113 protein-coding genes (1 of these 113 cut by a window edge) are annotated in these 110,435 nt (G+C 62.8%); 44 read left to right on the top strand and 69 right to left on the bottom strand.

The annotated features are described in order from the left end of the window. Positions 1 to 1,927: the 5' portion of an excinuclease ABC subunit UvrC gene (gene uvrC / locus AC0L2X_RS04180; protein WP_473554667.1), read on the bottom strand. It extends 152 nt beyond the left edge of the window; the window shows 1,927 of its 2,079 coding nt (coding positions 1-1,927); the start codon lies at positions 1,925 to 1,927; its stop codon lies beyond the left edge, outside the window. Then, a complete protein-coding gene (locus tag AC0L2X_RS04175; RefSeq protein ID WP_473554665.1) occupies positions 1,924 to 2,700 on the bottom strand; it encodes an SDR family oxidoreductase in 777 nt (258 codons plus the stop codon). The genes uvrC and AC0L2X_RS04175 overlap by 4 nt, the downstream gene beginning before the upstream one ends. Before the next feature lie 419 nt (positions 2,701 to 3,119). On the opposite strand from AC0L2X_RS04175, the gene AC0L2X_RS04170 reads away from it, so the two are divergent. Next, positions 3,120 to 3,770 carry an outer membrane protein gene (locus tag AC0L2X_RS04170; RefSeq protein ID WP_292662341.1) on the top strand — a complete coding sequence of 217 codons (651 nt, stop codon included), beginning with the start codon at positions 3,120 to 3,122 and terminating at the stop codon, positions 3,768 to 3,770. A 77-nt stretch (positions 3,771 to 3,847) separates the two neighbouring features. Here the strand turns inward: AC0L2X_RS04170 and AC0L2X_RS04165 are convergent, their stop codons facing one another. The 3 genes from AC0L2X_RS04165 to AC0L2X_RS04155 all read right to left on the bottom strand — a co-directional run bounded on the left by AC0L2X_RS04165 (position 3,848) and on the right by AC0L2X_RS04155 (position 6,372). Then, on the bottom strand, positions 3,848 to 4,444 hold the full coding sequence (locus tag AC0L2X_RS04165; protein WP_352680754.1) for a glutathione S-transferase family protein: 597 nt from the start codon (positions 4,442 to 4,444) through the stop codon (positions 3,848 to 3,850). Positions 4,445 to 4,931: 487 nt separating this feature from the next. Beyond that, positions 4,932 to 5,348 carry a hypothetical protein gene (locus AC0L2X_RS04160; protein ID WP_352567497.1) on the bottom strand — a complete coding sequence of 139 codons (417 nt, stop codon included), beginning with the start codon at positions 5,346 to 5,348 and terminating at the stop codon, positions 4,932 to 4,934. A 493-nt stretch (positions 5,349 to 5,841) separates the two neighbouring features. After that, positions 5,842 to 6,372, bottom strand: coding sequence for a DinB family protein (locus AC0L2X_RS04155; RefSeq protein WP_473554662.1), 531 nt, complete (start codon positions 6,370 to 6,372; stop codon positions 5,842 to 5,844). Positions 6,373 to 6,434: 62 nt separating this feature from the next. Between AC0L2X_RS04155 and AC0L2X_RS04150 the strand changes: the two genes are divergently transcribed. Beyond that, positions 6,435 to 7,070 carry a TetR/AcrR family transcriptional regulator gene (locus AC0L2X_RS04150; protein ID WP_473554659.1) on the top strand — a complete coding sequence of 212 codons (636 nt, stop codon included), beginning with the start codon at positions 6,435 to 6,437 and terminating at the stop codon, positions 7,068 to 7,070. Positions 7,071 to 7,109: 39 nt separating this feature from the next. Here the strand turns inward: AC0L2X_RS04150 and AC0L2X_RS04145 are convergent, their stop codons facing one another. From AC0L2X_RS04145 to AC0L2X_RS04125, 5 genes are all read right to left on the bottom strand, one after another. Further along, positions 7,110 to 7,862, bottom strand: a complete 753-nt coding sequence (locus AC0L2X_RS04145) for a sulfite exporter TauE/SafE family protein (RefSeq protein WP_473554658.1) — start codon at positions 7,860 to 7,862, stop codon at positions 7,110 to 7,112. Between the two features lie 125 nt (positions 7,863 to 7,987). Further along, entirely contained in the window at positions 7,988 to 8,440 is a 453-nt protein-coding gene (locus AC0L2X_RS04140; protein ID WP_352567494.1) for a hypothetical protein, read from the bottom strand. A 124-nt stretch (positions 8,441 to 8,564) separates the two neighbouring features. After that, a complete protein-coding gene (locus AC0L2X_RS04135; RefSeq protein ID WP_473554655.1) occupies positions 8,565 to 9,413 on the bottom strand; it encodes a 23S rRNA (adenine(2030)-N(6))-methyltransferase RlmJ in 849 nt (282 codons plus the stop codon). Continuing rightward, positions 9,410 to 10,021, bottom strand: coding sequence for a hypothetical protein (locus AC0L2X_RS04130; protein WP_473554654.1), 612 nt, complete (start codon positions 10,019 to 10,021; stop codon positions 9,410 to 9,412). The genes AC0L2X_RS04135 and AC0L2X_RS04130 overlap by 4 nt, the downstream gene beginning before the upstream one ends. A 4-nt stretch (positions 10,022 to 10,025) precedes the next feature. Further along, positions 10,026 to 10,697, bottom strand: coding sequence for a TetR/AcrR family transcriptional regulator (locus AC0L2X_RS04125; protein ID WP_473554651.1), 672 nt, complete (start codon positions 10,695 to 10,697; stop codon positions 10,026 to 10,028). Between the two features lie 86 nt (positions 10,698 to 10,783). Between AC0L2X_RS04125 and AC0L2X_RS04120 the strand changes: the two genes are divergently transcribed. After that, a complete protein-coding gene (locus tag AC0L2X_RS04120) occupies positions 10,784 to 11,251 on the top strand; it encodes a carboxymuconolactone decarboxylase family protein (RefSeq protein WP_473554649.1) in 468 nt (155 codons plus the stop codon). A 28-nt stretch (positions 11,252 to 11,279) separates the two neighbouring features. On the opposite strand, the gene AC0L2X_RS04115 is transcribed toward AC0L2X_RS04120, so the two are convergent. The 5 genes from AC0L2X_RS04115 to AC0L2X_RS04095 all read right to left on the bottom strand — a co-directional run bounded on the left by AC0L2X_RS04115 (position 11,280) and on the right by AC0L2X_RS04095 (position 15,989). Then, positions 11,280 to 12,179 (bottom strand): aminoglycoside phosphotransferase family protein, encoded by a 900-nt coding sequence (locus AC0L2X_RS04115; RefSeq protein WP_473554646.1) that lies wholly within the window; start codon positions 12,177 to 12,179, stop codon positions 11,280 to 11,282. Between the two features lie 119 nt (positions 12,180 to 12,298). Further along, positions 12,299 to 12,748, bottom strand: a complete 450-nt coding sequence (locus tag AC0L2X_RS04110) for a DNA polymerase III subunit chi (protein WP_352708523.1) — start codon at positions 12,746 to 12,748, stop codon at positions 12,299 to 12,301. A gap of 34 nt (positions 12,749 to 12,782) precedes the next feature. Next, the gene (locus tag AC0L2X_RS04105) at positions 12,783 to 14,279 is read right to left on the bottom strand and encodes a leucyl aminopeptidase (protein WP_473554645.1); all 1,497 of its coding nucleotides are present in this window, start codon (positions 14,277 to 14,279) and stop codon (positions 12,783 to 12,785) included. 86 nt (positions 14,280 to 14,365) lie between these two features. After that, positions 14,366 to 14,749, bottom strand: coding sequence for a VOC family protein (locus AC0L2X_RS04100; RefSeq protein WP_352710692.1), 384 nt, complete (start codon positions 14,747 to 14,749; stop codon positions 14,366 to 14,368). Between the two features lie 73 nt (positions 14,750 to 14,822). Beyond that, on the bottom strand, positions 14,823 to 15,989 hold the full coding sequence (locus AC0L2X_RS04095; RefSeq protein ID WP_473554644.1) for a flavin-containing monooxygenase: 1,167 nt from the start codon (positions 15,987 to 15,989) through the stop codon (positions 14,823 to 14,825). Positions 15,990 to 16,343: 354 nt separating this feature from the next. Between AC0L2X_RS04095 and lptF the strand changes: the two genes are divergently transcribed. The 7 genes from lptF (at position 16,344) to AC0L2X_RS04060 (ending at position 24,399) form a co-directional block, all read left to right on the top strand. Next, complete coding sequence (gene lptF, locus AC0L2X_RS04090; protein WP_473554642.1) at positions 16,344 to 17,546, top strand: LPS export ABC transporter permease LptF; 1,203 nt, start codon at positions 16,344 to 16,346, stop codon at positions 17,544 to 17,546. Continuing rightward, the gene (lptG, locus tag AC0L2X_RS04085) at positions 17,543 to 18,628 is read left to right on the top strand and encodes an LPS export ABC transporter permease LptG (RefSeq protein ID WP_473554818.1); all 1,086 of its coding nucleotides are present in this window, start codon (positions 17,543 to 17,545) and stop codon (positions 18,626 to 18,628) included. The genes lptF and lptG overlap by 4 nt, the downstream gene beginning before the upstream one ends. After that, positions 18,628 to 21,045, top strand: a complete 2,418-nt coding sequence (locus tag AC0L2X_RS04080) for an LPS-assembly protein LptD (RefSeq protein ID WP_473554641.1) — start codon at positions 18,628 to 18,630, stop codon at positions 21,043 to 21,045. Before lptG ends, AC0L2X_RS04080 begins: the two co-directional genes overlap by 1 nt. 117 nt (positions 21,046 to 21,162) lie before the next feature. Then, complete coding sequence (locus AC0L2X_RS04075) at positions 21,163 to 22,089, top strand: peptidylprolyl isomerase (RefSeq protein ID WP_352493149.1); 927 nt, start codon at positions 21,163 to 21,165, stop codon at positions 22,087 to 22,089. A 12-nt stretch (positions 22,090 to 22,101) separates the two neighbouring features. Next, the gene (gene pdxA, locus AC0L2X_RS04070; protein WP_473554638.1) at positions 22,102 to 23,121 is read left to right on the top strand and encodes a 4-hydroxythreonine-4-phosphate dehydrogenase PdxA; all 1,020 of its coding nucleotides are present in this window, start codon (positions 22,102 to 22,104) and stop codon (positions 23,119 to 23,121) included. 69 nt (positions 23,122 to 23,190) lie between these two features. Then, positions 23,191 to 24,030, top strand: a complete 840-nt coding sequence (gene rsmA, locus AC0L2X_RS04065) for a 16S rRNA (adenine(1518)-N(6)/adenine(1519)-N(6))-dimethyltransferase RsmA (protein WP_473554636.1) — start codon at positions 23,191 to 23,193, stop codon at positions 24,028 to 24,030. 75 nt (positions 24,031 to 24,105) lie between these two features. Further along, the gene (locus tag AC0L2X_RS04060) at positions 24,106 to 24,399 is read left to right on the top strand and encodes a DUF1330 domain-containing protein (protein ID WP_352667223.1); all 294 of its coding nucleotides are present in this window, start codon (positions 24,106 to 24,108) and stop codon (positions 24,397 to 24,399) included. Here the strand turns inward: AC0L2X_RS04060 and gmk are convergent, their stop codons facing one another. The 7 genes from gmk to fabD form a co-directional block, all read right to left on the bottom strand. Then, a complete protein-coding gene (gene gmk / locus AC0L2X_RS04055) occupies positions 24,400 to 25,056 on the bottom strand; it encodes a guanylate kinase (protein WP_023719822.1) in 657 nt (218 codons plus the stop codon). 33 nt (positions 25,057 to 25,089) lie between these two features. Beyond that, complete coding sequence (locus AC0L2X_RS04050) at positions 25,090 to 25,980, bottom strand: YicC/YloC family endoribonuclease (protein WP_473554633.1); 891 nt, start codon at positions 25,978 to 25,980, stop codon at positions 25,090 to 25,092. 137 nt (positions 25,981 to 26,117) lie between these two features. Continuing rightward, entirely contained in the window at positions 26,118 to 27,338 is a 1,221-nt protein-coding gene (mltG, locus tag AC0L2X_RS04045) for an endolytic transglycosylase MltG (RefSeq protein WP_352567438.1), read from the bottom strand. Positions 27,339 to 27,431: 93 nt separating this feature from the next. Beyond that, positions 27,432 to 28,694: a beta-ketoacyl-ACP synthase II gene (gene fabF / locus AC0L2X_RS04040; RefSeq protein ID WP_473554630.1), complete on the bottom strand. Its 1,263-nt coding sequence runs from the start codon at positions 28,692 to 28,694 to the stop codon at positions 27,432 to 27,434. Between the two features lie 34 nt (positions 28,695 to 28,728). After that, the gene (locus AC0L2X_RS04035; RefSeq protein WP_006203723.1) at positions 28,729 to 28,965 is read right to left on the bottom strand and encodes an acyl carrier protein; all 237 of its coding nucleotides are present in this window, start codon (positions 28,963 to 28,965) and stop codon (positions 28,729 to 28,731) included. A gap of 188 nt (positions 28,966 to 29,153) precedes the next feature. Next, the gene (gene fabG / locus AC0L2X_RS04030) at positions 29,154 to 29,891 is read right to left on the bottom strand and encodes a 3-oxoacyl-[acyl-carrier-protein] reductase (protein ID WP_473554629.1); all 738 of its coding nucleotides are present in this window, start codon (positions 29,889 to 29,891) and stop codon (positions 29,154 to 29,156) included. A gap of 60 nt (positions 29,892 to 29,951) precedes the next feature. Further along, on the bottom strand, positions 29,952 to 30,917 hold the full coding sequence (gene fabD, locus AC0L2X_RS04025; RefSeq protein WP_473554627.1) for an ACP S-malonyltransferase: 966 nt from the start codon (positions 30,915 to 30,917) through the stop codon (positions 29,952 to 29,954). Between the two features lie 247 nt (positions 30,918 to 31,164). On the opposite strand from fabD, the gene AC0L2X_RS04020 reads away from it, so the two are divergent. Next, entirely contained in the window at positions 31,165 to 33,090 is a 1,926-nt protein-coding gene (locus AC0L2X_RS04020) for an LTA synthase family protein (RefSeq protein WP_352567442.1), read from the top strand. Between the two features lie 31 nt (positions 33,091 to 33,121). Here AC0L2X_RS04020 and AC0L2X_RS04015 read toward each other — a convergent pair whose 3' ends face one another. Continuing rightward, the gene (locus AC0L2X_RS04015) at positions 33,122 to 34,666 is read right to left on the bottom strand and encodes a pilus assembly protein (RefSeq protein WP_352567443.1); all 1,545 of its coding nucleotides are present in this window, start codon (positions 34,664 to 34,666) and stop codon (positions 33,122 to 33,124) included. A gap of 456 nt (positions 34,667 to 35,122) precedes the next feature. On the opposite strand from AC0L2X_RS04015, the gene rpsF reads away from it, so the two are divergent. From rpsF to AC0L2X_RS03955, 12 genes are all read left to right on the top strand, one after another. After that, entirely contained in the window at positions 35,123 to 35,623 is a 501-nt protein-coding gene (gene rpsF, locus AC0L2X_RS04010) for a 30S ribosomal protein S6 (protein ID WP_292663863.1), read from the top strand. Beyond that, complete coding sequence (gene rpsR / locus AC0L2X_RS04005; protein ID WP_006203718.1) at positions 35,623 to 35,871, top strand: 30S ribosomal protein S18; 249 nt, start codon at positions 35,623 to 35,625, stop codon at positions 35,869 to 35,871. Before rpsF ends, rpsR begins: the two co-directional genes overlap by 1 nt. Positions 35,872 to 36,085: 214 nt before the next feature. Next, the gene (rplI, locus tag AC0L2X_RS04000; RefSeq protein ID WP_254820243.1) at positions 36,086 to 36,670 is read left to right on the top strand and encodes a 50S ribosomal protein L9; all 585 of its coding nucleotides are present in this window, start codon (positions 36,086 to 36,088) and stop codon (positions 36,668 to 36,670) included. A gap of 153 nt (positions 36,671 to 36,823) precedes the next feature. Continuing rightward, the gene (locus tag AC0L2X_RS03995; protein ID WP_352862630.1) at positions 36,824 to 38,113 is read left to right on the top strand and encodes a cyclopropane-fatty-acyl-phospholipid synthase family protein; all 1,290 of its coding nucleotides are present in this window, start codon (positions 36,824 to 36,826) and stop codon (positions 38,111 to 38,113) included. Between the two features lie 81 nt (positions 38,114 to 38,194). Continuing rightward, complete coding sequence (locus AC0L2X_RS03990; protein WP_352862631.1) at positions 38,195 to 38,518, top strand: YnfA family protein; 324 nt, start codon at positions 38,195 to 38,197, stop codon at positions 38,516 to 38,518. A 3-nt stretch (positions 38,519 to 38,521) separates the two neighbouring features. After that, the gene (locus AC0L2X_RS03985) at positions 38,522 to 39,490 is read left to right on the top strand and encodes a small ribosomal subunit Rsm22 family protein (protein ID WP_473554624.1); all 969 of its coding nucleotides are present in this window, start codon (positions 38,522 to 38,524) and stop codon (positions 39,488 to 39,490) included. Positions 39,491 to 39,696: 206 nt separating this feature from the next. Beyond that, on the top strand, positions 39,697 to 41,187 hold the full coding sequence (locus AC0L2X_RS03980) for a replicative DNA helicase (RefSeq protein ID WP_023677714.1): 1,491 nt from the start codon (positions 39,697 to 39,699) through the stop codon (positions 41,185 to 41,187). Between the two features lie 231 nt (positions 41,188 to 41,418). Further along, positions 41,419 to 42,837 (top strand): DNA repair protein RadA, encoded by a 1,419-nt coding sequence (radA, locus tag AC0L2X_RS03975; protein ID WP_352493164.1) that lies wholly within the window; start codon positions 41,419 to 41,421, stop codon positions 42,835 to 42,837. Positions 42,838 to 42,884: 47 nt separating this feature from the next. Continuing rightward, entirely contained in the window at positions 42,885 to 43,556 is a 672-nt protein-coding gene (locus tag AC0L2X_RS03970; RefSeq protein WP_473554621.1) for a CvpA family protein, read from the top strand. Between the two features lie 131 nt (positions 43,557 to 43,687). Beyond that, positions 43,688 to 45,169: an amidophosphoribosyltransferase gene (purF, locus tag AC0L2X_RS03965; protein WP_473554620.1), complete on the top strand. Its 1,482-nt coding sequence runs from the start codon at positions 43,688 to 43,690 to the stop codon at positions 45,167 to 45,169. A 94-nt stretch (positions 45,170 to 45,263) separates the two neighbouring features. Continuing rightward, positions 45,264 to 46,004 (top strand): SDR family NAD(P)-dependent oxidoreductase, encoded by a 741-nt coding sequence (locus tag AC0L2X_RS03960; protein ID WP_292662213.1) that lies wholly within the window; start codon positions 45,264 to 45,266, stop codon positions 46,002 to 46,004. Between the two features lie 124 nt (positions 46,005 to 46,128). Then, positions 46,129 to 46,350: a hypothetical protein gene (locus tag AC0L2X_RS03955; protein WP_473554618.1), complete on the top strand. Its 222-nt coding sequence runs from the start codon at positions 46,129 to 46,131 to the stop codon at positions 46,348 to 46,350. Between the two features lie 159 nt (positions 46,351 to 46,509). Here AC0L2X_RS03955 and AC0L2X_RS03950 read toward each other — a convergent pair whose 3' ends face one another. Next, on the bottom strand, positions 46,510 to 47,016 hold the full coding sequence (locus tag AC0L2X_RS03950; protein ID WP_473554616.1) for an OsmC family protein: 507 nt from the start codon (positions 47,014 to 47,016) through the stop codon (positions 46,510 to 46,512). A 316-nt stretch (positions 47,017 to 47,332) separates the two neighbouring features. Between AC0L2X_RS03950 and AC0L2X_RS03945 the strand changes: the two genes are divergently transcribed. After that, a complete protein-coding gene (locus AC0L2X_RS03945) occupies positions 47,333 to 48,301 on the top strand; it encodes a DMT family transporter (RefSeq protein ID WP_473554614.1) in 969 nt (322 codons plus the stop codon). A gap of 136 nt (positions 48,302 to 48,437) precedes the next feature. Here the strand turns inward: AC0L2X_RS03945 and AC0L2X_RS03940 are convergent, their stop codons facing one another. Beyond that, on the bottom strand, positions 48,438 to 49,292 hold the full coding sequence (locus tag AC0L2X_RS03940; RefSeq protein WP_473554611.1) for a LysR substrate-binding domain-containing protein: 855 nt from the start codon (positions 49,290 to 49,292) through the stop codon (positions 48,438 to 48,440). A 114-nt stretch (positions 49,293 to 49,406) separates the two neighbouring features. On the opposite strand from AC0L2X_RS03940, the gene AC0L2X_RS03935 reads away from it, so the two are divergent. Next, positions 49,407 to 49,814: a tautomerase family protein gene (locus AC0L2X_RS03935; RefSeq protein ID WP_352490934.1), complete on the top strand. Its 408-nt coding sequence runs from the start codon at positions 49,407 to 49,409 to the stop codon at positions 49,812 to 49,814. Between the two features lie 140 nt (positions 49,815 to 49,954). After that, positions 49,955 to 52,177 (top strand): AMP-binding protein, encoded by a 2,223-nt coding sequence (locus AC0L2X_RS03930; RefSeq protein ID WP_473554609.1) that lies wholly within the window; start codon positions 49,955 to 49,957, stop codon positions 52,175 to 52,177. A gap of 148 nt (positions 52,178 to 52,325) precedes the next feature. Here the strand turns inward: AC0L2X_RS03930 and AC0L2X_RS03925 are convergent, their stop codons facing one another. The 4 genes from AC0L2X_RS03925 to AC0L2X_RS03910 form a co-directional block, all read right to left on the bottom strand. Next, entirely contained in the window at positions 52,326 to 52,589 is a 264-nt protein-coding gene (locus AC0L2X_RS03925; RefSeq protein WP_473554607.1) for a hypothetical protein, read from the bottom strand. 248 nt (positions 52,590 to 52,837) lie between these two features. Further along, complete coding sequence (locus AC0L2X_RS03920) at positions 52,838 to 53,653, bottom strand: CDP-alcohol phosphatidyltransferase family protein (protein WP_023677728.1); 816 nt, start codon at positions 53,651 to 53,653, stop codon at positions 52,838 to 52,840. Positions 53,654 to 53,656: 3 nt separating this feature from the next. Continuing rightward, positions 53,657 to 54,355 (bottom strand): phosphatidylserine decarboxylase, encoded by a 699-nt coding sequence (locus AC0L2X_RS03915; protein ID WP_023677729.1) that lies wholly within the window; start codon positions 54,353 to 54,355, stop codon positions 53,657 to 53,659. A 128-nt stretch (positions 54,356 to 54,483) separates the two neighbouring features. Then, positions 54,484 to 54,663, bottom strand: a complete 180-nt coding sequence (locus tag AC0L2X_RS03910; RefSeq protein ID WP_473554605.1) for a hypothetical protein — start codon at positions 54,661 to 54,663, stop codon at positions 54,484 to 54,486. Between the two features lie 248 nt (positions 54,664 to 54,911). Between AC0L2X_RS03910 and AC0L2X_RS03905 the strand changes: the two genes are divergently transcribed. Continuing rightward, on the top strand, positions 54,912 to 55,778 hold the full coding sequence (locus AC0L2X_RS03905; protein WP_473554603.1) for an SMP-30/gluconolactonase/LRE family protein: 867 nt from the start codon (positions 54,912 to 54,914) through the stop codon (positions 55,776 to 55,778). A gap of 5 nt (positions 55,779 to 55,783) precedes the next feature. On the opposite strand, the gene AC0L2X_RS03900 is transcribed toward AC0L2X_RS03905, so the two are convergent. The 4 genes from AC0L2X_RS03900 to AC0L2X_RS03885 all read right to left on the bottom strand — a co-directional run bounded on the left by AC0L2X_RS03900 (position 55,784) and on the right by AC0L2X_RS03885 (position 60,021). Further along, positions 55,784 to 56,131, bottom strand: coding sequence for an antibiotic biosynthesis monooxygenase (locus tag AC0L2X_RS03900; RefSeq protein WP_352490929.1), 348 nt, complete (start codon positions 56,129 to 56,131; stop codon positions 55,784 to 55,786). Between the two features lie 88 nt (positions 56,132 to 56,219). Beyond that, positions 56,220 to 58,106, bottom strand: a complete 1,887-nt coding sequence (locus AC0L2X_RS03895) for an ABCB family ABC transporter ATP-binding protein/permease (RefSeq protein WP_473599280.1) — start codon at positions 58,104 to 58,106, stop codon at positions 56,220 to 56,222. A gap of 20 nt (positions 58,107 to 58,126) precedes the next feature. Continuing rightward, complete coding sequence (locus tag AC0L2X_RS03890; RefSeq protein ID WP_473554600.1) at positions 58,127 to 58,501, bottom strand: ArsR/SmtB family transcription factor; 375 nt, start codon at positions 58,499 to 58,501, stop codon at positions 58,127 to 58,129. 59 nt (positions 58,502 to 58,560) lie between these two features. Further along, a complete protein-coding gene (locus AC0L2X_RS03885; RefSeq protein WP_473554597.1) occupies positions 58,561 to 60,021 on the bottom strand; it encodes a LysM peptidoglycan-binding domain-containing protein in 1,461 nt (486 codons plus the stop codon). 114 nt (positions 60,022 to 60,135) lie between these two features. Here AC0L2X_RS03885 and AC0L2X_RS03880 point away from each other — a divergent pair, with 114 nt between their 5' ends. Then, the gene (locus tag AC0L2X_RS03880) at positions 60,136 to 60,747 is read left to right on the top strand and encodes an LOG family protein (protein WP_254820219.1); all 612 of its coding nucleotides are present in this window, start codon (positions 60,136 to 60,138) and stop codon (positions 60,745 to 60,747) included. Positions 60,748 to 60,841: 94 nt separating this feature from the next. On the opposite strand, the gene AC0L2X_RS03875 is transcribed toward AC0L2X_RS03880, so the two are convergent. Continuing rightward, complete coding sequence (locus tag AC0L2X_RS03875; RefSeq protein WP_473554596.1) at positions 60,842 to 61,729, bottom strand: LysR family transcriptional regulator; 888 nt, start codon at positions 61,727 to 61,729, stop codon at positions 60,842 to 60,844. Positions 61,730 to 61,847: 118 nt separating this feature from the next. Between AC0L2X_RS03875 and AC0L2X_RS03870 the strand changes: the two genes are divergently transcribed. Continuing rightward, on the top strand, positions 61,848 to 62,138 hold the full coding sequence (locus AC0L2X_RS03870; protein ID WP_352490924.1) for a muconolactone Delta-isomerase family protein: 291 nt from the start codon (positions 61,848 to 61,850) through the stop codon (positions 62,136 to 62,138). A gap of 57 nt (positions 62,139 to 62,195) precedes the next feature. Here the strand turns inward: AC0L2X_RS03870 and rarD are convergent, their stop codons facing one another. The 8 genes from rarD to cysS all read right to left on the bottom strand — a co-directional run bounded on the left by rarD (position 62,196) and on the right by cysS (position 69,195). After that, positions 62,196 to 63,128, bottom strand: a complete 933-nt coding sequence (gene rarD / locus AC0L2X_RS03865) for an EamA family transporter RarD (protein WP_473554593.1) — start codon at positions 63,126 to 63,128, stop codon at positions 62,196 to 62,198. Between the two features lie 127 nt (positions 63,129 to 63,255). Continuing rightward, complete coding sequence (locus AC0L2X_RS03860) at positions 63,256 to 63,795, bottom strand: hypothetical protein (protein ID WP_473554591.1); 540 nt, start codon at positions 63,793 to 63,795, stop codon at positions 63,256 to 63,258. 4 nt (positions 63,796 to 63,799) lie between these two features. After that, a complete protein-coding gene (cimA, locus tag AC0L2X_RS03855) occupies positions 63,800 to 65,422 on the bottom strand; it encodes a citramalate synthase (RefSeq protein WP_473554589.1) in 1,623 nt (540 codons plus the stop codon). Next, complete coding sequence (gene pip / locus AC0L2X_RS03850; RefSeq protein WP_473554587.1) at positions 65,419 to 66,375, bottom strand: prolyl aminopeptidase; 957 nt, start codon at positions 66,373 to 66,375, stop codon at positions 65,419 to 65,421. The genes cimA and pip overlap by 4 nt, the downstream gene beginning before the upstream one ends. Next, on the bottom strand, positions 66,372 to 66,848 hold the full coding sequence (locus AC0L2X_RS03845; protein ID WP_473554586.1) for a GFA family protein: 477 nt from the start codon (positions 66,846 to 66,848) through the stop codon (positions 66,372 to 66,374). The genes pip and AC0L2X_RS03845 overlap by 4 nt, the downstream gene beginning before the upstream one ends. Beyond that, the gene (locus tag AC0L2X_RS03840) at positions 66,845 to 67,336 is read right to left on the bottom strand and encodes a GFA family protein (protein WP_352490919.1); all 492 of its coding nucleotides are present in this window, start codon (positions 67,334 to 67,336) and stop codon (positions 66,845 to 66,847) included. The genes AC0L2X_RS03845 and AC0L2X_RS03840 overlap by 4 nt, the downstream gene beginning before the upstream one ends. Positions 67,337 to 67,342: 6 nt before the next feature. Beyond that, a complete protein-coding gene (locus tag AC0L2X_RS03835) occupies positions 67,343 to 67,729 on the bottom strand; it encodes a VOC family protein (protein WP_473554585.1) in 387 nt (128 codons plus the stop codon). Next, positions 67,726 to 69,195, bottom strand: a complete 1,470-nt coding sequence (gene cysS / locus AC0L2X_RS03830) for a cysteine--tRNA ligase (RefSeq protein ID WP_473554583.1) — start codon at positions 69,193 to 69,195, stop codon at positions 67,726 to 67,728. Before cysS ends, AC0L2X_RS03835 begins: the two co-directional genes overlap by 4 nt. Before the next feature lie 419 nt (positions 69,196 to 69,614). Between cysS and AC0L2X_RS03825 the strand changes: the two genes are divergently transcribed. Further along, on the top strand, positions 69,615 to 69,764 hold the full coding sequence (locus AC0L2X_RS03825) for a hypothetical protein (protein ID WP_023677745.1): 150 nt from the start codon (positions 69,615 to 69,617) through the stop codon (positions 69,762 to 69,764). Between the two features lie 57 nt (positions 69,765 to 69,821). On the opposite strand, the gene AC0L2X_RS03820 is transcribed toward AC0L2X_RS03825, so the two are convergent. Continuing rightward, positions 69,822 to 70,583, bottom strand: coding sequence for an SOS response-associated peptidase (locus AC0L2X_RS03820; RefSeq protein WP_473554581.1), 762 nt, complete (start codon positions 70,581 to 70,583; stop codon positions 69,822 to 69,824). A gap of 123 nt (positions 70,584 to 70,706) precedes the next feature. On the opposite strand from AC0L2X_RS03820, the gene AC0L2X_RS03815 reads away from it, so the two are divergent. The 4 genes from AC0L2X_RS03815 (at position 70,707) to AC0L2X_RS03800 (ending at position 73,075) form a co-directional block, all read left to right on the top strand. Continuing rightward, complete coding sequence (locus AC0L2X_RS03815; RefSeq protein ID WP_352490915.1) at positions 70,707 to 71,132, top strand: NUDIX hydrolase; 426 nt, start codon at positions 70,707 to 70,709, stop codon at positions 71,130 to 71,132. Between the two features lie 48 nt (positions 71,133 to 71,180). Then, on the top strand, positions 71,181 to 71,558 hold the full coding sequence (locus AC0L2X_RS03810) for a TIGR02301 family protein (RefSeq protein WP_473554578.1): 378 nt from the start codon (positions 71,181 to 71,183) through the stop codon (positions 71,556 to 71,558). A 374-nt stretch (positions 71,559 to 71,932) separates the two neighbouring features. After that, positions 71,933 to 72,190 carry a hypothetical protein gene (locus AC0L2X_RS03805; protein WP_023677749.1) on the top strand — a complete coding sequence of 86 codons (258 nt, stop codon included), beginning with the start codon at positions 71,933 to 71,935 and terminating at the stop codon, positions 72,188 to 72,190. Between the two features lie 81 nt (positions 72,191 to 72,271). Continuing rightward, positions 72,272 to 73,075: a hypothetical protein gene (locus tag AC0L2X_RS03800; RefSeq protein ID WP_473554576.1), complete on the top strand. Its 804-nt coding sequence runs from the start codon at positions 72,272 to 72,274 to the stop codon at positions 73,073 to 73,075. Positions 73,076 to 73,110: 35 nt separating this feature from the next. Here AC0L2X_RS03800 and AC0L2X_RS03795 read toward each other — a convergent pair whose 3' ends face one another. Beyond that, positions 73,111 to 74,442, bottom strand: coding sequence for a dihydroorotase (locus AC0L2X_RS03795; RefSeq protein ID WP_473554573.1), 1,332 nt, complete (start codon positions 74,440 to 74,442; stop codon positions 73,111 to 73,113). Positions 74,443 to 74,524: 82 nt separating this feature from the next. On the opposite strand from AC0L2X_RS03795, the gene ygfZ reads away from it, so the two are divergent. From ygfZ to AC0L2X_RS03780, 3 genes are all read left to right on the top strand, one after another. Next, on the top strand, positions 74,525 to 75,385 hold the full coding sequence (gene ygfZ, locus AC0L2X_RS03790; protein WP_473554815.1) for a CAF17-like 4Fe-4S cluster assembly/insertion protein YgfZ: 861 nt from the start codon (positions 74,525 to 74,527) through the stop codon (positions 75,383 to 75,385). Further along, positions 75,385 to 76,017 carry a YfbR-like 5'-deoxynucleotidase gene (locus tag AC0L2X_RS03785; RefSeq protein ID WP_473554571.1) on the top strand — a complete coding sequence of 211 codons (633 nt, stop codon included), beginning with the start codon at positions 75,385 to 75,387 and terminating at the stop codon, positions 76,015 to 76,017. Before ygfZ ends, AC0L2X_RS03785 begins: the two co-directional genes overlap by 1 nt. A 64-nt stretch (positions 76,018 to 76,081) precedes the next feature. After that, positions 76,082 to 78,220 carry a putative bifunctional diguanylate cyclase/phosphodiesterase gene (locus AC0L2X_RS03780; protein WP_473554570.1) on the top strand — a complete coding sequence of 713 codons (2,139 nt, stop codon included), beginning with the start codon at positions 76,082 to 76,084 and terminating at the stop codon, positions 78,218 to 78,220. Between the two features lie 73 nt (positions 78,221 to 78,293). Here AC0L2X_RS03780 and AC0L2X_RS03775 read toward each other — a convergent pair whose 3' ends face one another. From AC0L2X_RS03775 to AC0L2X_RS03740, 8 genes are all read right to left on the bottom strand, one after another. After that, the gene (locus AC0L2X_RS03775; protein ID WP_352566187.1) at positions 78,294 to 78,566 is read right to left on the bottom strand and encodes a DUF3303 domain-containing protein; all 273 of its coding nucleotides are present in this window, start codon (positions 78,564 to 78,566) and stop codon (positions 78,294 to 78,296) included. 23 nt (positions 78,567 to 78,589) lie between these two features. Beyond that, positions 78,590 to 80,053 carry a RimK family protein gene (locus tag AC0L2X_RS03770; RefSeq protein ID WP_473554568.1) on the bottom strand — a complete coding sequence of 488 codons (1,464 nt, stop codon included), beginning with the start codon at positions 80,051 to 80,053 and terminating at the stop codon, positions 78,590 to 78,592. Continuing rightward, positions 80,050 to 81,156 carry a peptidase C39 family protein gene (locus AC0L2X_RS03765; RefSeq protein WP_473554566.1) on the bottom strand — a complete coding sequence of 369 codons (1,107 nt, stop codon included), beginning with the start codon at positions 81,154 to 81,156 and terminating at the stop codon, positions 80,050 to 80,052. The genes AC0L2X_RS03770 and AC0L2X_RS03765 overlap by 4 nt, the downstream gene beginning before the upstream one ends. Before the next feature lie 207 nt (positions 81,157 to 81,363). Continuing rightward, complete coding sequence (locus AC0L2X_RS03760; RefSeq protein WP_352566183.1) at positions 81,364 to 82,158, bottom strand: anti-sigma factor family protein; 795 nt, start codon at positions 82,156 to 82,158, stop codon at positions 81,364 to 81,366. A 2-nt stretch (positions 82,159 to 82,160) separates the two neighbouring features. Beyond that, positions 82,161 to 82,673: a sigma-70 family RNA polymerase sigma factor gene (locus tag AC0L2X_RS03755; protein WP_292657948.1), complete on the bottom strand. Its 513-nt coding sequence runs from the start codon at positions 82,671 to 82,673 to the stop codon at positions 82,161 to 82,163. A gap of 153 nt (positions 82,674 to 82,826) precedes the next feature. Further along, positions 82,827 to 85,538, bottom strand: coding sequence for a DUF2339 domain-containing protein (locus AC0L2X_RS03750; RefSeq protein ID WP_473554562.1), 2,712 nt, complete (start codon positions 85,536 to 85,538; stop codon positions 82,827 to 82,829). A gap of 250 nt (positions 85,539 to 85,788) precedes the next feature. After that, the gene (gene recO, locus AC0L2X_RS03745; RefSeq protein ID WP_473554559.1) at positions 85,789 to 86,577 is read right to left on the bottom strand and encodes a DNA repair protein RecO; all 789 of its coding nucleotides are present in this window, start codon (positions 86,575 to 86,577) and stop codon (positions 85,789 to 85,791) included. Between the two features lie 116 nt (positions 86,578 to 86,693). Then, the gene (locus AC0L2X_RS03740) at positions 86,694 to 87,782 is read right to left on the bottom strand and encodes a porin (RefSeq protein ID WP_473554558.1); all 1,089 of its coding nucleotides are present in this window, start codon (positions 87,780 to 87,782) and stop codon (positions 86,694 to 86,696) included. Between the two features lie 41 nt (positions 87,783 to 87,823). Here AC0L2X_RS03740 and AC0L2X_RS03735 point away from each other — a divergent pair, with 41 nt between their 5' ends. After that, positions 87,824 to 88,078 (top strand): hypothetical protein, encoded by a 255-nt coding sequence (locus AC0L2X_RS03735; RefSeq protein WP_473554555.1) that lies wholly within the window; start codon positions 87,824 to 87,826, stop codon positions 88,076 to 88,078. Positions 88,079 to 88,142: 64 nt separating this feature from the next. Here the strand turns inward: AC0L2X_RS03735 and AC0L2X_RS03730 are convergent, their stop codons facing one another. After that, positions 88,143 to 88,844: an antitoxin Xre/MbcA/ParS-like domain-containing protein gene (locus AC0L2X_RS03730; RefSeq protein ID WP_473554552.1), complete on the bottom strand. Its 702-nt coding sequence runs from the start codon at positions 88,842 to 88,844 to the stop codon at positions 88,143 to 88,145. A 348-nt stretch (positions 88,845 to 89,192) separates the two neighbouring features. Between AC0L2X_RS03730 and AC0L2X_RS03725 the strand changes: the two genes are divergently transcribed. Beyond that, entirely contained in the window at positions 89,193 to 89,996 is an 804-nt protein-coding gene (locus AC0L2X_RS03725; RefSeq protein ID WP_473554551.1) for a CPBP family intramembrane glutamic endopeptidase, read from the top strand. A gap of 107 nt (positions 89,997 to 90,103) precedes the next feature. Continuing rightward, complete coding sequence (locus AC0L2X_RS03720; protein WP_473554548.1) at positions 90,104 to 91,615, top strand: winged helix-turn-helix domain-containing tetratricopeptide repeat protein; 1,512 nt, start codon at positions 90,104 to 90,106, stop codon at positions 91,613 to 91,615. Between the two features lie 39 nt (positions 91,616 to 91,654). Here AC0L2X_RS03720 and era read toward each other — a convergent pair whose 3' ends face one another. The 9 genes from era to rpoZ all read right to left on the bottom strand — a co-directional run bounded on the left by era (position 91,655) and on the right by rpoZ (position 99,179). Next, on the bottom strand, positions 91,655 to 92,581 hold the full coding sequence (gene era / locus AC0L2X_RS03715) for a GTPase Era (protein WP_352862668.1): 927 nt from the start codon (positions 92,579 to 92,581) through the stop codon (positions 91,655 to 91,657). Next, a complete protein-coding gene (gene rnc / locus AC0L2X_RS03710) occupies positions 92,578 to 93,303 on the bottom strand; it encodes a ribonuclease III (RefSeq protein WP_352566175.1) in 726 nt (241 codons plus the stop codon). Before rnc ends, era begins: the two co-directional genes overlap by 4 nt. Positions 93,304 to 93,307: 4 nt before the next feature. Beyond that, positions 93,308 to 94,057 (bottom strand): signal peptidase I, encoded by a 750-nt coding sequence (gene lepB, locus AC0L2X_RS03705; protein WP_352566173.1) that lies wholly within the window; start codon positions 94,055 to 94,057, stop codon positions 93,308 to 93,310. 77 nt (positions 94,058 to 94,134) lie between these two features. Beyond that, positions 94,135 to 94,548, bottom strand: a complete 414-nt coding sequence (acpS, locus tag AC0L2X_RS03700) for a holo-ACP synthase (RefSeq protein WP_473554543.1) — start codon at positions 94,546 to 94,548, stop codon at positions 94,135 to 94,137. Then, positions 94,545 to 95,126, bottom strand: a complete 582-nt coding sequence (locus AC0L2X_RS03695; RefSeq protein ID WP_473554541.1) for a DUF2062 domain-containing protein — start codon at positions 95,124 to 95,126, stop codon at positions 94,545 to 94,547. Before AC0L2X_RS03695 ends, acpS begins: the two co-directional genes overlap by 4 nt. Positions 95,127 to 95,356: 230 nt before the next feature. Then, the gene (locus tag AC0L2X_RS03690; RefSeq protein WP_473554538.1) at positions 95,357 to 95,737 is read right to left on the bottom strand and encodes a VOC family protein; all 381 of its coding nucleotides are present in this window, start codon (positions 95,735 to 95,737) and stop codon (positions 95,357 to 95,359) included. Between the two features lie 13 nt (positions 95,738 to 95,750). Then, on the bottom strand, positions 95,751 to 96,329 hold the full coding sequence (gene pyrE, locus AC0L2X_RS03685; protein WP_473554536.1) for an orotate phosphoribosyltransferase: 579 nt from the start codon (positions 96,327 to 96,329) through the stop codon (positions 95,751 to 95,753). Between the two features lie 108 nt (positions 96,330 to 96,437). Continuing rightward, entirely contained in the window at positions 96,438 to 98,666 is a 2,229-nt protein-coding gene (locus AC0L2X_RS03680; protein ID WP_023719889.1) for a RelA/SpoT family protein, read from the bottom strand. A 111-nt stretch (positions 98,667 to 98,777) separates the two neighbouring features. Next, positions 98,778 to 99,179 (bottom strand): DNA-directed RNA polymerase subunit omega, encoded by a 402-nt coding sequence (gene rpoZ / locus AC0L2X_RS03675; protein WP_473554533.1) that lies wholly within the window; start codon positions 99,177 to 99,179, stop codon positions 98,778 to 98,780. Between the two features lie 279 nt (positions 99,180 to 99,458). Here rpoZ and AC0L2X_RS03670 point away from each other — a divergent pair, with 279 nt between their 5' ends. Together AC0L2X_RS03670 and AC0L2X_RS03665 are read left to right on the top strand one after the other, a co-directional pair. Beyond that, on the top strand, positions 99,459 to 100,040 hold the full coding sequence (locus AC0L2X_RS03670) for a LabA-like NYN domain-containing protein (RefSeq protein ID WP_023677774.1): 582 nt from the start codon (positions 99,459 to 99,461) through the stop codon (positions 100,038 to 100,040). Further along, entirely contained in the window at positions 100,037 to 100,714 is a 678-nt protein-coding gene (locus AC0L2X_RS03665) for a uracil-DNA glycosylase (protein ID WP_352490895.1), read from the top strand. The genes AC0L2X_RS03670 and AC0L2X_RS03665 overlap by 4 nt, the downstream gene beginning before the upstream one ends. Before the next feature lie 26 nt (positions 100,715 to 100,740). On the opposite strand, the gene AC0L2X_RS03660 is transcribed toward AC0L2X_RS03665, so the two are convergent. The 4 genes from AC0L2X_RS03660 to dapA all read right to left on the bottom strand — a co-directional run bounded on the left by AC0L2X_RS03660 (position 100,741) and on the right by dapA (position 103,583). Further along, positions 100,741 to 101,037, bottom strand: coding sequence for a hypothetical protein (locus tag AC0L2X_RS03660; protein WP_473554530.1), 297 nt, complete (start codon positions 101,035 to 101,037; stop codon positions 100,741 to 100,743). 330 nt (positions 101,038 to 101,367) lie between these two features. Then, on the bottom strand, positions 101,368 to 102,096 hold the full coding sequence (locus AC0L2X_RS03655) for a GH25 family lysozyme (protein ID WP_473554527.1): 729 nt from the start codon (positions 102,094 to 102,096) through the stop codon (positions 101,368 to 101,370). Between the two features lie 100 nt (positions 102,097 to 102,196). Then, a complete protein-coding gene (gene smpB, locus AC0L2X_RS03650; RefSeq protein ID WP_023768487.1) occupies positions 102,197 to 102,676 on the bottom strand; it encodes an SsrA-binding protein SmpB in 480 nt (159 codons plus the stop codon). Between the two features lie 25 nt (positions 102,677 to 102,701). Then, positions 102,702 to 103,583 (bottom strand): 4-hydroxy-tetrahydrodipicolinate synthase, encoded by an 882-nt coding sequence (dapA, locus tag AC0L2X_RS03645; RefSeq protein WP_473554525.1) that lies wholly within the window; start codon positions 103,581 to 103,583, stop codon positions 102,702 to 102,704. A 226-nt stretch (positions 103,584 to 103,809) separates the two neighbouring features. Between dapA and AC0L2X_RS03640 the strand changes: the two genes are divergently transcribed. Further along, positions 103,810 to 105,849, top strand: a complete 2,040-nt coding sequence (locus AC0L2X_RS03640) for a lytic transglycosylase domain-containing protein (protein WP_473554813.1) — start codon at positions 103,810 to 103,812, stop codon at positions 105,847 to 105,849. A 220-nt stretch (positions 105,850 to 106,069) separates the two neighbouring features. Continuing rightward, positions 106,070 to 106,957: an alpha/beta fold hydrolase gene (locus AC0L2X_RS03635; protein WP_473554523.1), complete on the top strand. Its 888-nt coding sequence runs from the start codon at positions 106,070 to 106,072 to the stop codon at positions 106,955 to 106,957. A 337-nt stretch (positions 106,958 to 107,294) separates the two neighbouring features. Here the strand turns inward: AC0L2X_RS03635 and AC0L2X_RS03630 are convergent, their stop codons facing one another. The 3 genes from AC0L2X_RS03630 to AC0L2X_RS03620 form a co-directional block, all read right to left on the bottom strand. After that, a complete protein-coding gene (locus tag AC0L2X_RS03630; protein ID WP_473554811.1) occupies positions 107,295 to 108,353 on the bottom strand; it encodes a tyrosine-type recombinase/integrase in 1,059 nt (352 codons plus the stop codon). Between the two features lie 237 nt (positions 108,354 to 108,590). Beyond that, positions 108,591 to 109,787, bottom strand: coding sequence for a porin (locus AC0L2X_RS03625; protein WP_473554520.1), 1,197 nt, complete (start codon positions 109,785 to 109,787; stop codon positions 108,591 to 108,593). 135 nt (positions 109,788 to 109,922) lie between these two features. After that, on the bottom strand, positions 109,923 to 110,165 hold the full coding sequence (locus tag AC0L2X_RS03620; protein WP_473554810.1) for a GIY-YIG nuclease family protein: 243 nt from the start codon (positions 110,163 to 110,165) through the stop codon (positions 109,923 to 109,925). Positions 110,166 to 110,435: the final 270 nt, after the last annotated feature.

The raw sequence follows: 110,435 nt of genomic DNA, 5'->3' as shown, positions 1-110,435 counted from the left end.
TGATCTCGTCGAGCGGGCTCTTGACCATCTCCTTCTTGCGGCGGGCGCGGTGCGAACCGATGGCAAAACGATGGACCTCGTCGCGCAGCCGCTGGACGAAATAGAGCACCGGATCGCGTACGGGCAGCGAGAATGGGACCCTGCCCTTGACGAAGAAGCGTTCGCGGCCGGCATCGCGGTCCTGCCCCTTGGCGATGCCGATGGCCACCACGCGGTCCTCTATGCCGAGATCGGCGAGGATCTTGTGCACCGCCGTCATCTGGCCCTGGCCGCCGTCGATGAGGATGACGTCGGGCCAGGCGGGAAAGCCGCCCGCGACCTCGATATCGTCGCCCGGTTCGGTAGGGCCCGCCTCGCCCGCGCCGCCGGTTTGCGGGGCATCGCCATGTTCCTTCAACAGCCGCGAAAAGCGCCTCTGCATCACCTCGCGCATCATGCCGAAATCGTCGCCCGGCGTGATCTCGGTCGAGCGGATGTTGAACTTTCGATACTGGTTCTTCACAAAACCTTCCGGCCCGGCGACGACCATGGCGCCGACGGCGTTGGTGCCCATGATGTGCGAGTTGTCATAGACCTCGATGCGCACCGGCGGTTTTTCCAGGCCGAAGGTCTCGGCAAAGCCAGTGAGCAGCCGCGCCTGGGTCGAGGTTTCGGCGAGCCGCCGGCCGAGCGCTTCGCGCGCATTCTGCAGCGCATTGTCGGTCAGGTCCTTCTTCTCGCCGCGCTGCGGCACGGAGATCGACACCTTGCGGCCGGCGCGGGTGGAGAGCGCCTCCGCCAGCAATTCCTGGTCCTCGACGCCATGCGACAACAGGATGGTGCGCGGCGTCGGCTTGTCGTCGTAGAACTGCGCCAGGAACGACCCCAGCACCTCGCCGGCTTCGAGCGCCGGATCGGCCTTGGGAAAATAGGCGCGGTTGCCCCAGTTCTGGCCGGTGCGGAAAAAGAACACCTGGATGCAGACCTGGCCGCCCTCCTGATGGATAGCGAAGACATCGGCCTCGTCGACGGTCTGCGGATTGATGCCTTGATGGCTCTGCACATGCGACAGCGCCGCCAGCCGGTCGCGATAGATGGCGGCGCGTTCGAAATCGAGGTTTTCCGAAGCCTGCTGCATGGCAGCGGAGATCTCCGTCTTCACCTTCTGGCTGCGGCCGGAGAGAAAATCCTTCGCCTCGGCGACAAGCCTTGCATAGTCGCTATGCGAGATTTCGCCGGTGCACGGGCCGGCGCAGCGCTTGATCTGGAACAAAAGGCAAGGCCGGGTGCGGTTCTCGTAGAAGGAGTCGGTGCAGCTCCTGAGCAGGAAGGCGCGCTGCAGCGAGTTGATGGTGCGGCCGACGGCGCCGGCCGAGGCGAAGGGGCCGAAATAATCGCCCTTGCGCGAGCGCGCGCCGCGATGCTTGTAGATGCCGGGCGAGACATGATCGCCGGTCAACAGGATATAGGGGAACGACTTGTCGTCGCGCATCAGCACATTGAAGCGTGGCCGCAAGCGCTTGATGAGGTTGGCTTCAAGCAGCAGCGCTTCGATCTCGGTGCGGGTGACGACGAACTCCATCGTCGACGTCTCGCGCACCATGCGGCCGATGCGGCTGGTGTGGAACCGGCCTTGCGCGTAGCTGGTGACCCGCTTCTTCAGGCTGCGTGCCTTGCCGACATAGAGCACGTCGCCGGTGGCATTCATCATACGGTAGACGCCGGGCGCATTGGGCAGCCGTTTGACCAGCGTCTGAATCACCTCGGCGCCGACCATGCCGTCGGCGTCGCCGGCATGCGGCGCCCAGTCGATGGCGGTGAAGGTGACGTCCGGACCGCTGGCCGCAGGCTCGACGACTTCCTCGGCCGCCTCGTCCTCGAGGTCGATTTCGGGCGGCAGGTCGTCGGCGCCACCGCGCGTTTTGTGTTTCTGGTCCATGGGGCTCATTCCGTCATGCCTGTCACATCGGGCGTCTGCCATGCAAGATGCTGGCCGCCGTCAAGCGCGATCATCTGGCCGGTGACCGAGCGTGCCGCCCAGAGATAACGGATAGTGGCACCGAATTCCGGCAATTCCGGGCCGCGTTTCAGGATCAGGCCGGCAATCTGGGCATCGAAATCGCTGTCGTGCTGGCGCGTGTTCTTCAAGGTCGGGCCAGGACCAATGGCGTTGACGCGGATGCGGGGCCCCAGCGCCTGGGCCATCATCTCGGTCGCCGCCCACAACGTCGACTTCGACAGCGCATAGGAAAAATAACGCGGCGTCGGCCGCCAGACGCGCTGATCGATCATGTTGACGATCAACCCCTCACTGTTCTGCGGCAAGGCCCGCGCGAAAGTCTGCGCCAACAGCGCCGGCGCCTTGACATGCACGGCGAAATGGCGATCCCAGGCCGGCCAGTCGAAATCCTCAATGCTGTCGTGCTCGAACAGCGAGGCGTTGTTGACCAGCAGCGACACCGGCCCGAGCGCCGCCGCCGCGCGGCCGACAAGGTTGCCGACGGCGTCCATGTCGGTCAGGTCGGCAGCAATCACAGCCGCCCGGCCATGTCGACCAAAATGACCACTGTTGATTTCGGCCGCCAGTGCCTCCGCCTCGGCCAGCGAGCGATTGCAGTGAATGGCGACGGCAAAACCATGCGCGGCAAGATCTTCGACGATCGCCCTGCCGATCCGCTTCGCCCCGCCCGTCACCAGTGCCGTCGCGGCGAGCTTGCTCATCTGTCAATCCTTAATCCGATGCCGATTCCGACCTGCCGGGATAGCGCCGGCAAATTATGGCCCGCCAAGCGTTAAATCCCATTTCCACCTGGGGCAAGATTGTGGCAAAGTGGCCGGTGGGCGTTCTGGCTCGACCGGAATTCGGGCCAGCCCGTCCGCAATATAGGGCGCTGGAGCCCTTATACCAAGCCGTGTGCAGTGCAGCACGGCGAACCTGCTGACATTCGCTGTTGCGAAGATGCAACGTCAAGGTTCTGCCTCATTCGTGCCAGGGAATGACCCAAGTTCAGGTTCGCTTCAGCCGCATTTCGACACGACATTTGCAACCGTTGAACGCCGGATCCGTTTCATCCCCCGGACGGGTTGAGGGCGCTCATGAAAAACAAGCCTGTGTCCTGTGGCTTAAGGAGTAAAGAACAATGCAAGCCAATCTTAAATTTGCGCGACCGCTGGCGGTGGCGTTTGGGCTGTTCGCCCTCGGCGGAACTGCCTATGCCGCGGACGTGGTTCAGGAAGAGCCGCCGGCACCTGCCCCGATTGCAGAACTTCCGGTCGCATCCTGGGCCGGTCCCTATGCCGGTGTGAGCGTCGGCTACGGCTTCGCCGGCCATGCCAAAGCCAAAGATATTGGCGTCGACGTCGACACCAAGGGTTTTGTCGGCGGCGTCTTCGGCGGCTATAACTGGCAGCAGGAGAACTTCGTCTACGGTGCCGAAGCCGACATCGGCTACAACGGCGTCAAGGGCGACGATGCCGGCATCGAGGCCAAGGGTGGCTTCGAGGGCTCGCTGCGTGCCCGCCTCGGCTATGCCGTCACCCCGGACATCCTGCTCTACGGCACCGCCGGTGGCGCGCTGAAGAACCAGAAGATTGAAGCGGCCGGCGTCAGCGACACCAACACGCAGTTTGGCTGGACGGCCGGCGTGGGTACCGACATCAAGATCACCGACAATGTGTTCGGCCGTGTCGAGTATCGTTACACCGACTTCGGCAGGAAGGACTTCGACGGTATCGGCAAGGTCAAGTCGACCGACAATCGCGTCACTTTCGGCGTCGGTATGAAGTTCTAAGTCGTCCAAGCCACGACACGAAAAAGCCGGGCCTCGCGCCCGGCTTTTTTTGTGGCACGGCTTAAGGCCGCCCGCCCTCAAGCCGGGATGGCGGGCTTCAGCTCCGGGAACTTCTCGTCGAAGCGTGCCGCCCAGCGCGTCAGCCGGCCGCGGCCCTTTTCCCATTTTCCAGCGAAGCGCAGCGAGAGATAGCCGAGACAGGCGCGCAATGCGATCTGGCCTAGGGTGATTTTCTTCGGCAGCTTCGGCGGGTTGGCGTTGAGCAGATCGAGTGCCGCCGAAATCTTCGTCCACTGGCGCTCGAGCCAAGGCTGGTAGACCATCTCTTCCGGCCGCGTGCGCCGCTCATAGACCATCGACAGCGCGCAGTCGCAGATGCCGTCGGCCAATGCCTCCAGCACCTCCGCCTCGAGGCGCTTATCGGGATTGCGCGGAAACAATGCGTTCTTCGACATCCGGTTGAGATGCTGGGTGATGGCGCGGCTGTCGTGGACTGAGCGGCCGTCATCGAGCACCAGCACCGGGATCTTGCCGAGCGGATTGGCGCCGATCAGTTCGGCCGGCCTTTCCTCGGTCTTTATCGGCACGAGATCAACCGCAATGCCGGCATGAAGTGCTGCCATGCGCACCTTGGAACTGTAGGGGGAAGTAGACGCGTAGAGCAGTCTGGGCATTGTCGATTCCTGTTTGCCGGCTACAGCTCCATTTGCCCTGTTGGACGCGCAAAAGGACGCGGTAGCATTGTGACTTCGCGCATGACCCTTACCGAAAATCGATTCCGACAGGGGCTCGTGCGCGGGCACTGTTGACCGATCATGCAGGGTTCATCAACGGCCAGAGGCGGAAAACCGCGCCGCCAGCGTGCAGCCATAGTGTCGCGTTCGGATGCGATGAGCCGGAGGAGCGGCGGCAGACGCGAGCAGGTCGGACAATCCAGATCCGAGCAACTACCAACTCGGCCTTGCACCGAAGGTTGGTTTTCGGCAGCCACGAACATCCCACCGGACTTCGCCGCATGGCGAAGTCCTGGGAGTTGCGAAAAGACGTCTTCCTCCCGCCTCTTTCTCGTCCTGCCCGACCGTCAACCAAGAAGCGAGGCGCCTGTCCGGCATCCCGCCCTGGCTGTCTTGAGTACTGTCCCCAGCGGTAGCAGGACCGCGACTACTTCTTGGCCTTCGCCTTTGCGGGCGCTGCCTTCGGCTTGGCCGCGGGCGCTGCCTTCTTCACTGCCGCAGAAGATTTCGCAGCGGCGGCCTTTGCCGGTGCTGCCTTCTTCGCAGCGGGCTTCGCCACGGCCTTTGCAGCCGGCTTTTTGGCCGGTGCCGCCTTCTTTGCCGGTGCAGCCTTGGCCTTGGCCGGTGCTGCTTTCTTTACGGCTGGTTTTGCCGCGGCCTTGGCGGCCGGCTTTTTGGCCGGCGCTGCTTTTGCCTTAGGCGCAGCGGCCTTCGCTTTCGCAGCGGGTGCTGCTTTCTTCACAGCAGTTGCGGCCTTTGCCGCGGCTGCTTTTGCTGGTGCTTTCTTTGCCGGTGACTTTGCCGGTGCCTTGGATGCCGGCGCTTTGGATGACTGCTTAGCCATATCATGCCCCTTCCGTTGTGCCGACGGCCGTTATTGACCCGGCGCGCATTGCATATCTGACTCGCGGCTTGCTAGCCAGCGAAGCATTAGAATGATTTTTGCAGCTTAAGTTTCGGTTACGGCGAGCGGGCGACCATTTTACCGGCGCGAAAATCGGTTGCGAATCTTTGTGCCCCGCAGCGAAGTTCTGCGACAGAAATTCTGGTCGCTCTATCTCGACCGGTCTTCTCGTCAAGCTCAGGACCTTTTCGCCCAGCTTTGCGCTTCAACGTCCGACGCTCAGCGCGAACATTGTCAAGAACGAAGGCGGTCGCCCGCCTCGTCTTGTCCGAAAAGATAAACTACAGGTAAGTAGGAAGCAACGCGCCGAGCACGCCGCTGCACTATCTTGCACGACGCGATGAAAGTGAGCAGATAGCTCGCATTTCTGAGAAGAGGATATCGCTCGATAGATCCGGTCGAGCCGACCGCGTGATCGAAAGCGCTTGGCCGCTCAGGCGCCGAGCGGCTCACGGCTCATCTGCAGCCGGCGCGAAGGCTCGGCCCTGTGGAGATGGACGGCAACGGTATCCCATGGCGGCATGACGGAAATCTGCGCCAGGATGCGCCCCGCTTCACCGCGATGATAGACGCCGTGCAGTACGATGTGGGTCAGCATTTCCTGTCGCGACATCAATGCCTTATCCCCGTCGGTGAACACGAATGCGACAGGCTCGGACAGCTGCCGCGACGAAACGGTTTCGAGATAATCGAGATACCAGCGATCGGTCGCCGCGACCGCGGCGCGAAGTTCGTCGAACGCCGGCGTGTCCTCGGTGGTGTCGGCGGAGTAGCCATGGCTTGCACCAACCAAGTGCGCCGAGAATATCCGCGAAACCACATGGCTGTGATCGACGAGCCGTATCACGGCCTGCCGTTGCTTGTCGTGAACATGCGGGTCGAGACTCGCCAGCTTTTCCAGCAGTTCGTCATTGGCCCAGGCCTGATAGGCAAACAGGCTGCGAAGCAGAGCGAGCGCACTCATGGCCAGTGTCCTTTTTCGGAAATGCGAGTATGTTGTTTATATTTTCAGGAGAATGGGCGGGCGTGTCTACTCGCATTGCAAAACCGCATTCGCGCATGCGCAAGCAGCCGCGCCAGGCGCGTTCCAGGGCAACCGTCGAGGCGATCATCGACGCGGCGGCTCATGTTCTGAGCGGGCTAGGCTGGGCCGGCTTCACCACCAACAAGGTTGCCGAGACGGCAGGTGTGAGCATCGGCACGCTCTACCAGTATTTTCCCGACAAGCTTTCCCTTCTCGAAGCCGTCCGGCGCCGTCACTTCGATCATGTGCTGTCGGTCATTCACGATTCGGCGGAAGACCAAAAGCCGCTCAGGAAATTCGCGCAGGAGCTGGTGCACGGCATGATCGCGGCGCACAGCATTCACCCGACACTACACCAGGTTCTGCTCGATGAGGCGCCGGGCGATCGCCGCTCCAGGGCCGCCCATGCGTCGTTCCAAACACAATACCTCAATCATTATGCGACTGCCGTCGCCGCCTATCGCAAGCCAAGGAAAGGCATCGACATAGAGACCGTGGCGGGCGTGCTGTCGTCGGCGATCGAAGGTGTGATCCACAACGCGGCACGCCGGAACATGCTCGCCGCGCCGGAGCTGCAAAAGCAACTCGTCGAACTGATCTGCGCCTACCTATCGGGAGCGGGCCGCATCGGTCGATAGCGCATGGCACGGCGGAAGTCGGGGATTTCTGTGTGTCGTTCAAAACCGGCTCATGAGGTGCGGCAAGGACGATGCCAACAATGCTGCACCTGATGCGGCCAAGAGCGTGAGGACGATCTTTCGAAAAGTCGCCTCGCTAACGCCGATGTAGAGTCTCGCGCCAAGCAGTGTCGGTATCAACATCGCCGGCGCGACGACGGCAAACATCGGCAGCATTTCGAGCTTGATCTTTCCGGCCGCAAGATAGGCGGCCATCGTCATGGAGAGGGTCACAAGGTTGAAATTCTGGATGACAATGCGCTGCCTGTCCTTTTCCCATTGGCGCAGCACGCACCACAGCGTTGGGACCGGGCCGGTGAAGCCGCCAAGCCCACCCATGATGCCGCCGACCAAACCTATCGCACCGTCTGCAACAGGACCTCCGACCGTGATGGGAGGGAGGCGACGCGCAAAGAGCATCAAGGGACACCAAACGACCAGCAGCGCACCGAAGACCAACTTGAACAACTGCACATCCAGCAAGGGCAGGACGGCGACACCGACCGGAATCCCTATGGCCCCGCCGATCAGGAAGGGCAGCAGAAGCTTGAGGTCGAAACCGCGGCGGACGGTGACGGCAGCGATGATCTGGCCGGTGAGCGCCCCAAAGACCGCCATGGCAGCAGCAAGCTGGGGCTCAACGGTCCAAACCCAAAACGACATGGCAACCAGACTGAAGGCGAACCCTGACAGCCCCTGGACGAAGCCAGCAACGACCGCGCCGAGAGCAACAGTATAAACAAGCGAATCCATGTAGTGCTGTTTTCCCGCAAACTCGTGACAGCAGATCGCGCTTCCCGCGAATGCTGCGCCGCATGGAAACGGTGACGGTCGATCAGGTGGCCGGTGCTAAAAAGTCGGAATCAGCGAGTGCGCGATCAGCGCAGGACGCGGCAGCGGCCGTTATAGACCATCCAACGGTCGAAGCCCGAGACGCAGAATTCGACATTGTCACCGATCGAGGCAAAGCCCTGGCCTTCTTCGATCAGGTACCAGATGGTGCGGGCGCGGCCGTCGGAGAGGCTGACGGTGGCACCGCAATAACGGCGGCCGATCGGCCAGGTGTCGTCGGCCGGCAGATAGCGATGCTGGTGGATACGCTGGAAGTCGACGATCTGCACATCGGGCAGATGCGGCACGTGATGCACCTGATAGGAGAAGCGGTCGGTGATCTTGTCCAGGACCCAGGCCTCGCCGCAGACGCCGCTATCCTCGTCGGTATAGATTGCAAGGTCGGCCGCCTGGACTGCCTGGGTGACGCCAAGTGGTGCGGCCAACGGCGTGCACAAGGCGAGCAGTGCGGCAAGGGCGGATTGGGCGAAGCGAGTCATGGCAGCCTCTCAAGGTCGACTGCGCGCACTGTGCGGATTCGCTGACGCGCGGTCAAGCGGTTGTAGCGACCATGGTTGTGGCGACGATTGTTGCGCTGTCTGAATGGCAGGGCCGCATCTCAAACTACTCTCCCGCCAGCCAGTCCAGCGTCCAATGCGACGGCTGCTCGAGTGCAAGCAGTCGGTGCAGCGCCGGCAGCAGCGTCCGTAACTCGCCTTCCAGCGTGAAGGGCGGATTGACCACCACCATGCCGCAGCCGTCGAGGCTCGGCTCGACGGAGGCCGGCCTGATCTCAAAACAAATATCGAGCAGCTTCGGAATGCCCGTCTGCTTCAGCGCCTTGCGGAAGGCGGCGACCGCCTTGCGGTCCTTGAGCGGATACCACAGTGCGTAAATTCCTCCTGGCCAGCGCCGATGGGCTCTTTGCAGCCCGTCGACCAAGCGACCGAACTCACCCTCTTCCTCGAAAGGCGGATCGATCAGCACGAGGCCGCGCTTTTCCTTTGGCGGCAAATGCGCGCCGAGCGCCAGCCAGCCGTCGAGCTCGATCACCCGGGTCTGGAAGTCACCGTCGAACAGCGCCTTCAGCCTGGCAGCATCCTTAGCGTGCAGTTCGACCGCCGACAGCCGGTCCTGCTTGCGCATCAGGTGCCGGGCGATCAGCGGCGAACCCGGGTATTTTTTCACCCCGCCGTCCGGATTGAGCGAACGGACAGCCTCACGATACGGCGCCAGCAGTGCTGCCGCCGGCGCATCGAGGGCCGCATCGACCAGCCGGCCGATGCCGCCTTGCCATTCGCCGGTCTTTTGCGCTTCGGTCGAGGACAGATCGTAGCGGCCGATTCCGGAATGGGTGTCGATGACCCGAAACGCCTTGTCCTTCAGCTTCAGATATTCGATCAGCCGGCTGAGCACGACATGCTTGACGACGTCGGCGAAGTTCCCGGCATGGTAGGCGTGGCGATAGTTCAATTGGAGCCCCTGCCCCAGCGCGGCGGTGGCGGCTGCGAGTTCGGATTTTCCGGCCGGCGGCCGCCGAAACGGAATGCCAGCACCAGCCCGGCCAGGCCGGCCGCCATCAGGGAAAAACCGACCGGCCGCGCCCGGCGGTCGACCTCGCCGGCACCCGAGCGCAGGACGAGGTCGACGGCCCGCATCGGAATGCCCTCGGCGTCGCCCGGACCGACGGTGAAGATGTAGGGGCCGGCGGTAACGGTCGGGATCAGTCCGGCTTCATCGCGAAAGATCCTGTCCGGCAGCTGCGGACTGACCTGGCGCGGATTGTCGGAATGGTTGAACTGCAGCGTCGAGGCGAGCACCGTCCTGCCGCCGGTGGTGGCAGTCAGGGTCAACACAGTGCGCTGCTGCGAGACGATGCGCTCGGCTCTTGCCGTAAGATCGACCAGCACGCGTAGCGGCCCGTCGCGTGCGCTCAGGGCCACCGTCACCGGCTTGAACCGGCCCTGGTCGTAAACCCGCCAGGTGCCGATCTCACGGCCGGAGAAATTGGTCATCGCCCAGGGATAGACGACGCCGATGCCGGTACCAATGAGCAGTATCAGGGCGAACAGAGAGCGCATGAGGTCAAGACCTGGTGTTCGGCGCGCTGGCGCCGTCGCGGGCGCGCTCCATTTCGTCCAGGAGCATGTCAAGGCCGAGATCAAACGTCCGGTCGAATTCGGCGGTGCCGAAATAACGCCCGGCGGCAGCTACTTTTGGAAAATCCTGCGCCAGTTGCTCGTCGCTGACGATAGTCACGCCCGAAGGCCCCTTTGCATAGCCGGCAGTCTCGTCGAGGATGGCACCCATCAGATAATAGCCGGTAGTGCGGAACAGCCGCGCACCCAGCTCCGGTCCGAAGCCGCCGGCCTCGAACAGGCCAAGGATGCCGTTCAGCCAAGTGAGACAGGTCGGCGAATTCATCCGGTAGGTTACAAGGAACGTGGCAAAGGCCGGGTGCTCACGCGCGACGCGGCGGAAATCCAGCACGGCGCTGCGCAATCTTTGCCGCCAGGGCAAATCCGCGTCGGGCATTTCGATGGAGCCGATCAGCCGGTCCACCAAGGCTTCGAAGAGCTGCGCCGCCGAAGGAAAGTGGTGGTAGATGCTCATGGCTTCGCAGCCGAGTTCTGCCGCCAGCTTGCGCATCGAAAACCCGGCTAGGCCCTCGCTCTCGATCACCTTCAAAGCCGCATCCTCGATCATCTCGCGAGAAAGCCGGCCGCGCGGTCGCTTTTTTTTGATCGATGTGTCCATGGTGCCGCTTGACAACTTACACTGTAAGGTTCATTTTTCGACATTACCTTACACCGTAAGGCTAGCAAAGACCAGAGGAGAATGTCATGTCTGTCTATCGTGCTCTTTCATCAACGCATTCTTCCATCCGCCGTGCCTGCCTGCTCGCCGCCACCTGTGTGCTGACGCTGGCTGCAGCTCCTTCCTATGCCGACGAGTATGACGCAACCGTCAAGGACATCCAGTCGACCATGGGCGGGGTGCCCGGTTTCGTAAAGCAGTTCCCGAAAGCCGGTCTGCCCGGTGCATGGGCCGAGGTCAAGGCCATCCAGCTCAGCGACAAGACGGCGCTGCCGCCGAAGGTCAAGTCGCTGATCTCGCTGGCGGTGGCAGCGCAAATCCCGTGCAACTACTGTATCTGGTCGGACACGCAGGATGCCAGGCGCGCCGGCGCCACCGACGACGAGATCCAGGAGGCGGTCGCCGTTTCAGCGCTGACCCGCCATTGGAGCACCATCTTCAGCGGCATGCAGGTCGATTTCGATACATTCAAGAAGGAGATGGGCGGGCAGTAATGCTTTTCGTTGTTAGAGCTGGATGCGTTCAGACTGAATTAGCCATCCCGCTCCGACTGTTTGTGTGATCCGCCAGCACCTCATTGATGACCCGCCACAATTTTTCCGCCTCGCGCTGGTTGCCGTCATGTCCCGAAGCGACGATCAGCGCCTTCCACAACGCCCAGCCCCGAGCGCGCGCCCAGCTGTGCTCATCAAGGGCAATGGCGTCGCGGAACGCCTGGCGGCTCTCGCCGTAAAATTCCGTCCACGCGATCACCAGGTCGCAGGCAGGATCGCCGATAGCCGAACTGCCGAAATCGACGACCGCGCAGAGCTTGCCATCTTCGACGAGCAGATTACCCGAGGCGACGTCACCATGGACCCAGACCGGCGGCCCCTGCCATCGCGAGGCAAGCGCAGTCGCCCACACGGCCTCGGCTGCGGCCTTGTCGATGCGGCCGCCGAGCGCCGAGAGCGCGGCTCGGGTCTCGGCGTCGTAGACCGAAAGCCGGCCGCCGCGGTGGAAATTATGCTGCCCTGCCGGTGGCCCATCGGCAGCGTCGATCCGGTAGAGCGCCACCAGAAAGCCGGCCAGCGAACGGGCGAACTCAGTAAGATCGGCAATCAGTCCACCAGCCGCCGGTCTGCCGCCAAGCCAGCGATAGACGGACCAAGGCCATGGATAGCCTTCCCCGGGCGCGCCTTTGGCCAGCGGCACGGGTATCGGCAGAGGCAGGTGAGGCGCCAGGCGGGGCAGCCAGCGGTGCTCCTTCTCGACCTGGGCGACATAGGCGGCAGCGCTCGGCAGCCGCACCGACATGCGATCGCCCAGCCGGAACGTGCGGTTATCCCAGCCGCCAGGCTCGACCGGCTCTACCGGCAGGTCCGCCCATTTGGGGAACTGCGCAGCAATCAGCCGGCGAACAAGTGCGGCATCTATCGGCATGCTTGATGTTCGTTCATCGGTCGGCATCGGGCTTGCTCAGGTCTTTTGAATAGCCGGCGGTCCATCTTCTTGTCGTCGCATTCTTGCGGCGCCAGTGATTCCACTTGGCTGCAAATTCTCTAAGCCTTGCGTTCCCAGCGCCGGTCGGGCGTTTGCTGCCAGTAGGTCACGGTGTGGCCGGCCTCCTTCATTGTCTTCCAATGCGTGCGTGCCGCCTCCAGCTGGGCTGCATCGTGGCCGTCGAACAGGAACACGGCGCGCTGGTAGCCGCCAAGCTCCGGCGGCACCGCCCCATCGACCAGGAAGCGTATCTGCGCCTGGTTCGGATTGTCAGGGCCGACGGTCAGAAGCACCGGCTGCTCGGCGGGATGGGCTTCGCGATCCGTTGCGTGGGCCAGGAACGAATCGTCCCGGAAAGTCCACAAATGCTGGTCCAGCGCGTCGCGCCGTTCCTCGGTGCCGGTCTGCACCACGGCGCGCCAGCCGCGATCGACACTGCGCTCCAGGAGGCCGGGCAGCGCATCCTCCAGCGTCGATTCGGTCAGGTGATAAAACAGAATCTCGGCCATGCGTTCAGTCTACATTGTCGGAGTCCCGCCCCACTCATTGCTCGTAATGATCGCGCACCAGCCGGTCGAGCAGCCTGACGCCGAAGCCGGAAGCCCATGACTGGTTGATCTCGCTGGAAGGCGCGCCCATCGCGGTGCCGGCAATGTCGAGATGCGCCCAGGGCGTGTCCTTGACGAAGCGCTGCAGGAACTGCGCGGCGATGATGGCGCCGCCATGGCGGCCGCCGATGTTCTTCATGTCAGCATTCTTGGACTCGATCAGCTTGTCGTATTCGGCACCGAGCGGCATGCGCCATACCCGCTCCTGCGTCGCCTGTCCGGCCGCCGTCAGCCGGTCCGCCAACTCGTCATTGTTGGAGAACAAGCCGGCATAATGCTGACCGAGCGCGACCATGATGGCGCCGGTCAGCGTCGCTAGATTGATCATGAATTTCGGCTGGAAGCGGTCGTTGCAGTACCACAGCGCATCAGCCAGCACCAGGCGGCCCTCGGCGTCGGTGTTGAGCACTTCGATGGTCTGGCCCGACATCGAGGTGACGATGTCGCCTGGTCGCTGAGCGTGGCCGTCGACGGCGTTTTCGACCAGCCCGACGATGCCGACGACATTGACCTTCGCCTTGCGCGCGGCCAGCGCGTGCAACAGCCCGGTGACGGCAGCAGCGCCGCCCATGTCGCCCTTCATGTCCTCCATGCCGGAGGCGGGCTTGATCGAATTGCCGCCAGTGTCGAAGGTGACGCCCTTGCCGACGAAGGCGACCGGACTTTCCTTGGCCTTGCCGCCGTCCCACCGCATGACCGCGATGCGGGCGCCACGCGGCGAGCCCTGCGCTACGCCCAGCAGCGAACCCATGCCGAGCTTCTTCATCTCCTTCTCGGCCAGGATCTCGACCGTGACGCCGAGCGCCTCCAGTTCGGCGATGCGGGCGGCGAATTCCACCGGTCCCAAAACATTGGCCGGCTCATTGACCAAATCGCGCGCCAGCAAGACGCCGTCGATCACCGCCGCTTCTTCGGCGAAGGCCTTCTTTGCAGCTGCCGGATCGGCGGTGTGAATAGTCACCTTGACCGGCTTTTTTGGCTCGCGCTTGTCGTCACCATTGTTCTTTTTGGTCTTGTACTTGTCGAAGGAATAGCTGCGCAGCAGGATGCCTGCTGCAAGCTGAACGGCTTGCCTGCCGCTGACGGCGGCACCGGGAAGATCGAGCACGACGGCCACTTCGGTTGCCTTGCGAAAGGACGCGGCAATCGTGCCGCCGAGCTTCAGCCAGGCGTAGTCATCGAGGTTGGAGCCCTTGCCGGCGCCGACCGCCACCAGCCGCTCGAGCGATGTCCCTTCGGGTGCCAGCACTTCGACCAGGCTGGCGAATTTGCCGGTAAAGTCGGCGACCGGAAAAGCCCGATCGAGGGTGTTTGCCGGATCGCAAGCCCTGGCGGCATCGCTGAGGCCGCCCTCGTCGGCCACCAGAACGAAAACGCTGCCCTTTTTGGGCGCGGCGAATTTGGCGAAGGCGATCGAGGGTCTCGAATTCATGATGTCCTGCTTTCGGGGAAGTGCGTTGGATTATCGCGGGAGGCGTTAGATTGGGCAGATCGGACCGAAGGTGCCGTGTTGTTGCGTCAGTGAGCGGCGGCTTGAAACAGCTCGATGACATTGCCCGATGGGTCTTCGAGCAGGGTCTGGGAGCCGCCGACGCCCGTTATGATATCGTTGCGAAAGACAAGTCCAGCACTCTTGAGGTGCGCAACCTCTTCTTTCAAGTCCGAAACCACCAACAGGATGCGGTTCCAGCCTCCCGGCACCGGCTGCCGGCCATCCGGCATCGCCCGTGCGCCCGAACTGCCGGGTCCGCTTAGAAGGAGCCGTAACGCGCCGCGTGTGACCGAAGCAAAAGCCGGTCGCGCGTCCTGTTCAACAGCGAAGCCCAGATGTCCACAGTAGAAGTCGATCGAGGCGGCGACATCATCGACCATGTAGCGAATGCTGACTGGCGTCATGATCATTGACCTTTCAGTTCGAGCACGTTTCAACAAGGCGTGTCCATTGTGGGCGGAACAGTCGGCATAGTCCGGCTCATCATCGCTGCTTGACAATCCGCGCCGCTATCGCCCTGGCCTGAATGCCGGCGTTGGCGAAACAACCGCGAATGCTCGGCCGCATGCCGGTAAACCACAGACCGGGCAATTTCGGATCGGCATCGCCGCCGTTGAAAATTGGAACGCCCTTGCCGTCGAGCACGCCGAGTTTGCCGACCATCTGTTCCAGACCGGTGCGATAGCCGGTCGCCGCAATGACGATATCGGGCGTGATCAACCTGCCGTCATTCAACACGATGCCGTCCTGGGTAAATTCCCGCAATGGTGGCACCACCACGATCGTGCCTGCCTTGATAGCGCGAACCGCGCCGTCATCGGCTGCGATCGCGGTGTAGTCGGCGCTCAGACGGCTCGCACCGCCTATGGGGGCCGGCGGAAGCCCAAATTTCGTCAGGTCGCCGAAAACCAGGCGCTGGGTTGTCGCCATCACCGCGTCGGCCAGCCGCACCGGCAAGCTCGCCATTAACGGTGAAAGCCTGTGGACGGCGACTTTGCCGATGCGTTTCGGCAGCAGTGACGGGCCGTTGCGGGCCGACAGCCAGATGCTTTGGGCGTCTGCATTCGCAAGATAATTGAGTACGTCGAACCCCGAATTGCCGGCACCGACCACCAGCACCTTTTTGCCGGCATAGTCCTTCGCCTCGCCAAAATCGGCCGAATGGATAATCCGGCCTGCAAAATCGTTCATGCCTTTCCACGCGGGGATAAACGGCTGCCGGTCGCGCCCGGTGGCGACGACGACATGGCGCGCCGGACGGAATCCGGCGTTCGTCCGCACGGTCCAGTGATCGCCGTCGAACGTGATCTCTTCAACGGAAACGCCGAATGCAACCGGCAGACCATGCGCCTTGCTGAAATCGTTCAGATGGCGAATGACGGCCGATTTATGCGGAAAAGCCGGGGTGCCTGCGGGATAGCCGACGCCGGGCAGCGTCGAGAGATCGCGATGCGTATTGAGGTGCAGCCGCTGGTGCCGCCGATGCCAGGGTTCGGCAAGCCGGCTCTCCCTTTCCAGGACGAGCGTCGGTACGCCGGCCTTCATCAAGGCGTGGGCGGCGGCAAGGCCGGCCGCGCCGGCGCCGACCACGATCGCGCCGTCAAAGACGGTTTCCCGACCGGTTTGACTGCGCAATTTTTCCGCTTCCATGCTGGGGCTCAACAGATCCTGACCCGTCTTATCACGCCGCGGCGGTCGCGACCGGCGCGACATTTGGTCGTTTTGCCGCATTTGACAAGACTTTGGCCGAAATCGCTCCCATATGCGATATCGAACCATCCACGATTCGTCGCGGCACGGCCCCGCTTCCCGCCGCAACCTGTTGTTAACCAACAATGTTCGCCCTTTCTTATCCATTGCCGCCGACACTCCGGCCCAGCGGACTTTGCGATCCGGAACAGAACCCAGATCGAACCGCCAAACTGAGCCAGTTGTGCAGCCGGCGCCGGACGACTACCTTGTTCCAAGGCATGATGCCGTTCGAAATCGCCGAGAAAAGCCTTCATGAAGGTCGTTGAACGTTACATCATGCGCCGTGCTTTCGCGGTATTCGCGCTGGCGCTCGTCTGGACGCTGGCGATCGTGTGGACGACTCAGGTGCTCGCCCGCATCGACCTCGTCACCGATAGCGGTCAGTCGGCCCTCACCTTCTTCGAAGTCGCAGCGCTGATCATCCCGACGATCGTTCCGATCGTCGTGCCGTTCGCCCTGGTAGTCGCGGTCGCCCAGATCCTCAGCGTGATGAATTCGGATTCGGAGCTGGCCGTCATCAATGCCGCCGGCGCATCACGCTGGACCATCGTCAGGCCGATCATGCTTCTGGCACTCGCAGCCAGCGTTTTTTCCTTCGCCGTCGACAATGGCGTCGACCCATACGCACGCCAGAAGAACCGCGAGTTGATTGCGTCGTCGCGTGCCGATCTGTTGTCGTTGATCATCCAGGAAGGCACCTTCCGCAAGATTGATGACGGCCTGTTCCTGCAGGTCGGCGAACGGCTTCCCGACAATCGCCTCGGCGGCATCTTCGTCGCCGATTCGCGCGAAGAAGGCGTCAATCTCGTCTATTATGCCAAGACTGGCAGCATCATCGAACGCGGCGACGAGAAGGTGCTGATGATGAATGACGGCGTCATCCATCGCAAAACCATGACCGGCGACCTCTCGGTGATCCGGTTCACCTCCTATGCCTTCGACTTGTCCGCTTTCATGTCGGCATCATCTGACATCCTGCTTTTACCGAAGGACCGGACGACCCAGTATCTGTTCAATCCCAGTCCGAATGACAAGATGTACCAGCAAAAGCCGAACCGGTACCTGGCCGAGCTCAACCAGCGTTTTTCCGAGTGGTCCTATTCGCTCGTCTTCGCGCTGATCGCGCTCGCCGTCGCCGGAGATGCGCGCTCGCATCGCGAGGCGCGTGTGCACCCGCTGATCACGGCAATCGCGATCGCACTGTTCGTGCGCTGGCTCGGGTTCTTTGCCGCCGGCAAGGCCGACAAGGTGCCGCAATATGCCTATATGGTCTACGGCGTCCCGATCGTGGCATCGGCGATCGCCATCTGGTTCATCGTGTCCAACCGGACCATGGAACTGCCGGTTGCCTGGGCCGATTGGATAACCAATCTTGCCGGTCGCTTCAGTGACGGCTGGAGCGCCATCAAGCTCCGTTTTGCCAGGCGTGGCGCATCCGGACAGGGAGCCGGCTGATGGGCTGGACTCTGGGTCGGTACTTCTTCTTTCGCTATGTGACGATCACCATCTGGTTCTTCATCGGCCTCTTGGCGCTGGTGTTTCTGATCGATTTCACCGAGCTTTCCGGCCGCACGACCGGCGTGCCGGGCTTCACCTACGCAACCGCGTTCGCCATTTCGGGGCTCAGGATGCCGATGATCATGCTGCAGACGGTGCCGTTCGTCGGCCTGTTCTCGGCGATGGCGACGTTGGTGTCGCTCAACCGCAAGTATGAATTGGTCATCGCCCGTTCCGCCGGCGTCTCTGCATGGCAGTTCCTGCTGCCATGCTGCATCGGGGCGCTGCTGTTCGGAGCCTTGTCGGTCGGCGTCATCAATCCGGTAGCCGCGCACGCCTATTCCTGGTCCGAGGAGATCGAGACCCAGCTCCGTTCGGGCAAGTCGAACAGCGTCTCGGCCGATGCCGCGCCCTGGATCAGGCAGAAAACCAGCGCCGGCGACACCATCATCGGCGCACGCGCCATTCTCAATCAAGGCCTGGAGATGGCCGACGCGGTCTTCTTCAGTTTCAGCCCGCAAGGCGACATCATCGAGCGCAAGGATGCGGCGCGCGCCTTTTTGCGGGACGGCTACTGGGAATTGCAGGACGTCAAGGTGTTTCGGGATGGCACCATCCAGTCGTTACCCAGCGATCGGCTGCCGACCAATCTCAAGCCGGAATTCGTGCAAGAGCGGTTGGCGCGCCCTGAGACCATTCCCTTCTACGATCTGCCCGGCAAGATCGAAGTGGCCCGCTCCTTCGGCCTCAAGGCAAATGCCTTCGCGATGCAGTTCAATTCCCTGATTGCGCTGCCTTTCCTGCTTGTCGCGATGACGCTGATTGCGGCAACGGTATCAATGCGATTTGCGAGGATGGGGCAGTCGGCAACGATGATTCTGGGTGGCATCGTGGCCGGCTTTCTGCTTTATGTCGTTTCGGTGCTGGTCAAGGCATTCGGCGTAGCGGGATTCGTACCCACTGCCGTAGCGGCTTGGGTCCCGGTTGTCGTGGCTATGTTCTTCGGGGTGACATTCCTGCTATACAAGGAAGACGGCTAGTGAGGGAGGCGGTTTTGCGCAGCCATAGGCACGCCGGTTTGGCACGCCTCTCTGCGGCGAGCGCCTTGGCATGCCTGCTTGCCAGCGTCGCCCCGATTGCTTCGGCTTTTGCCCAGGACGTCAGTGACCTGGCAACGAAGGTTCCGAGCGGCACGCAGATGCTGCTGGCAGCCGATACGCTGGTCTACGACAACGACAAGCAGACCGTGACGGCCGTCGGCGGCGTCCAGATCGACTACGGCGGCAACCGTCTCGTTGCCCAGCGGGTCGAATACAACCGCAACACCAAACGCCTCGTCGCCAGCGGCAATGTCGAACTCGTCAATAGCGACGGCACCAAAATCTATTCGCAGCATGCCGACATCACCGACGATTTCGCGGACGGCTTTGTCAACGCGCTGCGTGTCGAGACCATAGACAAGGCGTATTTCGCCGCCGAAAGCGCGGAGCGCATGGGCGGCGTGCTGACGACGTTCCACAATGGCGTCTACACCGCCTGCGAGCCGTGCGAGGACCAGCCCGACAAAGCGCCGACCTGGCGTATCAAGGCCAGGAAGATCATCTGGAACGGCGAGAAGAAGACGGTTCGCTTCGAGAACTCGAATTTCGAGTTCTTCGGCTTTCCGCTGGCCTATCTGCCGGCTTTCGAGATCGCCGACCCAACGGTCAAGCGCAAGAGCGGCTTCCTGATCCCCGGCGTCGCCTACAAGAGCGATCTCGGCGTCGGTGTTAAAGTCCCCTATTATTTCGCGCTCTCGCCGACCTACGATCTCACTGTCACCGGCAGCGGCTATACCAAGCAAGGTTTCCTCGGTGAGGCCGAGTGGCGGCAGCGCTTCAACAACGGTCAGTACAGCCTGAAGATTGCGGGCATCCGGCAGGAGAATCCCGACGCCTTCATCGACGACAATGGCCACAACGTGAATTCGGGTACAGCAGGCGACCCGAACAGGTTCCGCGGCATGATGGGCACCCAGGGCCAGTTCGCCATCAACCCGCGCTGGGACTTCGGCTGGGACATCCTGCTGCAGAGCGACAAGAATTTCGCGCGCACCTATGACATCGATGGCTTCAACGATAGCGTGCACCGCTCCGAGGTGTACCTGACGGGGCTCAACGATCGCAATTACTTCGATGTGCGCGCCATGCACTTCGACGTTCAGGAAGACACGCTCGCCAGCGATCCGACCGCACGCGCCGCCAAGCAGCCCTGGGTGCTGCCCTCGCTCGACTATGCCTATATCCCCGACATGCCGGTGGCCGGCGGGCAGCTGTCGTTCGACGTCAACGCGCGGGTCATTGACCGCGACAGGCTCGATACGGCTCTTGCAAATTCCGGCATCCCTTCGTCCGTCAACAACGTCCGCGGCATCGACGGTCAATCCGGCCGCCTTACCGCGGAAGCGGAATGGAAGCGCACCTTCACCACCGATGGCGGGCTGCTGCTGACACCGCTCCTGGCGCTGCGCGGCGACGCCGGCTACGTCAACGCCTCCTCGGCCTCGCTCGACGCCATCAACCAGATGGCGACCAATCTCGGCGTCGAGGACGATATGCGTTCATCGCTTGCCCGCTACATGGCGACCGCCGGCCTTGAGATGCGCTGGCCGGTGCTGTTCTCGATGACCAGTTCCAGCCATGTTTTCGAACCGATGGCGCAGGTATTCATGCGTCCGAACGAGCAATATGTCGGCGGGCTGGCGGTCCCCAACGAGGACGCCCAGAGCTTCGTCTTCGACGCCACGACGCTGTTCGAGCGCGACAAATTCTCGGGCTATGACCGCATGGAAGGCGGCACACGCGCCAATGTCGGGCTGCGCTATTCCGGCGCATACGACAATGGCTGGGGCACCAATGCGGTGTTCGGCCAATCCTACCAGCTCGGCGGCCAGAACTCGTTCGGCACGCCGGACCTGGTCAATGTCGGCGCCTATTCAGGCCTTGAAACTGCAACCTCCGACTATGTCGGCCTTGTCGGCTTCAACAGCCCCAGCGGGTTTTCCGGCTCGGTCAGCGGCCGTTTCGACGAGCAAAGCTTCGAGATCCGCCGCGCTGAGGTGAAGGCCGCCTTTTCAGGCCTGCCGGTATCGCTGAGCGCCAAATACGCCTTCATCCAGGCGCAGCCGCTCTATGGCTTCTCGACCGATCGCCATGAGGTTACGCTCGGCGCCTCGACACATCTTGCTGAGAATTGGCGCGTCTTTGGCACCGGCACATATGATCTGGAGCAGAGCGTTCTGGTCAAGGACGGGGTCGGCTTTGCCTATAGTGATTCATGCTTTACCTATTTGATGACGTTTTCGGAAAGACGTGACCTGAACACCAAGGAAGTATCGCAGAACGTCGGCTTCAACCTGTCGTTCCGCACGCTCGGCGATTTCGGCTCGTCGCAACGCTCCATCGACACCATCCAATAACGGGCAGCGGTCGGCAACGGGGCGGCTGGCGGACGACATTGTTTCGCCGCATAGAGCAGGCACGAATTTTGGCGGCCTGAACTGGGATAGGTTGGGCCGAATCGGGATGGAATTGGGATGCTTTCGATGAGGAAATACCTCTTTTCAGCAGGGTTCGCGCTGCTGGTGGCGTTCTCGACCACCGCAGTGACGCAGCCAGTTTTCGCCACCGAGATCAAATACGTCGTCAACAACATACCGATCACCACCGGCGACATCCAGCATCGGGCCGCTTTCCTGCGCCTGCAGCACAGAAAGGGCGATGCCGGCCAGGAAATGATCGACCAGACGCTGCGTCTGGCCGAAGCCCGGCGGCTCGGCATCCGTATCAGCGACGAGCAGGTCGATGCCGCTTATCAGCGTTTCGCTACCAGCAACAAGATGCCGCTCAAGCAGCTTGACGGCGCGATGGCGCAATCCGGCGTCACCAAGGAGCATTTCAAGGACTTTATCCGGGCGCAGATGGCCTGGAACCAGGCGCTGACCGCGCGTCACCGTTCTAGCGACGGCGGCGGCGCAATGGGCGAGCAGGACCTCGTCAAGCGCATGCTCGAAAAAGGCGGTAGCAAACCGAGCGCCACAGAGTACATGTTGCAGCAGGTCATCTTCGTGGTGCCGGCCGCCGAGCGAAGCGCGACGCTGGCCAAGCGCAAACGCGAAGCCGACGCCATGCGCGCCCGCTTCAACGGCTGCAACACCACGCGCGAATTCGCCAAGGGCCTGATCGATGTCACCGTTCGCGATCTCGGCCGGGTGTTGGCGCCGCAATTGCCGGCGGACTGGGCCGAGCAGATAAAGGCTACAAAGGTCGGCGGCGCCACCACGACCCGCGAAACCGACCGCGGTGTCGAATTCATCGGCATCTGCTCGTCGCGCGAAGTGTCAGACGACAAAGCCGCGCAGATGGTGTTCCAGAGTGAAGATTCGAGCGACAAGAACGCCGACGAACTCTCGAAGAAATATGTCGAGGAGTTGCGGAAGAAAGCCCGCATAATCGAGCGCTGAAGTCGAAGCGCCGTGCCTGACCCAGAGCTTCCGCTGGCGTTGAGCGTCGGCGATCCGTCCGGCGTAGGGCCGGACATCGCCATCGCCGCCTGGCAGGCCCGCGATAGCGCTGGCGTTCCGTCTTTTTATCTCCTTGCCGATCCGGCACTGATTGCCGCGCGGGCGCACAGGCTCGGCACCGATATCGCGATTGCCGAGACGACGCCGGCGCAAGCGCCGGGGGTGTTTTCGCGCGCGCTGCCGGTGGTGGCGCTTGCTGCCCGTTTCGTCGACAGTCCCGGCCGCCCGGATCCAGCCAACGCCGCGGGCATCATCGAGGCGATCGACCGCGCCGTTGCCGACTGCCTCGCCGGCCGGGCTGCCGCGGTCGTCACCTGCCCCATTGCCAAGAAGCCACTCTACGATGCCGGCTTTCGCTTTCCCGGCCACACCGAATATCTGGCGCATCTGGTATCGCTTCACACCGGCACTGAAGTGATACCGGTAATGCTGCTTGCCGGCCCGGACCTGCGCACCGTGCCGGTCACCATCCACATCGCACTGGCCGAGGTGCCGAAGGCGCTGACGACCGACCTGATCGTCGCCACCGGCCGCATCACCGCCGCCGACCTTGCAAACCGTTTCGGAATTGCCAAGCCGCGGCTCGCCGTTGCCGGCCTCAACCCGCATGCCGGCGAAGGCGGCGCGATGGGCACCGAAGACGAGCGGATCGTGCGCCCGGCGATCGACCGGCTGAGGCAGGAAGGGATCGACGCCTTCGGGCCATTGCCGGCCGACACGCTGTTTCATGCTCGCGCCCGCGCCGGCTACGACGTGGCGCTCTGCATGTATCACGACCAGGCGCTGATCCCGGCCAAGGCGCTGGCGTTTGACGAGGCGGTCAACGTCACGCTCGGCCTGCCCTTCGTCCGCACCTCGCCCGACCACGGCACCGCCTTCGACATCGCCGGCAAGGGCATCGCCCGTGCCGACAGCCTGATTGCGGCGCTGAAACTCGCGCGCCTGCTTGCCGATACCGGGAAAAGGCCGTAGGCCACTGAGCCCAATGAGCCCAATTCGATGGGCTTAACCCGATGAGCCCAGCCCGATGAGCCCAGCCCGATGAGCATAGACGGCCTTCCGCCCCTGCGCGAGGTGATCGAGCGCCATGGGCTGCAGGCGAAAAAGGCACTCGGCCAGAATTTTCTGCTCGACCTTAACCTGACAAGCAAGATTGCGCGAACCGCCGGCGACCTTTCCGATGTTACGGTTATCGAGGTCGGTCCCGGCCCGGGCGGGCTGACTCGAGCCCTGCTCCTCAACGGCGCCCGGCGAGTCGTCGCGATCGAGCGCGACGAGCGTTGCCTGGCGGCTTTGGCCGAGATAGCGAACCACTATCCGGGTCGGCTCGAGATCGTAGCCGGCGATGCGCTGAAAACTGATTTTGCGGCGCTTGCCAAAGGCGTGCCGGGAAGCGGCGGGTCGGCGAAAATCGTCGCCAACCTGCCTTACAATGTTGGTACCGAATTGCTGATCCGCTGGCTGACCGTTATCGAGTGGCCGCCTTTCTACGCATCGATGACGTTGATGTTCCAGCGCGAGGTCGCCGAACGCATTGCAGCCAGCCCCGGCAGCGAGGCCTATGGCCGGCTCGGCGTGCTGGCAGGCTGGCGGACGGAGGCGAGGATTGCCTTCGACGTACCGCCGCAGGCGTTCACGCCGCCACCCAAGGTGACGTCCTCGGTGGTGCATCTGGTGCCGCGCGCCAACCCCTTGCCGGCAGAGGTGAAACGGCTCAGCCGCGTCACCGAAGCGGCATTCGGCCAGCGCCGGAAAATGCTGCGGCAGAGCGTGAAAAGCCTCGGTGGCGAGGCACTGCTCACCCGCGCCGGCATCGATCCGACCAGGCGTGCGGAGACGCTCAGCGTCGAGGAATTCGTGCGGCTGACGAATGCGGTGTGATGCCGGGAAGCGTCCGCGTGGAATTTCCGCACTCATGGCATAGATAGCCAGACAGACCCTGCCCGGAGACAAACAGTGGCCGCCTATGTCATTTCCGACGTCACAATCCGTGACGCAGAGGCTATCGAAGCCTATCGCGCCCGCGCGGCTGCCTCCATCGCCCAGCATGGCGGGCGCTATCTGGTACGCGGCGGCGAGGTGGAAATGTTGGAAGGCGACTGGTCTCCCGGGCCGCTGATCATCGTGGAATTCCCCGACATGGACACGGCGCGGCGTTGGTACCGCTCCCCAGAATATGCCGCGGCACTGGAACTGCGCGACGCCGCGCTCAGCCGCAATCTGATCCTGGTCGCGGGGACAGCGCCTTGATCAATCCGTCTTTTCGTCGAGCAGCCCCGAGACGAAATCGAACAGGCCCGGCCGGCGATCGCGTCTGAGCCGTTCGGCCGTGACGATGCCGCGCACCTCGGCGAAAGCGCGGTCGAGATCGTCGTTGACGATGACGAAATCATATTCCTTCCAGTGCTCGATCTCGTTGCGGGCGTTCTTGAGCCGCGTCTCGATCACCGCTTCCTGGTCCTCGGCGCGACGCTTCAGCCGCGCCTTCAATTCCTTCATCGATGGCGGCAGGATGAAGATCGAGACGATATCGGCGCGCATCTTCTCCTTGAGCTGCTGGGCGCCTTGCCAGTCGATGTCGAACAGCATGTCGCGGCCTTCGGCCAGCGCCTGTTCAGCCGGCTCGCGCGGCGTCGCGTAGCAATTGCCGTGTACCTCGGCCCATTCGAGCAGCGCGTCCGAATCGCGCAGCCGCTCGAACTCGCGCATGGTGCGGAAGTGATAATGGACGCCCTCGATCTCACTGCCGCGGCGTGGCCGCGTGGTGACCGAGACCGACAATTCGAGGCTGGAATCGCTCTCCAGCAGGTTGCGCGCAATCGTCGACTTGCCGGCGCCTGACGGCGACGACAAGACCAGCATCAGCCCGCGGCGCCGAATGCGGGAACCCACATCCCTAGTGGTCATGGGGCTTGGCAGTCATGTGGCTTGGCATCGGGATCATTCCAGATTCTGGACCTGTTCGCGAAACTGGTCGACGACCGCCTTCAGTTCCAGCCCGATGGCGGTGACCGCGGCAGCATTCGACTTGGAACACAGCGTATTCGATTCGCGGTTGAATTCCTGTGCCAGGAAATCGAGCTTGCGGCCGATGGCGCCACCGCCGGCGAGCAGTGCCCGCCCCGACACCACGTGCGTCTTCAGCCGGTCGATTTCCTCGCGTATGTCGGCCTTGGTGGCCAGGAACGCCGCTTCCATATGCAGCCGGCTGGCATCCAGGTTGGCAGACGCGTCCATCAACAGGCGGATCTGCTCGGCGAGCCTTTCGCGGATCGTGGCCGGTTCGCGTGATGGATCGGCCTCGGCCCGCAGCGTCAGCGCCTCGATGGCATCGATATGGCCAGACAGCAGGGAACGAAGTGCGGCACCTTCGCTCTGGCGCGCCTGCTGCAGCCCGCTCAGTGCAGCTTCCAGCGCCGACAGTATCGCGGTATCGAGCGCACTGCGCGCCTCTTCGGTTTCGATGGTTTCGGGAATGTCGAGCACGCCGCGCAGCGCAAGCAGCCCGTCGGCCGCCGCAGGTGCTACTCCGAACTGCTCCTGCAGCCGCTTGGCCAAGCCCGCCAGATCCGTCAGGAAAGCCTCGTTGACCACGGGTTGCGCTTGAGCGCCGGCGGCGCGGCCAATGGTCAGCGTCATCTGGAAATTGCCGCGCGCAAAACGCTTTTGCACCGTCTGCCGGACGGCCGGCTCCAGCCGGTCAAAACCTTGCGGCAGCCGCAGCCTGACCTCGACGCTTTTGCCGTTGACGGACTTGGCTTCCCAGGCAATCGAAGTGCCGTCGTGTTCGGCGACACTGCGCGCAAAACCGGTCATGCTCTGCAAGTTCATGTAGCCGTGCGTCCCTTTGCCGAATGCCCCTCAAGCCGGAGCGATTTCTCCGGACAGGATCACGTGAATTTCAATGCCACAGCAGCCCTTGCACATCCACCCGGACATGCACAGGGCCAACCTGATGGCGTCCGGCCCTACTGGGCGGCGGTGGCGCCCGCATCGTCAACGATGGCTCCCGCCGGCGTGTCGGCCCCGGTATTGGTTGCCCCGGCCTTGGCGGCGTCCTGCGCCTGCTTTTTCAGCAGTGCCCGGTAGCGGGCGACATTCTCATTATGCTCATCGAGCGTCGAGGCAAAGACGTGCCCGCCGCTGCCGTCGGCGACGAAGTAAAGATCGCTGGTTTTCGACGGATTGGCGACGGCCTCCAGCGCTGCACGGCCGGGATTGGCGATCGGCGTCGGCGGCAAGCCGTTGATCAGATAGGTGTTGTAGGGCGTCGGCTTCTGGATGTCCGACTGATAGATCGGGCGGTCGATGGGTTTGCCCTTGCCGCCGAACAGGCCGTAGATGATGGTTGGATCCGACTGCAGCCGCATACCCTTGGCCAGCCGGTTGAGGAAGACAGCGGCCACACGCGAGCGTTCATCGCCCTTGCCGGTCTCCTTCTCGACAATCGAGGCCAGGGTGACAAAATCCTCAACGTTGGCGATCGGCAGGTCCGGCGCTCGGCGCTGCCAGACTTCGTCGACCAGCTTCTTCTGGTCGGCAAGAAGCTTGTCGACCATCTGCTGGCGTGTTGCGCCGCGGGTGAAGCGCAGCGTGTCGGTGGCGAGGCTGCCCTCAGGTGGAGTGGTCGACGGCATGTCGCCGGTCAGCGCGTCCTGCTCGGCGATCCGTTGCAGCGCCTGCTCGACCGTCAGCCCCTCGGGGATAGTCAGCGAATACATCACCGACTTGCCGCTCTTCAGCAGTTCCATGATGTCGTGCATCGACGCCTGCGGCTTGATCTCGTATTCGCCCGCTTTCAGGGCGGAATCATTGCCGAAGGCGCGCACGCCAAGGCGGAAAATGCGAGCGTCGCTAATCAGCCCTCGCCGCTCAAGCTGGTCGGCGATCTCCTGGACGCCGCTATTCGGCTTGACCAGGAAAGTGTCGCCATTGGCCGACGGGCCGGGCTCGTTGAACTCCTGCTTGCCGAAATACAGCGCAACGCCTGCCGCAAGGACCATCAGCATCACCGAAGAGATGACGAAATTCATGAACACGACGAACTGGCTGCGCGAGGCACGCGAGCGCTTCGGCGGCGGCGTGCCGGCCTCGGGCCGCAACGCCTCGCTGGCCGTCTTCGGCACGATCGGGCCGGGCGTTGCTGCCCGTTGCCCGAATTCCCCGTTATCGGCCGGATTTGTGTTCATAGCGCCCTACCAATTGATCTTGCGACGAATCCCCTCGGGCAGAGTAGGGGCGAATATGGCAAAATTGACGGCAGACGGAAACCGGCGGAGCGGTCAGCCATTGTAGCGCTGGAAGACGAGCGAGGCGTTGGTGCCACCGAAGCCGAAGGAGTTGGACAGCGCCACGTCGATCTGCCGGGCTCGCGGCTTGTGCGGCACCAGGTCGATCGCCGTTTCGCGCTCCGGATTGTCGAGATTGATGGTCGGCGGCGCGATGTTGTCGCGAATGGCGAGGATCGAAAAGATCGCCTCGGCAGCACCAGCCGCGCCCAGCAGGTGGCCAATCGACGATTTGGTCGACGACATCGATATCTTCGAGGCGGCGTTGCCGACCAGCCGCTCGACGGCGCCGAGTTCGATCGTATCGGCCATGGTCGATGTGCCGTGCGCGTTGATGTAGTCGACATCGGCCGGCGTCAGCTTCGCCCGATTCAGCGCCGCGGTCATGCAACGGAAAGCGCCGTCGCCATCCTCGGCGGGCGCGGTGATGTGATAGGCGTCACCGGTCAGACCGTAGCCGGTGACCTCGGCATAGATCTTGGCTCCGCGGGCCTTGGCGTGTTCGAGTTCCTCGAGCACGACAACACCGGCGCCCTCTCCCATGACGAAGCCGTCGCGATCGCGATCATAGGGGCGTGAGGCCGTTTGCGGCGCGTCGTTTCGCTCGGTGGAGAGCGCGCGGCAAGCGGCGAACCCGGCGATCGAGAGTCTCGTCACCGGCGCTTCGGCGCCGCCCGCGACCATAACGTCGGCATCGCCCCAGATGATCAGCCGGGCGGCATCGCCGATGGCATGCGCACCGGTCGAGCAAGCGGTGACGACGGCATGGTTGGGGCCTTTCAGCCCATGCCGGATCGAGACCTGACCGGAAACGAGGTTGATGATCTGGCCGGGAATGAAGAACGGGCTGATGCGGCGCGGACCGCGTTCCTTGAGGATCATCGCATTCTCGGCGATGCCTTCGATGCCGCCGATGCCCGAACCGATCAGGACGCCGGTGGCGCACTGTTCCTCATGCGTCTTCGGCTGCCAGCCGGAATCCTTGAGTGCCTCGTCGGCGGCCGCGATCCCGTACAGGATGAAGTCGCCGACTTTGCGCAGCTCCTTCGGCTCGAGAACGGCTTCAGGATTGAAAGTGGCATTGGAGCCGTCACCGCGCGGAATGACGTGGGCGACCTTGCAGGCAAGATCTTCCACCTCGAATTCGGTGATGCGCTTGGCTGCGCTGCGGCCGGTCAGAAGCTCCTTCCAGCTGTGCTCGAAGCCCATGCCGAACGGCGAAAGCAGCCCAAGGCCCGTGACGACGACACGCCTCATCGCAGGTCCTCCCCGGTGATGACTGCAAATAGCGTCAGGCGGAGGCCTTGTCGATGTATTTCACCGCATCGCCAACAGTCAGGATGGTCTCGGCGGCGTCGTCCGGGATTTCGACACCGAACTCTTCTTCGAACGCCATGACAAGTTCGACCGTGTCGAGGCTGTCCGCGCCCAGATCATCGATGAAGCTCGCCTGCTCCGTCACCTTGTCGGCATCGACGCCAAGGTGCTCGATGACGATCTTCTTGACGCGCTCTGCGGTGTCACTCATTTGGGCATCCTCGTCTTTTGGTTGTCTGTCTTCGTTAGCGGGCAGAATGCCGCTAATCAAGCTGAAAGATGGTCCTGCCGGAAACGCAGCGGAACAGGACCGGTTTTTGCCCGAACCGCCGGGTTGCGGGCGGCATTACACGAAAAATCCCGTGCATCCAAGACGGAATGAAGCGTTTTCCCAAGTGTTTAGATCATTGCCATGCCGCCATTGACATGAATGGTCTGGCCAGTGACGTAGGCTGCCTCGTTGGAAGCTAGGTAGGCGACGGCAGAGGCGACTTCGGCGCCCGTGCCCATGCGCCGGGTCGGGATCGCCGCCATGATCGCCTCCTTCTGCTTGTCGTTGAGCTTGGCGGTCATCGCCGATTCGATGAAGCCTGGGGCGACGCAGTTGACGGTGACATTGCGGGTGGCGATCTCCTGCGCCAGCGATTTGGAAAAGCCGATCATACCGGCTTTGGAGGCGCAGTAATTGGTCTGGCCGGGATTGCCGGTGACGCCGACCACTGAGGTGATGTTGATGATGCGGCCATGGCGGCGCCGCATCATCGGATGGGTAAGCTCGCGGGTCAGCCGGAACACGGCGGTCAAGTTGACCTCGAGCACGCTATCCCAGTCGGCATCAGCCATGCGTACGAACAACCCGTCCTTGGTGATGCCGGCATTGTTGACGAGGATGTCGACGCCTTCGAGATCGGCCTCCGCCTTCTGGCCGAGCGCCTTGACGTCGTCGCGATTGGAAAGATTGGCCGGGAAAAGCTTGACCCGGTCGCCCAGTTCGGCGGCCAGCGCCTCCAGTTTCTCGATACGTGTGCCGTGCAGGCCGACGATGACGCCCTGGGCATGCAGCACGCGGGCGATCGCCTCGCCGATGCCCCCCGATGCGCCGGTGACGAGCGCCTTGCGGCCGGTCAATTCGAACATTCTTGCCTCCTGATCTGAGCGAACACCCTTCGCATGGAGCGGTGTCAAATCGCCAGTTGATTATGCAAGCTTCGCCAGCGCCGCCTCGACATCCGCCGCGGATCCGATGGCAGCGGTGGCAATGTCGCCGTTGATGCGGCGGGCCAGCCCCGACAACACCTTGCCGGCGCCCACTTCGTAAAGTGTGCCGACGCCATTGCTGCCGAACCACTCCACCGTTTCGCGCCAGCGCACGCGCCCGACCACCTGTTCGACGAGGCGGCGGGCAATCTCGTCGGGATCGCTCGTCGGGGTCACCGTAACATTAGAGACCAGCGGCACGGCGGGCGCACTCTTCGTCACGGCCGCCAGCGCCTCCCGCATGATCTCGGCCGCAGGCTTCATCAATGCCGAATGGAAGGGCGCCGAGACCTGCAGCATCAGCGCCCGCTTGGCGCCCTTCTCCGTGCATAGCTTCGCCGCCAGTTCGACCGCCGGCCTGGCGCCGGAGATCACCAGCTGGCCGCCGCCATTGTCATTGGCGATCTGGCAAACCAAGGCTTGCGCGGGATCTTTGGCGGCGCCCTGGGCGGCCTCTGCGCAAGCAGCCTCGACGTCGGCCTGTTCCAGCCCGATGATCGCCGCCATGGCGCCCTCGCCGGCCGGTACAGCCGCCTGCATGGCATTGCCGCGGATACGCAACAGCTGGGCGGCGTCGGCGACCGAAACGAAACCAGCGGCCGCAAGTGCCGAATATTCACCGAGCGAGTGGCCGGCGACATAGGTGACCTCGCCGTTCAGCGAGAAGCCGCGCGCCTCCAGCGCCCGGACTGCGGCAAGTGACACCGCCATCAGCGCCGGCTGGGCATTGGTGGTCAGCGTCAGCGTCTCTTCCGGGCCTTCCCAGATCAGCTGCGATAGTTTTTCGCCGAGCGCGTCGTCGACTTCCTCGAAGATCCGCCGCGATTCCACAAAAGTATTGGCGAGGTCCTTGCCCATGCCGACAGCCTGGCTGCCCTGCCCCGGAAAGGTGAATGCGATGGCCATCGTCGGCTCCCAGCTGCTGGTTCTCGTTGCCTGTGACGCAAGGCGTGCGGCCAAGTCAAGCCCAACCTTGACCACGTAATGTCGGCCGAGTGCCTGTTTCGGCAGGCTTTTTGGCGATCACTCATGATGAAAACCGCTCACGATTTGTTTGCTGGCTCTTCTTATTTCCGCCGCAGACGCTAGGCTTTGCGTGACAGTTCGATGACAATCGAGTGACGCTTTTGTTGCGGGCCGGGGAACTATTGAAGTGGCAAAGACCAAGCAGAGCGCAGCCGAGGCGGCGCCACAGTTTCTTGAAGGCGATCCGTCGACCGGCTATCTACCGGCGCGCAAATGGCCTGTCATCCGCTATGGCCTTATCAGCTTGCTGGCTGCGGCGATCCTGGTGTTTGCCATCGAACTGATCGTGCGCGGCAACTTTGCCGGCACCATTGATTTCTTTCTGCAGCCTTTCAAACCCGGCTGGACCACGATCATCATTTTTGCGCTGATCCTCATCGGCCTCGACGCCGTGCTCGGCCGCAGCCATCAGAGCCTGATGATCGTCGCGCCGCTGACATTGTCGCTGGCGTTCGTCGGCCACCAGAAGTCGCTCTATCTCGGCGATCCGCTCTATCCGACCGATTTCCTCTATTCCCGGCAGATCGTGGCACTGATGCCGCTCCTGGTACGCGATCGCCCGGGAACCGCCATTGCCCTGGCGATCGGCATTGTCGGCGGGCTGTCGCTGCTCGTGTATGGCTGGCGGCTATGGCGCCGCCGCGTTCCGGCACTCAGCCACAAGGGCCGCCTTGCCCGGCTGACGCTGACGGTGCCGCTGATCGCCTTCTTCGTCTCCATCATGGACTATGCCACTTTCTCGTGGACGCGCGACCGGCTGCAGATCATCCCGATCATGTGGGACCAGAAGGAAAACTATGCCTCAAACGGTTTTGCGCTCGCCTTCGCGCTGAACGTCCCGATGGCCCACGTCTCGGCGCCGCCCGGCTATTCCGACAAGGCGATCGAAGCGATAGGCAAACCGCAGGTAACGGCCTCGGTACCCGCCGAGAAGCCCGACATCATCGTCGTCATGAGCGAATCCTTCTGGGATCCGACCAAGCTGCCCGGTGTCACCATCACGCCCGACCCTATCCCCAATGTGCGGGCACTGCGCACGGGCTACATGTTCTCGCCCGAGTTCGGCGGCATGACGGCCAACATCGAGTTCGAGGCCCTGACCGGCTTTTCCAACGCCTTCCTGCCGGCGGGCAGCATTCCCTACCAGCAATATGTGCGGACACCGACCCCCTCGCTGGCGACCTTCCTGAAAAGTCAGGGCTACCGGGCACGCGCCATCCATCCCGGAACCAACTGGTTCTGGAACCGGGGAGCCGTCTATGCCGATTTCGGCTTCAACGACTTCAAATCCGAGGAGACGTTGCCGCCCATGCAGAAGCGCGGACCGCTCGCGTCGGACGCAGCTATGACGGACGAGATCATCCACGAGGCCGATACCAGCGCCGAGCCGGTCTTCTTTTTCGCCGTCAGCCTGCAGAACCACGGACCATATGAGCCGTATCGCTATAACAATCCGACCCACAAGGTGCAGGCGCCGATCAGCCAATGGGCGCGTGAATCGCTGTTGAGCTATGCCGAAGGCTCTTCCGACGCGGACCGCGGCCTCGAGCGGCTGATCGAATGGGCGAAGAAACGCGAGCGGCCGACCGTCATCGCCTTCTTCGGCGACCATCTGCCGCCGCTTGGGCCGGTCTACGTCGAGACCGGCTTCCTGAAGGACAATGTCGCGCCGCGCAAGGAGGCGGCCGACCAGATGCTGCTGCACCACCAGACGCCGTTGATCGTCTGGTCGAACCGCAGCGGCCCGGCCGAGGATCTGGGCGCCGTCAGCCCGGCCTTTCTGCCCTACCATATCCTCAAGACGGCCGGCATCAGTCATCCCTATTACACCGGCTTCCTCGGCCAGTTGCGGGATCGCTACCGCGTTATCGACCGCAATCTGCTTTTGGCACCGGGGGGCGACGCCACCCCGGATTGGTCGCGTCGAAAAGAGATCGATCCGGCAATCCGCGACTTCCGTCTGCTGCAATACGACATGATGTTCGGCAAGCGCCACGCGGCACCCGATTTCTTCCCCGAAACCACAGGCAAAGTGGCTGCACACACGAGTTGAGCGGTGGCGGCGGGAGAGCGGCCGACGTCGTTCAGTTCGTCAAGTGCAGCTGCGAAATCGAGCTTCCGATCTTCAGGAAGACGCTTTCGAGCTGACTGACGTCGTTGGTCGGGTAATAATCCGACGGCGACGATGCGCAGGCCTCGTAGAGCTTGCGGTTGGCTGCGGTGTCGGCCTGCAGCAGCACTGTGAAGATCTGCACGTCCTGCTTCTTCAGCGTGTTGCATATATTGGTTGTCCAATCGTCGACATTGCGCGCAGCCGCGGTCTGGTCGCTGGATCCAAACCGACCCGAGGCCAGGAATCCGTAGGAGCCATAGTCCGACTTCTGTGGCGTATCCTTCGCGCCATAGACAACATTCTCGCCGTCGGTGAGCAGCAGCACCGTTTTGGTCGTGCCTGACGCCCTGAAAGGCGCGCCGTCGCTGTAAGGCGGTTCCGGCGAGAGCACCCGCATCCCCCATGACAAGCCTTCCGAAACATTGGTCCCGGAACCGTTCCATTCGATCATCTCACCGACGGCCTTACGCAACTTGTCGAAATCGTCGGTCAGCGGCACTATCGGCGTCGGGCAGGCCCGGTTGGGGCCGATAGTCAGCGGGCCTCTCTTGTCGTTGATCAGTTTCATCGTCGAAACACTGTACTTCGCCATGTCGCTGGTGAGGCCGGGAAGCAGGGTGACAACGGTATCGTCGAGATAGGAATTGTTGTAGCCGGTCGCTGAATTGCCGTAGGAGCTGTTTGGATTTTTAGCGTTACCTGGATCGTCCGGAGCGAAATAGGGTACAAACAGGGTGTCCGGTTTGTTTTGGTCGGGCGAAATGTCGGAAACATTGTTGGTTCCGGGCCGCGCTTCGACGCAGCCTCTCCATTCGACGGCCAATTGCTTGAACAGGTCCATATGGTTGACGCGCTTGCCGCCGACCAAGGGGAAATTGGCGCCATTGTTCGGCGATTTGCCGGCCATGTCGATCCAGGCCGGATCGTAGTCCTCGCCCTTGACGTTGACCGCGGTGACGAACGGCACCACCGCGACACGTACGCTGCGCGTCGGCGACTTCGCCGCTTCGAGCATATCGATCAGGGCCGTCGCCGCCGTCCGCAATGCGCCGATGCGATCGTTGCTGGCCATCGATCCGGTATTGTCGAGCACCAGCACGACTTCGAGCTGATTGGTCGATTCGACGGCGCCGGCATCGACGGTGATGCGCTTGTCGTTGCCGAACAGGAAGGCGAAGTTCAAGTTGACGTCCGCCGTGGCGACAGCCTTTGTCTGGATGTAATTGAGGCCCCTTTCCACGGCAAGCGTCGCTTCGGCGTTCCTCAACTCGCTGTGACCGGCGACATTGGTCTGGAAGTAGCGGTCGAAGACGTCCTTGCGCGAAGCCTCGATGTCGCCGAGATGCGAAGACGCAAGGTTCGCGGCATCGAGCGCATTCTGCAAGCTGACCTTGGCCCTCATCAAGGTGGACACGTCCACGGCAAAGGCCACGGCGGTCAGAACCGCTGGCAGCCCGAACGCCAGCATCAGGGCAAAGTTGCCGCTCTTCGAACGGCAGAATTTGTCGAAAAGCATTTTTATCCCCAAAACCGCCTTGCTGCCGACCTCGCGCAGGCTGTTGGTTTTGCATCCGCATGATGAACGACGGGTTGCCGCCACGCCCGCCGGTGCTGGAACTTCGCATGGTGGTTAAGGTCCGGTTTCAAGAAATCCGTGAAAACACCGCCATCGAGGCCCGTGGCGCTCTGGGACGGTAGGGCCGTTTGCTTCGTGGTTTGGCCTTGCTTTGCGGTCAAATTCCTGTATAGACGCCCGCAATCTGCCGGTCCTTGCTGGGGGCTGAACGGAGGGCCGGAGGTTTTTCGAAGCCTTCGCGTGAAGCCAGAAGCGCTTCCGCCTCCCGTGTCTCCGCTCTCGACCGTCTCGTCATGCTCCTTTCTTCCCCGCCTTCGCAAGGATTGCGGGTCAGAGAAGTTGCAGAGGCTTTTGCCGCCGGGAACCGGGAGAGAAACGAAGAAAGGCACGAACACTATGGCACTATACGAACATGTGTTTCTTGCCCGGCAGGACCTCTCGCAGCAGCAGGTCGATGCGCTTGTCGAACAGTACAAGGGCGTCATCACCGCGAATGGAGGGTCCGTCGGCCGGGTCGAGAACTGGGGACTGAAGTCCCTCACCTACCGGGTCAACAAGAACCGGAAGGCATATTATACACTCATGGACATCACCTGCCCGCCGGCCGCGCTCAATGAAATGGAGCGCCAGATGGGCCTGTCCGAGGACGTGCTGCGTTTCCTGACCATCAAGGTCGACGCGCATGAGGAAGGTCCGTCGGCAATGATGCAGAAGCGCGAAGAGCGCTCGGAACGCGGCGGCTTCGGCGATCGCGACCGTGGCGATCGTGGCCCGCGCTCATTCGGCGACCGCGATCGCGGTGACCGTGGTGATCGTCCGCCGCGCAGCTTCGGCGATGGCGGTGCCGATCGTGGCCCGCGCCGTCCGCGCGAAGGCTTTGAAGGAGCCGCAGAATAATGGTCGACATCAATCAGATCCCAACACGGCGCCCCTTCCATCGACGCCGCAAGACCTGCCCGTTCTCCGGCGCCAATGCACCGAAGATCGACTACAAGGACGTGCGGCTTCTGCAGCGCTACATTTCCGAGCGCGGCAAGATCGTTCCATCGCGCATCACCGCCGTCAGCCAGAAGAAGCAGCGCGAACTCGCCAAGGCGATCAAGCGCGCCCGCTTCCTCGGCCTGCTGCCCTACGTGGTCCGCTAAAATCTACGCGGGCGGTTCGCCGCCCGCTTTTTTCACCGGCCACGACGGGCGTAGCCGGATCGGACACCAAATCCCGGGTTGGATTTCGACAAGAGATCCTAACTGCCGCGACAGGCAGGACAGCGACATAGGCGGCGACGCCCGAGCTTCCTGACCTGTTCCAGACAATTCGGCGCCAATCCTGAGGATAGCGCCCAAGCGAAGGAACAAAACCATGGAAGTCATTCTTCTCGAACGCGTTTCCCGCCTCGGCCAGATGGGCGACACCGTCAAGGTCAAGGACGGGTTCGCCCGCAATTTCCTGCTGCCGCAAGGCAAGGCGCTGCGCGCCAACGAAGCTAACAAGAAGAAGTTCGAGGGACAGCGCGCCCAGCTCGAAGCCCGCAACCTGGAGCGCAAGTCCGAGGCCGCGCAGATTGCCGAAAAGCTCGACGGCAAGAGCTTCATCGCCGTGCGCTCGGCCGGCGAAACCGGTCAGCTTTATGGTTCGGTCTCGACGCGCGACATCGCCGAGCTGGTGACGGCGGAAGGTTTTTCGGTCAACCGCAACCAGATCCTGCTCAACCAGCCGATCAAGACCATCGGCGTCACCAATGTGGCGATCGCGCTGCACCCGGAAGTCGAGGTCACCATCACGCTCAACATTGCCCGCACGGCCGACGAAGCCGAGCGCCAGGCCAAGGGCGAAACGCTGACCACCGCCGAAGCCATTTACGGCGAGGACATCAACGACAATGCGCGGCCGGAAAACTTCTTCGATCCGAATGCGGAGTTCGAAGGCGGCGAAGACAACGGCTGATCGTCATTCGTCGGCATTCGCCGGCTAATCGCTATTCTGGACCAATGCCCGGGCCTCGCACCCGGGCATTTTTATGCCAAATGGAACTTTTCGAACCCCTATATCTTGATGCAGAATAGGACAGCATGTCTGGCCGAGAGGGGACAATTGGTCATGAATATTCTGCTTAAGCGCGTTCTCGACCGCCTGGTCCGCACAGGCAATCTCAAGGTGACAGGGCCGCAAGGCTCGATGGTGACTTTCGGTGACGGCAGCGGCGAGCCGGTGCACATGCATATCAAGACAAGGCATGCCGAGCGCGCAATAACCTTCGACCCGATGCTGGCGGTGCCGGAAGCCTACATGGATGGTGAACTCGACATTCTCGAGGGCGGTGTGCTGGGGGTGATGCGCATTGCCTTCCAGAACATGGGCAGCGGCGGTATCGATGCCACCTGGTCGAAGGCGATCGAGGGTCTGCGCCACGCCTTCCGACGCCTGCAGCAGATCAACACGGCGTCGCGGGCGCGTCGCAACGTGCAGCGCCATTACGATCTGTCGGGCGACCTCTACCGCCTCTTCCTCGATGAGGACATGCAATATTCCTGCGCCTATTTCGAGCAACCGGACATGACGCTCGACGAGGCACAAGCGGCCAAGAAGCGCCACATAGCCGCCAAGCTCAGGCTGAAGGCCGGCCAGACGGTGCTTGATATCGGCTCGGGCTGGGGTGGGCTTGGCCTCTATCTCGCAAAGGCATTCGACGTCGACGTACAGGGCGTGACGCTGTCGACCGAGCAGCACGGCGTCGCCACCGACCGTGCTCATGCGCAAGGCCTGCAAAACCGGGTGCATTTCGACATCAAGGACTATCGCGAGCTCAATGAGCGTTTCGACCGCATCGTCTCGGTCGGCATGTTCGAGCATGTCGGCGTCAATCATTTCCGCACCTTCTTCGACAAATCGGCGACGCTGCTGAAGCCGGACGGCGTCATGCTGCTGCACACGATCGGCCGCTCCGGCGTGCCGTGGGCAACCAGCGCCTTCATCCGCAAGTACATCTTCCCGGGCGGCTACATCCCGTCGCTCTCCGAAGTGATGCCGGCGATCGAAAAATCGGGGCTCGTCGTCACCGACATCGAGGTTCTGCGGCTGCATTATGCCGAGACGCTGAAGCATTGGGGCGAGCGCTTCGCCGCCAACCGCGACAAGGCCAAGGCGATTTATGACGAGCGCTTCTGCCGTATGTGGGAGTTCTATCTTGCCGCCTCGGAAGCTGCCTTCCGCTGGCAGGATCTGGTGATCTTCCAGATCCAGATCGCCAAGAAGAACGACACGCTGCCGGTGACGCGCGACTACATGGCCAGTTGCGAGAAGGCGCTGGAGATGCGCGATCTTGGACGTCGCGAAAAAGCTCCGGCGGCCAAGCCCGCTCGCCGCCGCAAGGTGGCGGATCCGGAGTAGAAGGGCGGCGATCGCGCCATTGCCGCTTGCCATTGCCGGCTGGCACGCTGAAAAGGGTCCCGTCAACGCGGGACCTTTTTCATGACCTACCTCCTCTACGTCGCCGCCGCACTTGCCGAGATCGCCGGCTGCTTTTCGTTCTGGGCATGGTGGCGGCTGGAAAAATCGCCGCTGTGGTTGGCGCCCGGTCTCGTCTCGCTGGTGCTATTCGCGTGGCTGCTGGCGCTGGTCGACACCAGCGCGGCGGGCCGGGCCTACGCAGCCTATGGCGGCATCTACATTGCCGCCTCGCTGGCTTGGTTGTGGCTGGCGGAAGGCGTGCACCCCGACCGTTGGGATCTTGCCGGTGCCGCGATCTGCATCATTGGCGCCTCGGTCATTCTGCTCGCACCTCGGACCGCGTGAGCGATGGAACTGCCCGTCTTACTCAGACAAGGCGTCGACCGCCTTCTCGAACAGGTGCCGCTGCCGATGCTTAAGCAAGCGGCAAAGACGCTGTCGGACCGCTACCGCGCCGAGTTGCGCGACGGCCGCCTGCACATGGCCGAAGACATGGCGGTGAAGGCCTATCTGGCAACGCGGCTGCCGGCGACCTATGCTGCCGTCCGCGCCAGCCTCGATGCGGTAAGCGAGGCGCGGCCCGATTATGCTCCGAGGACCCTGCTCGATGTCGGCGCCGGCCCTGGCACCGTGCTTTGGGCCACAATCGATCTCTGGCCCGATCTCGAACAGGCGGTGCTGCTTGAGGCCGGCGCCGCGGTGCGACGGGTCGGCGAAGCACTTGCCGCGGATGCGATCACGGCCAGGACCGCCTGGCGGACCGGCGACATCACCATAGACCTGGTCGATCTCGGGCCGGCCGAGCTGGTGACTTCAGCCTATGTGCTGGATGAGATCGCGCCGGCATCGCTGGCAAAACTCGTCGATCGGCTCTGGCAGTTGACCGCAGACACGCTGCTGGTGGTCGAGCCAGGCACGCCGGCCGGCTGGCAGCGTATTCTTGCCGTGCGGCGGCAGCTGATCGAGGCGGGGGCGCACGTGCTTGCGCCCTGCCCGCATGAGGCGCCCTGTCCGCTCGTCGCCCCCGACTGGTGCCATTTCGCCCGCCGCGTCGCCCGCTCGCGCCTACACCGTCTGGCCAAGGATGCCGAGGTGCCGTGGGAGGACGAGAAATTCATCTTTGTCGCGGCCTCCCGCCATCCGGCCGCTCCGCCTCGAGCGCGAGTGATCGCACCGCCGAAGTCGGGCTCCGGCAAGGTCTTGCTGAAGCTTTGCGAACAGGATGGGAGTGCTGCCGAGCGACTGTTCACCAAACGCGACGGCGAGACGTTCAAGGCCGCGCGGCGACTGGATTGGGGTGATGCCTTGCCGGAATGACGGGCAGCTATTTTCCTGTTTTGTTCTCGCCTGAGAACGGCTAGGCTCGCCATCTTGATTCGAGTCAATCGAGATTCTTTCCACCGAAAGATCCTGGTTGTGAATCGCGGGCATCAAAGTTGGTTGGTTGGGGACTGATGCAGATAAGTCATCACCGACTTGTCTCGTTCTGATATCGAGAGACGGGGATCAGGACCGGGGACATCATGGCAGAGGCAGCACGAAAATTCGGCGTGGCGGAAACACCGCTCTATCGCGAGGCGCCTAACAATATCGAGGCCGAGCAGGCGCTGCTCGGCGCCATACTGGTCAACAACGATGCCTTCTACCGCGTCTCCGACTTCCTGAAGCCCGGCCATTTCTACGAGCCGCTGCATAGAAAGATCTTCGAGGTCGCGGCCGAGCTCATCCGCATGGGCAAGATCGCGACGCCGATCACGCTGAAGACCTTCCTGCCGGCCGACGAGAAGGTCGGCGACATGACGGTGGCGCAATATGTCGTGCGGTTGGCGGTCGAGGCCGTCACGGTGGTCAACGCAACCGACTATGGCCGCGCCATCTACGATCTGGCGACGCGGCGCGCGCTGATCACTGTCGGCGAGGACATGGTCAACATCGCCTATGACGCGCCGGTCGACATGTCGCCCTCCGACCAGATCGAGGATGCCGAGCGGCGCCTGTTCGAATTGGCCGAAACCGGCCGCTACGATGGCGGCTTCGAAAGCTTCACCGATGCCGTCAAGACCGCCGTCGACATGGCCAATGCCGCCTATATGCGTGACGGGCATTTGTCGGGCGTCGCCACCGGCTTGCGCGACCTCGACCGCCGCATGGGCGGCCTGCAGTCGTCCGACCTGATCATCATTGCCGGCCGCCCCGGCATGGGCAAAACCTCGCTCGCCACCAACATCGCCTTCAACATCGCCGAGGCGTATGTCCCGGCGCAGCAGGCGGACGGCTCGTTCAAGGCGGCCAATGGCGGCGTCGTCGGCTTCTTTTCGCTCGAAATGTCATCCGAACAGCTGGCCACCCGCATCATTTCCGAACAGACGGAAATCCCGTCGTCGAAAATCCGCCGCGGCGAGATCAGCGAGATGGATTTCGAAAAGCTGGTCGCCTGCTCGCAGACAATGCAGAAAATCCCGCTGTTCATCGACCAGACCGGCGGCATTTCCATCGCTCAGCTGTCGGCCCGCGCGCGTCGCCTGAAGCGCCAGCGCGGCCTCGACGTCATCGTCATCGACTATATCCAGCTGATGCAGGGATCGAGCGCGAAATCGTCGCAAAACCGCGTCCAGGAAATCACCGAGATCACCACCGGCCTCAAGGCACTGGCCAAGGAGCTGGCGGTGCCGATCATCGCGCTGTCGCAGCTGTCGCGCCAGGTCGAAAGCCGCGACGACAAGCGCCCGCAGCTCTCGGATCTCCGCGAATCGGGCTCCATCGAGCAGGACGCCGACGTGGTGCTGTTCGTCTACCGCGAGGAATATTATCTGAAGAACCGCGAGCCGAAGCCAGGCACCGACGAATACATCAAATGGGAACACGAGATGAACGAGATGCGCGGCAAGGCCGAGGTCATCGTCGCCAAGCAGCGCCATGGGCCAACCGGATCGGTCAGCCTCGCCTTCCAAGGCGAATTCACCCGATTCTCGGACCTTGCCGAGGAACATCATTTGCCGGATCGGTTCGAGTAGCTTTTTGACCAACCGTCGCGCTCCGTCACACCCCCCTCTGGCCTGCCGGCCATCTCCCCCGCAAGGGGGGAGATCGGCAGTTTTGCCGCCGGCTCTCTTCCTGCGACATCAGAGATTGGCGACAGCGTCGATGACAGCCAATCTTCCCCCTTGCGGGGGAGATGTCCGGCAGGACAGAGGGGGGTGGGCCGGATCGCCGAGCCTCGGCAATTGGCAAGCGACGCGACGCTGATGGCCAAATCCCGCATTCAGTTCATCTGCCAGAATTGCGGTTCGGTGCATCAGCGCTGGGCCGGCAAATGCGATGCCTGCGGCGAGTGGAACACGCTGGTCGAGGAAGGCACGTCGGGCGGCATCGGTTCCGGCCCGGCCAATACGCGCAACGCCCGCAAGGGCCGCGCGGTGGTGCTGACCAGCCTCTCCGGCGACATCGAGGATGCGCCGCGCATCGTCTCCGGCATCGGCGAGCTCGACCGCGCCACGGGCGGCGGCTTCGTGCGCGGCTCGGCGCTGCTGGTCGGCGGCGATCCAGGCATCGGCAAATCGACGCTGCTCACCCAGGCCGCCGCCGCACTGGCAGCAAAGGGCCACCGCATCGTCTACGTCTCGGGTGAAGAAGCGGTTGCCCAGATCAGACTGCGCGCCCAGCGGCTCGGCGTCGCCGGCACCCCGGTCGAACTCGCCGCCGAGACCAATGTCGAGGACATCCTCGCCACCATCGCCGACGGCAAGCGGCCGGATCTGGTCATTCTCGATTCGATCCAGACGCTGTGGACCGACATGGCCGATTCGGCACCCGGCACGGTCACCCAGGTGCGTGCCGCCGCCCAAGCGATGATCCGCTATGCAAAATCTACAGGAGCGGCGATCGTTCTGGTCGGCCACGTCACCAAGGAGGGCCAGATCGCCGGACCACGGGTGGTCGAGCACATGGTCGACGCGGTGCTCTATTTCGAGGGCGAAGGCGGCCACCACTACCGCATCCTGCGCACGGTCAAGAACCGCTTCGGGCCAACCGACGAGATCGGCGTCTTCGAAATGTCGGACAAAGGCTTGCGGGAAGTCGCCAACCCGTCCGAGCTTTTCCTCGGTGAACGCCATGCGAAGTCGCCGGGTGCCGCGGTTTTCGCCGGCATGGAAGGCACACGGCCGGTGCTGGTCGAGATCCAGGCGCTGGTGGCGCCGTCGACGCTGGGCACACCGCGCCGCGCCGTCGTCGGCTGGGACGGTGCCCGGCTGTCGATGATCCTGGCGGTTCTGGAAGCCCATTGCGGCGTCCGCTTCGGCACGCACGACGTCTATCTCAACGTTGCCGGCGGCTACCGCATTTCGGAGCCGGCGGCCGACCTGGCCGTGGCGGCGGCACTGGTTTCCTCGCTCACCGGTCTTGCCCTTCCCGCCGATTGCGTCTATTTCGGCGAAATCAGCCTTTCCGGTGCAGTGAGGCCGGTTGCGCATGCGCAGCAGCGCCTCAAGGAAGCCGAAAAGCTGGGTTTCGGAAGCGCGGTTCTGCCCTTGGGCAGCGAGGAACTTGCTGGTGGTAATGGGGTCGGGGGGATCGGAGCCGGCGCTTTCCAGCCCACCGAGCTGGCCGATCTCGTGGCGCGCATAGCCGGCTCACGGCGCAGCCGCGCCGACGAGCAAGAGTGATGCGGCTCGTCGAGCCGTGAAAAAGAGATCGGAGTGGGGCGAAAAACATGCCGATTACGCTGCTTGACGGAATTCTCGTCGGCTTCACCCTAGTCTCGGCGATGCTCGCTATGGTTCGCGGCTTTTCGCGCGAGATCCTGTCGATCATCTCCTGGGCAGCTGCTGCTGCGGCGGCCTTCTTCTTCTACAAGCCGGTGCTGCCTTACATTCAGCCCTATATCGACAACGAAAAGGCCGCCATGGCGGCGGCCGCCGGTATCGTCTTCATTGTCGCGCTGATCGTCGTTTCGGTCATCACCATGAAGCTTGCCGACTGGATCATCGATTCCAGGATCGGCGCGCTCGATCGCACACTTGGCTTCCTCTACGGCGCGGCGCGCGGCATCCTGGTCGTCGCTGTTGCGCTGCTTTTCTTCAATTGGCTGGCCGGCGCCAAGGCTCCAGGCTGGATTGCCAACGCCAAGTCAAAGCCGCTGCTCGAATCGATCGGCGCCAAGCTCGAAAGCCTGCTGCCCGAGGATCCGGAAAACGCCATCCTCAACAAGCTCAATCCGAATCAGCCGGCCACCGAGACGCCTCTTGCCCCCGATGCGCCTGCAGCGGAAGCCCCTGCCGCCGGCGACGACGCCACCGCTCCGGCACCCGACGACAGCGATGCGCCGCCGGCCGACAATGCGCCCGCGACCCCGGTACCTGCAAACCCGGCGCCGGCAAACTGATTTCGGCAGACTTGCCAATCTGCCGACTTGGCGAGGCTCAAGACTGTCGATCATGTGAATGCCGCACGACGTGCGTTGCTTTCGATGCGCTATGACCTTATATGGCGACTTTAGCGGAGCTTGAGCCCCCAATGGCAGCCTCAGTGGCAGACGCAGACGACGTGCTTTCCACCGAAGCCGATGACCATTTCCATGATGAATGCGGCGTGTTCGGCATTTTCGGCCGGCAGGACGCCGCAGCCATCGTAACGCTCGGCCTGCATGCGTTGCAGCATCGCGGCCAGGAAGCGGCCGGCATCGTTTCCTATGACGGCACCCAATTCCATGTCGAACGCCATGTCGGCCTGATCGGCGACACCTTTACCAAGCAGCGTGTCATCGACAGCCTGCAAGGCAACCGTGCCATCGGCCACACACGCTATGCCACCACCGGCGGCGCCGGCCTGCGCAATATTCAGCCTTTCTTCGCCGAACTTGCCGATGGCGGCTTTGCCGTCGCCCATAACGGCAATCTCACCAACGCCATGACCGTGCAGCGCGCACTGCAGAAGCAAGGCGCCATCTTCTCTTCCACCTCCGACACCGAGACGCTCTTGCACCTGGTCGCCACCAGCAAGGAGCGTGACCTGAATTCGCGCTTCATCGACGCGGTGCGCCAGGTCGAAGGTGCCTTCTCGCTGGTGGCGATGACGTCCAAGAAGATGATCGGCTGCCGCGACCCGCTCGGCATCCGCCCGCTGGTGCTCGGCGATCTCGACGGCGCCTGGATTCTCGCCTCCGAGACCTGCGCGCTCGATATCATCGGTGCGCGTTTCGTGCGCGACCTGAAGCCCGGCGAAATGGTCGTCGTCACCAGCAAGGGCATCGAAAGCCTGTTCCCGTTCGAGCCGCAGAAGACCCGCTTCTGCATTTTCGAATATGTCTATTTCGCGCGGCCGGATTCGTCGGTCGAAGGCCGCAACGTCTACGAAGTGCGCAAGCGCATCGGCGCCGAGCTGGCGCAGGAAAGTCCGGTCGAGGCCGACATCGTCGTGCCGGTGCCGGATTCGGGCACGCCGGCGGCGATCGGCTTTTCGCAGGCCGCGGGCATTCCGTTCGAGCTCGGCATCATCCGCAATCACTATGTTGGCCGCACCTTCATCCAGCCCGGCGATTCGATCCGCCACATGGGTGTCAAGCTCAAGCACAACGCCAACCGCCGCATGATCGAAGGCAAGCGCGTGGTGCTGGTGGACGATTCGATCGTGCGCGGCACCACCAGCCAGAAGATCGTGCAGATGGTGCGCGATGCCGGCGCCAAGGAAGTGCATATGCGCATCGCTTCGCCGCCGACGCGCGCCTCGTGCTTTTATGGCGTCGACACACCGGAAAAGTCGAAGCTGCTGGCGTCGCGCATGTCGGTGGAGGAGATGGCCGAGTTCATCCGCGTCGATTCGCTCGGCTTCCTGTCGATCGACGGGCTCTACCGCGCCGTCGGCGAGGCCGGCCGCGACAACGAGCAGCCGCAATTCTGCGACGCCTGCTTCACCGGCCAGTATCCGACCCGGCTTGCCGACTTCGAAGGCTCCGACAATGTGCGCACGCTGTCGCTGTTGGCGGCCGGCGGGTCGTAAGGTTGCCGGATCGCCATTTGTCTTCGCCAGGTTATCCCCTCTTCCCTGCCGGGCAGAGGGGGGTGCCTCACGCCGACCTCATGGAAGTTCAAGCATGACCCTTGACCTCTCCGGCCGCGTTGCGGTCGTCACGGGCGCCTCGCGCGGTATCGGCTATTTCATCGCCAGGGAGCTTGCCGCGGCCGGTGCACATGTGATTGCGGTTGCCCGCACCGTCGGCGGGCTGGAAGAGCTCGACGACCAGATCAAGGCAGGTGGCGGACAGGCGACGCTGGTACCGCTCGATCTTGCCGACATGGCGGGGATCGACCGACTGGGCGGCGCCATACACGAGCGCTGGGGCAAGCTCGACATACTGGTCGCCAACGCCGCTGTGCTAGGCGTCATCGCCCCGATCGGCCATGTCGAGGCCAAGACCTTCGAGAAGGTGATGACCATCAACGTCACCGCAACATGGCGGCTGATCCGCTCGGTCGACCCGCTGCTGCGGCTTTCCGATGCCGGCCGCGCTATCGTGCTGAGCTCCAGCCTTGCCCATTCTGCACGCGCCTTCTGGGCGCCTTATGCGGCGTCGAAGGCGGCGGTCGAGGCCATGACGCGTTCATGGGCACATGAGACCGAAAACCTGCCGCTCAGGGTCAACGCCGCCGATCCCGGGGCAACGCGCACCGCGATGCGGGCGCAGGCCGTACCGGGCGAGGATCCGGAAACGCTGCCGCACCCCTCGGAGATCGCCAAGCGTATCGTGCCGCTTGCCAGCCCCACGCTCAAGGAGACGGGGCTGATCTTCCAGGCCAAGCACAACCGCTTTGTCGCCTACCGGCAGCCGGAGTAAGCGGCCTAACATCACGCGGCTGTGATGCCGTGGCTTAAGGCCGCGCTTTGGCCCAGCTTTCGCCGCTGGGCCAGAGTTGCTAGGATCGTGCGACTCCCAAAACAAGCAGAGCGAGGAAATACCCATGGCGGCACCGAGCGTAGCGTTAGTCTGGTATCTGGTGATCGCCGGCCCGCAAGGCGGCATGGTCGTGTTGCCCAGCACATTCGACACCCGCGAACAGTGCACGTTCGCTATAACCGAATACCAGAAGCAACCGACGCCGACCGGCTGGTCGGTGCAGTGCGTGCCGAGCGCCTCTCCCTTCGCCGATGAGGGCGACGCCGAGGAGCCGTCGGCGCAGTAGGACAGCGTGATCTCCCCCCTTGAGGGGGAGATGGCCGACAGGCCAGAGGGGGTTGGTCCGACCGGGCTCGGCCTGCTGCAGCGGTTGGCGCTTCACGCGAGACAACCCCCTCTGTCGCCTTCGGCGACATCTCCCCCTCAAGGGGGGAGATCAGCAGCCTCAGCGTCGCGCGCTTACCGTCAGCTCCGGTTTCTGGCTGATGGTCTGGAACACCACGCAGTAGCGCTCGGTCAATTTGAGCAGCGCATCGATGCGGTCCTGCGGCTCGTCGGTGTCGAGGCCGAATGTCAGGCGGATGGCGCGGAAGCCAACCGGCGCATCCCTCGCCACACCAAGAGTGCCGCGAAAGTCGAGATCGCCTTCGGCCTCCACCGTGGCGGCCCCAAGCTTGAATTCCAGCGCCGTCGCTACCGCCTTCAGCGTGACGCCGGCGCAAGCCACCAGCGCCTCCAGCAGCATGTCGCCGGAGCAGAGTTCGAGCCCGGTGCCGCCGGTCGCCGGATGCAGCCCGGCAATGGCGATCGCCCTGCCTGTCTCGACCTTGCAGGCGATCGATTGGTCGTCGATCGATCCCTTGGCCCTAAGGGTAATCAGCGCGCGCGAGGCGTCGTCGCGATAGGCCTCCTTCAGCGGCGTCTGCATGGCCTTCAATGCGATCGCATCCATTTCATTTCTCTCCCATAATTGCCCTGGCTTCGCTGCTTTACGGCTATGCCGCCTGCCCCAAACGCAAGTCCGCGCTGGCGCAGCGCTTGGCAGGGTTTTGCCCGTATAGCCTGACGATACGGAGCATCCAACGCCTTCAAACCCTGTCTCGCAACACATTCGTAAGGCCGCCGGGCATATGGCCGATATCGCCATCCTCGAAACCCGCGAAAGGGTTTCGCCGGCATCCTGTTCACCGGGGCTGCCGGTCTGCTGTTTCGACGCCTCGATCAAGCTGACACAATGGTGTCAGGACGGGGCAGAGTAGGCTGGTGAGATGACGGAATCGCTTGATATGCCGGGCACAGCGGAAAGCGCCCGCGAACGTACCCTCGGCATCATCCTGGTCTCGGCATCGGCGGCCGTCTTCGGCCTCACCGGCGTGCTGACCAAATCGATCCATGCCGACCCGCTGACCATTACCTGCTGGCGCGGCTTCGTCGGCTCGATCCTGATCAGCCTCTATGTGCTATGGCGCCGCCAGCGCTCCGGCGGTCGCGACAGCCTGCGGCTCGGCTGGCGCGGCTGGCTGCTGGCGATCGAGGGCGCGCTCGCCAGCATCGCCTTCATCTCGGCGTTCAAGTTCACCTTTGTCGCCAATGTCGCGATCATCTATGCCACCGCCCCTTTCGTCACCGCGCTGCTGGCCCTCCTGTTGGTCCGCGAACCGTTCCGGCTGCAGACGGTTGCCGCCGCCGCCGTGTCACTATGCGGTGTGGCGATCATGGTCTGGTCCGGCTTCGGCACCGGCCATTTGTTCGGCGACGGGCTGGCGCTGCTGATGACGATCGGCAGCGCTCTCTACATGATCATGGTGCGCGCCTTCCGCGAGACGCCGGTGGTGTGGGCTGGTGCGGTGTCGGCGTTCCTTCTGTTCGTGCTCGGCTGGTTCATCACCGATCCGCTGGCTGTCTCGGCCAGGGACGCTGTGCTTCTTGCCACCTTCGGCGCCTCGTTCGCGCTGGCCTCGATCCTGTGGACGGAGGGCACCCGGCTTATTCCGGCGGCCGAGTCCGGGTTGCTGGGCTCGGCAGAAGTGCCATTCGCGATCCTATTTGCCTTCCTGTTCCTGGCGGAGATCCCGCCGGCAGCCAGCATGGTCGGCGGCGCCATCGTGCTTTGCGCGGTGTTCGCTCACGCCGGCCGCGACTGGCTGATGGCCAGGCAACGCGCAGCGGAGGCACGACCAATACTTGCCGCGTCCGAGCGCGAGTTGGTGGTTCGATCACGAGAAATCCGTTCCTGAAAATAAATTTGAAAAGTCATGGAACCATCATAGGGCTCAGGCATTATGGCTGTGACGGGCCACCCCAAGTCCCCCCAAACCCCTCGGCCCGTCTTACTCAGAAGCCGACCGCAAGGTCGGCTTTTTCTTTGCTGTCTTAATTGGCCAGGGCCAGGTTGCCGCTCAACAACGTGGCCAGATCCTGCGCCGGCCGGTCGGCATCCTCACGCAAGCGGACGGCGAATTCGGCGACCGGCACCGGCGGCAGATCAAGATCGCGCGGCGCCTCGACGATGCCGGAATGAGCGAAGCGCGCCGTCCTCAACGTCAAGGCAATGCCGGCGTGCACCGCCGTGCGCAGGCCGGCAAGGCTGGCACTGCCGGCAGCAATGCGGTAGCGACGGCCGGCCGCATCGAGTGCGCTGGTCGCCGCTTCGCGAAACCCGCAATGGGGATCGAGCAGCGCCAAGGGCAGTTCGTCGTGGCGGGTGGCCAGCCCGTTCTGTGAGCAAAGCCAGATCATTGGTTCCTTGAGCACACCGACTTCGTCCCGTGTCGGCACCTGCCGCATGGCAATGGCCAGATCAAGGGTGCCGGCCTGCAAAGCCTGCGCCAGTTCGGCGGAACGGCCGACGCGCAGTTCGATCCTGACGCGCGGATAGCTGACAGCAAAAGCCCTGAGCAGCTGCGGCAAGCCGCTGTCGGCGAAATCCTGCGTCGTGCCGATGGCGACGCGCCCGTCGGCGTGCGCCCCTTTGAGGGCCAGCCACGCCTCGCGATGTGCGGCAAGGATGCGACGCGCGTGGCCGACCAGATCCTCGCCTGCCGGCGTCAGACCGCGCCCTCGCCCCTGCGGCACCAGCAGCGGTTCGCCGACAACATCCTCCAGCCGCTGCATCTGCGCGGTCACTGCGGACGGCGAGCGGCCGACGATCGACGCAGCCCGCGCCAGGGAACCGCCATCGACGAAAGCGAGCAAAGTCTTGAGGAGGTCGGGATCGAACATCTGCATAATTCGATATTATCAAAGTGTTTATCAAAAACAATTCGATTTTTTTGATCAAAGGACGATGGCATGATTTTCTCGACGGCGAAGAGACGCCGCTTGAAACCGAGGAGAAGAAATATGCCGATTATCAATGTCAGCGTTACCGGCAAGCCTGATGCCGCTTTGTCCGCCGCCATTGCCAAGGAAGTGACCGAACTGACGGCCACGCATCTGCGCAAGGACGCGACGATCACAGCTGTTGCCATGTCCTATCACGACCCCGAGCACTGGTTCGCCGGCGGCAAGTCGCTGGCCGAGCATGGCACCAACACGGCCTGGCTCGACATCAAGGTTGTCGACGGCACCAACACCAAGCTCGAACTGGAGGCGTATCTGCAGGCAATTTTCGCGGCATTCGGCCGGCTGCTGGGCAAGGTGCATGAGGAAAGCTACGCCCTCGTGCATGAAGTGCCTGCGGCCGCCTATGGCTTTGGCGGCAAGACGCAGGAATTCCGCTTCATCAGCGGAAGGATGAAAGCGGCGTAGCTGCGATAGGCAGCCGAGCCAAGTGATGACAGGAGAGAAGGAAAAATGGAGCCGCATTGACGTTGATCCAACTTCGGCTAGGTTCTCACCCGAAGCGGCCAGTGAAGAGCCGCGACGTGAGATTGTTGGGAGATGCGGCGATGATCCTGACACTGGCGCTGCTTGCGGGTCTTGTCGCGGCCTGGCTGCTGATCGGCGTGGTGGAGAAGTTCCGCCTCGGCCTGCGCTTGAGCCAGGCGCTGCTCTACGTGCCGTTCAAGCTCGCCTACCGGATCAGCGACGAGCGCATCAAGATTGCCCGCAGGTCGGCGGCCCCCGTCATCTACGTCATCTGGCATCAGTCACGCATTGAGCCGGCGCTGATGCTGTCGCTGCTGCCGGAGGACACGCTGCACATCCTCGACCAGGCTTCGGCCAGATCGCCGTGGCTGGAGCCGTGGCGCGAGCTCGGCCGTACCATCGCCTTCAACGCCGAGCATGTCTTCGTCAGCCGCAGACTCGTGCGGGTGCTGAAGGGCAAGGGCCGGCTCGCCGTTTACCTGCCGGATGCGGTCGAGCCCGACGTCAAGTCGTTTCGGTTGTTTCGCGCCATCACCCGTATCGCCATGCAGGCCGACGCCCGCATCGTGCCGATCTTCGTCGCCGGCGCACGCGGCCTGCCGGCCTCGCTGACGCCGGCGGACAAGGCGCCGCGCCATTGGTTTCCGCAGCTGTCGATCAGCGCGCTGGAGCCGATGACCATCGCCGAGCTGGTGGCGCGGAACTCAGATCAGGCCTCCAACACCAATGCGCTGTTTGATCGCTTCGCCGAGGCCAGGCTTTTCGGCAGTGATCTCGACCGAGGGCTGTTCCTCGCCATGCGCGATGCGGCCGACCGTGTTGGCGCTTCGCACCCAATAATCGAGGACGTCATTGGCGGTGCGCTGAGCTACCGGAAAATGTTCATCGGCGCCAGGGTTTTGGGCCGCCGCTTTGAGGCAATAACAGCGCCGGGCGAAGCGGTTGGGCTGCTCCTGCCCAACGCCAATGGCGTCGTGCTGTCGTTCGTCGGACTTCTGTCGGCTGCTCGGGTCGCAGCAATGATCAACTATACCGCCGGCCCGGCCAGCGTCACCGCCGCCATCCGCACGGCGATGATCCGCACAGTGGTCTCCTCACGCGCCTTTGTCGAAAAGGCTAACCTCGCCGACATCATCGAGGCGGTGGAAAAGGGCGGGGCGAAACTGCTGTGGCTGGAGGATATTCGCGCAAGCGTGACCGTGCTGGACAAGGCCGCAGCCGGCTTGCTGTGGCGCTGGCCGTTGCAGCGCCAGGATGCAGCCAAGCCGGCGGTGATCCTGTTCACCTCCGGCTCGGAAGGCACGCCCAAGGCCGTGGTGCTGTCGCACCGGAACCTTCTTGCCAATGCGATGCAGGCGGAAGCCCGCATCACTATCTCGCCGGTCGACATCCTGCTCAACGTGCTGCCCGTATTCCACTCGTTCGGGTTGACCGGCGGCACCATCCTGCCGCTGGTCACCGGAGTAAAGCTGTTCCTCTACCCCTCACCGCTCCATTACAAACTTATTCCGGAGGTGGCGCGCAAGGTCCGGCCGACGGTGATGTTCGGCACCGACACGTTCCTCGCCAACTATGCCCGCACCGCCAAGGACGGCGATTTTTCCAGCCTGCGCTTCGTCGTCGCCGGCGCCGAGGCGGTGAAACCGGAGACACGCCGCGTTTACCGTGAGCGCTTCCAGGCCGAGATCATCGAGGGTTTCGGGCTGACCGAGGCAGCGCCCGTCGTTGCCGTCAATACAGCCATCCACGGCCGCGACGGAACGGTTGGGCGGCTGTTGCCTGCCATGCGCATGAAACTCGAACCGATCGAGGGCATTAGCGGCGCCGGACGGTTGTGGCTCGATGGGCCAAACCTGATGATGGGCTACATGACGTCAGATCGGCCCGGCGAATTGCAGCCGCTCGACGGCTGGCACGATACCGGCGACATCGTTTCGGTCGACCGCGAAGGCTTCCTCACCATTCGCGGGCGGGCCAAGCGTTTTGCCAAGATCGCCGGCGAGATGGTGTCGCTGGGTGCCGTCGAGATGCTGGTGCAGTCGCTATGGCCGGAAGAGCATCACGCCGTGGTGGCAGTGCCGGACAGGCGCCGCGGCGAACGCATCGTGCTGGTCACCACCGCCACTGACGCCGATCCCGACGAATTGCGCAAATTCGGTAAACAAGCAGGTGCCGCCGATCTGATGGTACCGAACGACATCGTCAAGGTGGAGGAGATCCCGGTGCTGGGTTCGGGCAAGACCGACTATGTCTCGACTAGAAAGCTGGCACTAGAGAGGCTGGGACTGAGCGCAGCCGCCTGAGGTTTGCTGTCGAAAACTCTAGATGCGCGTCGCGTTCGACCGGTCGAATGCGACGCGCTTTGGATTCTTGCTTTTTATGCATGCCGTTACGCAAAACCGCTGCACACCCTCGGGTCGAGCCCGAGGGCATGCTTTTGCGCGATATGCATTAGAAGACCACCACCGACAACAGCAGAATGGCGCCGACGGCCATCATCAGCAGGCCCGGCCAGTTCTGCGACAGGCCGAGAAAACGGAGCCCGCGCCGCCGCGGCTCCAGAGTCGGAACTGGTGTTGCGAGATTGGGCGTCACACTGTCCGGCGCGGTGGAGACAGCGGCCGGCTCACTAAGCCGCCCGCGCATGATGGCTGCAACCGCCATATAGACGAGGCCGGCGACAGTCAGTAACGCGCCGATGAGGATGACAGCCATTTCTCCTCGTTTCCGATGTTCTGCGCCCGATGCGGGAGCTTGCGCGACGCTGACCGCGCACTAACAGCTGCCGCTTAAAACGGACCTACCAAACACAAACGGTCTAGCCGCCCAGCAAGTTCCGAAAACGGGTTTTTGAGGTGCATTCCACAGCGCCGCGCGCTCTGCGAGCCGGTCCTAAGTCTAAACGGATGACCCTTTTCGGAATCATGCACTGCCAGGCGCAACGCGAACTGGCACCAAATCTGTCAGCCAATATCCGAGGACGGCACCTTCTCGCCTTCGCGCTTGGCGCGTCTCGAATAGGCGCGCACGCTGAACGGCAAGAAGACCAGATAGCCGGCAACCGAGGCCGTCAGCGTATACCAGGGATAGGTCATCAAAAGCAGGACGTAGAGGACGACTGCGAGGATGATCGGCAGCACCCTGTCGCCCGGTATCCTGACGCTCTTGCCGGAATAGACGGGCAGTCTGCTGACCAGCAGGAACGCCACCAATATTGTAAAGCCGGTGGCAATGAAGGCCGCCAGGCGGCTGGGTTCAAGCCCAAGCCTGAGGAAGAACAGATAGAGCGGCAGCATCACCAGCACCGCACCCGCCGGCGCCGGCACGCCGACGAAATATTCGGTCTGCCACTGCGGACGGTCGAGCTCTTCGTCGAGCACGTTGAAACGGGCAAGCCTCATCCCACAGGCGATGGTGAACAGCAGGGCGGCGATCCAGCCCGGCGAACCTGCCCTGTCGAGCAGAAAGGCATAGAGCACCAGCGCCGGTGCCACGCCGAAATTGACGATATCGGCCAGCGAATCCATCTGGGCGCCGAATTTGGAAGTCGCCTTCAGCATTCGCGCCAGACGGCCGTCGATACCATCGAGGAAGGCGGCGAGCAGTACCATCACCACCGCTGGCTCGAAGCGGCCCTCAAAGCCGAAGCGAATACCGGACAGGCCGGCGCAAATGGCGAGCACAGTCACCAGGTTGGGCAGCACCATGCGCATCGGGATTTCGCGAATGCGCGGGCCACCGCCGCCATGCGCCTCGAATTTCTTGAACGGCGGCGCCACCGGTCAGGAGATCCGCACGAGCGGCGTTGCGGCAACGCCGCCGAATTCCGCCAGCACCGTCTCACCGCCGACCGCGGTCTGGCCGACGGCGACGCGCGGCGTCGCGGTCGAGGGCAGGAATACATCGACGCGCGAGCCAAAGCGGATCAGCCCGAAGCGCTCGCCGGTGCCGATGGCGCCGCCGGGCTCGGCCCAGCAGACGATGCGCCGCGCTACCAGGCCGGCGATCTGCACCGCGGCGACTGTTCCATTGGGGCTTTCGATGACCAGCCCGTTGCGCTCGTTCTCGGTGCTTGCCTTGTCGAGTTCGGCATTGAGGAATTTTCCTGGCCGATGCTCGATCCTGGAAATGCGGCCGCGCACCGGGGAGCGGTTCACGTGGCAGGAAAAGACGTTCATGAACACCGAGATGCGGGTCATTTCACCGCCGCCGAGGCCAAGCTCGCGCGGCGGCACGGCCGGGCCGACCGCCGAGACGATGCCGTCGGCAGGGCTGACAACCAGCCGGTCGTCGATCGGCGTGACACGCTCGGGATCGCGGAAGAAATAGGCGCACCAGGCGGTCAGGATGAGACCGATCCAGAACAGGGTCGAGGAGAAATAGCCGAGAAAGAGCGTCGCCGCGCCGAACGCAGCGATAAAGGGATAACCCTCGCGATGGATCGGAACGAACGCATTCTTGATCGTGTCGACGAGGCTCATGGGATGAGGATAACCTTGGTTTCCAAGTCCGGCTTCAATAGCGGAAACACCCCGCGCTCGCAACGCGACAATGGGAGCGCTTGGAGGTGGCGGTCGTCGCCGTCTCAGAACGGCCAAGCGAAATCCCCTCAGGCACCCGCTGCCGCCGCTTGGTCGAAATACTCCTCGAGCTCGCGCCGATCGGCCTCCGCCAAGCTCTCTTCGTGGCTGCCGCGTAGCACGCCGCCTCTCGGGGTCGACTGGAGGAGGAATACATGCTCGTCGGCCATAACCACCCAGTTCACAACCGCGCCGCCTTCCATAGGCACGACCGAGTTCGCAGAGACGACAGCATCGGTCGGATCGAACCCGGCCCTGCGCAGCAAGAGGTCGACAGCGACCGTGGATGCGCACGGCGCATCGCGCGGTTCCGTGCGGCTACTCAGGTCAAATATAAACGACGCCGTCGCAATCCTCGTTGTCGGAACGCAGCACTCTCGCCCGTCCTTGGTAAGACAGCGCCTCTCATTGGCCTTTCGGCCAGGACGATTTGCGCCAACCCGGAGGTTCTCGGCCCATGCAGAAATCAGCAGCTAGGCAAGTGCGAGTGGTGATGAACGGCTTGGCCTTCGGCGAGTCGCCGCGCTGGCACGATGGCCGGCTGTGGTTCTGCAACTGGGGCACAGGCCAGATCATCGCCGTTGACGCCCAAGGCAACAGCGAGATCGTGCTCACCGTGCCGGCCACCCTGCCCTATTCCATCGACTGGCTTCCGGACGGGCGCCTGCTTGTCGTCTCCGGCCGCGAAGGGCTGGTCCTCAGGCAGGAGGCAGGCGAGAGGCTGGTCACCCATGCCGATCTGAGACACCTGTCGAAGAGCCCGTGGAACGAGATCGTGGTCGATGGGCGCGGCAATATCTACGTCAATGGCGGTGGGCCTGCTCCGGCTCCCGGCCAGCATTTCGGCCCCGGCACCATCGTGCAAGTCGCACCTGATGGCTCGGTTCAGCAGGTGGCTGAGAACCTCGCCTTCGCCAATGGCATGGCGGTGACGCCTGACAACAAGACGCTGATCGTTGCCGAGTCCCACGCAAACAGGCTGACCGCCTTCGACATCGCTGCCGATGGTGGCCTTTCCAACCGAAGGGTCTGGGCCAATCTCGGCAACGGTTTTCCGGATGGCATCTGCCTCGATGCCGAAGGTGCGGCGTGGTACGCCGACGTTCCGAACCGGCATTGCGTGCGGGTGCGCGAGCGCGGCGCAATGCTCGAAAGCGTCGACGTCGATCGCGGCTGTTTTGCCTGCATGCTCGGCGGCGGCGACGGAAAAACGCTGTTCATCGTCGCCGCCGAATGGCGCGGCTTCGAACATATGATCAGCGATGCCCGTACCGGCCAAGTGCTCAGCGTCGAGGCTATCGCGCCGGGCGCCGGCTGGCCGTAGAGAGCTTACATCCCGGGGATCCGCTGATAGTTGGCGATATCGGCCTTGACGCCAAGTCGCGCAATGGTCTCCTGAGGATTGAAGCCGCTGCGCTCATGCGCAGCCTTGATGATCGGCACGACCTTGTCGACAGCGGCCTGCCCTTCCCATTCGACAATGGTCACGAGGTTGAACTCGCCCGGCCCCGAGAATTGCTCGAGCAGGAAATCCTGGACGAACCCTTGCTGTTGGCGCAGCAATTCATGCGTCATCCGGACCTTGGCAAGAATCTCCTCGCGGGCATTGGCCGGAACAACAAACTTGTCCACCCGGAATACGCTGCCGCCACTGACTGACTGATTTATCCCATTCATATCGATTGTCTCCGTTTTGAACGACGCATCTTGCTGCGATCCAAAACGGCCTACGATCTCAACTTAAGTTGAGGTCAAGCACAAATTTTCAGCTCACCTCCGAGGTGCGGCGGCGGACAACGACGCCGAACTCGTCGCTTTCGCGGGCAATGCGCAGCCGCTCCTCGGCCTCACTTGCCTCGCGCTGGCGGTCCCACATCGATGCATAAAGGCCGCGCTTGGCTATCAAGGCGACATGGGTGCCGCGCTCGGCGATCTGGCCGTCCTGCAGGACGATGATCTCGTCGGCCGAAATCACCGTCGACAGCCGGTGGGCGACGACGAGGGTGGTGCGGCCCTGGCTGACCAGGTCGAGTGCCGCCTGGATCTCCTGCTCGGTGTGGCTGTCCAGCGCCGAGGTCGCCTCGTCGAGCATCAGGATCGGCGGAGCCTTCAAGATGGTACGGGCGATCGCCACCCGCTGCTTCTCGCCGCCGGACAGTTTCAGCCCGCGCTCGCCCACCATTGAGCGATAGCCGTCTGGCAGCCGCTCGATGAACGGTCCGATCTGGGCCAGTTCTGCCGCCTTGCGCACATCCTCCTCGCTGGCGCCGATACGGCCGTAGCGGATGTTGTAGGCGATGGTGTCGTTAAACAGCACCGTGTCCTGCGGCACCATGCCGATGGCGGCGCGCAAGCTCTCCTGTTTGACGTCGCGAATGTCCTGGCCGTCGATCAGAATCTTGCCGCGCTGAATGTCGTAGAAACGAAACAAAAGCCGCGAAATGGTCGACTTTCCGGCTCCTGAGGGGCCGACGATGGCCACCGTCTTGCCGGCCGGCACCTCGAAGCTGATGCCCTTCAGGATCTTGCGGTTGGGGTCGTAGGAAAAATGCACGTCATGGAACTCGATCTTGCCGGCTTCGACGACCAGTGGATTGGCGCCCGGCCGATCGACGATCTCGCGCTTGACGTCGAGCAGATCGAACATGTTTTCGATATCGGTCAGGCCCTGGCGAATTTCGCGGTAGATCATGCCAATGAAATTGAGCGGCACCGAAAGCTGCATGAGCATGGCGTTGACGAAGACGAAATCGCCGACGCTCTGTGTGCCTGCCTTCACCTCGAGCGCCGACAGCACCATGACGACGGTCATGCCGATGCCGAAGATCACCCCTTGGCCGAAGTTCAGCCAGCCAAGCGAGGTCCAGGTCCTGGTCGCCGCCACCTCATAGCGCGCCGTGGACCGGTCGAAGCGCTCGGCCTCCATGGCTTCGTTGTTGAAATATTTGACTGTTTCGTAGTTGAGCAGCGAATCGATCGCCTTCGTGCTGGCTTCATTGTCGCTGTCGTTCATCTCGCGGCGGATCGAAATACGCCAATCGCTCGCCCTGACGGTGAACCAGACATAGAGCCAGACCGTGACCGCGATCACCAAGACGTATAGCCAGCCATAGGTGACGGCGAAGATGCCGGCGGTGAGCGCGAATTCGACGATTGTCGGCGCCGTGGCCAGCATGGTGAAGCGGACGATCGTCTCGATGCCCTTGGTGCCGCGCTCGATGACGCGCGACAGTCCGCCGGTGCGCCGTTCGAGGTGGAAGCGCAGCGACAGTTCGTGCATGTGCACGAAGGTACGGAAGGCGAGCCGGCGCACCGCATGCTGGCCGACCCGTGCAAACAGGGCGTCGCGCAACTGGTTGAAGCCGAGTTGCACCAGCCGCACGGCATTGTAGGCGACGACCAGCATGACCGGCGCCAGCAGGAAGGCCGGCAGCGGCGGCGGCGATTTGCTATCGCCGGCCAGTGCGTCGGTCGCCCATTTGAAGAAATAGGGTCCGGCCACCAGGGTCAGCTTGGCGACAACCAGCAGCACGGTGGCCCACACCACCCGCGCCCTCAGGTCGGCGCGGTCGGCCGGCCACATATAGGGCCAGAGATTGCGCAACGTTCTAAAGGTCGAGCCGGAATCGGCGGAAACGGTTTTCTCGGCCATTCTTGTTTACCTTTATGATTTTAGCGGCCGGAGCAGCAGGAATCGACCAGCGCGGCCAGCGATGCCGAAACATCGGCGAGCGCGGCGCGGTCGAGTTCATAGCGCGAGCGCTGGCGGTCAGGCTCGAAGCGGATCAGCCCGGCCTCGACCAGGATCTTCAAATGCTGGGAAACAGTGGACTGCGCCAGGTCGAGATGCTCGACAACCTCGCGACAGCAGCAGGAACGGCTTGCGGAAAGGTGTTTGAGAATTTCGATCCGCGCCGGATGCGAAAGGGCCGCGAGCCGGACAGCGACGGCGCGGCTATCCGGCGTACAGTTGGCCGGCATGCAGTTGGCCGGCGCGTGTTCATCTGCCGCGCGGCGTTGGTCCGTCACGAGGGGGGATTCGGTCATCGTCCATCGGCGATAAACGATGACCGGCCCTGCCGCAAGCTATCCTGATGGGCAGAACGCTACTCGGCCTTGGCTGGCGCCGTCGTCATCTGGTCGCCCATTGCCTTGAGATCGGCGGGTTCGCCTTCCTTCGATTTCTCCGGCACCTTGAACACCTGCCCCGGCCAGATGCGGTTCGGATTGCTGATCTGGTCCTGGTTGGCGAGATAGATGGTCGAGTAGCGCATGCCCTGGCCATAGACCCGCCGCGAAATCCGCCACAGCGTGTCATGGCGGCGGATAATGACTGCGCCATCGGCATGTTCGAGCTTTGGAGCCACGGTCTCGGGGGTTTCGCCCGAAGGCGTTGTGGCGGCCATTTCGGCCGGGGCTTCGGTTGTAGGAGTGGGGGCAGTTGCGGGCGTTTCGACGGCCGTTGCCGGCGCCGCTTTGGTCGCCGGAGCATTCGGCTCGGCGGGCGCCACGGCGGCAACCGCCTCACCAGGCTCGCGCTCGAACGGCACAGCGGCACGGGCCACCACCGTCACGCCGTCGGCGCCGAGCGCATCGACGTGGATGGTGTAGGTGCCGACCGGGATGTCACGTGTCGCTTCGACCAGGAAGTGGCGGTCGGGCGAGGTCTTCGCGTCGCCGAGCAGGATATCGTTGGCATAGGCGCGCACCTTGCGGCCGGGATCGGCGAGCCCGGCAACGAAAATCTTGTTGCCGTCGATTTCGACAGCTTCGACGACGATCTTCGGCTCCACCGCGGGAGTAGCGGGCGCTGCCGATGTGGCGGGTGCTGCCGGAGTCGGCGCGGCTTCAACAGCGGCCGGCGCGGCAGGAGCAGGCGCTGCTGGAACATCAGCCGCAGGCGCTGCGGCAGCCGGCAATTCGGTGCCGGTGGCGGGTGGCTGAACGGCCGCCTGTTCGCCGACGGGCGGCGAGGCGTCAGATTTCGCTTGAGGGGCCGGAACAGTGAGCAGTTCGGACGGCTTGCCCGGCTCCTCGACCATTGCCAGCACCTGGCCGGTGGAATTCTGGGGGATCGAAACGACGGCGGTCTGCGCCGAGGCGGTCACGACATTGCCAGCCGTCGAGCGCAGCGTGATCGTATAGTCGCCGGGCTTCAGCGGATCGTCGAGAATAATGGCAAAGGCGCCGTCAGGGCCGGCGACCGTCGAGCCGAGCACAGCCGAACCGTTGAGAATCTCGACCTTGGCGTTGGGCGCCGCATTGCCGGCGACGACGATCGAGCCGTTGCTTTCGACGCGCACGATGTCGAAGGTCGGCACGATTGCACCTGCTGCGGCCGGCGCGGCGGGCGCTGCGGCCTCGGTGGACGCGGCGGGCGCAGGCGGCAGCCGGCCCTCGGTCGCCGGAGCGGCCGGTTTCGAAGCCGGCGGCGTCAGCGCCGCGACCTCCGCAGGCCGGGTAAGATTGAGATACGGGTCGAGTGCGCCCGATACATAGGCGGTTCCCGCCGCGGCGACAGAGCCGCCAGCCGCGAACAAAAACGCCTTCAACGGATTAATTGCCATGTTTCCCTGCCCCTTAGCCACCTAATTTCGGTCTAGCCTGTTTTGCCAAAGCCGACAAGAAAAAGCCCGCCCCAGGGCTTGACCATGCCAATAGTCCCTATCACCAATCATAACATGAACACGATTCGATCTGTCTGCGTCTATTGCGGCTCCTCCCCGGGCCGAGATGAAACCTATATCAAGGCCGGACACCTGCTTGGCCGCTCGATCGCCAAGTCCGGCCTGCGTCTGATTTATGGCGGCGGCACTAAAGGTATCATGGGTGCCGTCGCTGAAGGGGCGTTAAAGGCCGGCGGCAAGGTAACCGGCATAATTCCACGTTTTCTGATCAACCGGGAGGCGACCGAAACCGCGCTTAACCGGCTCGACGAGCTCGTCATCACCGATAATATGCACGAGCGCAAACACAGGATGTTCGAGAAATCCGACGCCTTTGTGGCGCTGCCCGGCGGCATCGGCACCGTCGAGGAGATCGTCGAAATCATGACTTGGGCGCAGCTCGGCCATCACCGCAAGCCGATCGTTTTCGGCAACGTCGGAGGGTTCTGGGATCCGATGCTGGCGTTGCTCGATCACATGGCAACGGAGGGCTTCATCCACACCGCGCAACGGGTCAAGCCGCTGGTGGTCGAGGATCCGGAAGCAATCGTCGCCGCTATCATGGTGGCGGGATCCTCCGTCGATGCACCGACGGAGGGCGTGCAGTCGGTGATTGATAAGATGTAGAGTGAATGGTGACTAGTGAATAGCGAAGTACAAGACCTTCCGAATCGGCACCTGCCTACTGACTACTGACTACTGACTATTCACTATTCACTATTCACTCCTTCCCTACCGCCTTCCTTAAGTCCGCAATGACCGCGCGCTTGTCCTGACGCCGCCAGGCGAGATGGATCGAGACGGTGCGTTCGAACCACGGCAGATCGCGAAACACGATCTGAGGCGGCGCGGCACTCCGCAGGCTGGCCTGCACCGTCGCCAGCCCAAGCCCGGCGCTGACCAGGCCCAACGACGTCAACGGATCGGTCGTCTCATAGGCAATGTCGGGCAGGAAGCCGGCCTTCGCACAGGCGGCGAGAAATTGGCTGCGGTTGGTGTCGTCAGGCTGGCGCACCACCGTGATCCAGGTACGTCCGTCCAGTTGCTGCGGCAGTATCTCCGCGATTTCAGCCAATGAATCGCCTTCCGGCATCGCCAGAACCAGCGGCTCGCGCATGATGAGCATGGCGGCGATGTCGGGATCGTCGGCAGAAGGAGGCGTGTACACGAGGCCCAGATCGAGCGATCGTTCGCGCAGCGCTTCGATCTGCGCGGCGGAACGCTGACCCTTCAGTTGAAGATGAAATTCGGGCCGGTCGCGGCGAAACTGGCGCAGCATTCGAGCGACAAGCCCTGCATGGACCGCACCTTCGACATAGCCGATGGCGAGACGGCCGACCGTACCGCCGGCGAGATTGCGGCCGAGCTCCTCCAGCCGTCTTGCATGGGCCAGCAGCGCACGCGCCTCGGCAAGAAAAGCGCGGCCCTCGGCATTGAGATGAACACGCTGCCTCGCCCTCTCGAACAATGCGACGCCCAGTTGCTCCTCCAGCTGCATGATCTGACGGCTGAGCGGCGACTGCGAAATGTGCAGCAATTCGGCGGCACGCCCGACATTGCCGGCTTCGGCCACCGCGATGAAATAGCGGAGCTGGCGCAGGTCGAACATTGTTGCTCCGATGCTAAAGTCCCGTAAGGTCTCAACTTTAGCCTAATCAGTCTTGGACTGTCTGGCCAGCCGAAGCGAATATTTTCGGCATTCCAACGGCCAACATCAGGAGATTCCGATGCAGTTCTTTGCCCTTCTTGCGCGCAACACCGAAAAGTTTACCGACGCCGATTTTGCGCCGCTGCTGCCTGGCGAGGCCGAGCAGCGCCGCACGCTCTATGCCGAAGGCGCCGTGCGTCAGGTGTGGAATCGGGGCGACATTCCCGGCAGCGGCATGATGTTCGAAGCCGGCAGCGATGCCGATGTGCGCAACCATCTCGCAACTTTACCGCTGGTCAAGGCCGGCATGATGGACATTGCCGCCGTCGTGCCGCTGCAACCCTATCCCGGCTTCGGGCCGAAGCGCTGAGCGATCGTGAAAAGAGGCGGCAGCCGGCCTTTAGGACCGGCCAGCCGCCTTTCTTCGTTAGGCGGCTCGAGCGGATGCGGCAACGGTCTTGCGCGCCGTAGAAAACATCGACCAGGAGTACGTCGCCAGCGCCGCCCAGATCAGCCCGAAGGCTATGGCCTGAACGCTGCCGAACGGTTCGCCGAAAATCAGCACCGCGATCAAAAAGACGATTGTCGGCGCGATATACTGCATGATGCCGATGGTGGAGAGGCGCAGCAGCCTGGCGCCGAACGCAAACAACAGCAGCGGCACGGCGGTGACCGGGCCGCAGCCGATCAGCAAGGCGGTGTCGTTCAGCGAGCTGGAGACGAAATGATCCTGTCCTGTGGCGATCAGGAAGATGATGTAGCCGAGTGCCGGCACCGACAGCAGCAGCACTTCAAGCAGGAAGCCCTGGCTCGGGCCGATCGGCAGCGTCTTGCGGAAGAAGCCATAGGCGGCAAAGGAAAAGGCCAGCACCAGCGACACCCAGGGCAGCTTGCCGGCGTCGATGGTCAGCACCGCGACCGCGATTGCCGCCAGCACCACCGCCGCAATCTGCAGGCGGTCGAGCCGCTCGCCGAGCAGCAGCGCGCCGACAACGACGCTGACCAGCGGGTTGATGTAGTAGCCGAGCGCCGTCTCGATGGTGCGGTCGACCGCGATCGCCCAGACATAGATGCCCCAGTTGACCGAGATCAGCGCCGCCGTCAGCACCGCCATCGAAATGATGCGCGGCGAACGAACTGCCGCTTTGAAATCGGCAGTGCGGCCGGCCCAGACCAGGACGGCGGCCGCGATCGGCACCGACCAGACGATGCGGTGGGCGATGACTTCGGCCAGAGGCAGATGCGCGACAGCCTTCATATAGAAGGGCAGCAGCCCCCAAAGCAGGTAGGCGCCGAGCGCCAGCAGGAAGCCGCGACGAGCTTTGGTGCCGGCCTCGATTTGAAGTGCTTGGGTAGTCATGGCCCAAGGCTAGGCGCCAGCGGCTTGCCCAAAACCATCGCAAATTGCTGATGGATAAATGGAGTCTCGCTGATGGTTCAAGAACCCGGCGTTTTCACCAGTTCATTGAGATGCGCGAAGCCCGCAGTCATTTGGTTTCGCCGGGCGCAGGCACCAATTCCATGAATTCCGCTCCAACGGTGTCGTGACGAAAGCCCGTCACGCATTCTGCCACCTCGATCGGAATATCTGCGATAAAGTCTATAGTGGCAGCACCGGCGTCCTCGCGATCCTGATCTGCGAAGCGCTCGCGGCGAATCTCCTCGAAACAGAATGGAAGGTTTCCTGTCGCTTCTAGGTTGCGCGCACCGTCTGCGCTGGTGTGTCGTATGCTCCAGACTTCGTGCCCGTCGCGCCACTGTTCGGCCCATTGCAGCATGACCGTGTCGATATTGTGAACGACGACAATGTCCCTGCCCGTCGAAAGGTTTGCTAGGCGCTTCTCGTCCACCAGGTCCATGTTCACGTCGTTAAAAATGACGACAGACCAATTTTGACCAACCGTCACGCCATTGTAGTCAAAATCAAAAACCTCGTCCGATTGTCCGCTTTGAGCCAGACCGAAAGCCAGCGCTGCCTTCGCGAGTGGCAGACCATTGAATGCGACCCAGCTTATCGTGAAGCCCATTTCCTCACTCCGCCGCTGCCAATCCCGCCATGTCGCGGTTCTTCATCAGCTTGTAGACGATCGAGTCCATCAGCGCCTGGAACGAAGCATCGATGATGTTTTCGGAGACGCCGACCGTCCACCAGCGCGCGCCGGTACCGTCATGCGATTCGATCAGCACGCGGGTGATCGCCTCGGTGCCGCCATTGAGGATACGCACCTTGAAGTCGGCCAGCTCGAGATCGGCGATTTCGCTCTGGAATTTGCCGAGATCCTTGCGCAGCGCAATGTCGAGCGCGTTGACCGGGCCATGGCCTTCGGCGACCGACATCTTCTCCTCGCCCTCGACCAGCACTTTCACAATCGCCTCCGAGACCGTCTTCAGCTGGCCGTTGGCGTCGAAACGGCGCTCGACCATGCAGCGGAACGAGGTGACGCGGAAGAATTCCGGCAGGCCGTGCAGCATCTTGCGCGCCAGAAGCTCGAAGCTGGCGTCGGCGCCTTCGTATGCGTAGCCCTCCGCCTCGCGCTCCTTGACCACGGCGATCAGCGCGTCGAGGCGATGGTCGTCCCGGGGCATGTCGATGCCGCGCCGCTTCAGCTCGGCCAGGAAATTGGCCTTGCCGCCTTGGTCCGAAACCATGACACGGCGGCGGTTGCCGACAGTTTCTGGCGGAACATGCTCGTAGGTCGCCGGCTCCTTGGCCAGCGCCGAGGCATGGATACCGGCCTTGGTGGCGAAAGCGGAGGCCCCGACATAGGGCGCTTGCGCTTCCGGCGCACGGTTCAGCAACTCGTCGAAGGCGCGGGACAGGCGCGATATACCGGTCAACGCCTCTGCCGAAATGCCTGTAGCAAAGCGGCCCGAAAAGGCCGGCTTCAACGCCAATGTCGGCACGATCGAGATCAGGTTGGCGTTGCCGCAGCGCTCGCCGATGCCGTTCAGCGTGCCCTGGATCTGGCGCACGCCGGCCTCGACGGCGGCAAGCGAATTTGCCACCGCCTGGCCGGTGTCGTCATGGGCGTGGATGCCGAGATGGTCGCCCGGTATGCCGGCCGCGATCACCTTTTCGACGATGGCGCGCAACTCGGAGGGCTGCGTGCCGCCATTGGTGTCGCACAGCACCACCCAGCGCGCGCCGGCATCGTAGGCCGTCCTGGCGCAGGCCAGCGCATAATCGGGGTTGGCCTTGAAGCCGTCGAAGAAATGCTCGCAGTCGACCATCGCCTCCTTGCCGGCCGTGAGCGCGGCCTCGACCGAGGCCTTGATCGCCTCGAGGTTCTCCTCATTGGTGCAGCCGAGGGCGACGCGGACATGGTAGTCCCAACTCTTGGCGACGAAGCAGATGGCGTCCGACTTCGACTGGACCAGCGCGGCAAGCCCAGGATCGTTCGAAATCGACACTCCTGCCCGTTTGGTCATGCCAAACGCAACGAACTTGGCATCGGCCGTGCGACGCTCGGCAAAGAAGGTGGTGTCGGTTGGATTGGCGCCGGGGTAGCCGCCCTCGACGTAGTCGATGCCGAACTCGTCGAGCAGCTTGGCGATGGCGATCTTGTCCTCGACGGAAAAGTCGATACCCGGCGTCTGCTGACCATCGCGCAGCGTGGTGTCGAACAGATAAAGGCGCTCGCGAGCCATGGTCATTTCCCGGCAAACGTGTCCGTCGCGCGGATCAGCCTGTCGAGGATGCCCGGCTCCGAATAGGCGTGGCCGGCGCCTTCGATCAGATGGAAATCCGCTTTCGGCCACGCCTTGTGCAGCGCCCAGGCATAGCGCGCCGGGCACGGCATGTCGTAGCGGCCGTGAACGATGGTACCCGGGATATCCTTAAGCTTCCATGCATCGCGCAGCAGCTGTCCCTCTTCCAGCCAGCCGGCATGGACGAAATAGTGGTTCTCAATGCGGGCGAAAGCCAGGGCATAATCATCCTGGCCGAAGGGACCACTGGTTTCCGGTTCCGGCAGCAGCGTGATCGTCTCGCCCTCCCACAGGCTCCAGGCGCGAGCGGCCTCGACCCGCGCCACAGGATCGCTGCCAACCAGGCGCTTGCGGTAGGCGGCCATCATGTCGCCGCGCTCAGCCTCCGGGATTGGCGCCAGAAACCGCTCCCACTTGTCGGGGAACATCTCTGACACACCGAACTGGTAGTACCATTCGAGTTCGGCGCGGGTCAGCGTATAGATGCCGCGCACGACCAGTTCGCTGACCCGCTCGGGGTGGGTCTCGGCATAGGCCAGCGCCAGCGTCGAACCCCAAGAACCGCCGAACACCAGCCATTTGTCGAAGCCGCACATTTTTCGCAGGCGCTCGATGTCGGCGACCAGATGCCAGGTGGTGTTGGCTTCAAGCGAGGCATTGGGCGTCGATTTTCCGCAGCCGCGCTGGTCGAACAGGATGACATCGTACAGCTTCGGATCGAACAGCCGCCGGTGCTTTGGCGAAATAGCGCCGCCCGGCCCGCCATGCAGGAATACAGCCGGCTTGGCACCGCGGGTGCCGGAGCGCTCCCAATAGACCTGATGGCCACCGCCAACGTCGAGCATGCCGGATTCGAAGGCTTCGATCTCGGGATAGAGGGTGCGGAATTCGCTGCTCATAGTTTCAGGCCCTGCTGCGGCCAGTTGGCCGTCTCGTGATCGGGATGCTGGAAGGAAATGATGGATTCCTGCCGCGCATAGAAATCCGGGTCGTCGTGGATCGGCGCGTCGAAGATCGTCTCGACCCAGGCCAGCCTGGCGGCGTAGTTGACCTGGATCTGCGGCGCCAGATCGGAACGGTCGTCGAAGGCGCCGATGGCGATCTCCAGCGCACCGGGCTGGCGGTAGGTCAGCGGTGTGCCGCAGCGGGCGCAGAAGCCGCGATCGATGTTGACCGACGACTGAAAGTAACTCGGCTCCTCGCGCACCCATTCGACGCCGTCGCTCGGCACTGTCACCAGCGCGCCGAAAAACGACCCGAACTGTTTCTGGCACATGCGGCAATGACAAATGGACGGGCGGCCGAGGGCGCCGTGGATGCGGAAGCGCACGGCGCCGCACTGGCAGCCGCCGGTACGAACGGTTTCGGTCATGATTTTTCCTCCGGCGGCCATTGTTCGGTGTCGTGGTCGGGATGTTGGTAGGAGACGAGATCGGCGAGATAGGAGGCAGACGAAACGTCGGCCATTGTCTCCTCACCGGGCAATTCGTGGACGTGATCTACGTAGGGGAGCTTGGCTTCGACACCCCATTGGATGGTCGGCGCGATCTCCTCGGGGTGGTCGAATGCGGCGATGGCGAGCGCCACGCCGTCGGGCGCTTCGAAGGTCAGCGGCGTACCGCATTCGGCGCAGAAACCGCGCAAAGCCGCGTTGGACGAGCGGAAGCGTTTGGGCTCACCGCGCGTCCAGTCCAGCCTTGCGCCGCGCACCGAGACCAGCGGCAGGTAGAAATTGCCGCTCGCCTTCTGGCACATGCGGCAATGGCAGACGGAAGCATCGCCGAGCGCGCCTTCGACGCGGAAGCGCACCGCGCCGCACTGGCAGCCGCCTGAATACACCGGTTTGTTGTCGAGGCTCATCGCGCATTACTCCGGAGCATGGCAGACCGCCTCGACATTGTTGCCGTCGGGATCGAAGACGAAGGCAGCGTAATAGTTGGGGTGGTAGTGCGGTCGCAGGCCCGGCCCGCCATTGTCCTTGCCGCCGGCGGCGATCGCCGCGGCGTGAAAGGCATCGACCTCGGCGCGGCTGCGCGCGGTGAAAGCGACATGCTGATGATCCTTCGGCTTGTCCTTGCCGGCATGCAGCCAAAACACCGGCCGGTCGCGGCCGTAGCCGCCGACCTTAGCGCCGCCGGTATATTCCAGCGGCACCATGTAAAGCAGCGAGGCGCCGAGCGGCGCCATCGCCCTGTCGTAAAAAGCCTTCGACGCGTCAAAATCCGAAACGATGATGCCGAGATGATCGATCATCTTTTTACCTCCCAAGTGGTGATGCGTTCGCCGGTGACGGGGTCCTTGCCGTCCTTCAACTGGATGCCTTGCGCCAGCAACTCGTCGCGGATGAGGTCGGCCTCGGCCCAGTTCTTGGCAGCGATCAATGCGAGGCGTTTGGCGATCGCCTTGGCAATGGCGTCTTCATCCACCTTGGCTGTTGCAACGTCGAAGCCGAGGAACAACAGCGATGCCTTCAGTGAAGCGGCAGCATCGTTGCCTTCGGCGGCTGCGTTGCCACTACCAGTGTTGAGATCAACAGCATCGCCAGCCAACTGCGTCAGCAACTGGAATGCGGCATAGGTGGCAAGGTCATCCGAGAGCGCTTCGATCACATCCGCCGGCACCGGCTTTGCCGTCGGCGGCGCCAGATCGGCCGCCCGCTTCCATTTGCGCAGCGTATTCTCCGCCTCTTCCAGCTTGCGCACGGAAAAGTCGATTGGCTCGCGATAGTGCGTCATCAGCATCGCCAGCCTGAGCACCTCGCCCGGCCATTTGCGGCCGCCAAAGGTCTCCGTCTCCAGCAATTCGGTGATCGAATAGAAATTGCCCAGGCTCTTGGACATCTTCTGGCCCTCGACCTGCAGGAAGCCGTTGTGCATCCACACCTTGGCCATCGTTTCGGTGCCGTGGGCGCATCGCGACTGCGCGATCTCGTTCTCGTGGTGAGGAAAGATCAGGTCGATACCACCGCCATGGATGTCGAACACCTCGCCGAGATAGGCGGCCGACATCGCCGAGCACTCGATGTGCCAGCCGGGCCGGCCCCTGCCCCACGGGCTGTCCCAGCCCGGTTCCTCGGGCGAAGACAATTTCCACAGCACGAAATCCTGCGGGTTCTTCTTATGCGCATCGACGGCGACGCGGGCGCCGGCCTGCTGCTCGTCGAGATTGCGCTTCGACAACTGCCCGTAGTCCGGCATGGAAGCGGTGTCGAACAGGACTTCTCCAGCCGCGACATAGGCATGGCCGCGTTCGATCAAGCGCTGAATCAAGAAGATCATGTCGACCTTGCCGTCGGGCCTGGGCTCGACGAACTCGGTGGCGCGCGGCTCGACCGTCGGTTCCAGGCAACCGAGCGCCGCAACGTCCTTGTGGAACTGGTCGGCGGTCTTTTCGGTGACCCGCCTGATCGCTTCGTTCAGCGACAACTTGCCAGAGGCAATCTCGCCGCCGAAATCGCGCAGTGCGCGGGCGTTGATCTTGTCGTCGACGTCCGTAATGTTGCGGACGTAAGTGACGTGCGCTTGCCCGTAGAGATGGCGCAGCAAACGGAACAGCACGTCGAAGACGATCACCGGCCGCGCATTGCCGATATGGGCGAAGTCATAGACCGTCGGGCCGCAGACATACATGCGCACGTTGCGCGGATCGATCGGGAAGAAATCCTCCTTGCTCCGCGTTAGCGTGTTGTAGAGGCGCAGGCTCTTCGATGCGTCAGACATACGTGCGTTCCCGGTGCATTACTTTGTTTGAGCATGACCTTTTGGGATCGTGCTCTGGATGGAGTCGGTTACGCCGAGGCGCAAATCGGGCTCCAGCCTGCTGGCCGGGGCGTTTGTCCAATCTGGGAGGAGATGAGGCGAAAACGTCCAGGACCAGTGCGAGGCTAGCCGATAATGCAAATGCCACAAATGGCGAAAGACGTTCTCATGGCCGGCGTTATCGCCTTGCCCGGTGTTGCCGTCAAGTCGCTACCTTCGCCAAAAATATCGTTGGCTCACAGGAATTGAGCCATTGAAACATTTTATTAAACAGGTCGGCACTGTGATGAAACATTCGCCGGCTAGATCAGCAAGCGTCACGATTTGGTCGGATTCGGCCAGCAAACGCAGACACGAAGATGTTACCAGGGAAGAGACCAATGCCTAAGCAAGAATCCAACCGCGCCAAGCAACCGGCGCTCGCCAGCCACTACCGGGCGATCGGCCCGGCAGCAATCGTCGCAGCTCTTCTGCACACCGCGAAGAAGAAGAAGCCGGCGCAGAAGATCGTTTCGCCGCGCGCTGCCTGACAATGCCGTCGGGAAAAGATTGAGGCGCTCACGGCGAACCAGTAATAGTAGCTTTTGCTAAAATAAACTCATCTGACTGTCGTTCGCGCCGGACTTCTGGCGCTTGACCTTCTCGGGCTCAGGCTCGACGACGCCCTTCTCCTGAATCTCCGGCCCGGTATTGGCGACCTTGTTGACGAGGTCGGAAACCGGGATCGCTTCGAAGAAATCGGGCTGGGCGGGTCTCAGCAGATCGGCCACATCGCGCGGCTCGAGCGTGCGGCAATCCAGCCAGCGCGCGAAATCCTTGGGATGGATCACCACCGGCATGCGGTCGTGGATATGGGCAGTATCGGCATTGGCGTGGGCGGTCAGAATGGCGCCGGTGTCCATTTCCGAGCCGCCCGGCTCGGCATAGGTCTCAATCAGCCCGGCGAAGGCGACAAGCCCGCCACGCCTTGGCCGCACCCAATAGGGCTGCCCTCTTCTGCCACCGGTTTGGTGCCATTCGTAGAATCCCGAAGCTGGTACCAGGGCGCGGCGATGGTGCATGGCAGCGCGAAATGATGCCTTTTCCAAAGCCCCCTCGGAACGCGCGTTGAACAGCAGCGGGAAGTTGCGCGTATCCTTGACCCAGGCCGGGATCAGGCCCCATCGCACCAGCATCGAGCGGCGGTCGGGCAGGTTCGAGCCCGGCGCCTGCGGCAATCCGGCGAGCGCCATCAGCATCGGCTGCGTCGGCGCGATGTTGTAGCGGGCCGGAAACTCCTCAAGTTCCGCCAGGCCGAGAAAGGCGGCGGTCTGGTCCGGAGTGGCTGTCAAAGCAAAGCGTCCGCACATGAATTCAGCTCTCGAATTGGTGGCATGTGAAAGTGGCCATGGAACCCGCCTTTCGCAACCGCTAAAGCTGTCCGCCGATAGCCGGTCCACAACGGGCTGTGCCAATCGAGCGATCCGGAGCCCATGGAAGCACGCAAGATCATTCCGGCAGTCTCGGTCTGCGTCGTGCGCGAGAACACGGTGCTGCTGGTCAAGCGGGCCAGGCCGCCCTCGCAAGGCCTCTATGCCTTTCCCGGCGGCAAGGTCGAAGCCGGCGAGACGCTGGCACAGGCAGCACGGCGCGAATTGCTGGAAGAGACCGGATTGCAGGCGCGCAGCTACCGGCCGCTGCGGGAAATCCACATCGACGGCAGCGGCGACGGGCATCCGGTCGACTACTGGCTGACGGTGTTTGGGGCCGATTATGCCGGCGGCGAGGCGGTTGCCAGCGACGACGCCGAAACCGCGGCTTTCTATACGCTGGCCGAAATGACAGCGATGCCGCTCGCCGATGCGGTGTTTGAAATTGCCGACGATCTACTCGGCCCCAATAAGGACGGCGAGACCTGAGCCAGAGAATCGCCTTGCAGGCGACAAATTGTTTCAGCACAAAGCCTCATGAGCCGCACGTCCTCGTTTCTCGCCGCCTGCCTCGCCGTCAGTGTGAGTTTCGGCGTGCGTCCGGCAATCGCCGCCGAAGCGCCATTCGAGCCTGGGCTGATGCGGCTGGCGGAAGTGCTCGGTTCTCTGCATTTCCTGCGTAATCTGTGTGGCGAGAAAGGCGACCAGTGGCGAGCCGAGATGGAAAAACTGATCGCATCGGAAAATCCGAATCCGGAGCGGCGCGCCCGCTTCATCGCCAGCTTCAACCGCGGCTACCGGTCGTTCGGCGGCACTTATACGCAATGCACGGCCTCGGCGACGGAAGCCATCAGCCGCTACATGAAGGAAGGCGAGACGCTGTCTCGCGACATAGCCTCTCGTTACGGAAACTGACGGCGGCAGCTGCCGTTCCGGCAAACCGGCATCAAGCGCCGGCGCTGTGGGCGGCGGACGCGTTGGACACTTCTCCGCTTGCCTCGGGTGAGGTCTTGGTGCAAACCTGATGTTGCACTTTTGCAACTATGTTAACGAAACGTTAGCGCGCAGATGTGAAATTAACTCAAACTGAAGGTTTCCGTCCCCTTGGCCGGCCTAATCGGCTAAGTTTGAAACGGATCGGACGCAGGTTTGCCGGACGCGACGGAATTTGTAGAAGACGACCAAAAAAATGTCGTATTTACAAATACTTACTGCGCCTGCGCGTAAAAGGGACAACTCAAGCTTGATCCCTATCCAACGGATCACCGCTTGAAAGGGTGGACATCGCAATGGAACATGGCGTCAACGACATCGACGCGCTGGTCAGGGAAGAAAAGCGCCTGACCGCCGTGGAAAGCCACAGCGAAGCCTGGGCAGAAGGATTGTCGGCCGGGATCGAGCCGGAAATCATCGCCGAGGCAGCCCTCGAAACGGCATTCGGCGAAATGCTGCGCACCAATGGCGAGACCTCGGCGCTTGCCCTGCTGGATCGCATGCGTGAAAAGGTGATTGCCGGGGCCTTCGAGCCCGAAAGACTGCGGCACTGACCCCGGTTCTTTGACGACGGCGCGCCGCCCGGACATCATGTCCGGGCACATGGATGGGCTGGAACCAGGGAGTAGCAGGCGGTGAATTTTTCGATATCAGGCAAGCCGCGCGGCCTGGTCCTCAGCATTTGGCTTACTGCTTCCTGCGCCACAATTCCCCTTGCACTGCTACTTGCGAGCAGTCCCGCTCACGCCCTCAGCGAGATCAAGCGCGAAGACCTGCCTTCGCCGGTCACGCCTCCGCCCGACGGCGACATGTCGCCGCCTGGAAGTACAGTGCCGATGCCCGGCCCGCTCGGCACGACGCCACCTGCAGCCAGCCAGCCGACTCCGTCCGACGGGCCGGAGCAAACCGAACCGAAAGGGCCAGCGGACGATGGTGGCATGGCCAATCCGCATGTCGATCCGGATGCGCCTGTGCCCGAAGTCGTCTACGACCTTGCCAAGTTGCCGGAACCGGTCAGGCGCATGCACGATCTGATCGTCGAGGCCTGCAAAAGCGGCGACATCGAAAGACTGCGGCCGCTGATCGGCACGGGTAACATGATGACCCAATTGTCGCTGGGCGACATGGAGGGCGACCCGATCGCCTTCCTGAAAGGCCTTTCCGGCGACACGGAGGGCCAGGAAATCCTCGCCATCCTGGAAGAGGTGCTCAATGCCGGCTATGTCCACGTCGATGCAGGCACTCCGCAGGATCTCTATGTCTGGCCCTATTTCTTCGCCCTGCCGCTGGACAAGCTCGATGCCAAGCAGCGGGTCGAGTTGTTCAAGATCGTCACCGCCAGCGACTATGACGATATGAAGCAGTTCGGTGCGTACATCTTCTACCGAGTCGGCATCACGCCGACCGGACAATGGACGTTCTTCGTCGCTGGGGATTGAGTGGTTTTAGCCTGTCCCTTATCGAGGCAGGGAGCTTAGCCCGCCAACGCCTCGGAAAACTCCACCGCCCTACCCTGGCCCGGCGCGACGATCTCGCCTTCCCACATCACGCGCCGGCCGCGAACGATGGTGCCGACCGGCCAGCCGGTCACCTGCCTGCCGTCATAAGGCGTCCAGCCGGCCTTGGAGCCTTGCTGGGCGTTGGCGATGGTCTCGCGGCGCTTCAGATCGACGATGGTCAGATCGGCGTCGTAGCCGGCGGCAATACGGCCTTTCCTCGCGATGCCGAAAATACGCTGCGGGCCGTGGCTGGTCAGGTCGACAAAGCGCTGCAACGTCAGCCGGCCGGCGTTGACATGGTCCAACATGATCGGCACCAAAGTCTGCACCCCGGTCATGCCGGACGGCGACGCCGGATAAGGCTTTGCCTTCTCGGCCAGCGTGTGCGGCGCATGGTCGGAGCCGAGCACATCAACGATGCCTTGGGCAACACCGTGCCAGACCCCGTCGCGATGGCGCGTGGCGCGCACCGGCGGGTTCATCTGGATCAGGGTGCCCAACTGCGCATAATCATCGGCGCTCAGCGTCAGATGATGCGGCGTCGCCTCGCAGGTCGCAACATCCTTGTGCTGTTCGAGGAAGCTTATCTCCTCGGCGGTCGAGATGTGCAGCACATGGATCCGGGCGCGGACCTGGCGCGCGATTCGCACAAGGCGCTCGGTGCAGCGCAGCGCAGCGATCTCGTCGCGCCACACCGGATGTGAAGACGGATCGCCCGCGATGCGCTCGCCAAGCCGTTCGCGCAGCCGGAACTCGTCCTCGGAGTGAAAGGCGGCGCGGCGGCGTGTGTTCCTCAGGATCGAGGCAACGCCTTCGTCGTCCTCGACCAGCAGGTCGCCGGTGGACGAGCCCATGAACACTTTTATGCCGGCCGCACCCGGCAGCCGCTCGAGATCGCCGGCGTCTTTCGCATTGTCGCGGGTGCCGCCGACCCAGAAGGCAAAGTCGCAATGCATGCGGCCGGTGGCACGCCGCACCTTGTCGGCAAGGGTTGCCTCGCTGGTGGTCAGCGGATTGGTGTTCGGCATCTCGAAGACGGCGGTGACGCCGCCGAGCACCGCTGCCCGCGAGCCCGTCTCGAGATCTTCCTTGTGCTCCAGGCCCGGCTCGCGGAAATGCACCTGGCTGTCGACGACGCCCGGCAGGATGTGCAGCCCGCGGCAGTCGATCGTCTCGCCGGCCGACGCCTGGCGGAGGTCGCCGATGGCAGCGATGCGCCCACCATTGATGCCAACGTCGCGAAAACCCTCGCCGTCATGGTTGATCACGATGCCGCCTGTCAGGATGAGATCGTAGATGGGGGCCATGCGGGTCCGGTCTCTTGCGGGGGAAGTGCCAGGGGCTTACGTAATGGCCGATAGTTTTGCAAGATCAGGCTCGTTTCCCACCATGCCCTTTGCCTCGCTCAGAGATCGCGCACTCGTTTCCGTGTCCGGGCCGGATGCCGAGCACTTTTTACAGAACATCCTGACCACCGACCTAGACGTGCTCGGCAGCAGCGAAGCAAAGCCAGGCGCGCTGCTAACGCCGCAAGGCAAGATCCTTTTCGACTTCCTGATCTCGCGCGCCGGCGAAAATGCTTTCCGACTTGAATGCCGTACCGAGACCGCCGATGATTTCATGCGCCGGCTGACGCTCTACAAATTGCGCGCCAAAGTCGAAATTGCCAAGCTGGATCAGCCGGTTGTGGCCGTCGCATGGGGAGGCGATTCAACCACTTCGCAATTTGAATCAGCACCGTTTGCCGATGCGCGGTTTGTCGATACTGCCGTCAAGCGCTTCTATGGTGGCGCCGCAGATGGCGGCGACCTTGCCGCATGGCAAGCCTTTCGCATCGCCCATGGCATTGCCGAAAGCGGCAGCGACTATCATCTCGGCGACGCGTTTCCGCATGACGTGCTGCTCGACGAGATCGGCGGTGTCGGCTTCAAGAAAGGCTGCTACGTCGGCCAGGAGGTCGTCTCGCGCATGCAGCATCGCGGCACTGCCAGACGCCGGGTGTTGATTGTCTCGGCCGAACGCCCCCTGCCTACTTCGCGCGCAGAGTTGACGATGGAGGGGCGACCGGTCGGCACGCTTGGCTCGACCGCCGGCAGGACAGGCCTTGCCATTGCCCGCATCGACCGGGTTAAGGCAGCGCTCGACGCCGGCCAGCCGATCCTGGCGGAGGACGTCGCCGTGTCGCTCGCTATCCCGTCCTGGGCGAAATTCAGCTTTCCGCAGGAAGCCGTCGGCGCGGAGGACGCCTGATGGCTGCCGATCGCGCCGGGGCGCCGCCGCGCGCCTGGCAGCGCATGCTGTCTGGCCGCCGGCTCGACCTGCTCGACCCCTCGCCGCTCGACATCGAGATCTCCGATATTGCCCATGGCCTTGCCCGCGTCGCACGCTGGAATGGCCAGACCAGAGGCGATCACGCCTTTTCGGTCGCCCAGCATTCGCTGCTGGTCGAAACGCTTGTCGGCGAACTGATGCCGGATGTCGACGCCGACGCGCGGTTGGCGGCGCTGCTGCACGACGCGCCGGAATATGTCATCGGCGATATGATCTCGCCATTCAAGTCCGTGATGGGCGGCAGCTACAGGGATTGCGAGATCAGGCTGCAGCGCGCCATCCATCTGCGCTTTTCACTGCCGGCGGAACTCGACGCGGGGCTGCGCAAGGAAATCAAGCGAGCGGATCAGATCGCCGCTTATTTCGAAGCGACGCTGCTTGCAGGTTTTTCGACGGCAGAGGCGACCGAGTTCTTCGGCAGGCCGCGCGGCTTCAACGCCGAGCGCTTCGATGTCACGCCCCGCTCGGTGACCTGGGCGCAGAATGCCTTTCTCAAGCGCTTTGCGGCCATCGAAAGGTCGCGACGCCAGACTGCCGTTCCAGCCGGCTGAAAACGGTAAATTAACCGGCAGGGACAACAGTGCCGTGGTTAACCATGGTCCATAGGCTGCCCTCATGCCCGTTGCCGGTATCAAGGCTGGTTCGTCCGTCCGCCGACGGAGGGCCAAAGGCGTTGGTCTGCCGCAACGGATCGAAGACGAGCTGCGCGAACAGAACGAGCGTTTTTCGGCAGCGGTCGAGAACATGTCGCATGGCCTGTGCATGTTCGATGCCGATGAACGGATGATCATCTGCAACAGGAACTACATCAGCATCTTTCGCCTCGACGCCGAAGTGGTGCGGCCCGGCATCCGGTTTTTCGACATCCTCCAGCATAGCGTGGATATCGGCATCGCCTCGCAAAGCGCCGAGCAACTCTATGCCATCCGCAAGCCCTATATCGACCAGGCAAAACCTTCCACCTATGAGGAAACGCTTGCGGACGGGCGCATCGTCAACATTTCGCACCGGCCGCTGGCGTCAGGTGGTTGGGTCTCGATCTACGAGGACATCACCGAGCAACGGCGCGCCGAGCAGGAGTTGAAGGAGCAGCACCGCCGTTTCGACGCCGCACTTGCCAACATGTCGCAAGGCCTTTTGATGTACGATGCGGACGGCAAGCTGATCGTGCGCAACGAACGTTTCCTGGAGCTTTATCATGTCAGGCCGGCCGACTTCCCGCTTGGCATGAGTCACCACGATGCGTTCAAGCGGCTGCTGGAACTGGGCATTTACACAAAGCTCGACCCCGACAGCGAAATCTCGCAAATCGAAGCCTGCCTGCGGGCGGGGAAAACACACGTAACGCATCGCCATCTCGCCGACGGCAGGACGCTGCTGGTTGCACGCCGGCCGATGAGCGGCGGCGGCTGGGTCGCGACGTTCGACGACGTCACCGAGCGCAGGCGTGTGGAAGAGCGCATGACTCATCTTGCGCACCACGACACACTGACCAACCTGCCCAATCGCTCGATGCTTCGCGAACGGCTGGACCAAGCCCTGAGCGAGACGAGCGACGGATCGCTGGCGATATTCTCGCTCGACCTCGACCACTTCAAGGCAGTCAATGATAGTTGGGGACACCCCGCCGGCGACTGGCTGCTGAAATGCGTGGCGGAACGGCTGCAACGGTGCCTGCGCAATGAAACGGACGTTGTCTCCCGCTTCGGCGGCGACGAATTCGTCATCATCCAGTTCAATCTCAAAAGCCCGGGCGACGCGGAAAAGCTGGCCAAACGCATCGTCGAGATCATTGGAAAGCCGTTTCGCGACAAAAGACACGACATGCGCGTCGGCATCAGTCTCGGCATCGCGCTGTTTCCGAATGACGGCAAGGACGCCGACACGTTGCTGAAAAACGCCGATATGGCGCTCTATCGGGCAAAGAGCGAAGGGCGCAACCTCTACCGCTTCTTCGAACCAGCCATGGACGCGATGGTGCGGGCACGCCGGGCGCTCGAAATCGATCTCAGGGCAGCGCTGTCGCGCCGCGAATTCGAGCTGGATTTTCAGCCGATCATGAACATCGCCTCCGGCGAAATCGTCGGTGCCGAAGCCTTGATGCGCTGGCGTTCGCCGGTGCGCGGCCTGGTACGGCCAGACGACTTCATTCCGGCCGCCGAGGAGACCGGGCTGATCGTGCCGCTTGGAGAATGGGCGCTGCGAAAAGCCTGCACGACCGCGGCAGGCTGGGCGTCTTGGCGCATCGCAGTCAATGTCTCCGCCGTGCAGATCAAAAGCGGTACCTTTGCCCGCAGCGTCATTTCGGCACTGGCGTTCTCGGGCGTGCCGGCCAACCGGCTTGAACTGGAAATCACCGAAACGGTGCTGATGGACGAGAGCGATCTGGTGCTCAAGACACTCAGGCAGCTACGCGATCTGGGTGTCCGCATCGCGCTGGACGATTTCGGCACCGGCTATTCCTCGCTGGGCTATCTCCGGCGCTTTCCCGTCGACAAGATCAAGATCGATCGTTCCTTCATCAGCGATATCGACAGCCGCGATACCGCGGCGATCGTGCGCACCATCATCGGGCTTGGCGCACAGCTGGGCATCACCGTCACCGCCGAAGGTGTCGAGACCGAGGCGCAGTTTGAATTCCTGCAAAAGGAGGGCTGTGTCGAGGCTCAAGGCTATTTGATCGGCATGCCGTCAAAGGCGTCGGACATCAACCGGCTGCTGAGGTCGAGCGCGACGATCAGGCAATCCGGCTGAGTACGGCGGCCTGGCGAGCCGGCGGCTCTGCCATCAATACAATTTCCGGATATTACTCGTCGAAGCGCGCGGGTCAGAGGTGCCCGCTCAATGCCTCCACCATATCCTTGTTCGTCGCCACGGGAACGATCTCGAATTCGACCAGATCCGCCCATTCGATGACCCACCGCTGCAGGAGCGTGACGTCAGCGGCCTCCACGAGGAGGAAGCAGCGGCTCATATCCGCCGCGATCCAGCTGTGGTGCACGACAAGCGCGTCCGGCTTCAGGCGGCCCTGGTCGCGGAAACGGCGGTAGATCTCCTTGCGGTCGCAGCCGCGAAAATCCTCGGTTACGAAGAACAGCATCTTTTTTGCCCTCAGTTCGGATATTATCGCCCCGGCCGGTCCAGCCGCTCCAGGAACCACTGCGTTAGCCGCACCCAGACCTCGTCTTTCTCGCCGGAGTCTTCCCAGCCGTGGTCGAGGTTGGGGTTATCGTTGACCTCAATGACGAAAACGCCGTCCCTGGTTTCTTTGAGGTCGACGCCGTAGAGGCCGTCGCCAATGCAGCGCGCCGCGCTCACCGCCGTCTCGACGACATGCGCCGGCGCTTCCTTCAGGGTGAAGGTCTTGATGCCGCCCTGGTCGGGCTTGCCGTTGGCCTTGTGATTGACGATCTGCCAATGTTTCTTGGCCATCAGATAATGGACGGCAAACAAAGGTTGGCCGCCGAGGACACCGACGCGCCAGTCATATTCCGTCGGAATGAATTTTTGCGCAATCAGGAGGTCGGAATCTTCCAGCCATTCGGTTGCGAGCGTCTTCAACTCTTCGAAGGTGCCGCATTTCTTGACGCCGCGCGAAAACGAGGAGTCCGGGATCTTCAGCACCAGGGGGAAGCCCAGTGTCTGCGCCGCAACTTCCAAATCCGAGATGCCGGCTATCATCACCGTCGGCGGCACCGGTACCTTGTTGTAGGTCATCAGCTCGTTGAGATAGACCTTGTTGGTGCAGCGGATCATCGACAGCGGATCGTCGATGACCGGCATGCCTTCCTGCTGGGCGCGGCGGGCAAAGCGGTAGGTGTGGTTGGAGATCGAGGTGGTCTCGCGGATGAACAGCGCGTCGTAATTGGCGAGCTTGGCCAGATCCCGCTTGGTGATCGGCTCGATTTCGACGCCCATCTTTTCAGCGATCTTGGCCCAGTGGCGCAGCGACGAAATCTCCGACGGCGGCAATTCCTCATGCGGATCGACCAGCGTGGCGAAAGTGTAGCGCGCCGGCGTGCGGCCCTTGGTGTCGCGCCACTCGCGGTTGGTGTAGGTCTCCAGGCACTGTAGAAAGTGCGTCTCATCGTCCTCGGTCATCCTGGCCAGGGGATGGAAGCCAATCTTGCGGATCGAGGCCCATTCGGCGCTGTCCCTGATGTGAACCTCGAGCGCCGGGGCACGAAACCAGTCGAACAGCAGCTTGGCGAAGCGGTCCCAGATCCTGGACGGTCCGATGCCGAAGAAGATGCAGACCTTCTGCGGGAAAGCGCCGCCAAGGTCCTTGCGGCACTTGTTGAGTGCGAGTTCGAGTTCCGGCAACGCGTGCTCATAGAGCTTGCGCTCCGACAGATCGATCATTGTTTCGACCGTCGGGATGACCTTATGGCCTCGCGAACCAGCAAGCAGCGACGCGTAATAGCCGCGGCTCTGGTAGCCATAATTGTTCGACAGGTTAATGACCTTCGGCCGCTGACCGCGAAAGAGTGCCGGATGGGCAAGGTAGTCGCGATTGGTGATGATCTTGTGCGGTGTCGCCACTTGGTCGAGATCGTTCTGCCGGCCGGTAAGGATGACCCAGGTCATTGGCTGTCGCGCTTTCCGAGAGTGATGGCGGCGCGCAATCCATCGCGGCCGAATTGCGCCATGTTCATGAAGATGCCGTAAGGCACGGGAATATTGGCAGCATCAAGGATCGTCTCCTGCCGCTCGTCCTCGACCCAGGGGTCGTGTATCAGGATATGGTCGCCATCGTCACCGATGGCCAATACCCAGTGCGGAACCTTCTTGCCGAACATCAGGAAGCCGCTGATCAGGACCAGCACTAGTTTTCCATCTGCGATCGCGGTACGAATGTCGTCAAGCCCGAATGGACGGTAATTCACCGGGATGCCGTAAAGTTCCGCGCGGCGGCGAAAGTCGACCTGCGCCAGCTCCATGACCCGGCGCTTGTCCTCGCTGCGCACCGACTGCAGGAACAGCGCTCCGTAGAAAGAGACATAGATCTCAGCAGCAAGCCCGCTCTCATAGCCGGCGACGGCCAGCCCGAACGGTTCGCAGCCGCCCGGCCCCGACATCATGAAAACGGTCGTCGCCTCACGCCACAGCCGGATTTCCATCACCGGGTCCGGCACGAATCCGGGGCCGAAGTAAGCCATTGCCATCATCAGACAGCATGGTCCGCAGGTGAATTCGCAAGTCTGCTGATAAAACGGCACTTCGGTGGCGACCGGAATGTCGCCGCGCAAGGTCTTTTCATAGCGCAGCGCCGTGGCGCCATCCTCGTAATAGTCCGGTTCGCGGCCGATCTTGCGGTAGCCGCTCTGCTCGTAGATCTGGATCGCGCGCGGGTTGTCCTCGCGGACTTCCAAACGAAGCATCATGCGGCCGTGCTCGAAAGCGGCGGCCTCGGCCTGTTCCAGCAGCAGGCGGCCAACGCCGCGGCCGCCGAAAAATGGACCGACGGCGATCGAATAAAGCCGCGCGACCCCGCTGCCCTTGCGAAACAGCACGACTGCATAGCCGGCGACTCGGCCATCGTTTTCGCCAACCAGCAGTTCGGCGGTGTCGCGGTCGATCAGTTGTCGAAAGGAGCGGCGAGAAATGCGATCGCTCGAGAAAACGGCTTTTTCGATGGCGGCGAGGTCATCGACGTCGGACGCGCGGGCCTTGCGAATCTCGGCAGGCATGCGGGCTCAGAAAACCTCGATTGGGTTGTGGAAAAGGCCCTAGACTAAACATCGGTCACACCAGCCGAAGTGCCAGCATTCAGCAAGCGCTATCGCACCTCGATTAGGGCCGAATTGTGACAGTTTTGACGGCAGGCAGGTCGCGCAAAGGCTTTGAGCGACCTCTGTGTTTCTGCATCGGCGCGGCTCCGGAAAACGAGAGCCTGCTCAGCTTTGCAAGCCCGCCAGAAGCTGGCCATAGGCGCTCTTGGCCACCGCGGCCAATTGCTCGCGCGGCAGCGAGCCGACGACGGCGCAGCCATAACCCTTGTCCAGCCAATAGACGGCCTCAGGACCATCTTCCTCAGACCCATAGGTGCCCTTGGCCTTGGCCGCTGATTCGGCGATGACGAAGAGCGATATGCGTTCACCCTTGACGTCCTCATAAAGCAGCATCGCGGCCTTGCCCTGGCCTGCAGGCAGCAGCCGGCCACCGACCAGTTGGAACCCTTGCGCCGCCAGATCCGGCGCGACCAGCTTCAAACCCACCTGGTTCGACAACCAGCTCTGCAAATGATCCTTGTCGCTTGCCGGCACTTCCACCGCATGCCGCTTTTCGGCGGCATAGATGACGTGGGCGGCGATCGCCTCTTCGGCAAGCTGGTCCTCGGCCGTATTTTCCAGGCCAAGGCGGCCGATGCCGGCAAGGTAGCCGCCAGCGCCGCCAATCATCAGAATGACGGCAGCGGCGGCCGCAAGCCACCAACGCGAGCGCGACGGCGACACCCTGACCGCTGGCGCCTCGCCAAGCACCACCTTGCTCAGCCGCACCGGGACGGGTTCGTCCAGCACGCCGTTAAAGGCTGCGCGCAATGCTGCCCGGTCGGCGGCGTAGCGTGCGCTCTTGGCCTTCATCTCGGCATTGGCCTCGAGCCATGCCTCATAGGCCGTCCGCTCGTCGCCCGGCAACTCGCCATCGAGAGCCAGGTGGATATCGCGTTCGGAGAAATCGCGCCGGCTCATTTCTAGACGATCCTTATCGAGCGGCGGCGCGCGGTATCATCCAGCAGCGCGCGCAGTTCCTCACGCCCGCGCGCGATGCGCGACATCAAAGTGCCGGCGGGAACCCCAAGGATGTTGGCGGCTTCGGCATAGGAAAACCCTTCGATGGCGACCATCACAAGTGCCGCCCGCCGGTCAGGGCTGATCGCCTGCAGCGCGTCGACGATCTCGCGCGAGGCGATGCTCTCGACCTGCTCGGCGGGTGCTGCCTGCGCCTCGCTTGCCTCGAGCGGCAGCATCGCCGCCTCGCCGCGCCGGTTCACCTTGCGCATCTGGTCGATGAACAAATGGTGCATGATCGTAAACAGCCACCTCCTGGGGCTTTCTCCTGTCTGCCAATTGTCGAGCCGCACAAGTGCGCGCTCGAGACAATCCTGGACGAGATCGTCAGCGGAATCACGGTCGCGCAACAGCGAGCGTGCATAGCGGCGCAGACGCGGTATTTCGCCAAGGATTGCTGCCTTCTTTTCGTCCATGACCGCTGGTTCTGGGGCCCCTGTCCGTGGTGATTGAACGCGCCTTTGCAGCGCGGCGCAAGCGGCCAGCGCGAAGCGGTCCGCCGCCCCGGTCACCCAAGCAACTAAGTAACGCCGCCAGTGGCAGGTTTATTCCCGGCCAAATTGAAATCGTCAGCTATTGCTCGTCTCGAGCTTTGCTTTCGCCGCCCTTGTCAGCAGCCGCTGATAGAACAAGCCGATGCCGATGAGCACCGCGCCGAGGCCGATGAAGGACAGCGCCCGCAACACGCCTTCCAGCTCCGACATGTCGAAGATGAAGACTTTGAGCACGGCGATCGAGATCAGCGCCGCCGACGCTATGCGCAGCACCTGCGACTTCAGCCAGACACCGGCGATGAGCAGCACCACGCCAATGACCAGCCACAGTGCCGAATAAGTATAGGTCTCAAGCTGGCCGAGACCGCTCCACAGCCCAATGAACTCGCCCTTGAACAGGCGCCTGACCGACAGCGTGGCATAGGCGAAGCCGAGCACCGCCGCCGCCACCGCCAGCATCGCCGCATACCATTTCGGCCGTTTGTCGCGGGCATAAAGCGCCAGTGCGCCTGCCGCAACCGCCGGCAAGAGGTAGGCGAGGAACAGAAGGTTGAACACTGGAATGCTGCCGGTCGATTCATCCGTCAGCAGCGGGTTCAGCGCCAGAAAATGCTGGAGGACGATGAACGCGACCGAGACCACGCCCGCTGCAATCGAGCCGTAGCGCAGCACCGAACTTGGCGAGCGCATGTCGATGGCGACCAGGATGGCACCGGCACCGATGGCGATCAGCGTGTAGATCGCCTGTTCGGCAAGCGTCGCAGCAGCCGTATCGATGACGCCGCCATGCATGGCATGGCGCACCAGCATGGCGACGGTGAGCAGGCAAAACAGCGCGGCGCCGGCCTCCATGGCGAGGCGCGGTCGGCCATTGGTGGTTCGGGCAAGCTGCCAGGCGGCAAAACCGAAAGCGAGCGCCGGCACGCCATATCCAAGCAGCAGCCAGTTGAACACCGGCGTCTTCGACAGGAACTCGGCACCGACGATGGTCGGGTCGAAGGCAACGCGGCCGAGCACTGCAATCACCGTACCAACGGAAATCCAGCCAAGCACCGGATAGTTACGCCAGCGCGTCGCCAGCGCCGGCGCGACGGCGGCTGCCCCGAGCAGGATGGTTGTCCAGCCCGAACCAAAGGCCATGTGCAGCATCAGCAGGCCGGCAATCGCCGCCCCGCCGAGCGCGAAGGAGACGGCAGCGCCGCCGGTCAGCGGCGGCGCTTCGCCGCGCGCTATCCATTCGCCGCCGGCGACGAAGACGCCGACCAAAACGGCTGCGACCGCCGCATAAGCAAGGTCACGGTCGAGATTGCCGAAGGTAGACCAGAGCGCCAGCAGGATGACCAGTGGCGCGACAGCGCTCCAGGCCGCCCATGTGGCGGCGCGCAGCCAGCCAGAGGCCGCAAAACGGCGCGCCGCCCAAAAACCAGCGCCGATGAAGACCAGGCCCAGCGCGATGCCGACCCTGAGCATCAAGGCATCGGACGCCACGACCGGCATGCCGTCGACGCCGAGAGCGCCACTCGAAAAATCGGAAGCGATCGTGGTCGGCGGAATGATGCCGAGATAGACCAGTACAGTCGCCAGCCCGGCGGCGTGCAGCAGTGCAACCGCCCGCGGCCGGTAGAGCGCCACCGCCACCAGGGCTGCGACAAGGGCTGCGCCCTGCAAGGCATCGCCGGCGGCGGCAAAGACCGGATCGACGAACAGGGCTAGCGCCGAAAGCGCGACGAAGAAGCCCGGCGCGATCGACGGCCAGTCGAAGCTGCTGCCGGCGACCGCTTCGCCGCGGCGGCCGAGCCAGACGAAGGCGAGCACGGCCAGTGTCGTCCCGTCGATAAAGAGGATGACCGCAAGGTTCGCCCCCGGCGCGTCGGTCATGTAGAAGATGGTCCAGATGCCCGTGGCGACGAAGGCTGCGGCCATCAAAAGCCTCCAGTCGCGGATGCGGGCAATGACGCCGGTGGCGGCGAGCACGATCGCCAGATAGCCAAACAGCGCCCACGGATTGGGCGCCTGCGAGGCGACCAGTAGCGGCGTCACCATGGCGCCGAGCAGGCCGACGCCGGCCAGCGCCTGACCATGGACCAGGCTTGCCGCGATCGTCGCCACGCCGATGGCGCCGAGCAGCGTGAAAGCGAGCGTCGGGCCGATGAAGCCGTAAATGCTGTACGCGGCGTAGACGGTACCGAACAGGATGAAGGCGCCGGCCGCCGTCAGCATCGCCGGGATATAGGCGCCGGCGGCACCTTGCACCGGCACCCTGAAGCCGGTGCGCCGGATGAACTCGCCGCCGGCGACCAGCACCAGCCCGAGTGCCGCCGCCATGGCAAGCCGCACGCGTGGCCCGAAAATGCCGGCCTCGATGGTGTAGCGGATCAGGAACAACCCACCCAACGCCAGCGCGATGCCGCCGACCCAGACCGCCCAGCGGGTACCGAGAGCCGTTTCGACGTCGGACTGGCGGGCGGCCTTCGCGGCTGCCGCCGGTTGCGCCGGCTCCGGTGCGGACGGCGCCGTTGTATCGGCATCGGGTTCTGTGGCTGATGCTACCGCTGCGGTCCCTGGCGATACGGCCATGTCGGCCGCCGACGGCATTACGGCATCCGTCGGTTTGCTGTCGTTTGCAGCCGGTTCCTTGGCTTGCGGCGGCAGCACAGGCGCGCCTGAGAGCACAAGGCTGCGCAAGGCGCCAAGCTCGCGCTCGATCAGGCCGATGCGGCTCTGCTGGCGTGAAATGATCACGAACAGCGCGATGATGGCGACCAGGCCGATCAGGCTTTCGAACATGGCGGTTCCCCCAAACCAGGCCAGTTGTCACTGACATTCAATCTTCAGTGACATTCAAATGCGGCGGCCAAACGGCCGGTCCATTCAACGTGCCGCCAGATTGGCCGCCGGAAAGATCGAGCATATTTCGGTGCCGAAAGCCAGCAGCTTGCCGTTGGCGTCCTTCAGCGCCGCTTCCGAAACGGCCAGCGTGCGGCCCTTGTGCCAAGGCCGAGCGGCGAAACGTTGCCGGGATAAGGTTCAACGTCGCTCATCTGGTGGTCTCCCCGGCGGCGGTTTCTGCGGCGCTCGGCTTGCCGGATTCATGGCCGGGCGGATGGTGCCTGCGCAACGCGGCGAGGAAGCCGGCGCGGGCGCCGGGAGGTTCGATGCCGCGTGGTTCGTAGACGTGACGGGTCAAAAAGAAGCCGGTTAGCCGGAAGGCGTCCTCGATCGCCGCCGGATCGGCGCGCAGGCCCGAACCGCGCTGCAGGAAGGCAGGCAGCGCCAGCATCTTGTCGCGCCACGGCGCCCCTGCCGCCCGCGACACGGCGCGGCCGGATTTCGGCGAGACATAGGCAAGATCCTGCCTGGTGCCGGTCGCCGCACACTGGCTGAGATCGAGGCCAAAACCGAGTTCGTCGAGGACCAGCAGCTCGAAGCGGGCCACCAGCTCGCCGGCGGCATCGGCATCGTCGAGATGAGCGATCATCACCGCAAGCGTCTCATAGAGACCGCCATGGGCGTCGCGCTCAGGCAGAAGACGCAAATGCGCGGCCATCGTCTGCAGGCCGTAGACGGCAACGGCGCTGTCCATCAGCCGGGCGGCGTTCATCTCGATGGCCTCGACCTGGAAGGTGCCGAGATGCTCGTCGAGCCGCGCCCGCCACAACAGGTCGACGCGATTGCCGGGCTGCAAGACAGGCTGCTGTTTGCGCGAGCGGCCGCCGCGCACGAGGCCGAGATGGCGGCCATGCACGCGCGTCATCACCTCGAGAATGGCGCTGGTTTCGCCATGCTTGCGGGTGCCGAGAATGATTCCCTCGTCTCGCCATTCCATGACGAGAGCTTGTCACCGGTTGGATGGCGAAATCAAGATGAGCGACATATCCGCTGCAAACCGAAACGGCCCGTAGCGTATCGCTACGGGCCGTTTTTTGCGAGATCCTCGTTTGATCAGAACGAGCGCTGGAAGCGGAAGATGCCGCCGATTGCGTCGGCATCGTCGGCATCGAAATTGTCGTAATAATCGACTTCGGCGGTGATCGTGTAACCAGGAACGATCGTGTAGGCGACGTTGGCCGCAACGGCGAAGTCTTTGTCGTCGGTATAGGAGACCTGGGCGTTCAAAGCGGTCTTCTTGTTGACGGCATAGCTGCCCCCGCCCCAGACGGCAAAGTTGCCAGTCCACGGTTTGTAGAAGTTCATTGCGACGTTGTCGTCGCTGCCGTAGCCCGCCATCACGAACAGGGTCAGGTCAGTAATCGGCTTGACGTCGAGGCGGGCTTTGCCGGCCCATTCTTCCGACGTGCTGTTATAGGCGCCGACCGCGGTGATCGCACCCCAGTCACCCTTGTATTTCACGCCGCCGACGACAAACGGAACGTAGCTGTCGATCGACTGGTCAGCGCCGGAGCCCGTTTCGACCGAGGCGACTGCCGTAAAGCCATTACCGCCGTCGAAATAGTAACTGATCAGGTTGGTGTCCTTGGTGCCGTAAGGAATGATAGTGTCCTGGACGACGCTGCCCGCGTAGCCGATGAACGAATCATAGACAGTTTCATCCTTGCCGACGCGGAAACCTCCAAGCTGGATCCAGGCGAAGTTCAGGGTAACCGCCTTGTTGTCCTGCACGCTGAAATCAACACCGCTCACGGTGCGTTTGGTATTGCCGAAGTTGAAACGGGTCTCGGTGTACGTCTTCAACGTGCCGAGTTCGGTTTCCTGGCCTGTCCACGTCTTCAAATTGAAGCGCGCATTCTTGTTCCAGGTCTGCTGTTCGTCACCGTCCATAAGGTCGTGTGTCGTCGCGCCGTCGAAAACGCGGCCACCGTCGCCGAAGCTGGCGTCATAGCGGACATAGCCGCCGATGCGCAGGCAGGTCTCGGTGCCGGGGATGTAGTAGTAGCCGGCGCCGTAGACGTCACAAATCTTGACGTATTCGGCGGGTTCCGGCTCGGCGACCACAACAGCGTCGGCGGCGCGCGCGCCGGAGACCGCGACGAATGCCGCGGCTGAGCCGAGAAGAAGGCTCTTGATATTCATTTTCTGACCTCTCCAGTCAAAGTTAAAATGGCTTTGAACCCATGGTTGAACGGCTGAACGCCTCACCCACGTCGAAAAAGGCGCGCACTGCACCCCCTCTTCAGGCGGCGAACATACTCATCGGCATTCCAGTCTCAATGGCGATTATAAAAATAATCAATGTTTTCATAACAGAAGAAATCCATGTTGCACAAATATCACTTCATATTTTCTTCATAATCGCTCCCGGCACAAACGAGACATTGTCACAATTGTACGAAAATATACTTGTACCATTAGCCGGCAAACCGATCTGAATCCGACAGACATTCCTTTTACTTGTTCTTTTTTTGGAATGGACTTCTAACGTTGGCAGCGAGATCAAGCCAACTTCGCCATCGCTGCGTTCTGTGCGGCAAGAACGACTTCCGCCACCAGATCCTGCTTGAGCATTTCAATGGGAGTACGTCCGGCGAGGCCGGGCGCGGGGCCGATCAGCCACGCCCAGGCATGCCGTGGCTCAGGCATCGCGGACAAGACTTCCTTGATACCCGGAGCCGGCCTGCCGTCGACGAACTGGGCCAAGGGAAATACATGTTTGCGGCCACCGGTGCGCAACGCAACGACCGTGCCGCTCCGCTGCCAGCGATGCAGGGTCGAGCGCGATATGCCGAGATTTTGCTGCAGGAACGTCGACCCGGCGACCCGACCGGCCCAGTCCTCGACCCGCATCGCATCGAGGTCGCCGCTTCCAGCCGGTTGGACGTCCGTCCCTTGGCCTCCGTGTGCGCTCGACAGACGCGTCCGGGCACTGCGTTCCGCAGCTTCGGCCGCCAATATCCGCACGAACCGCGAAGCCATGCCGGGCAATCTTTCCTGCATGGTGTCGATCGCTCTGATGTCGGTCGGCGCAAGCAGGGCGACGGCGGCGGCAACGGCGCCGGCGACCCTACCCGCTGCAACGATCGCATCGCTGTTCGTCACCCCATTTTGCCGCGCCAGCGCCTGCTCGACCTCAACAGCGACGACGTTTGCAAACTCGATTTGACGGATGGGGTCGAAGCGATTCCAAGTCCTGGTCATGTCCTGATCTGGCTGCTTGCCCGCCGGTTCCGGTTTGCTCGGAAGCGGGTCTTTCGCACAGCCTATAGGCAGGGTGTGTGACGGAGAGACGACAAACGGGAACGCTGGACGACCGCAGTGTCGGCAGGTGCTCCAGCCGGTCTGACTGGCCGGTTCTGCATGAAATATCGGAAATTTCTCAGAACCCGCTCAGGATTTCGGGGCGCGCCGGTGCCAATAAGAAACCGGTCGACCGAGGTGGTCGGCGCATGGCCTCCCGGAACGATTCGGCCGGCTGTTCAAGATGCAAGTCGACCGATCGGGCAGCCCGGCGACCTCTCATTGTCATCTGCCCGTGAGAGGCCCGACATGACTTCTTTCCTGCTCCTGGTGCGGCAGCATCAGTTGGCCGCCTTCTTTTCGTTGACGCTTGTCCTGACCTGGTTTACCTTCATCCCGTTCTTCTTGTCGAATGGCGATAGCATTCCCTGGTTTACCTTCGGCCCGATGCTGTCCGGATTCGTTGTCGCAGCCGTTTCCGGAGGCTGGACTTCGGTCAGGGGTATTCTCGCTTCCATGGTGAAGTGGCGGGTATCTCCACTATGGTATCTGGTGGCATTCGGCCTGCCATTTGGCACACAGCTGGCCTCGATCCTGGTCAATCCGCTGTTCGGCTCGGCGACGCCGGCCTGGAGCAACATTCCAGCCGTCACTGAGATACTGCCGATCATCGCGCTGTATGCGGTCTTCAGCGGTCCACTTGGCGAAGAGCCGGGATGGCGCGGCTTTGCAACACCGCGTCTGCTAGGCAAGCATTCGGCGCTGGCCGGAAGCCTGATCCTCGGCGCGATCTGGGCGATCTGGCATCTTCCGCTCGGCCTGATCGGCGACCTCAGCGTCTACGGCACGGTCAAAGTCCTGCTGGCGGCAGTGGTATTCACCTGGCTCTATCAGAACACCGGCAGTGTGCTTCTCGCCATTCTCATGCATGTCACCCATCAGAACAGCGTACGCTTCCTGGGCAAGGTGTTCATCGACGCCGACCATGTGCAGCAGCAATGGATCGGTGTTGCGATCTGGGCGGTGGCTGCGGTCGCCATCGTCGCCGTCTACGGCACCGAGAGCTTCGTCCGCAGGTCGGCACCGCAGCGCGCCCTCGCTGGCGCCGTCTAATTTGCGGCGCCCAAATCCAAAGCACCGCTTTCGGCGGCGACAGACCTTGACCCAGCCCTCCAGCCGTAGACCAATACAGGCACGGCTTCAGGGAGCGGGCCGTTTCGATGGCGGTTTCGGCCACTGATCAGGTTTTTCAGTTCGGCGGTTTCACACTCGATCTGGGCAAAGGTACGCTCGGCCGGGCCGAACAGCCGGCCTTCCTTCGGCCGAAAGCCTACGCATTGCTGACGCATCTCGCCCGCCATATCGGCCGTGTGGTGCCGAAGTCGGAATTGATGGATGCGGTCTGGCCGGGTGTTTTCGTCACCGAGGACTCGCTGACACAGTCGATTCGCGAGATCCGCAAGGTGCTCGGCGAGGAAACGATACGGACCGTATCGAAGCGCGGCTACATGCTGATCCCTGAAATCGAACCGGTGCCCGAACCCGGCGCACAGCCGATCGTGGCGGTGCTCAGGTTTCGCAATGACGGCGCCGATCCGGCCGACGACGCGATCGTCGACGGTATTGCCGAAGACATTATCAACGGCCTCGCCCGCTTCGGCACGCTGACGGTCCTGGCGCGCAATTCGAGCTTCTCGTTTGCCTCATATTCGCCCAGCGAATGGCCTGTCGTACGCTCGCGCATCGGCGCCGACTATCTCGTCGAGGGTTCGGTGCGGCGGCAGGCAGACAGCATCGTGTGTGCGGTCAATCTGGTTGACGCAGCCAGCGCTTCCCAGCTCTGGGGCGATCGCTACCAGGCCAATTACGCCGGGCTGTCCGCCATCCAGCAGGAGATCGTCGAAAAGATCGTCGGCCGGCTGGTGGTTCGAGTGAACAATGCCGGCCTGCAACGTGCCTCGCGGCAGCCGGTAGCCAGCCTCGCCGCCCATGAACTGGTGCTGCGCGGCGTCGCTTTGCTGCGCGATCCAGCGCAAAGCGAACTGAAAGAAGCGGCGGCGTTTTTCGAGGCGGCGATCGTCAGGGACCCGGCCTATGGCCTTGCTTACACCTACCTGGCGCTGGCGCATGTGCTCAACAGCGAATTCGGGCCCGTCAGCGGCGCCGTTCTGACGAAGGCCCGCGACCTGGCCGCCCGCGGCATCGCATTATCGCCGGATCAGGCAACGGCACACCGCATCCAGTCGCTGGTGCGGCTCAATATGCGCGACCACGAGGCGGCCGAGCATCATTTACGCATGGCGCTCGAGCTCAATCCTGGCGACGCTGACTGTATCGAGCAGATGGGGCATCTGTTGACGATGCGTGGCCGGCCGCTCGACGCGCTGGCCTGGCTGGCGCGCGCCATCCGCATCAACCCGCTGCATCCCCATTGGTGTCAGTACGATCGCGCGCTCGCGCTATACATGCTGGGCGAATACCGCACGGCTGCCGAGGCGCTGGAGCTGGCGACGCGACCGACGCCGTGGATCCGCACCCGGCTTGCCGCCTGTTACGCTCAGCTGGGCGACATGCAGGCGGCAAGGCGCCAGGCTGCGCTGATCAACGCCGACGGCTCCGATTTCTCGCCGCTCGACTATGCAAGAACGGGCATCCCGTTCGAAAACGTCTCCGACGCCGAACATCTTGTCGACGGCGTGTCACTGGCCCTTGGGTATCGCTCAACATCCTGAGGCGGCCAACAGGCCGCCCGGCGGATCGCCCAAACAGGCTCAGTGCGGAAATTCGAGCCCCATTTCCCGGTAGCGCTCGGGATCGTCGCCCCAGTTCTCGCGCACCTTGACGAACAGGAAGAGGTGCACCTTTTGCTCGAGTATGCCTGCGATCTCCATGCGCGCGGCCTGGCCGATGGCGCGGATCGTCTCGCCCTTATGGCCGAGCACGATCTTCTTCTGGCTGTCGCGCTCGACATAGATTGTCTGGTCGATGCGCACCGAGCCGTCCTTCTTCTCTTCCCATTTCTCGGTCTCGATGTGGGACGAATAAGGCAGTTCCTGATGCAGCCTGAGATAGAGCTTTTCGCGGGTGATCTCGGCCGCGAGCTGGCGCATCGGCAGGTCGGAGATCTGGTCCTCCGGATAGTACCAGGGGCCGGCCGGCAAGGTCTCGGCGAGATAGTCGAGCAGGTCCTTGCAGCCGGACCCGGTCAGCGCCGAAACCATGAAGGTGCGCTTGAACGGCACCCTTTCGTTGGCTGCCGCCGACAATGCCAGCAACGTCTCGTGCTTGACCCGATCGACCTTGTTGAGGATCAACACCATCGGCTGCCGGACATCCTTCAGCCGCTCGAGGATGGCGTCGGCATCGCCCCGGATGCCGCGCTCGGCGTCGATCAAGAGCAGCACGACATCGGCGTCCTTGGCACCGCCCCAGGCTGTGGTCACCATCGCGGTGTCCAGCCGGCGCTTCGGCTTGAATATGCCCGGCGTGTCGACGAAGACGATCTGCGCGTTGTTGTGGGTGGCAATGCCGCGCACGATGGCGCGCGTGGTCTGCACCTTGTGCGTCACGATCGACACCTTGGCGCCGACCAATTGGTTGACCAGCGTCGATTTCCCCGCATTGGGCGCACCGATCAGCGCGACGAAGCCGGAGCGGGTAGCGGGAGCTTCTGTTGCCGGAGCTTCGGTGGCGGTCATGCGGCACTCCCTTGATTGAGCCAGACGCCTTCCCGCTGCAGAAGTGCCGCGGCTGCAGCCTGCTCCGCCTCGCGCTTGGAGCGCCCGCTGCCGGTCGCCGGCGGATAGGCGCCGACCTTGACGCTGACGGTGAACAGCGGATCGTGGTCCGGTCCCTCGCGGCTGTCGATTATGTAAACCGGCACTGCGCCTGCCGCCTGATGCGCCCATTCCTGGAGTTCGGTTTTCGCGTCGCGACGGGCGGCGTCAATGGCTTGCGAACGCGGCTGCCAGTATTTGTGGATGAAAGCACGGGCCGCTTCCAACCCGCCGTCGAGATAGAGCACGGCGATCAGCGATTCCAATGCATCGGCGCGCAGATTGACGCGCTTGCGCCCATCGAGGCCGCGTACGTCCGAACCGGCGCGAATAAGTTCCGGCAGGCCAATCTCCTCAGCGATATCCGCCAGGGCCTCCGCGTTGACCAGCGCATTCAATCTCAGCGACAGCTCACCCTCGGCGGCGTCGGGAAATGCCGCCAGCAGCATATCGGCAACGACAAGGCCGAGAACGCGGTCGCCCAGGAATTCGAAACGTTCGTAGTCGATGCCGGCATGACTGCCGCGAGCGCTGGCATGGGTCAGCGCCCGCTGCAGGCGCTGATGGTCGCCAAAACTGTGGCCAGTGCGCTCCCTAAGCGCCTCGGCGAGCGCATCGGCGGTCAGCCGTTTCGTCGCCGCCATGGCCCTAATTGACGAAATGGAACAGGCGCGAGGCGCGCATCAGTGACGGCCATTTCCAGATTTCGAGCGGGCTGGCGCTGCCGCCGATCGAGAAGAAAATGAGGTTGGCGCGGCCGACCAAATTCTCGTCCGGCACGAAGCCGACGGTGAAGCGGCTGTCCGACGAGTTGTCGCGATTGTCGCCCATCATGAAATAGTGACCGGGCGGCACCTTGAACTCTTTGGTATTGTCGCCGATCGAAGCCTGCGTCAGGTCGAGCGTGTCGTAAGTGACGCCGTTCGGCAGCGTCTCGCGATAGACATCGACCGGCCCATTCTCCTCGGTGATGTCGCGGTTGTCGATCTGCCCGACCTTGACGCGCGGCACGCCTACGTCATTGATGAAGAGCTGGCCATCCTTGACCTGGATCTTGTCGCCCGGCAGGCCGACGACGCGCTTGATATAATCGACGGAAGGATCCGGCGGAAACTTGAACACAACCACGTCGCCGCGCTTCGGCTCGGAGCCCCAGATGCGGCCCGAAAAGATGTTCGGCCCGAACGGCAGCGAATAGCGGGAGAAGCCGTAGGACCATTTGGTGACGAAGAGATAATCGCCTTCGAGCAAAGTCGGCCGCATCGAGCCTGACGGGATCGAGAACGGCTGGAACAGGAGCGTGCGGATGACCAGCGCAAGCAGCAGGGCCTGGACGATGACGCTGACGGTTTCGCCAAGTCCGCCGGATTTCTTCTGGGTTTTTTCAGCCACGCTCATGTCGTCCTCGATTGTGCGTTGGATGGTATAGAGTCTCGGCGCGCGCTGGGCAACGTCATGCCGGTGGTCAGATGCAATCAATGTGGCGCTTCTTCGACCGGCAACGCTTCAACGATCACAAAGGCTTGAGCGAGCGGAAAATCATCGGTGATGGTGAGGTGGATTACGGCGCGGTGCCCTTCAGGCAGGATTTCGTCCAGCCGCGCTGCCGCCCCGTTGGTCAGCGCCATGGTCGGCTTGCCGCTGGCCAGGTTGACGACCCCCATGTCGCGCCAGAACACACCCTGCGCCATACCGGTGCCCAATGCCTTGGCGCAGGCTTCCTTGGCAGCGAAACGCTTGGCGTAGGAGGCCGCACGCGCCGCGCGGTTTTCGGAGCGCGCCTGTTCGATCTCGGTGTAGATGCGCTGGATAAAGCGCTGGCCATGGCGTTCCAGCGACTTCTCGATGCGTCTGATGTCGATGAGGTCGCTGCCGATACCGATAATCATTCGGCGGGAACTTCCGGCCCGGTTTTTCCAGCCTTTGCCGCTCTTTCGGCCAGACGCTTGCGGCGCTGCTCCTGGAAAGTGACCATGCCCCAGCGGGTGATGCCGTAAAACAGCAGGCCGAAAGCCAGGCCGAGCGGTATTGCGCCGATTGTCATCGGCTTCAGCACCGGCCCCCACAACTGCGCAAAGGAAAGATTATGCAGCATGTCGCCGAGATGCGCGGGCGGGCCATGCGCCGGCAGGTGTTCATGCAGGATCAGCTTGCCGACCTCCCAGGAGGCGGCCCATAGCAGCGGAAACGTCAGGGGATTACCGAAGACCGTGCCGAGTGCTGCCGCGACCAGATTGCCGGCGATCAGCCAGCACAGGATGGCAGCAATGATGAAGTGGAAGCCAAGCGGGAAAAACGACGCGAATACGCCCGCCGCAACACCAGCGGCCACTGCGTGCGGCGTGGCCCTAAGCCGCAGGATGCGCTTGGAAAAATACCGCAGCGAGCGCGAGAACGAGCGGCGCGGCCACAAATAAGTACGCACCCGCTCGAAAAAAGCATCAGGCTTGCGCCGTCGAAAAAGCACTCTGTTCCTGTTCCTAGTTCCATCGATGGCTTCACGCCGGCTTTTCCAGCCAGGCGCGACAGCCCATGCTGCGCTCTGCGGTCGCCGAAAAGCAACTACGACGTTGATATAGCGATGCGCTGGCCGAAGAACAACGAGGCCGAGGGCATCCGCTCGGTGGCCGGTCGCGCCAGCCCTGGGTATCGCCGTTCTGAACAGGGTATGATCGCGGCGAATTTAAGGAGCGCCGCTTAGCATCGATATTCGCTGACCTCGACGAGGTTGCCGTCCGGGTCGCGGAAATAGACCGATATCATCGCGCCACGAGCGCCGGCACGCTCGACCGGGCCGACTTCTATCACCACGCCATTGGCGGCGAGGCTGGCACATATCTCGGCGAGCGGACGGGCAGCAATCAAGCAGAAATCTCCGGAACCCGGCGTCGGCGCCTTGGCCTTCGGCTCGAAGGTACGCCCGACCTGATGCACATTGACCTTTTGCGTTCCAAACAGCAGCGCCGTTGGTCGGTCCGGCTCGTCGAGGCGCTCGAAGCCAAGCACGCGCTGATAGAAGGCGCAGGTATCGTCCACCGAACGAACTGTCAGCACGAAATGATCGATGCCGGCAATCACGGCAGCGCCTCCGTCATATATTGCGGCTGCCGGGCTTGATCGCCGGTATGGCGGCGAGTTCGGGCGGCAGCCTGTCGGCCGGATAGGCCGGAACTTCATATTCGGCGAGCGCGATCAGCGGCACGCCGACATCGTTCTTGCCGGCCGAGCGGTCGATGATGCATGCGGCGGCAACGACCTCGGCGCCAAGGCCGCGCAGGCAGTCGATGGTCTCGCGGATCGACAGGCCGGTGGTGACGATGTCCTCGACAATGACAACGCGCGATCCTTTGGGGATCTCGAAACGACGCAGCCTGAATTCGCCCCCTTCCCGCTCGACCCAGATCGCGGGCACACCAAGATGGCGCGAGGTCTCATAGGCCGGGATCAGCCCGCCGATTGCCGGACCGACGACGTAGTCGATCCTGCCGGGCACGCCAGCGCGAATCTTTTCGGCCAGCGCCTTGCACAAGCGCTCGGTCTTGTCGGCATGCATGAAAACGCGCGCCTTTTGCAGGAAGACCGGGCTGCGCAGGCCCGACGTCAGGATGAAATGCCCTTCGAGAACGGCGCCGGCCTCGCGGAAAATGCCCAGCACTTCGTCGGTATTCATTGTTCGCCCCATGTCCATGGTGAATGGTGAATGGTGAATGGTGAATGGTAGTGAGAGCACCCTCTTTAACTATTCACTATTCACTATTCACTATTCACTATTCACTATTCACCCATTCACGCGCCTTGCATCGCTGACGCTCGAATTGTCCTTTAGCTGCGACAGCAGCCGGTTCAAGTGCTTGAGGTCCCACACTTCGAGATCGATAAGCATTTCGGTGAAATCGGGCGCCGTGCGCACCATCGACAACGTGTGGATATTGGCGTCGTTGGATGCGACGACTTGTGCAATGTCGGCGAGCGAACCCGGTGCGTTGATGGCGGTGACAGAGACGCGCGCCGGGAACCGCTCCTTGGTGCGCTCGTCAATATCCCAGCGCACGTCGATCCAGCGCTCGGGCTGGTCGTCAAAGGCCTGCAGCGCCGGCGACTGGATCGGATAGATGGTGATACCGGTTCCCGGCTGCACGATGCCGACAATGCGGTCGCCAGGCACTGCCCCTTCCGGCGCGAAGCGCACCGGCAGATCGCCGCGCACGCCGCGGATCGGCACCGCGTCGTCGCGCGGCTGGTTCTTGTCCTTGCGCGCGGCGCGGCCCGGAATCTGGAACAGCATGCCGGCGGCGTTGCGGATCTTCGACCAACCCTCCTCGCGCTGCTTGGGCGCGACCAGCGTGACGCGCTCGTCCTTGTAGTCGGGAAACACCGCCTTCATGACATCGGTGGAGGCAAGTTCGCCACGGCCGACCGAGGCCAGCACATCCTCGATATCCTTGCGCGCCAGCCGGTGCAGCACCGGCTTCAGATTTTCCTTGGTAAAGGTCTTGCCGGACCGTTCGAAGGCGCGCTCCAGAATTCGGATACCGAGACCCGAATATTGCTTGCGGATAGCGTTCTTGGTGGCGCGGCGGATGGCCGAGCGCGCCTTGCCGGTAACGACCACCGATTCCCACGCCGCCGGCGGCACCTGCGCCTTTGAGCGGATGATCTCGACCTCGTCGCCGTTCTTCAGCTCCGTCATCAGCGGCATGATGCGGCCATTGACCTTGGCGCCGACGCAAGTGTCGCCGACATCGGTGTGGACGGCATAGGCAAAGTCGATCGGCGTGGCGCCGCGCGGCAGCGCGATCAGCATGCCCTTCGGCGTAAAGCAGAATACCTGGTCCTGGAACAGTTCCAGCTTGGTGTTTTCGAGGAAGTCCTCGGGATTGTCGCCTTCGGCAAGCTGCTCGATGGTGCGGCGCAGCCACGCATAGGCATTGGTCTCCTTCGAGATCGCATGGGCGGCGCCGTTCATCTTGCCGCCGGTATCCTTATAGATCGAGTGAGCGGCGACGCCGTATTCGGCGATCTTGTTCATCTGGTAGGTGCGGATCTGCAATTCGACGCGCTGGCGCGACGGGCCGACGATGGTGGTGTGGATCGAGCGGTAGTCGTTCTGCTTCGGCGTCGAGATGTAATCCTTGAAGCGGCCGGGCACCATCGACCAGGTGGTGTGGATGGCGCCGAGCGCGCGGTAACAGTCCTCGACCGTCTCGACAACGACGCGGAAGCCGAAAATGTCGGACAGCTGCTCGAACGACAGCGCCTTGGCCTCCATCTTGCGGAATACCGACCACGGCTTCTTCTGCCGGCTCTTGACCTCGGCCTTGATCGAGTATTTGTCGAACAGCGTGGAGAGCGCCTTCTCGATCTCGGACAGCACGCCCTTGTTGCGCTCGAAGATTTCGGCGAGCCGTGCGGTGACGGCGCGGTAGGCTTCCGGATTGATGAAGCGGAAGGCAATCTCTTCCAGCTCCTCGCGCATGCCTTGCATGCCCATGCGGCCGGCCAGCGGCGCATAGATGTCCATCGTCTCTTCGGCAATGCGCAGGCGCTTGGCTTCCGGCACATGGTCGAGGGTGCGCATATTGTGCAGGCGGTCGGCGAGCTTGACCAGAAGCACGCGCACGTCTTCCGAGATCGCCAGCAACAGCTTGCGCAGGTTCTCCGCCTGCTCGGCCTTTTTCGAGACGAGGTCGAGCTTCTTCAGCTTGGTCAAGCCTTCGACCAGCTTGCCCATTTCCGGGCCGAACAATTCGTCGATCTCGGCCCTGGTCGCCGTGGTGTCCTCGATCGTGTCGTGCAGCAAGGCAACAGCAATCGTCGCCTCGTCCATGTGCATTTCGGTGAGGATGGCGGCGACTTCGAGCGGATGCGAGAAATAGGGATCGCCGGAGGCACGCTTCTGGTGGCCATGCTTCTGCATGGCGTAGACATACGCCTTGTTGAGCAGCGCCTCGTTGACGTCAGGCTTGTAGCGCTGCACGCGCTCGACAAGCTCATACTGCCGCATCATGGGCGGGATCTCGCAATGCTGAAATGAATCATGCGCCGCACTGGCGTACGGCGCATGTCATAGATAGCCACGAAACTGCCGACGCGAAAGTGTCGGCAGTTGTCGCTAAGATCAATAATCGTCGCTTTTTTCTGGTGGCACCAGGCCCTCGATGCCGGCCAACAGGTCTTCTTCGGTCATGCGATCGAAGGTGACGTTGTCCTCGCCGTCGTCGGCATCGGTGGCCACAACGGCGCTGCCGGTCTGGTCGGCAATCGCCTCGCCATCGGCTTCCGGTTCATCGACCTCGACATGCTTCTGCAGCGAATGGATGAGATCTTCCTTGAGGTCGTCCGGCGACAGCGTCTCTTCGGCGATTTCGCGGAGCGCAACGACCGGGTTCTTGTCGTTGTCGCGCGGTACGGTGATCTGCGCGCCCTGGCTGATCTGACGGGCGCGGTGGCCGGCCAGGAGCACCAGCTCGAAGCGGTTGTCGACCTTGTCGATGCAATCTTCAACGGTTACGCGGGCCATGAGTTGCCCCTTTCATGCCTGGAATTGATGGAAAACAGGCGCGGTCCATAACCCGAACGCCGCCAAAATACAAGCTTTTATGGCGGTGCGCAGCTCTGACGCGGGCCGCCTGCGACGACACAGCGCCGATCACAATTGCTTGCGGTGCGGCATGGTGCCTTGGATTGCCGTAAAACTGGCGTTATCTCGAACGATGAAGGCCGACAGGTCTATTATCAGACCGGTCGATAGTAGCCACGCATTTAGACGACCGTTTATTTCGAAAAAGGACATTTTTCCATGTTCGATCCTCGTGAAAAAATCGCTCTCTTTATCGACGGTGCAAATCTCTACGCCACCTCGCGCGCGCTGGGCTTTGACATCGACTACCGCAAACTTCTGGCGAGCTTCCAGAAACGCGGCTATCTGCTGCGCGCTTATTACTACACCGCGCTAGTCGAGGATCAGGAATACTCCTCGATACGGCCGCTGATCGACTGGCTCGACTATAACGGCTTCAAGGTGGTGACCAAACCGGCCAAGGAATTCACCGACTCGACCGGCCGGCGCAAGATCAAGGGCAATATGGATATCGAGCTGACCGTCGATGCGCTCGAGCTTGCCGATGTCGTCGACCATTATGTAATCTTTTCGGGCGACGGCGATTTCCGCACGCTGGTCGAGGCGCTACAGCGGCGCGGGCGCAAGGTGTCGATCGTCTCGACCATGGCCTCGCAGCCGCCGATGATCTCCGACGATCTGCGCCGTCAGGCCGACCATTTCATCGACTTGATGACGCTCAAGAATGAAGTCGGCCGCGATCCCTCGGAGCGGCCGGTGCGTCGGCCCGAGCCGGCCGAAGTCGACGAGGAAGACTATTGACGGTCGTTGCCTTGACCGCGCCTCTGGTCGTCTCGCCCGAACCCGATCGCGATTGCCCGCTCTGCCCGCGGCTGCACGACTTCATCGCCGAGTGGCGGCGGCGCGAGCCGTCCTGGTTCAACGCGCCGGTGCCGACCTTTTTGCCGCCGGAAGGCGAGGATGCGGTGCGTCTGCTGATCGTCGGGCTGGCGCCTGGTCTGCGCGGGGCAAACCGGACCGGGCGCCCCTTCACCGGAGATTTTGCCGGTGACCTGCTCTACAACACGCTGATCGCGCACGGCTTTGCGCGCGGCGAATTCAAAGCGCGACCAGATGACGGGCTGGAGCTTGTCGGTACGGCGATTACCAATGCGGTGCGCTGCGTGCCGCCGGATAACAAGCCGGTTGGCGCCGAGATAGCGACCTGCCGGACGTTCCTGGTACCGACGATTGCGCGGTTTCCAAACCTGCGCGCTGTGCTGGCGCTGGGCTCGATCGCGCACCAGTCGACCGTGCGGGCGCTCGGCCAGCGCGTCGCCGCCTTTCCGTTCCGGCATGGTGGGCAGCAGCAGGCCAATGGCATCACGCTGTTTTCCAGCTATCATTGCTCGCGCTACAACACCAATACCGGCGTGTTGACGGAAGCGATGTTCGTCAATGTCTTCAGTCAGATAGAAACTTTTCTGAAGACATAGAGTCGGACGAGGCCCGCCGGCAAGCCCTAGATTCGGGCAATCGCGAACAACCAGGCCAGGATGTCCAGCAACCACAGAAACAGTGCAAGCTGCAGCGCAACGCGCAGGCGTTGGATGATCCGCCAATTGCTGGCCATGTCGGATTTGATGCGCAGCGCAAGCGCTCGGTGCATCCCGTCCATGGTTGCGGGAGGGTGCTGATCGACGAAGTCCTGGAGCAGCTTCTCTGGATCGAAACGGAACGTATAGTATAATATGGCCACACCATAATCGCGACCAGCAGTCCGATAAGAAGAAGCAATGTCAGCGCCAGCCAGTCCCAAGGCCCTACGCCATCCAGGAGCGCCCTGCCTCCAAGGAGAGAACTCGCGAACGCGGTTGCGAAGATCAGATTGCCGGCGCGCGCATTGAGACTTTCAACCACGCCCTGCTGGTGTTGGAGGCCACCACCGCCTCCGCATAGACAAATGCCAGGCGGGGGTCGCCGCCGTCCGTCGCAGCAGGCGGGGCGTTGCTGTCATTGGTTGATGAGGGGCGCTCCGGCATCAAATGCACTTAGTACGGCGCCGCCCGCGATATGAATAGCTACATGGGAAGGCTTCGTCGCTCTGTCTTCGTGCCATCGAGGGTGCTCTCGTTGGACAGGAATAGCGTCAATTCGACGACATCGCTCCAGGCGCCGCGGCAAACAACGCGGCCAGCGTCGCAGGTCCGCCCTGGAGAACGTTCAGGTCGACGTCGCCGCTGATGCCGTCGACGCGGCCCCGGTTGTGGTACTGCCAGTAGATCCAGTCGTCATGGTCCGGCCGCAGCGCCAGCGAACGCAGCCAGCGCGGGCGGCCGGCTAGCTGCCCGGCATAGGCTTGCGCCGCCTCGTCGGTCACATAGAGGATCGCCGTCTTGCCGAACGCCGCCTCGACCGGGCCGAGGAAGGCGGAGAGTTCGGCGCTCAGCTGTTCGGGAGTTGGCCGCTGCGGGCAATTGCCGCCGAACTCGATGTCTACCACCGGCGGCAGCAAAGGCTGATCGTGTGGCACCACCGAGATGAAATTGCGTGCCTGATCCGCACCCGGTCTGCAGAAGGTGAAGAAATGATAGGCACCGACGGCAAGGCCGGCGGCGCGGGCCGCGCGCAAATTGGCGGCGAAGGCATCGTCGACATGGTCGCCGCCCTCCGTCGCCTTGATCACGGCGAAGGCGACATCGTCGGCGGCAACACGCCGCCAGTCGATCTGCCGCTGATGATGGGAAACGTCGATGCCCCTGACCGGATATTTGCCGCGGTCCGGAGAAAACGTCTGGAAGTAGGTATAGCCGCCGGCCAGGACGAGGCCCGCCAGGAGCAAACCTGCCGCGCCCCATAAGACGATCCGGTTTTTCAAATGAGACCTATCCCTTTTGGTCCGCCCTGCCCGCCGCTATGGCTTCGGGCGCTCGTCGCTCGAAAAGCCAAATCGTTGGCTCCGCTTCGCGGACCGCTTCTCACCCTCGCTCCTTCAGCAGCCGGCCCTTCTCACGCGACCAGTCGCGCTGCTTTTCGGTCTCGCGCTTGTCGTGCAGTTTCTTGCCGCGGCCAACGGCGAGCAGCAGCTTGGCACGGCCCTGGTCGTTGAAGTAGATCTTCAGCGGCACCAGCGTCATGCCTTCGCGATCGACGCTTTGCGCCAGCTTGGCCATCTCGCGCTTGTTGAGCAGGAGTTTGCGGCGGCGGCGCGGCTCGTGGTTGAAGCGGTTGGCCTGCAGGTATTCTGGCAAATAGGAGTTGATCAGCCAGATCTCGCCGCCCTCGACCGAGGCGTAGCTGTCCTGGATATTGGCCTGGCCCTGGCGCAGCGATTTCACTTCTGTACCAGTCAGCACCAGGCCGGCCTCGATCGTGTCGAGCACCTCATAGGAAAATCGCGCCTTGCGGTTTTCCGCAACGGTCTTGTTGTTGGGATCGGCTTTTCTGACTTGATTCATGATGCGGAGAGGTGGCGCCTCATCCCTAGTTTATCAAGCCTGCGTGCTTCATCGCGGCGTCGATCTTCTCGGCGGTCGACGGCTCGACCGTCATCAGCGGCGAGCGCAGCACATTCTCGACCTTACCCAGCTTCGACAGCGCATATTTCGCGCCGGAAACGCCGGGCTCCATGAAAATCGCCTTGTGCAGCGGCAACAGACTGTCCTGCAGGTCGAGCGCCTTGGCGCTGTCACCGGAAAGCGTTGCCTCCTGGAATTCAGCGCAAAGCCTGGGCGCGACATTTGCCGTCACCGAGATACAGCCGACGCCGCCATGCGCGTTGAAGCCGAGCGCCGAGGCGTCTTCGCCGGAGAGCTGGATGAAATCCTTGCCGCAGGTGGCGCGCTGCTCCGAAACCCGCTCGACCTTGCCGGTGGCATCCTTGACGCCGACGATGTTCTTGAAGTCGTGCACCAATTGCCCCATCGTCTCCGGGCTCATGTCGACCACCGAGCGCGGTGGAATGTTGTAGATGATGATCGGCAGGCTGGTTGCCTTGGCGACGGCGGCGAAATGCGCATAGAGGCCGCGCTGCGTCGGTCTGTTGTAATAGGGCGTGACGACAAGGGCCGCGTCGGCGCCCGCCTTCTCGGCATACTGGACCAGGCCGACCGCCTCGTCGGTGTTGTTGGAGCCAGCGCCGGCGACGACCGGAACCCGGCCCTTGGCGACCTCGATGCAAACCTTGACGACCTGGCGGTGCTCGTCATGCGACAGCGTCGGCGACTCGCCGGTGGTGCCAACCGGGACCACGCCCGTCGTGCCTTCGGCAATCTGCCAGGCGATGAACGCGCGAAAGGCTTTCTCGTCGAAACGGCCGCTCTTTTCGAACGGTGTGACGAGCGCGGTCAGCGAGCCTCTCAGCATAGTCGTCCAACTCCTTGGGACCTGTCGGTTTTGTCGTGCGCGCCTTCTAGCCGAAAGCGAAGCGGCGCACCATAGTCTCGACATTGTTGCGCGGCAAGCATTGCGCCAGCAATTGCAATTCGAACGACCTCGATAAGGTTTTCTTTACGGGCCCTTCATCACAGACGAATAGGCTGCAGTTCATCTGTGCCAGTTGTAGCCTCGAAGAACGGGGATGACCAAATCCATGCCGATCAGGCGGCCGCATCTTTTCGCACTTATCGGCGCGATCGTTGTGCTGATCCCCGGCGCCGCGATCGGCAGCAGCGTCGATGTGCAGGTCACGTCGGCGATCCCGATGACGGAGCCGCAGAACGATGCGCTGCAGCAGTCCCCGTCGCCATCCGCCAACGTCGCGGTGCTGAAGAGCGGTCTCGACGCGCTGGCGGCAAGCGACATTCAGCGCGCGCGCCAGGTGCGCGAGGCGCTGCCGGCCAAGTCGCTCGACCGGCACATCCTTGCCTGGGCGATTGCGCTCTATGGCGGCGACCAGGTGCCGAGCGGCGACATCGCCGATGCCGCGAAGATGCTGCCGAACTGGCCGGGTACGATCGCCTTGCGCAAGAACAGCGAGCGTGCGCTCTATCGCGAGAACCCGGCGCCACAAGTCGTGGTGCGGGCGTTCGACGGCAGCCAGCCGCTGACCTTCGAGGGCGTGGTGATCCTGGCTCGCTCCTATGTAGTGCTGGGCGATACCAAGGCAGCGCGCTCGGTGCTGTCGCCGTTCTGGCGCAGCGAAAAGCTCGAAGCCAGGGACGAGGCGGCGGTCATCCGCGAGTTCGGCGGGCTGATCCCGGCCGCCGACCATCGCTTCCGCATGGAGCGCATGTTTTATGCCGACCGGGTCGCTTCGGCGCTGCGCGTCGCCGATCTCGCCGGCGCCCAGCAATTGGCCGATGCCTGGGCGGCAGTCACCAAAGGCGACAAGAACGCGGCCAAGCTGCTGAAGGCGGTGCCGGCAGCGCAGCGGGCGGCCGGCTATCTCTTTGCCGAAGCCGAATATCTGCGCAAGCAACGGAAATTTACCGACGCCGCCGCGCTGGTGATGAAGGCGCCGGGCGACCGTGACGCTCTGGTCGATCCGGATGCCTGGTGGGTCGAACGCCGGGTGCTGTCGCGCGAGCTGGTCGACCAGGGCGACATGAAGACCGCCTACAGAATAGTCGCCGCGCATGCTGCCGAAAGTCCCGCCAATGCTGCCGAGGCGGAATTCCATGCCGGCTGGTACGCGCTGCGCGGCCTCAACGACCCGAGCATCGCCGCCAAGCATTTTGCGCGAATCGCGGAGCTCGCCCAAGGGCCGATGTCGCTGTCGCGCGCCTATTATTGGCTCGGCCGCGCCGCCGAACTCGGCGGCCCCGGCAGTGCCAAGGATTATTTCAGCCGTGCCGCCAGCTACGGCACGACCTTTTACGGCCAGCTTGCCGGCGAGCGCGTCGGCCGGCAGACCCTCAATATCGTCTACCCACAGCCAAGTGCCGCCGACCGCCAGAATTTTGCCGCCCGCGAGGCGGTCGGCGCCATCAAGCGGCTGCAGGAGGCCGGCTATGACCGCTATGCCGAGACGCTCTACCGCGACCTCGCCGGGCAGTTGAACAGCCCCGGCGAACTGGCGCTGCTTGCGGCGCTCGCGGAAAGACAAGGCAACCACTTCATGGCGCTGAAGGTCGGCAAGATCGCCGGCGCCCGCGGCATCGATGTCGGCGCGCTGTCGCATCCGCTCGGCGTCATTCCCGACACCGCCAACGTCTCCGGCTCGGGCAAGGCGCTGGCCTATGCGATTGCCCGCCAGGAAAGCGAGTTCAACATCGGCGCCGTCTCCAGCGCCGGCGCGCGCGGGCTGCTGCAACTGATGCCGGGCACGGCCAAGCAATTGGCGAAGAAGGCCGGCATGACTTTTTCTCAAGCCCGGCTGACCACCGATGCCGGCTACAATGCAACACTGGGCGCCGCCTTTCTCGGCGAGCAGCTCGGCCGTTTCGACGGCTCCTACGTGCTGACCTTCGCCGGCTACAATGCCGGTCCTACCCGCGCCGCCCAATGGGTGGCGAAATACGGCGATCCGCGCGGCAAGGACGTCGACGCCGTCGTCGACTGGATCGAGCGGATTCCCTATACGGAAACAAGAAGTTACGTTCAGCGCGTGATGGAGAATTACGAGGTCTACAAGATGCGTATCTCCGGCAAGTACGATATCGTCGGAGATCTGGTGAACGGCCGGGGGTGACGACATTCCTTTCCTTCTCCCCTTGTGGGAGAAGGTGGATCGGCGCGCAGCGCCGAGACGGTTGAGGGGTGTTGGCCGGAGTGCCGGCGGTGCCAAGCTGGAACACCCCTCATCCGACCGAGCTTCGCTCGGCCACCTTCTCCCACAAGGGGAGAAGGGGAAGCTAGTCTCGTCCCACCTGTAGCTGTCGGAAACGACCCGGACGAGGCAAGGGAACACCATGGCAAGCCAAGGCTTCTCCGATTTCTTCTACGCCGCGCCGGACGGGCTGTCCCTGCACGCCCGCATCTACGGCGAAGCGAATTCCGGCCGCTGGCCAGTCGTTTGCCTTCCCGGCCTGACCCGCAATTGCCGTGATTTTCACGATTTGGCGCTTTATCTGTCGACGCAGGCGAGGCGTAAGGTTGTTGCTTTCGACTATCGCGGGCGTGGGCAATCCGCCTACGATGCCGATATCGGCCATTACACTGTCGGCATCGAAGCCGGCGATATTCTCGCCGGGCTGGCAGCACTTGGCATCGAGCAGGCTGCCTTCATCGGCACATCGCGCGGTGGATTGATCATCCATGTGCTCGGGGCGATGCGGCCGGCCGTGCTGAAGGCCATCGTCCTCAACGACATCGGCCCGGTGATCGAGGCGCAAGGTCTCGCCCATATCCGCTCCTATCTCGACCCCGCGCCCACGCCGAAGACGTACGCAGAGGTGGTCCGCGACCTACGCAGCACCCATGGCGCGGATTTTTCGGCGCTGACAGATGCGGATTGGGAGCGGATGGCGTCAGCCCTCTACCGCAAGACCGAGGAGGGATTTTTGCCTGATTTCGACCCGAGACTGGTTGAGACGCTGGCGGGCCTAGACCTCACCCAGCCGCTGCCCGATCTTTGGCCGCAGTTCGACGCACTGACCGCGATCCCCTTGCTCGTCATATGCGGCGCCAACTCGAAGCTGCTGTCCGCCGAAACGCTCGAGCAGATGCGGACGCGTCATACCGATATCGAGACGATCACAGTCGAGGGCCAGGGGCATGCTCCGTTTCTGGAGGCCGGCAGCCTGCCGGACAGGATCGCTGACTTTTTCGATCGGGCGGAGCGACGAGGTGGGAAGTAACGCTCGACCGAGTGAAGTAATTCACGCGCTAGTTTTGCGCCGGTCAAAGCATTCCGACGGACATTGACAGTTCCATTGGAGTTAGCGGTGAAATTATTTCATCGATGTCGGCGCTGCCCCTCATCCGCCTGCCGGCACCTTCTCCCCGTAGGGACGGGGAGAAGGGGCTGGCCGCAACGACGGCGACTTTCTTGCAACGCTGGGGATTAGCGAAATCTTTCGCAAGGGCGCCTTTCTCCCCGTCACTATACGGGGAGAAATGCCCGGCAGGGCAATGAGGGGCAGCACTAACCTGAAGCAACTGCCCTGAAACCCAATGCCAGATCCACCCAAACCGTCAGGATTTGGCGCTTCTCTTCGCGGGCTTTGGGGCCTTGCTTGGGGCCGGCTCGCTTTTTGGCTCTCGCCTTGCCGGAGGTGGAGAAGACAAAGCGCTTGCGCCGCCGCTGTCCGCGCCACTGCACCGCGGCGTCTCCAGCACGGTAACGCAGCCGTCCAGGTCGTTGGTGGCCAGATGGGCGTAACGCATGGTCATCGACAGCGTCTGATGGCCGAGCCACATCTGCACGCGCCTGATATCGATGCCGCCCTGGACGAGACGCGAGGCGCAAGTATGGCGCAATATATGCGGCACGACCTGATCGTCGGCGCCAAGCCCGACCTCGGCCTTGGCATCGTTCCAGATGGCGCGAAACTGCGCCTGGCTGAGCTTGGTGAACGGGCCCTTGGGCCGGCGGCCCTCGGTGGCCGGCAGCTTGATCACCTCTTTTACCCGCTCGGTCATCGGGATGGTACGACTGCGGCCGGATTTGGTGATCCAGAAACTGACGCGGTGCTCCTGGATATCGTTCCAGATCAAGCCCAGCGCTTCGCCGAGGCGGCAGCCGGTGTCGACGAGAAAGACGGAAAGCCGATAAGCGTCCTCGCTGCGGCTCTTGATGGCGGCGAACAGCCGGGCCTCCTCGTCTCTTTCGAGGAAACGAATCCGTCCCGCCCGCTCCTTCTGGCGGCGGAACTCGGGCAGGCTGTGGATATCCCCCATCTTGTGAGCCTTGCGCAGCAGTTTGCTGAGGGCAGCCATCTTCCGGTTGATGGTTGCATTGCTGTTGCCGCGCTGGCGCAAGGTACCGATAAGGTTGTCGAGGGTGCTTTGGTCGAAAGCGCTGAAACGCTCCCCAAGGAGAATCTCGTCTATTTCGCCGATGAAGGAGCTGACATTGTATTTGTGCCGCCCATCATCCCAAAGTATGTCCCGGTATACTGAAAACAGTTCTCCGATCCTATGCGACTTTACTTCTCGTATCTTGTTATAACTGTATTTTATTTTTGCAGTTTGAGAAGAAAACATCGAAAAATGATCAGAGGTTCCTCCCTCTTGAATCGCATCGTTCGTCATTATTCGCCACACCCCCGAGTGGATAGGCCTAGACCTACCTGCTTGGCGGTGCCCTTTCAAGAGTTTTAAGCGTTGCGGCCGATTTCATCCACCAGTGGCGGATCCCAACGACATCGTTCCACAACCCTGTTCAGCTACCGAACCCCCTTTTCCTTCTGTTTGCTACCAGTCGCGAAAACAAAACAGCCCGGGCGTTTAAGCGCCCGGGCTGGATTTCACTTGCTTTAAGTCCAGCCCTTAGAACGAGCGCTGGAAGCGGAGCATGCCGCCGATGGCGTCCTTCTTGTCGCCCGGGATGCCGGTCCAGTTGTATTCATAACCGGGCAGCGAGTCGCTATCGATGTGATGATCGTTATGGGCATAGTCCACTTCGGCCGTAATCGTGAAGCCGGGAACGATGTCGTAGGCGATATTGGCCGCGACACCAGCTTCCTTGGCTTCATCATACGACACCTGGAGGTTGAACGAGGTCTTCTCGTTGATGGTGTAAGTGCCACCACCCCAGACTGCCCAGTTACCGCCCCACTGCTTGTAGAAGTTGCGCGGGAGATTGTCGTCAGTGCCGTAGCCGGCCATCAAGAACAGCGACAGGTTCTGCATCGGCGTCACGTCGAGGCGAACCTTGCCGGCCCATTCTTCCAGGCTGCTGTCATAGGCAACAACACCGCTGATGGAGCCCCAGCCCTGCGTGTACTTCACGCCGCCGACGACATACGGGACGTAGCTGTCGACCGAGTCGTGACCGAGATTGAGGGCAGTATTGGCGCTGTTAAGGATAAAGCCTTCACCGGTTTCCAACGAAGCCACGGCCGAGAAGCCGTTGCCGGCATCGAAGTAGTACTGGACGACGTTGGTGTCGAAGCCGCCGTAGGGAACGATCGTATCCTGGATGACGTTGCCGGCGTAGCCGGTGAACGTATTGAAGGCTGTTTCGTCCTTACCGACGCGGAGACCACCAAGCTGGATCCAGGCGAAGTTCAGCGAAACGCCTCTGCTGCCAAAGCTGGAGAAGGGAGTGTCGAAACCGGCGACGGAATGATAACCGGTTCCCCAGTTGAAGCGGGTCTCGGTGTAGGTCTTCAAGGTGCCCATCTCGGTTTCCTGGCCGGTATAGGTCCTCAGCGTGAAGCGAGCCTGCTTGTAGTAGCCGTCGTTGACGTTGTCTTCACCATTCAAGGCATCCAACAGGTCCTGGTACCTGGCGCCGTCGAACGAGCCAGCCTGGCCAACGCCGATGTCATAGCGGACATAGCCGCCGATGCGCAGGCAGATTTCGGTGCCGGGGATGTAGTAGTAGCCAGCGCCGTAGACGTCGCAGATCTTGACGTATTCAGCGGGTTCCGGCTCGGCGACGACGACGGCGTCGGCGGCGCGCGCACCGGAAACTGCGATCAGTGCCGCAGCGGAGCCGAGAAGCAGGCTCTTGATGTTCATTTTCTGACCTCCAGTCAGAATCGAACAAAAGAGCGGAGTTGGCGCCGTGTGTTTCTGTAGTAAGTAGCTGAGATTGCGTTGTTATTTTCGGAAAATCGTTGATTTTTGTACGATCACGTGAGCGGCCGCAGATGTTCACCAGAGGCGTTTGCTGGCAAAAGCATGCCCGGAACCGGATTTGAGATAACGCTCGAATGAAGTCGCCTTGGATTGGTTCGAGAAGGCGATACAGGTCACGACCCGCCACGGCAGGAATTTGGACGTGTGGCTGGATTTTCCGGCGTTGTGCTCGGCGATCCGTCGCTTCAGGTCCGAGGTCACACCGATATAGCGCTCGCCTTCCGCGCTCTTGCTTTCCAGCAGGTACACATACCACACGAACCGGCCCTCCCTCGCGAAGGCATCGGAGTACATCCTTCTTCGCAAGGAAAGATATGCCAACCTGATTTTGCAAGCGTTCCAAGAGGTTGCGGCCCTCCTTCGCTACGGCTTCGGAGGGCATCCTGCTTCACGCGGAGAGGGTTTCGCTGGACTTGTCCTGCGAAGCGCGCAGCGGGGGTTTTCGGGGCTAGCGGCCCTCCTTCGCTACGGCTTCGGAGGGCATCCTGCTTCACGCGGAGAGGGTTTCGCTGGACTTGTCCTGCGAAG

This window comes from Mesorhizobium sp. WSM4828 (assembly GCF_055811175.1).
The sequence above is the reverse complement of the archived record's forward strand: the minus strand, read 5'-3'. Positions and strand labels throughout refer to the sequence as shown.

What these genes read in the sequence shown, in the direction of transcription:
- cysS (WP_473554583.1), bottom strand. Translation starts at nt 69,195, where the DNA reads ATGTCTGACGCATCGAAGAGCCTGCGCCTCTACAACACGCTAACGCGG.
- ygfZ (WP_473554815.1), top strand. Translation starts at nt 74,525, where the DNA reads ATGCCCTTTGCCTCGCTCAGAGATCGCGCACTCGTTTCCGTGTCCGGG.
- AC0L2X_RS03860 (WP_473554591.1), bottom strand. Translation starts at nt 63,795, where the DNA reads ATGGGCTTCACGATAAGCTGGGTCGCATTCAATGGTCTGCCACTCGCG.
- AC0L2X_RS04155 (WP_473554662.1), bottom strand. Translation starts at nt 6,372, where the DNA reads ATGAGTGCGCTCGCTCTGCTTCGCAGCCTGTTTGCCTATCAGGCCTGG.
- AC0L2X_RS03915 (WP_023677729.1), bottom strand. Translation starts at nt 54,355, where the DNA reads ATGAGCCTCGTCGACACGATCAAGAATGCGTTCGTTCCGATCCATCGC.
- AC0L2X_RS03930 (WP_473554609.1), top strand. Translation starts at nt 49,955, where the DNA reads ATGATCCTGACACTGGCGCTGCTTGCGGGTCTTGTCGCGGCCTGGCTG.
- rplI (WP_254820243.1), top strand. Translation starts at nt 36,086, where the DNA reads ATGGAAGTCATTCTTCTCGAACGCGTTTCCCGCCTCGGCCAGATGGGC.
- fabF (WP_473554630.1), bottom strand. Translation starts at nt 28,694, where the DNA reads ATGAGGCGTGTCGTCGTCACGGGCCTTGGGCTGCTTTCGCCGTTCGGC.
- purF (WP_473554620.1), top strand. Translation starts at nt 43,688, where the DNA reads ATGGCAGCCTCAGTGGCAGACGCAGACGACGTGCTTTCCACCGAAGCC.
- radA (WP_352493164.1), top strand. Translation starts at nt 41,419, where the DNA reads ATGGCCAAATCCCGCATTCAGTTCATCTGCCAGAATTGCGGTTCGGTG.
- pip (WP_473554587.1), bottom strand. Translation starts at nt 66,375, where the DNA reads ATGAGCAGCGAATTCCGCACCCTCTATCCCGAGATCGAAGCCTTCGAA.
- AC0L2X_RS04125 (WP_473554651.1), bottom strand. Translation starts at nt 10,697, where the DNA reads ATGGACACATCGATCAAAAAAAAGCGACCGCGCGGCCGGCTTTCTCGC.
- AC0L2X_RS03900 (WP_352490929.1), bottom strand. Translation starts at nt 56,131, where the DNA reads ATGAATGGGATAAATCAGTCAGTCAGTGGCGGCAGCGTATTCCGGGTG.
- AC0L2X_RS03870 (WP_352490924.1), top strand. Translation starts at nt 61,848, where the DNA reads ATGCAGTTCTTTGCCCTTCTTGCGCGCAACACCGAAAAGTTTACCGAC.
- dapA (WP_473554525.1), bottom strand. Translation starts at nt 103,583, where the DNA reads ATGCTGAGAGGCTCGCTGACCGCGCTCGTCACACCGTTCGAAAAGAGC.
- rpsF (WP_292663863.1), top strand. Translation starts at nt 35,123, where the DNA reads ATGGCACTATACGAACATGTGTTTCTTGCCCGGCAGGACCTCTCGCAG.
- rnc (WP_352566175.1), bottom strand. Translation starts at nt 93,303, where the DNA reads ATGGCGGCGACGAAACGGCTGACCGCCGATGCGCTCGCCGAGGCGCTT.
- AC0L2X_RS03970 (WP_473554621.1), top strand. Translation starts at nt 42,885, where the DNA reads ATGCCGATTACGCTGCTTGACGGAATTCTCGTCGGCTTCACCCTAGTC.
- AC0L2X_RS03785 (WP_473554571.1), top strand. Translation starts at nt 75,385, where the DNA reads ATGGCTGCCGATCGCGCCGGGGCGCCGCCGCGCGCCTGGCAGCGCATG.
- rpoZ (WP_473554533.1), bottom strand. Translation starts at nt 99,179, where the DNA reads ATGGCCCGCGTAACCGTTGAAGATTGCATCGACAAGGTCGACAACCGC.
- AC0L2X_RS03740 (WP_473554558.1), bottom strand. Translation starts at nt 87,782, where the DNA reads ATGAATATCAAGAGCCTTCTTCTCGGCTCAGCCGCGGCATTCGTCGCG.
- AC0L2X_RS03995 (WP_352862630.1), top strand. Translation starts at nt 36,824, where the DNA reads ATGAATATTCTGCTTAAGCGCGTTCTCGACCGCCTGGTCCGCACAGGC.
- AC0L2X_RS04115 (WP_473554646.1), bottom strand. Translation starts at nt 12,179, where the DNA reads ATGCCGATAGATGCCGCACTTGTTCGCCGGCTGATTGCTGCGCAGTTC.
- AC0L2X_RS04120 (WP_473554649.1), top strand. Translation starts at nt 10,784, where the DNA reads ATGTCTGTCTATCGTGCTCTTTCATCAACGCATTCTTCCATCCGCCGT.
- AC0L2X_RS03990 (WP_352862631.1), top strand. Translation starts at nt 38,195, where the DNA reads ATGACCTACCTCCTCTACGTCGCCGCCGCACTTGCCGAGATCGCCGGC.
- AC0L2X_RS03825 (WP_023677745.1), top strand. Translation starts at nt 69,615, where the DNA reads ATGCCTAAGCAAGAATCCAACCGCGCCAAGCAACCGGCGCTCGCCAGC.
- mltG (WP_352567438.1), bottom strand. Translation starts at nt 27,338, where the DNA reads ATGAACACAAATCCGGCCGATAACGGGGAATTCGGGCAACGGGCAGCA.
- AC0L2X_RS03820 (WP_473554581.1), bottom strand. Translation starts at nt 70,583, where the DNA reads ATGTGCGGACGCTTTGCTTTGACAGCCACTCCGGACCAGACCGCCGCC.
- AC0L2X_RS03925 (WP_473554607.1), bottom strand. Translation starts at nt 52,589, where the DNA reads ATGGCTGTCATCCTCATCGGCGCGTTACTGACTGTCGCCGGCCTCGTC.
- AC0L2X_RS03680 (WP_023719889.1), bottom strand. Translation starts at nt 98,666, where the DNA reads ATGATGCGGCAGTATGAGCTTGTCGAGCGCGTGCAGCGCTACAAGCCT.
- AC0L2X_RS04035 (WP_006203723.1), bottom strand. Translation starts at nt 28,965, where the DNA reads ATGAGTGACACCGCAGAGCGCGTCAAGAAGATCGTCATCGAGCACCTT.
- AC0L2X_RS03770 (WP_473554568.1), bottom strand. Translation starts at nt 80,053, where the DNA reads ATGACCTGGGTCATCCTTACCGGCCGGCAGAACGATCTCGACCAAGTG.
- smpB (WP_023768487.1), bottom strand. Translation starts at nt 102,676, where the DNA reads ATGAATCAAGTCAGAAAAGCCGATCCCAACAACAAGACCGTTGCGGAA.
- AC0L2X_RS03895 (WP_473599280.1), bottom strand. Translation starts at nt 58,106, where the DNA reads ATGGCCGAGAAAACCGTTTCCGCCGATTCCGGCTCGACCTTTAGAACG.
- lepB (WP_352566173.1), bottom strand. Translation starts at nt 94,057, where the DNA reads ATGAGCGTGGCTGAAAAAACCCAGAAGAAATCCGGCGGACTTGGCGAA.
- AC0L2X_RS03980 (WP_023677714.1), top strand. Translation starts at nt 39,697, where the DNA reads ATGGCAGAGGCAGCACGAAAATTCGGCGTGGCGGAAACACCGCTCTAT.
- AC0L2X_RS03750 (WP_473554562.1), bottom strand. Translation starts at nt 85,538, where the DNA reads ATGTTCGAAAGCCTGATCGGCCTGGTCGCCATCATCGCGCTGTTCGTG.
- AC0L2X_RS03935 (WP_352490934.1), top strand. Translation starts at nt 49,407, where the DNA reads ATGCCGATTATCAATGTCAGCGTTACCGGCAAGCCTGATGCCGCTTTG.
- AC0L2X_RS03640 (WP_473554813.1), top strand. Translation starts at nt 103,810, where the DNA reads ATGCCGATCAGGCGGCCGCATCTTTTCGCACTTATCGGCGCGATCGTT.
- acpS (WP_473554543.1), bottom strand. Translation starts at nt 94,548, where the DNA reads ATGATTATCGGTATCGGCAGCGACCTCATCGACATCAGACGCATCGAG.
- AC0L2X_RS03880 (WP_254820219.1), top strand. Translation starts at nt 60,136, where the DNA reads ATGAACACGATTCGATCTGTCTGCGTCTATTGCGGCTCCTCCCCGGGC.
- AC0L2X_RS03845 (WP_473554586.1), bottom strand. Translation starts at nt 66,848, where the DNA reads ATGACCGAAACCGTTCGTACCGGCGGCTGCCAGTGCGGCGCCGTGCGC.
- AC0L2X_RS03840 (WP_352490919.1), bottom strand. Translation starts at nt 67,336, where the DNA reads ATGAGCCTCGACAACAAACCGGTGTATTCAGGCGGCTGCCAGTGCGGC.
- AC0L2X_RS03885 (WP_473554597.1), bottom strand. Translation starts at nt 60,021, where the DNA reads ATGGCAATTAATCCGTTGAAGGCGTTTTTGTTCGCGGCTGGCGGCTCT.
- AC0L2X_RS03730 (WP_473554552.1), bottom strand. Translation starts at nt 88,844, where the DNA reads ATGACCAGGACTTGGAATCGCTTCGACCCCATCCGTCAAATCGAGTTT.
- AC0L2X_RS03735 (WP_473554555.1), top strand. Translation starts at nt 87,824, where the DNA reads ATGGTTGAACGGCTGAACGCCTCACCCACGTCGAAAAAGGCGCGCACT.
- AC0L2X_RS04165 (WP_352680754.1), bottom strand. Translation starts at nt 4,444, where the DNA reads ATGCCCAGACTGCTCTACGCGTCTACTTCCCCCTACAGTTCCAAGGTG.
- AC0L2X_RS03780 (WP_473554570.1), top strand. Translation starts at nt 76,082, where the DNA reads ATGCCCGTTGCCGGTATCAAGGCTGGTTCGTCCGTCCGCCGACGGAGG.
- AC0L2X_RS04170 (WP_292662341.1), top strand. Translation starts at nt 3,120, where the DNA reads ATGCAAGCCAATCTTAAATTTGCGCGACCGCTGGCGGTGGCGTTTGGG.
- fabD (WP_473554627.1), bottom strand. Translation starts at nt 30,917, where the DNA reads ATGGCCATCGCATTCACCTTTCCGGGGCAGGGCAGCCAGGCTGTCGGC.
- AC0L2X_RS03625 (WP_473554520.1), bottom strand. Translation starts at nt 109,787, where the DNA reads ATGAACATCAAGAGCCTGCTTCTCGGCTCCGCTGCGGCACTGATCGCA.
- AC0L2X_RS03815 (WP_352490915.1), top strand. Translation starts at nt 70,707, where the DNA reads ATGGAAGCACGCAAGATCATTCCGGCAGTCTCGGTCTGCGTCGTGCGC.
- recO (WP_473554559.1), bottom strand. Translation starts at nt 86,577, where the DNA reads ATGGAATGGCGAGACGAGGGAATCATTCTCGGCACCCGCAAGCATGGC.
- AC0L2X_RS03945 (WP_473554614.1), top strand. Translation starts at nt 47,333, where the DNA reads ATGACGGAATCGCTTGATATGCCGGGCACAGCGGAAAGCGCCCGCGAA.
- rpsR (WP_006203718.1), top strand. Translation starts at nt 35,623, where the DNA reads ATGGTCGACATCAATCAGATCCCAACACGGCGCCCCTTCCATCGACGC.
- AC0L2X_RS04140 (WP_352567494.1), bottom strand. Translation starts at nt 8,440, where the DNA reads ATGACTCGCTTCGCCCAATCCGCCCTTGCCGCACTGCTCGCCTTGTGC.
- AC0L2X_RS03795 (WP_473554573.1), bottom strand. Translation starts at nt 74,442, where the DNA reads ATGGCCCCCATCTACGATCTCATCCTGACAGGCGGCATCGTGATCAAC.
- AC0L2X_RS04145 (WP_473554658.1), bottom strand. Translation starts at nt 7,862, where the DNA reads ATGGATTCGCTTGTTTATACTGTTGCTCTCGGCGCGGTCGTTGCTGGC.
- AC0L2X_RS03725 (WP_473554551.1), top strand. Translation starts at nt 89,193, where the DNA reads ATGACTTCTTTCCTGCTCCTGGTGCGGCAGCATCAGTTGGCCGCCTTC.
- AC0L2X_RS03960 (WP_292662213.1), top strand. Translation starts at nt 45,264, where the DNA reads ATGACCCTTGACCTCTCCGGCCGCGTTGCGGTCGTCACGGGCGCCTCG.
- AC0L2X_RS03905 (WP_473554603.1), top strand. Translation starts at nt 54,912, where the DNA reads ATGCAGAAATCAGCAGCTAGGCAAGTGCGAGTGGTGATGAACGGCTTG.
- AC0L2X_RS03875 (WP_473554596.1), bottom strand. Translation starts at nt 61,729, where the DNA reads ATGTTCGACCTGCGCCAGCTCCGCTATTTCATCGCGGTGGCCGAAGCC.
- AC0L2X_RS03670 (WP_023677774.1), top strand. Translation starts at nt 99,459, where the DNA reads ATGTTCGATCCTCGTGAAAAAATCGCTCTCTTTATCGACGGTGCAAAT.
- lptF (WP_473554642.1), top strand. Translation starts at nt 16,344, where the DNA reads ATGAAGGTCGTTGAACGTTACATCATGCGCCGTGCTTTCGCGGTATTC.
- AC0L2X_RS04050 (WP_473554633.1), bottom strand. Translation starts at nt 25,980, where the DNA reads ATGAACTTGCAGAGCATGACCGGTTTTGCGCGCAGTGTCGCCGAACAC.
- AC0L2X_RS03765 (WP_473554566.1), bottom strand. Translation starts at nt 81,156, where the DNA reads ATGCCTGCCGAGATTCGCAAGGCCCGCGCGTCCGACGTCGATGACCTC.
- gmk (WP_023719822.1), bottom strand. Translation starts at nt 25,056, where the DNA reads ATGACCACTAGGGATGTGGGTTCCCGCATTCGGCGCCGCGGGCTGATG.
- AC0L2X_RS03890 (WP_473554600.1), bottom strand. Translation starts at nt 58,501, where the DNA reads ATGACCGAATCCCCCCTCGTGACGGACCAACGCCGCGCGGCAGATGAA.
- AC0L2X_RS03755 (WP_292657948.1), bottom strand. Translation starts at nt 82,673, where the DNA reads ATGGACGAAAAGAAGGCAGCAATCCTTGGCGAAATACCGCGTCTGCGC.
- era (WP_352862668.1), bottom strand. Translation starts at nt 92,581, where the DNA reads ATGACCGCCACCGAAGCTCCGGCAACAGAAGCTCCCGCTACCCGCTCC.
- AC0L2X_RS04110 (WP_352708523.1), bottom strand. Translation starts at nt 12,748, where the DNA reads ATGGCCGAGATTCTGTTTTATCACCTGACCGAATCGACGCTGGAGGAT.
- AC0L2X_RS03630 (WP_473554811.1), bottom strand. Translation starts at nt 108,353, where the DNA reads ATGACGAACGATGCGATTCAAGAGGGAGGAACCTCTGATCATTTTTCG.
- AC0L2X_RS04160 (WP_352567497.1), bottom strand. Translation starts at nt 5,348, where the DNA reads ATGGCTAAGCAGTCATCCAAAGCGCCGGCATCCAAGGCACCGGCAAAG.
- AC0L2X_RS03955 (WP_473554618.1), top strand. Translation starts at nt 46,129, where the DNA reads ATGGCGGCACCGAGCGTAGCGTTAGTCTGGTATCTGGTGATCGCCGGC.
- AC0L2X_RS03760 (WP_352566183.1), bottom strand. Translation starts at nt 82,158, where the DNA reads ATGAGCCGGCGCGATTTCTCCGAACGCGATATCCACCTGGCTCTCGAT.
- AC0L2X_RS04095 (WP_473554644.1), bottom strand. Translation starts at nt 15,989, where the DNA reads ATGGAAGCGGAAAAATTGCGCAGTCAAACCGGTCGGGAAACCGTCTTT.
- AC0L2X_RS03940 (WP_473554611.1), bottom strand. Translation starts at nt 49,292, where the DNA reads ATGCAGATGTTCGATCCCGACCTCCTCAAGACTTTGCTCGCTTTCGTC.
- AC0L2X_RS03805 (WP_023677749.1), top strand. Translation starts at nt 71,933, where the DNA reads ATGGAACATGGCGTCAACGACATCGACGCGCTGGTCAGGGAAGAAAAG.
- rsmA (WP_473554636.1), top strand. Translation starts at nt 23,191, where the DNA reads ATGAGCATAGACGGCCTTCCGCCCCTGCGCGAGGTGATCGAGCGCCAT.
- pyrE (WP_473554536.1), bottom strand. Translation starts at nt 96,329, where the DNA reads ATGAATACCGACGAAGTGCTGGGCATTTTCCGCGAGGCCGGCGCCGTT.
- AC0L2X_RS04105 (WP_473554645.1), bottom strand. Translation starts at nt 14,279, where the DNA reads ATGAATTCGAGACCCTCGATCGCCTTCGCCAAATTCGCCGCGCCCAAA.
- cimA (WP_473554589.1), bottom strand. Translation starts at nt 65,422, where the DNA reads ATGACCATGGCTCGCGAGCGCCTTTATCTGTTCGACACCACGCTGCGC.
- rarD (WP_473554593.1), bottom strand. Translation starts at nt 63,128, where the DNA reads ATGACTACCCAAGCACTTCAAATCGAGGCCGGCACCAAAGCTCGTCGC.
- fabG (WP_473554629.1), bottom strand. Translation starts at nt 29,891, where the DNA reads ATGTTCGAATTGACCGGCCGCAAGGCGCTCGTCACCGGCGCATCGGGG.
- AC0L2X_RS04130 (WP_473554654.1), bottom strand. Translation starts at nt 10,021, where the DNA reads ATGCGCTCTCTGTTCGCCCTGATACTGCTCATTGGTACCGGCATCGGC.
- AC0L2X_RS03950 (WP_473554616.1), bottom strand. Translation starts at nt 47,016, where the DNA reads ATGGATGCGATCGCATTGAAGGCCATGCAGACGCCGCTGAAGGAGGCC.
- AC0L2X_RS04175 (WP_473554665.1), bottom strand. Translation starts at nt 2,700, where the DNA reads ATGAGCAAGCTCGCCGCGACGGCACTGGTGACGGGCGGGGCGAAGCGG.
- AC0L2X_RS03835 (WP_473554585.1), bottom strand. Translation starts at nt 67,729, where the DNA reads ATGATCGATCATCTCGGCATCATCGTTTCGGATTTTGACGCGTCGAAG.
- AC0L2X_RS03720 (WP_473554548.1), top strand. Translation starts at nt 90,104, where the DNA reads ATGGCGGTTTCGGCCACTGATCAGGTTTTTCAGTTCGGCGGTTTCACA.
- AC0L2X_RS04015 (WP_352567443.1), bottom strand. Translation starts at nt 34,666, where the DNA reads ATGCTTTTCGACAAATTCTGCCGTTCGAAGAGCGGCAACTTTGCCCTG.
- AC0L2X_RS03985 (WP_473554624.1), top strand. Translation starts at nt 38,522, where the DNA reads ATGGAACTGCCCGTCTTACTCAGACAAGGCGTCGACCGCCTTCTCGAA.
- AC0L2X_RS03775 (WP_352566187.1), bottom strand. Translation starts at nt 78,566, where the DNA reads ATGCTGTTCTTCGTAACCGAGGATTTTCGCGGCTGCGACCGCAAGGAG.
- AC0L2X_RS04075 (WP_352493149.1), top strand. Translation starts at nt 21,163, where the DNA reads ATGCTTTCGATGAGGAAATACCTCTTTTCAGCAGGGTTCGCGCTGCTG.
- AC0L2X_RS03635 (WP_473554523.1), top strand. Translation starts at nt 106,070, where the DNA reads ATGGCAAGCCAAGGCTTCTCCGATTTCTTCTACGCCGCGCCGGACGGG.
- AC0L2X_RS03810 (WP_473554578.1), top strand. Translation starts at nt 71,181, where the DNA reads ATGAGCCGCACGTCCTCGTTTCTCGCCGCCTGCCTCGCCGTCAGTGTG.
- AC0L2X_RS04100 (WP_352710692.1), bottom strand. Translation starts at nt 14,749, where the DNA reads ATGATCATGACGCCAGTCAGCATTCGCTACATGGTCGATGATGTCGCC.